109 protein-coding genes and 2 tRNA genes (1 of these 111 only partly in view) are annotated in these 111,990 nt (G+C 70.9%); 50 read left to right on the top strand and 61 right to left on the bottom strand.

Annotated elements, in window-relative coordinates:
• The 3 genes from ACZ3I4_RS15305 to ACZ3I4_RS15295 form a co-directional block, all read right to left on the bottom strand.
• A protein-coding gene (locus ACZ3I4_RS15305; RefSeq protein ID WP_465382544.1) for a VOC family protein crosses the window boundary here: on the bottom strand, window positions 1-332 show its 5' portion. Its footprint begins 49 nt before the window's first position; the window shows 332 of its 381 coding nt (coding positions 1-332); its start codon is at window positions 330-332; the stop codon falls past the left edge of the window.
• 256 nt (window positions 333-588) lie between these two features.
• Window positions 589-1,236 carry an alpha-ketoglutarate-dependent dioxygenase AlkB gene (locus ACZ3I4_RS15300; RefSeq protein WP_465382543.1) on the bottom strand — a complete coding sequence of 216 codons (648 nt, stop codon included), beginning with the start codon at window positions 1,234-1,236 and terminating at the stop codon, window positions 589-591.
• A gap of 295 nt (window positions 1,237-1,531) precedes the next feature.
• The gene (locus ACZ3I4_RS15295) at window positions 1,532-3,064 is read right to left on the bottom strand and encodes an MFS transporter (protein ID WP_465382542.1); all 1,533 of its coding nucleotides are present in this window, start codon (window positions 3,062-3,064) and stop codon (window positions 1,532-1,534) included.
• Window positions 3,065-3,150: 86 nt separating this feature from the next.
• Here ACZ3I4_RS15295 and ACZ3I4_RS15290 point away from each other — a divergent pair, with 86 nt between their 5' ends.
• Window positions 3,151-3,924 carry a TetR/AcrR family transcriptional regulator C-terminal domain-containing protein gene (locus ACZ3I4_RS15290; RefSeq protein ID WP_465382541.1) on the top strand — a complete coding sequence of 258 codons (774 nt, stop codon included), beginning with the start codon at window positions 3,151-3,153 and terminating at the stop codon, window positions 3,922-3,924.
• 2 nt (window positions 3,925-3,926) lie between these two features.
• Here ACZ3I4_RS15290 and ACZ3I4_RS15285 read toward each other — a convergent pair whose 3' ends face one another.
• From ACZ3I4_RS15285 to ACZ3I4_RS15250, 8 genes are all read right to left on the bottom strand, one after another.
• Entirely contained in the window at window positions 3,927-4,916 is a 990-nt protein-coding gene (locus tag ACZ3I4_RS15285) for a succinate dehydrogenase/fumarate reductase iron-sulfur subunit (protein ID WP_465382540.1), read from the bottom strand.
• Window positions 4,916-6,883 (bottom strand): fumarate reductase/succinate dehydrogenase flavoprotein subunit, encoded by a 1,968-nt coding sequence (locus tag ACZ3I4_RS15280; RefSeq protein ID WP_465382539.1) that lies wholly within the window; start codon window positions 6,881-6,883, stop codon window positions 4,916-4,918. Before ACZ3I4_RS15280 ends, ACZ3I4_RS15285 begins: the two co-directional genes overlap by 1 nt.
• A gap of 14 nt (window positions 6,884-6,897) precedes the next feature.
• Complete coding sequence (locus ACZ3I4_RS15275; RefSeq protein ID WP_465382538.1) at window positions 6,898-7,722, bottom strand: hypothetical protein; 825 nt, start codon at window positions 7,720-7,722, stop codon at window positions 6,898-6,900.
• Between the two features lie 238 nt (window positions 7,723-7,960).
• A complete protein-coding gene (locus ACZ3I4_RS15270) occupies window positions 7,961-8,836 on the bottom strand; it encodes a hypothetical protein (RefSeq protein ID WP_465382537.1) in 876 nt (291 codons plus the stop codon).
• A 39-nt stretch (window positions 8,837-8,875) separates the two neighbouring features.
• Window positions 8,876-10,339, bottom strand: a complete 1,464-nt coding sequence (locus ACZ3I4_RS15265; protein WP_465382536.1) for a TldD/PmbA family protein — start codon at window positions 10,337-10,339, stop codon at window positions 8,876-8,878.
• The gene (locus tag ACZ3I4_RS15260; protein ID WP_465382535.1) at window positions 10,336-11,772 is read right to left on the bottom strand and encodes a TldD/PmbA family protein; all 1,437 of its coding nucleotides are present in this window, start codon (window positions 11,770-11,772) and stop codon (window positions 10,336-10,338) included. The genes ACZ3I4_RS15265 and ACZ3I4_RS15260 overlap by 4 nt, the downstream gene beginning before the upstream one ends.
• A 44-nt stretch (window positions 11,773-11,816) precedes the next feature.
• A complete protein-coding gene (locus ACZ3I4_RS15255) occupies window positions 11,817-12,410 on the bottom strand; it encodes a Uma2 family endonuclease (protein WP_465382534.1) in 594 nt (197 codons plus the stop codon).
• A 68-nt stretch (window positions 12,411-12,478) separates the two neighbouring features.
• Entirely contained in the window at window positions 12,479-14,314 is a 1,836-nt protein-coding gene (locus tag ACZ3I4_RS15250; RefSeq protein ID WP_465382533.1) for a prolyl oligopeptidase family serine peptidase, read from the bottom strand.
• A gap of 94 nt (window positions 14,315-14,408) precedes the next feature.
• Here ACZ3I4_RS15250 and mshB point away from each other — a divergent pair, with 94 nt between their 5' ends.
• From mshB to ACZ3I4_RS15230, 4 genes are read left to right on the top strand one after another with little or no spacing between them, the layout of a single operon-like run.
• Window positions 14,409-15,311: an N-acetyl-1-D-myo-inositol-2-amino-2-deoxy-alpha-D-glucopyranoside deacetylase gene (gene mshB, locus ACZ3I4_RS15245; RefSeq protein ID WP_465382532.1), complete on the top strand. Its 903-nt coding sequence runs from the start codon at window positions 14,409-14,411 to the stop codon at window positions 15,309-15,311.
• Window positions 15,308-15,796, top strand: coding sequence for a hypothetical protein (locus ACZ3I4_RS15240; protein WP_465382531.1), 489 nt, complete (start codon window positions 15,308-15,310; stop codon window positions 15,794-15,796). Before mshB ends, ACZ3I4_RS15240 begins: the two co-directional genes overlap by 4 nt.
• 23 nt (window positions 15,797-15,819) lie before the next feature.
• Complete coding sequence (locus ACZ3I4_RS15235) at window positions 15,820-17,670, top strand: VanW family protein (protein WP_465382530.1); 1,851 nt, start codon at window positions 15,820-15,822, stop codon at window positions 17,668-17,670.
• A gap of 25 nt (window positions 17,671-17,695) precedes the next feature.
• Window positions 17,696-18,166 carry a hypothetical protein gene (locus ACZ3I4_RS15230; RefSeq protein ID WP_465382529.1) on the top strand — a complete coding sequence of 157 codons (471 nt, stop codon included), beginning with the start codon at window positions 17,696-17,698 and terminating at the stop codon, window positions 18,164-18,166.
• Here the strand turns inward: ACZ3I4_RS15230 and ACZ3I4_RS15225 are convergent.
• Window positions 18,163-19,131, bottom strand: coding sequence for a GNAT family N-acetyltransferase (locus tag ACZ3I4_RS15225; protein ID WP_465382528.1), 969 nt, complete (start codon window positions 19,129-19,131; stop codon window positions 18,163-18,165). The two genes, ACZ3I4_RS15230 and ACZ3I4_RS15225, sit on opposite strands and share 4 nt — an antisense overlap.
• Window positions 19,132-19,213: 82 nt before the next feature.
• Between ACZ3I4_RS15225 and fdxA the strand changes: the two genes are divergently transcribed.
• The 11 genes from fdxA (at window position 19,214) to ACZ3I4_RS15170 (ending at window position 30,276) form a co-directional block, all read left to right on the top strand.
• Window positions 19,214-19,540: a ferredoxin gene (gene fdxA / locus ACZ3I4_RS15220; protein ID WP_465382527.1), complete on the top strand. Its 327-nt coding sequence runs from the start codon at window positions 19,214-19,216 to the stop codon at window positions 19,538-19,540.
• The gene (gene dapC / locus ACZ3I4_RS15215) at window positions 19,537-20,628 is read left to right on the top strand and encodes a succinyldiaminopimelate transaminase (protein WP_465383007.1); all 1,092 of its coding nucleotides are present in this window, start codon (window positions 19,537-19,539) and stop codon (window positions 20,626-20,628) included. The genes fdxA and dapC overlap by 4 nt, the downstream gene beginning before the upstream one ends.
• A gap of 99 nt (window positions 20,629-20,727) precedes the next feature.
• Window positions 20,728-21,138 (top strand): hypothetical protein, encoded by a 411-nt coding sequence (locus ACZ3I4_RS15210; RefSeq protein ID WP_465382526.1) that lies wholly within the window; start codon window positions 20,728-20,730, stop codon window positions 21,136-21,138.
• A complete protein-coding gene (locus ACZ3I4_RS15205; RefSeq protein WP_465382525.1) occupies window positions 21,135-22,982 on the top strand; it encodes a hypothetical protein in 1,848 nt (615 codons plus the stop codon). Before ACZ3I4_RS15210 ends, ACZ3I4_RS15205 begins: the two co-directional genes overlap by 4 nt.
• Before the next feature lie 43 nt (window positions 22,983-23,025).
• Complete coding sequence (locus ACZ3I4_RS15200) at window positions 23,026-24,108, top strand: S8 family peptidase (RefSeq protein WP_465382524.1); 1,083 nt, start codon at window positions 23,026-23,028, stop codon at window positions 24,106-24,108.
• Between the two features lie 89 nt (window positions 24,109-24,197).
• Entirely contained in the window at window positions 24,198-24,662 is a 465-nt protein-coding gene (locus tag ACZ3I4_RS15195) for a hypothetical protein (protein ID WP_465382523.1), read from the top strand.
• Window positions 24,663-24,754: 92 nt separating this feature from the next.
• Entirely contained in the window at window positions 24,755-25,402 is a 648-nt protein-coding gene (locus tag ACZ3I4_RS15190; protein ID WP_465382522.1) for an SIMPL domain-containing protein, read from the top strand.
• A gap of 51 nt (window positions 25,403-25,453) precedes the next feature.
• On the top strand, window positions 25,454-26,785 hold the full coding sequence (locus ACZ3I4_RS15185; RefSeq protein WP_465382521.1) for a DUF4407 domain-containing protein: 1,332 nt from the start codon (window positions 25,454-25,456) through the stop codon (window positions 26,783-26,785).
• Window positions 26,786-26,816: 31 nt separating this feature from the next.
• A complete protein-coding gene (locus ACZ3I4_RS15180) occupies window positions 26,817-27,341 on the top strand; it encodes a PadR family transcriptional regulator (RefSeq protein ID WP_465382520.1) in 525 nt (174 codons plus the stop codon).
• The gene (locus ACZ3I4_RS15175) at window positions 27,338-28,015 is read left to right on the top strand and encodes an ABC transporter ATP-binding protein (RefSeq protein WP_465382519.1); all 678 of its coding nucleotides are present in this window, start codon (window positions 27,338-27,340) and stop codon (window positions 28,013-28,015) included. The genes ACZ3I4_RS15180 and ACZ3I4_RS15175 overlap by 4 nt, the downstream gene beginning before the upstream one ends.
• The gene (locus ACZ3I4_RS15170) at window positions 28,012-30,276 is read left to right on the top strand and encodes an FtsX-like permease family protein (RefSeq protein ID WP_465382518.1); all 2,265 of its coding nucleotides are present in this window, start codon (window positions 28,012-28,014) and stop codon (window positions 30,274-30,276) included. Before ACZ3I4_RS15175 ends, ACZ3I4_RS15170 begins: the two co-directional genes overlap by 4 nt.
• Window positions 30,277-30,279: 3 nt before the next feature.
• On the opposite strand, the gene ACZ3I4_RS15165 is transcribed toward ACZ3I4_RS15170, so the two are convergent.
• The 5 genes from ACZ3I4_RS15165 to ACZ3I4_RS15145 all read right to left on the bottom strand — a co-directional run bounded on the left by ACZ3I4_RS15165 (window position 30,280) and on the right by ACZ3I4_RS15145 (window position 33,969).
• Window positions 30,280-30,843 (bottom strand): hypothetical protein, encoded by a 564-nt coding sequence (locus tag ACZ3I4_RS15165; protein ID WP_465382517.1) that lies wholly within the window; start codon window positions 30,841-30,843, stop codon window positions 30,280-30,282.
• Window positions 30,844-31,363: 520 nt separating this feature from the next.
• Window positions 31,364-32,029, bottom strand: a complete 666-nt coding sequence (locus ACZ3I4_RS15160; protein WP_465382516.1) for a hypothetical protein — start codon at window positions 32,027-32,029, stop codon at window positions 31,364-31,366.
• A 23-nt stretch (window positions 32,030-32,052) separates the two neighbouring features.
• Complete coding sequence (locus ACZ3I4_RS15155) at window positions 32,053-32,526, bottom strand: hypothetical protein (RefSeq protein ID WP_465382515.1); 474 nt, start codon at window positions 32,524-32,526, stop codon at window positions 32,053-32,055.
• A 79-nt stretch (window positions 32,527-32,605) separates the two neighbouring features.
• Entirely contained in the window at window positions 32,606-33,097 is a 492-nt protein-coding gene (locus ACZ3I4_RS15150; protein ID WP_465382514.1) for a hypothetical protein, read from the bottom strand.
• 476 nt (window positions 33,098-33,573) lie between these two features.
• Window positions 33,574-33,969: a RidA family protein gene (locus tag ACZ3I4_RS15145; RefSeq protein WP_465382513.1), complete on the bottom strand. Its 396-nt coding sequence runs from the start codon at window positions 33,967-33,969 to the stop codon at window positions 33,574-33,576.
• Window positions 33,970-33,999: 30 nt separating this feature from the next.
• Between ACZ3I4_RS15145 and ACZ3I4_RS15140 the strand changes: the two genes are divergently transcribed.
• Window positions 34,000-34,725: a class I SAM-dependent methyltransferase gene (locus ACZ3I4_RS15140; RefSeq protein ID WP_465382512.1), complete on the top strand. Its 726-nt coding sequence runs from the start codon at window positions 34,000-34,002 to the stop codon at window positions 34,723-34,725.
• Here ACZ3I4_RS15140 and ACZ3I4_RS15135 read toward each other — a convergent pair.
• From ACZ3I4_RS15135 to ACZ3I4_RS15110, 6 genes are all read right to left on the bottom strand, one after another.
• Window positions 34,722-35,432, bottom strand: a complete 711-nt coding sequence (locus tag ACZ3I4_RS15135; RefSeq protein ID WP_465382511.1) for a carbon-nitrogen hydrolase family protein — start codon at window positions 35,430-35,432, stop codon at window positions 34,722-34,724. The two genes, ACZ3I4_RS15140 and ACZ3I4_RS15135, sit on opposite strands and share 4 nt — an antisense overlap.
• Before the next feature lie 31 nt (window positions 35,433-35,463).
• Entirely contained in the window at window positions 35,464-36,195 is a 732-nt protein-coding gene (locus ACZ3I4_RS15130) for a class I SAM-dependent methyltransferase (protein WP_465382510.1), read from the bottom strand.
• 104 nt (window positions 36,196-36,299) lie between these two features.
• Window positions 36,300-36,701 (bottom strand): SRPBCC family protein, encoded by a 402-nt coding sequence (locus ACZ3I4_RS15125; protein ID WP_465382509.1) that lies wholly within the window; start codon window positions 36,699-36,701, stop codon window positions 36,300-36,302.
• Window positions 36,698-37,012, bottom strand: coding sequence for an ArsR/SmtB family transcription factor (locus tag ACZ3I4_RS15120; RefSeq protein ID WP_465382508.1), 315 nt, complete (start codon window positions 37,010-37,012; stop codon window positions 36,698-36,700). The genes ACZ3I4_RS15125 and ACZ3I4_RS15120 overlap by 4 nt, the downstream gene beginning before the upstream one ends.
• Window positions 37,013-37,045: 33 nt before the next feature.
• Complete coding sequence (locus tag ACZ3I4_RS15115; protein ID WP_465382507.1) at window positions 37,046-38,071, bottom strand: DNA polymerase III subunit beta family protein; 1,026 nt, start codon at window positions 38,069-38,071, stop codon at window positions 37,046-37,048.
• A gap of 291 nt (window positions 38,072-38,362) precedes the next feature.
• Entirely contained in the window at window positions 38,363-38,959 is a 597-nt protein-coding gene (locus tag ACZ3I4_RS15110; RefSeq protein ID WP_465382506.1) for a LysE/ArgO family amino acid transporter, read from the bottom strand.
• Between the two features lie 72 nt (window positions 38,960-39,031).
• Here ACZ3I4_RS15110 and ACZ3I4_RS15105 point away from each other — a divergent pair, with 72 nt between their 5' ends.
• Complete coding sequence (locus ACZ3I4_RS15105) at window positions 39,032-39,832, top strand: LysR family transcriptional regulator ArgP (RefSeq protein WP_465382505.1); 801 nt, start codon at window positions 39,032-39,034, stop codon at window positions 39,830-39,832.
• Here ACZ3I4_RS15105 and dapD read toward each other — a convergent pair.
• Entirely contained in the window at window positions 39,829-40,776 is a 948-nt protein-coding gene (gene dapD, locus ACZ3I4_RS15100; protein ID WP_465382504.1) for a 2,3,4,5-tetrahydropyridine-2,6-dicarboxylate N-succinyltransferase, read from the bottom strand. The two genes, ACZ3I4_RS15105 and dapD, sit on opposite strands and share 4 nt — an antisense overlap.
• 65 nt (window positions 40,777-40,841) lie before the next feature.
• On the opposite strand from dapD, the gene dapE reads away from it, so the two are divergent.
• Window positions 40,842-41,912, top strand: coding sequence for a succinyl-diaminopimelate desuccinylase (dapE, locus tag ACZ3I4_RS15095; protein ID WP_465382503.1), 1,071 nt, complete (start codon window positions 40,842-40,844; stop codon window positions 41,910-41,912).
• An 8-nt stretch (window positions 41,913-41,920) separates the two neighbouring features.
• Here the strand turns inward: dapE and ACZ3I4_RS15090 are convergent, their stop codons facing one another.
• Window positions 41,921-42,124: a hypothetical protein gene (locus ACZ3I4_RS15090; protein WP_465382502.1), complete on the bottom strand. Its 204-nt coding sequence runs from the start codon at window positions 42,122-42,124 to the stop codon at window positions 41,921-41,923.
• Between the two features lie 208 nt (window positions 42,125-42,332).
• Here ACZ3I4_RS15090 and ACZ3I4_RS15085 point away from each other — a divergent pair, with 208 nt between their 5' ends.
• The 5 genes from ACZ3I4_RS15085 to ACZ3I4_RS15065 all read left to right on the top strand — a co-directional run bounded on the left by ACZ3I4_RS15085 (window position 42,333) and on the right by ACZ3I4_RS15065 (window position 52,169).
• Window positions 42,333-43,112 (top strand): LOG family protein, encoded by a 780-nt coding sequence (locus ACZ3I4_RS15085; protein WP_465382501.1) that lies wholly within the window; start codon window positions 42,333-42,335, stop codon window positions 43,110-43,112.
• Window position 43,113: 1 nt separating this feature from the next.
• Window positions 43,114-43,665, top strand: a complete 552-nt coding sequence (locus tag ACZ3I4_RS15080; RefSeq protein ID WP_465382500.1) for an LOG family protein — start codon at window positions 43,114-43,116, stop codon at window positions 43,663-43,665.
• A gap of 269 nt (window positions 43,666-43,934) precedes the next feature.
• A complete protein-coding gene (locus tag ACZ3I4_RS15075) occupies window positions 43,935-44,957 on the top strand; it encodes a LacI family DNA-binding transcriptional regulator (RefSeq protein ID WP_465382499.1) in 1,023 nt (340 codons plus the stop codon).
• A gap of 29 nt (window positions 44,958-44,986) precedes the next feature.
• Window positions 44,987-48,775, top strand: a complete 3,789-nt coding sequence (locus ACZ3I4_RS15070) for an ATP-dependent helicase (RefSeq protein WP_465382498.1) — start codon at window positions 44,987-44,989, stop codon at window positions 48,773-48,775.
• A gap of 16 nt (window positions 48,776-48,791) precedes the next feature.
• A complete protein-coding gene (locus ACZ3I4_RS15065) occupies window positions 48,792-52,169 on the top strand; it encodes a UvrD-helicase domain-containing protein (RefSeq protein ID WP_465382497.1) in 3,378 nt (1,125 codons plus the stop codon).
• Here ACZ3I4_RS15065 and ACZ3I4_RS15060 read toward each other — a convergent pair.
• Window positions 52,166-52,576, bottom strand: coding sequence for a pilus assembly protein CpaE (locus ACZ3I4_RS15060; protein ID WP_465382496.1), 411 nt, complete (start codon window positions 52,574-52,576; stop codon window positions 52,166-52,168). The two genes, ACZ3I4_RS15065 and ACZ3I4_RS15060, sit on opposite strands and share 4 nt — an antisense overlap.
• A gap of 223 nt (window positions 52,577-52,799) precedes the next feature.
• Between ACZ3I4_RS15060 and cspE the strand changes: the two genes are divergently transcribed.
• A complete protein-coding gene (gene cspE / locus ACZ3I4_RS15055) occupies window positions 52,800-53,003 on the top strand; it encodes a transcription antiterminator/RNA stability regulator CspE (protein ID WP_015625344.1) in 204 nt (67 codons plus the stop codon).
• A gap of 59 nt (window positions 53,004-53,062) precedes the next feature.
• Here the strand turns inward: cspE and ACZ3I4_RS15050 are convergent, their stop codons facing one another.
• Entirely contained in the window at window positions 53,063-53,776 is a 714-nt protein-coding gene (locus ACZ3I4_RS15050; RefSeq protein ID WP_465382495.1) for a lysophospholipid acyltransferase family protein, read from the bottom strand.
• Between the two features lie 120 nt (window positions 53,777-53,896).
• Between ACZ3I4_RS15050 and ACZ3I4_RS15045 the strand changes: the two genes are divergently transcribed.
• Both ACZ3I4_RS15045 and ACZ3I4_RS15040 read left to right on the top strand, forming a co-directional pair.
• Window positions 53,897-54,094, top strand: coding sequence for a hypothetical protein (locus tag ACZ3I4_RS15045; RefSeq protein WP_465382494.1), 198 nt, complete (start codon window positions 53,897-53,899; stop codon window positions 54,092-54,094).
• Window positions 54,095-54,129: 35 nt separating this feature from the next.
• Window positions 54,130-55,020, top strand: coding sequence for a hypothetical protein (locus tag ACZ3I4_RS15040; protein WP_465382493.1), 891 nt, complete (start codon window positions 54,130-54,132; stop codon window positions 55,018-55,020).
• Here the strand turns inward: ACZ3I4_RS15040 and ACZ3I4_RS15035 are convergent, their stop codons facing one another.
• From ACZ3I4_RS15035 to ACZ3I4_RS15020, 4 genes are read right to left on the bottom strand one after another with little or no spacing between them, the layout of a single operon-like run.
• Window positions 55,021-55,947, bottom strand: a complete 927-nt coding sequence (locus tag ACZ3I4_RS15035) for an ABC transporter permease (RefSeq protein WP_465382492.1) — start codon at window positions 55,945-55,947, stop codon at window positions 55,021-55,023.
• Window positions 55,937-56,692 carry an ABC transporter ATP-binding protein gene (locus ACZ3I4_RS15030; protein WP_465382491.1) on the bottom strand — a complete coding sequence of 252 codons (756 nt, stop codon included), beginning with the start codon at window positions 56,690-56,692 and terminating at the stop codon, window positions 55,937-55,939. Before ACZ3I4_RS15030 ends, ACZ3I4_RS15035 begins: the two co-directional genes overlap by 11 nt.
• Window positions 56,693-56,705: 13 nt before the next feature.
• On the bottom strand, window positions 56,706-57,776 hold the full coding sequence (locus ACZ3I4_RS15025) for an ABC transporter substrate-binding protein (protein WP_465382490.1): 1,071 nt from the start codon (window positions 57,774-57,776) through the stop codon (window positions 56,706-56,708).
• Window positions 57,773-58,183 carry an RrF2 family transcriptional regulator gene (locus ACZ3I4_RS15020; RefSeq protein WP_465382489.1) on the bottom strand — a complete coding sequence of 137 codons (411 nt, stop codon included), beginning with the start codon at window positions 58,181-58,183 and terminating at the stop codon, window positions 57,773-57,775. The genes ACZ3I4_RS15025 and ACZ3I4_RS15020 overlap by 4 nt, the downstream gene beginning before the upstream one ends.
• Window positions 58,184-58,350: 167 nt before the next feature.
• On the opposite strand from ACZ3I4_RS15020, the gene ACZ3I4_RS15015 reads away from it, so the two are divergent.
• From ACZ3I4_RS15015 to ACZ3I4_RS14990, 6 genes are all read left to right on the top strand, one after another.
• Entirely contained in the window at window positions 58,351-59,664 is a 1,314-nt protein-coding gene (locus ACZ3I4_RS15015; protein WP_465382488.1) for a M16 family metallopeptidase, read from the top strand.
• Window positions 59,661-60,980, top strand: a complete 1,320-nt coding sequence (locus ACZ3I4_RS15010) for a M16 family metallopeptidase (protein ID WP_465382487.1) — start codon at window positions 59,661-59,663, stop codon at window positions 60,978-60,980. The genes ACZ3I4_RS15015 and ACZ3I4_RS15010 overlap by 4 nt, the downstream gene beginning before the upstream one ends.
• Entirely contained in the window at window positions 60,977-61,948 is a 972-nt protein-coding gene (gene nudC / locus ACZ3I4_RS15005) for an NAD(+) diphosphatase (protein WP_465382486.1), read from the top strand. Before ACZ3I4_RS15010 ends, nudC begins: the two co-directional genes overlap by 4 nt.
• A 102-nt stretch (window positions 61,949-62,050) precedes the next feature.
• Window positions 62,051-62,944: a phytanoyl-CoA dioxygenase family protein gene (locus ACZ3I4_RS15000; protein WP_465382485.1), complete on the top strand. Its 894-nt coding sequence runs from the start codon at window positions 62,051-62,053 to the stop codon at window positions 62,942-62,944.
• A 27-nt stretch (window positions 62,945-62,971) separates the two neighbouring features.
• Entirely contained in the window at window positions 62,972-63,424 is a 453-nt protein-coding gene (locus ACZ3I4_RS14995) for a hypothetical protein (RefSeq protein WP_465382484.1), read from the top strand.
• Window positions 63,421-63,906: a hypothetical protein gene (locus ACZ3I4_RS14990; RefSeq protein ID WP_465382483.1), complete on the top strand. Its 486-nt coding sequence runs from the start codon at window positions 63,421-63,423 to the stop codon at window positions 63,904-63,906. Before ACZ3I4_RS14995 ends, ACZ3I4_RS14990 begins: the two co-directional genes overlap by 4 nt.
• Here ACZ3I4_RS14990 and ACZ3I4_RS14985 read toward each other — a convergent pair.
• A complete protein-coding gene (locus ACZ3I4_RS14985; RefSeq protein WP_465382482.1) occupies window positions 63,867-64,112 on the bottom strand; it encodes a mycoredoxin in 246 nt (81 codons plus the stop codon). The two genes, ACZ3I4_RS14990 and ACZ3I4_RS14985, sit on opposite strands and share 40 nt — an antisense overlap.
• A gap of 81 nt (window positions 64,113-64,193) precedes the next feature.
• On the opposite strand from ACZ3I4_RS14985, the gene ACZ3I4_RS14980 reads away from it, so the two are divergent.
• From ACZ3I4_RS14980 to ACZ3I4_RS14970, 3 genes are all read left to right on the top strand, one after another.
• Complete coding sequence (locus tag ACZ3I4_RS14980) at window positions 64,194-66,326, top strand: ATP-dependent DNA helicase UvrD2 (protein WP_465382481.1); 2,133 nt, start codon at window positions 64,194-64,196, stop codon at window positions 66,324-66,326.
• A 124-nt stretch (window positions 66,327-66,450) separates the two neighbouring features.
• Window positions 66,451-66,789, top strand: coding sequence for a hypothetical protein (locus tag ACZ3I4_RS14975; RefSeq protein ID WP_465382480.1), 339 nt, complete (start codon window positions 66,451-66,453; stop codon window positions 66,787-66,789).
• 146 nt (window positions 66,790-66,935) lie between these two features.
• Window positions 66,936-67,298 carry a WhiB family transcriptional regulator gene (locus tag ACZ3I4_RS14970; RefSeq protein WP_184955094.1) on the top strand — a complete coding sequence of 121 codons (363 nt, stop codon included), beginning with the start codon at window positions 66,936-66,938 and terminating at the stop codon, window positions 67,296-67,298.
• A 394-nt stretch (window positions 67,299-67,692) separates the two neighbouring features.
• Here the strand turns inward: ACZ3I4_RS14970 and ACZ3I4_RS14965 are convergent, their stop codons facing one another.
• The 4 genes from ACZ3I4_RS14965 to ACZ3I4_RS14950 all read right to left on the bottom strand — a co-directional run bounded on the left by ACZ3I4_RS14965 (window position 67,693) and on the right by ACZ3I4_RS14950 (window position 71,912).
• The gene (locus ACZ3I4_RS14965) at window positions 67,693-68,970 is read right to left on the bottom strand and encodes a M18 family aminopeptidase (protein ID WP_465382479.1); all 1,278 of its coding nucleotides are present in this window, start codon (window positions 68,968-68,970) and stop codon (window positions 67,693-67,695) included.
• Window positions 68,971-68,993: 23 nt separating this feature from the next.
• Window positions 68,994-70,340 (bottom strand): ABC1 kinase family protein, encoded by a 1,347-nt coding sequence (locus ACZ3I4_RS14960; RefSeq protein WP_465382478.1) that lies wholly within the window; start codon window positions 70,338-70,340, stop codon window positions 68,994-68,996.
• Window positions 70,341-70,456: 116 nt separating this feature from the next.
• Entirely contained in the window at window positions 70,457-71,479 is a 1,023-nt protein-coding gene (locus ACZ3I4_RS14955; protein WP_465382477.1) for a ThiF family adenylyltransferase, read from the bottom strand.
• A gap of 271 nt (window positions 71,480-71,750) precedes the next feature.
• Window positions 71,751-71,912 carry a DUF5679 domain-containing protein gene (locus ACZ3I4_RS14950; protein ID WP_164842208.1) on the bottom strand — a complete coding sequence of 54 codons (162 nt, stop codon included), beginning with the start codon at window positions 71,910-71,912 and terminating at the stop codon, window positions 71,751-71,753.
• Window positions 71,913-72,383: 471 nt separating this feature from the next.
• On the opposite strand from ACZ3I4_RS14950, the gene ACZ3I4_RS14945 reads away from it, so the two are divergent.
• Window positions 72,384-72,917, top strand: a complete 534-nt coding sequence (locus ACZ3I4_RS14945; protein WP_465382476.1) for a M48 metallopeptidase family protein — start codon at window positions 72,384-72,386, stop codon at window positions 72,915-72,917.
• Between the two features lie 3 nt (window positions 72,918-72,920).
• Here the strand turns inward: ACZ3I4_RS14945 and ACZ3I4_RS14940 are convergent, their stop codons facing one another.
• Entirely contained in the window at window positions 72,921-73,517 is a 597-nt protein-coding gene (locus ACZ3I4_RS14940; RefSeq protein ID WP_465382475.1) for a hypothetical protein, read from the bottom strand.
• A complete protein-coding gene (locus ACZ3I4_RS14935; RefSeq protein WP_465382474.1) occupies window positions 73,514-74,782 on the bottom strand; it encodes a zinc-dependent metalloprotease in 1,269 nt (422 codons plus the stop codon). The genes ACZ3I4_RS14940 and ACZ3I4_RS14935 overlap by 4 nt, the downstream gene beginning before the upstream one ends.
• 90 nt (window positions 74,783-74,872) lie before the next feature.
• On the opposite strand from ACZ3I4_RS14935, the gene ACZ3I4_RS14930 reads away from it, so the two are divergent.
• From ACZ3I4_RS14930 to ACZ3I4_RS14915, 4 genes are all read left to right on the top strand, one after another.
• A complete protein-coding gene (locus tag ACZ3I4_RS14930) occupies window positions 74,873-75,901 on the top strand; it encodes a YlbL family protein (protein ID WP_465382473.1) in 1,029 nt (342 codons plus the stop codon).
• 79 nt (window positions 75,902-75,980) lie between these two features.
• Window positions 75,981-78,938, top strand: coding sequence for a UPF0182 family membrane protein (locus ACZ3I4_RS14925; protein ID WP_465382472.1), 2,958 nt, complete (start codon window positions 75,981-75,983; stop codon window positions 78,936-78,938).
• A 90-nt stretch (window positions 78,939-79,028) separates the two neighbouring features.
• Window positions 79,029-79,102 (top strand) — tRNA-Met (locus tag ACZ3I4_RS14920).
• 525 nt (window positions 79,103-79,627) lie between these two features.
• Window positions 79,628-79,701 (top strand) — tRNA-Met (locus ACZ3I4_RS14915).
• Between the two features lie 1,255 nt (window positions 79,702-80,956).
• On the opposite strand, the gene ACZ3I4_RS14910 is transcribed toward ACZ3I4_RS14915, so the two are convergent.
• From ACZ3I4_RS14910 to ACZ3I4_RS14875, 8 genes are all read right to left on the bottom strand, one after another.
• Entirely contained in the window at window positions 80,957-82,093 is a 1,137-nt protein-coding gene (locus ACZ3I4_RS14910) for a DUF6745 domain-containing protein (protein WP_465382471.1), read from the bottom strand.
• Window position 82,094: 1 nt separating this feature from the next.
• Window positions 82,095-82,412: a hypothetical protein gene (locus tag ACZ3I4_RS14905; protein WP_465382470.1), complete on the bottom strand. Its 318-nt coding sequence runs from the start codon at window positions 82,410-82,412 to the stop codon at window positions 82,095-82,097.
• Between the two features lie 384 nt (window positions 82,413-82,796).
• Window positions 82,797-83,660 (bottom strand): STM4011 family radical SAM protein, encoded by an 864-nt coding sequence (locus tag ACZ3I4_RS14900; RefSeq protein WP_465382469.1) that lies wholly within the window; start codon window positions 83,658-83,660, stop codon window positions 82,797-82,799.
• Complete coding sequence (locus ACZ3I4_RS14895) at window positions 83,657-84,961, bottom strand: STM4012 family radical SAM protein (RefSeq protein WP_465382468.1); 1,305 nt, start codon at window positions 84,959-84,961, stop codon at window positions 83,657-83,659. The genes ACZ3I4_RS14900 and ACZ3I4_RS14895 overlap by 4 nt, the downstream gene beginning before the upstream one ends.
• The gene (locus ACZ3I4_RS14890) at window positions 84,958-85,758 is read right to left on the bottom strand and encodes an STM4013/SEN3800 family hydrolase (protein ID WP_465382467.1); all 801 of its coding nucleotides are present in this window, start codon (window positions 85,756-85,758) and stop codon (window positions 84,958-84,960) included. The genes ACZ3I4_RS14895 and ACZ3I4_RS14890 overlap by 4 nt, the downstream gene beginning before the upstream one ends.
• Complete coding sequence (locus ACZ3I4_RS14885; protein ID WP_465382466.1) at window positions 85,746-86,804, bottom strand: STM4014 family protein; 1,059 nt, start codon at window positions 86,802-86,804, stop codon at window positions 85,746-85,748. Before ACZ3I4_RS14885 ends, ACZ3I4_RS14890 begins: the two co-directional genes overlap by 13 nt.
• Window positions 86,804-87,724, bottom strand: a complete 921-nt coding sequence (locus tag ACZ3I4_RS14880; protein WP_465382465.1) for an STM4015 family protein — start codon at window positions 87,722-87,724, stop codon at window positions 86,804-86,806. The genes ACZ3I4_RS14885 and ACZ3I4_RS14880 overlap by 1 nt, the downstream gene beginning before the upstream one ends.
• 38 nt (window positions 87,725-87,762) lie before the next feature.
• The gene (locus ACZ3I4_RS14875; protein ID WP_465382464.1) at window positions 87,763-88,464 is read right to left on the bottom strand and encodes an SDR family oxidoreductase; all 702 of its coding nucleotides are present in this window, start codon (window positions 88,462-88,464) and stop codon (window positions 87,763-87,765) included.
• A gap of 125 nt (window positions 88,465-88,589) precedes the next feature.
• Here ACZ3I4_RS14875 and ACZ3I4_RS14870 point away from each other — a divergent pair, with 125 nt between their 5' ends.
• Window positions 88,590-89,144 (top strand): TetR/AcrR family transcriptional regulator, encoded by a 555-nt coding sequence (locus tag ACZ3I4_RS14870; RefSeq protein WP_465382463.1) that lies wholly within the window; start codon window positions 88,590-88,592, stop codon window positions 89,142-89,144.
• 48 nt (window positions 89,145-89,192) lie between these two features.
• Here ACZ3I4_RS14870 and ACZ3I4_RS14865 read toward each other — a convergent pair whose 3' ends face one another.
• From ACZ3I4_RS14865 to ACZ3I4_RS14855, 3 genes are all read right to left on the bottom strand, one after another.
• Window positions 89,193-90,269, bottom strand: a complete 1,077-nt coding sequence (locus ACZ3I4_RS14865) for a lamin tail domain-containing protein (RefSeq protein ID WP_465382462.1) — start codon at window positions 90,267-90,269, stop codon at window positions 89,193-89,195.
• A 64-nt stretch (window positions 90,270-90,333) separates the two neighbouring features.
• Window positions 90,334-91,905, bottom strand: coding sequence for a DUF5305 family protein (locus ACZ3I4_RS14860; protein ID WP_465382461.1), 1,572 nt, complete (start codon window positions 91,903-91,905; stop codon window positions 90,334-90,336).
• 101 nt (window positions 91,906-92,006) lie between these two features.
• Complete coding sequence (locus ACZ3I4_RS14855; RefSeq protein WP_465382460.1) at window positions 92,007-92,402, bottom strand: hypothetical protein; 396 nt, start codon at window positions 92,400-92,402, stop codon at window positions 92,007-92,009.
• A 211-nt stretch (window positions 92,403-92,613) separates the two neighbouring features.
• Between ACZ3I4_RS14855 and ACZ3I4_RS14850 the strand changes: the two genes are divergently transcribed.
• Together ACZ3I4_RS14850 and ACZ3I4_RS14845 are read left to right on the top strand one after the other, a co-directional pair.
• Window positions 92,614-93,360, top strand: coding sequence for a pentapeptide repeat-containing protein (locus ACZ3I4_RS14850; RefSeq protein WP_465382459.1), 747 nt, complete (start codon window positions 92,614-92,616; stop codon window positions 93,358-93,360).
• Between the two features lie 26 nt (window positions 93,361-93,386).
• Window positions 93,387-94,637, top strand: a complete 1,251-nt coding sequence (locus ACZ3I4_RS14845) for a TerC family protein (RefSeq protein WP_465382458.1) — start codon at window positions 93,387-93,389, stop codon at window positions 94,635-94,637.
• A gap of 43 nt (window positions 94,638-94,680) precedes the next feature.
• Here ACZ3I4_RS14845 and ACZ3I4_RS14840 read toward each other — a convergent pair whose 3' ends face one another.
• Window positions 94,681-95,877 (bottom strand): translation initiation factor 2, encoded by a 1,197-nt coding sequence (locus tag ACZ3I4_RS14840; RefSeq protein ID WP_465382457.1) that lies wholly within the window; start codon window positions 95,875-95,877, stop codon window positions 94,681-94,683.
• Between the two features lie 158 nt (window positions 95,878-96,035).
• Window positions 96,036-96,887, bottom strand: a complete 852-nt coding sequence (locus ACZ3I4_RS14835; protein ID WP_465382456.1) for a spermidine synthase — start codon at window positions 96,885-96,887, stop codon at window positions 96,036-96,038.
• 115 nt (window positions 96,888-97,002) lie between these two features.
• On the opposite strand from ACZ3I4_RS14835, the gene ACZ3I4_RS14830 reads away from it, so the two are divergent.
• Window positions 97,003-97,383, top strand: coding sequence for a hypothetical protein (locus ACZ3I4_RS14830; protein ID WP_465382455.1), 381 nt, complete (start codon window positions 97,003-97,005; stop codon window positions 97,381-97,383).
• A gap of 31 nt (window positions 97,384-97,414) precedes the next feature.
• On the opposite strand, the gene ACZ3I4_RS14825 is transcribed toward ACZ3I4_RS14830, so the two are convergent.
• Window positions 97,415-97,594 carry an antitoxin gene (locus tag ACZ3I4_RS14825; protein WP_465382454.1) on the bottom strand — a complete coding sequence of 60 codons (180 nt, stop codon included), beginning with the start codon at window positions 97,592-97,594 and terminating at the stop codon, window positions 97,415-97,417.
• Window positions 97,591-99,531 (bottom strand): 4-alpha-glucanotransferase, encoded by a 1,941-nt coding sequence (malQ, locus tag ACZ3I4_RS14820; protein ID WP_465382453.1) that lies wholly within the window; start codon window positions 99,529-99,531, stop codon window positions 97,591-97,593. The genes ACZ3I4_RS14825 and malQ overlap by 4 nt, the downstream gene beginning before the upstream one ends.
• Window positions 99,532-99,640: 109 nt before the next feature.
• On the opposite strand from malQ, the gene ACZ3I4_RS14815 reads away from it, so the two are divergent.
• Both ACZ3I4_RS14815 and ACZ3I4_RS14810 read left to right on the top strand, forming a co-directional pair.
• On the top strand, window positions 99,641-99,895 hold the full coding sequence (locus ACZ3I4_RS14815; protein WP_465382452.1) for a hypothetical protein: 255 nt from the start codon (window positions 99,641-99,643) through the stop codon (window positions 99,893-99,895).
• Window positions 99,896-99,947: 52 nt separating this feature from the next.
• A complete protein-coding gene (locus ACZ3I4_RS14810) occupies window positions 99,948-101,189 on the top strand; it encodes a chitosanase (RefSeq protein ID WP_465382451.1) in 1,242 nt (413 codons plus the stop codon).
• 12 nt (window positions 101,190-101,201) lie between these two features.
• On the opposite strand, the gene ACZ3I4_RS14805 is transcribed toward ACZ3I4_RS14810, so the two are convergent.
• A complete protein-coding gene (locus tag ACZ3I4_RS14805; RefSeq protein WP_465382450.1) occupies window positions 101,202-102,146 on the bottom strand; it encodes a carbohydrate-binding protein in 945 nt (314 codons plus the stop codon).
• Between the two features lie 74 nt (window positions 102,147-102,220).
• The gene (locus tag ACZ3I4_RS14800; protein WP_465382449.1) at window positions 102,221-102,643 is read right to left on the bottom strand and encodes an ATP-binding protein; all 423 of its coding nucleotides are present in this window, start codon (window positions 102,641-102,643) and stop codon (window positions 102,221-102,223) included.
• 59 nt (window positions 102,644-102,702) lie between these two features.
• Here ACZ3I4_RS14800 and macS point away from each other — a divergent pair, with 59 nt between their 5' ends.
• The gene (gene macS / locus ACZ3I4_RS14795; protein WP_465382448.1) at window positions 102,703-103,839 is read left to right on the top strand and encodes a MacS family sensor histidine kinase; all 1,137 of its coding nucleotides are present in this window, start codon (window positions 102,703-102,705) and stop codon (window positions 103,837-103,839) included.
• A 5-nt stretch (window positions 103,840-103,844) separates the two neighbouring features.
• Window positions 103,845-104,498, top strand: coding sequence for a response regulator (locus ACZ3I4_RS14790; protein WP_465382447.1), 654 nt, complete (start codon window positions 103,845-103,847; stop codon window positions 104,496-104,498).
• Between the two features lies 1 nt (window position 104,499).
• Here the strand turns inward: ACZ3I4_RS14790 and ACZ3I4_RS14785 are convergent, their stop codons facing one another.
• The 6 genes from ACZ3I4_RS14785 to aroA form a co-directional block, all read right to left on the bottom strand.
• On the bottom strand, window positions 104,500-105,057 hold the full coding sequence (locus ACZ3I4_RS14785) for a DUF5709 domain-containing protein (protein ID WP_465382446.1): 558 nt from the start codon (window positions 105,055-105,057) through the stop codon (window positions 104,500-104,502).
• A 41-nt stretch (window positions 105,058-105,098) separates the two neighbouring features.
• Window positions 105,099-105,830: an ATP-binding protein gene (locus tag ACZ3I4_RS14780; protein ID WP_465382445.1), complete on the bottom strand. Its 732-nt coding sequence runs from the start codon at window positions 105,828-105,830 to the stop codon at window positions 105,099-105,101.
• Between the two features lie 349 nt (window positions 105,831-106,179).
• The gene (locus tag ACZ3I4_RS14775; RefSeq protein WP_465383006.1) at window positions 106,180-107,049 is read right to left on the bottom strand and encodes a DMT family protein; all 870 of its coding nucleotides are present in this window, start codon (window positions 107,047-107,049) and stop codon (window positions 106,180-106,182) included.
• Between the two features lie 144 nt (window positions 107,050-107,193).
• A complete protein-coding gene (hisN, locus tag ACZ3I4_RS14770) occupies window positions 107,194-107,988 on the bottom strand; it encodes a histidinol-phosphatase (RefSeq protein ID WP_465382444.1) in 795 nt (264 codons plus the stop codon).
• A 9-nt stretch (window positions 107,989-107,997) separates the two neighbouring features.
• Window positions 107,998-109,221: a ribosome small subunit-dependent GTPase A gene (rsgA, locus tag ACZ3I4_RS14765; RefSeq protein WP_465383005.1), complete on the bottom strand. Its 1,224-nt coding sequence runs from the start codon at window positions 109,219-109,221 to the stop codon at window positions 107,998-108,000.
• Window positions 109,222-109,223: 2 nt separating this feature from the next.
• Complete coding sequence (gene aroA, locus ACZ3I4_RS14760) at window positions 109,224-110,546, bottom strand: 3-phosphoshikimate 1-carboxyvinyltransferase (RefSeq protein ID WP_465382443.1); 1,323 nt, start codon at window positions 110,544-110,546, stop codon at window positions 109,224-109,226.
• Window positions 110,547-110,612: 66 nt separating this feature from the next.
• Here aroA and ACZ3I4_RS14755 point away from each other — a divergent pair, with 66 nt between their 5' ends.
• Window positions 110,613-111,293, top strand: coding sequence for an SOS response-associated peptidase (locus tag ACZ3I4_RS14755; protein ID WP_465382442.1), 681 nt, complete (start codon window positions 110,613-110,615; stop codon window positions 111,291-111,293).
• Window positions 111,294-111,990: the final 697 nt, after the last annotated feature.

Raw genomic sequence — 111,990 nt, 5'->3', positions numbered from 1 at the left:
ACCCGCACGTCGCTCTGTGGTTGATATTCCGCCAGCACCGCCCCGTGCTGTTCGGCCCACGCTGTCGCCGCCGCCAGGTCATCGACTTCAATGTCGAGGTGCGCCATGATCTGCTGCTGACCGGCCTGGCTCGGCCAAGTCGGGCGCACGTAGTCCGGCTCGATCTCGAAGTTGAGCGTGGACAGTCCGTCGCCCCCCGGCGACCTGGCCTGCGACCAGTTCTTATGGATCTCGCTGGACCAACCGAGCAGTTCGCTGTAGAACGTGGCCAGGCCGCCCGGATCCGGCGCACCGATCGTTGCGCCGCTGATGCGCATGGTGGGACGCGTCATTCAGTTCTCCCTGATCTGTCCGGCTCATCTCGCAGGACGTGACATTGATGTTGCGGACAACGCCGAACATTCGCGCACAAGTCAACGCTGCCTGCTGGTTCGGCGCTCGTCGGTCGGCCGGGTCGCCGGTCGCCATGTGACTCGCCAACGCCCGCCTCTGCGGGGCCGCCGTGTGACTCGCCCGCCTCTGCGGGGGCCGCCGTGTGACTCGCCGGCGCCCGCCTCTGCGGGGGAGCGCCCGGTTGCGGTGGCTGGGTCAGGCGACGTTGATCGGCCGGAACTGGACACTGATGCGAGGGCCGACGGCCTTGGCTGTCTTGAGGATGGCGTGCTCCCACGTGCGCTGGCACGAGCCGCCCATGACGATCAGGTCGCCGTGGCCGAGCGGGAACCGCAGCGTCTCGTGGTTGCCGGCCCGGGGGCGCAGCGAGAGATTTCGCGGCGAACCCAGCGAGACGATCGCGACCATCGTGTCGTGGCGGGCCGACCGGCCGAGCGTGTCACCGTGCCAGGCGACGCTGTCACGGCCGTCGCGATAGAGGCACATGCCGGCGCTGACGAACTCTTCGCCCAGCTCGTCGGCGTAATGGGTGTTGAGTGCCTGCTTGGCCTCGGTGAGCGCACGATGCGGGAGCTCCTCGTCGCCGCCATACCACCGCAGCAGCCGCGGCACGTCGACGACGCTGTCATACATCTGCCGGCGATCGGCCCGCCAGTCGATGCCCAGCAGTGTCTCGAAAACCAGGTCGGAACCGTGCAACCAGCCCGGCAGCACGTCGACCCAGGCGCCGGCGGTGAGCTGATGACGGGTGATGCGCCCGGCCAGTTCGCCGACGCCGCAGGCCGGCTCACCCCCGGCGTCGCCGGCCAGATCGAACATCGACGGCTGATAGGTGCTGGTCATGCCGCCATGCTAGTACGGTTGTTCGAAGATTGTTTCCGTTGTCCACAGGGCCAGAGTTATCCACAGGCCACCCCTGAAGATCAGCCGAACACGGGATAATGGTGGTGGGTGGGGGACCCCCGGTGGGCGGGCCCCTGTCTTCTGGTGGTGATCATCCGAGCGCCACGGCCACGGGCGCGGCGACGAAAAGCGCCTGCGGGCGAATGCGCGGAGCCTTCAATGTCGTTCCAGCAACATGGCGGTGCGGGCGAGCCCTTGTTCGAGGCGAAGTAAGTGGGGCCACGATGCCGGCGAGCTATGGGGCCGACGGTGAAGACAGGGCGGTAGACGAATCGGGCGTCCGCGGCTCGTCCGGAGAGTTGATGGGCCGAGGCTTGGGGCGGAGGACGGCTATGGCCACCACAGCAGCCACGACACCCCCGGCCACTCCGATCAGGGACGTCGAGGCGATCGCGGAGACGAACGAGTCCTGGGCGACCCGCGCCAGGCCCGCGTCCCCGGTGGTGGCGGCGATCCGCAGGGCGTCGCCGATCGAGTCGCGGGCCTGGGCGGCCACGTCGGTGGGCATGGCCGCTCGGTACGTCGCGGTCAGCACGCTGCCCAGCACGGCGACGCTCACCGCAGTGCCGACCTGCTGCACGGTGTCGTTGACGGCCGAGCCCACGCCGACGCGGTCGGGAGGCAGCGCCGACATCAGCGTGCCGTAGGCGGCCGGGCCGGCGGTGCCGCTGCCCATGCCCATGACGACCAAAGCAATCGCCAGCTTGCCGTAGCCGTCGCCGGGGGTGAGCGTCGTCAGGATGGCGAAACCGGCGGCCATCAGCAGCAGGCCGGCGGCCAGGGCCGTACGGGTGCCGAGCTTTTTGTCGATGACCACGCCCACGCCGTTGAAGACCATGGCGGTGACGATCATGGGGATGAACGCCGTGCCCGCCTTGAGCGGCTCGTAGCCGAGGACGAACTGCAGGTATTGCGTCAGGGCCAGCAGCACGCCGCCGGCCGAGAACGACAGCAGGACGATCGACAGGCTGGCTCCGGCGAAGTTGCGGTCGCGGAAGAGGTGCAGCGGCAGCATGGGCTCGGCGACCCGGCGTTCCCAGACGGCGAACGCGGTCAGGGCGACGACCGCGATCACGAAGCCGCCGACGGTGGGGGCGGAGGTCCAGCCGTCCTGCGCCGAGGAGATCACGCCCCAGACCAGGGCGCCCATGCCGATTGTGGAGAGCAGCGCGCCGAGCAGGTCGGGCCGGCCGGCCGTGCCCTTCGACTCGGGGATGACGGCCAGCGCGGCGATGATGCCGAGGATCGCGATCGGCACGTTGAGCAGGAAGATCGAGCCCCACCAGAAGTGCTCGAGCAGCAAACCGCCGAGGCTGGGTCCGCCGAGCGCGCCCAGCATGAGCACCGAGCTCCAGATGGCGATCGCCTTCTTGCGTTCGTCCTCGGCGAAGACGGTGGTGAGGATCGACAGCGTGCCCGGCATGAGGAACGCCGCGCCCACACCCATCAGGCCCCGTACGGCGATGAGCTGGGCCGGGGTCTGGCAGAGCGTGGCCAGGACCGAGGCGCCGCCGAACACGATCAGGCCGATGACCAGGCCCCGGCGGCGGCCGTGCCGATCCGACAGACTGCCCGCGGTGAGCAGCAGACCGGCGAAGACCAGGATGTACGCGTCGATGATCCACTGAATCTGGGCGGTGCTCGCGCCGAGGTCGCGGATCAGCGACGGGATCGCGATGTTGAGCACCATGTTGTCGACGACGACGACCAGCAGGCTCAGGCAGAGCACGCCCAGGATCAGCCAGCGCCGCGGATTGCGCTCGGTCATGACGGCCTCTCTCGTACGGTGTGCGATGAACTCGAACACCGTACCAGTGAACTCGAACACTGTGCGAGGCCCGATAGGATGGGCTGGTGGCGGCGCAGAAGGCTAATCAGGACTCGTTCACCAGCTCGGTGTGGTTGAAGCCCCCGCGTACGCCGTCCGGCCAGCCGTCGCTGAGCCGCGAGCAGATCGTCCGCGCGGCGATGGAGATCCTCGACGCCGACGGTCTCGACGGGCTGAGCATGCGCCGTCTCGGCACGAAGCTGGACGCCGGCGCGACCTCGCTCTACTGGCACGTCGCCCACAAGGACGAGCTGCTCGAGCTGGTCGTCGACGAGGTGCTGGGCGAGATCTACGTGCCCGAACCGGGCGACGCGAGCTGGCGGATGGGGGCGTCGGTCTTCGCCAACGGCATGCGGACCGCGCTGCTGCGGCACACCTGGGTGCTCGGGCTGCTCGGCCGGCACCCCACCCTGGGGCCCAACGCCATGCGGATGGGCGAGCGGCTGATGGCGCTGTTTCTCGCGGCCGGCTTCACGGGCATCGAGCTGTCACACGCGGCCGGGCTGCTCAACTCGCACGCCATCGGCGCGGCCACCTCCGAGGCGGCGATCAAGTCGGCGCTCACCCGCACCGGCATGACCTACGCCGAGGTCGCCGAGGAGGTCGAGCCCCATCTGGAGCGGCTGGCACCCGACAATCCTGAGTACACGAGGTGGCGGCACGAGGTCGGCCCGCTCAACCGCGACCCGGAAAGTGTGCTCGCCCAGACGTACGCCTTCGGCCTGGAACGCATCCTCGACGGCCTCGAACAGTGGTTGGCCGCGAATCGCCCGGACCACCGTGGTGGCCCGGGCGAATAGCGTCAGTCCGACGAGCCGGGTTTGTGATAGCTGATCTGGTCGAGCGGCAGGGGGAACTCCTGGTCGCCGAACGGGGACGGGCCGCCCTGCACGGGCAGCGTGACCTCGGTGACGTCCATCCGGCCGTCCTCGCGTACGGGCGGGGACTCGGGCATCCGGGCACTGGAGAACGGCATCGCCCCGCCGGCGCCGGTGACTCCGGTCGAGACACTGGGCGCCATCGAGGTGCTCTCTTCGAGCTCGTCCCGGCGGAAGATCTTGCGGCCGAGCCAGACCAGCGGGTCGTACCGCCGGTCGACCACGCGCTCCTTCATCGGGATGATCGCGTTGTCGGTGATCTTGATGTGCTCGGGGCAGACCTCGGTGCAGCACTTGGTGATGTTGCAGTAGCCGAGACCCTGGTGGGCCTGCGCGTACTGCTTGCGGTCCTCGCGGGCGTCGAGCGGGTGCATGTCGAGCTCGGCCGCGCGGATGAAGTATCGAGGGCCGGAGAAGGCCTCCTTGTTCTCCTCGTGGTCGCGCACGACGTGGCACGTGTTCTGGCAGAGGAAGCACTCGATGCACTTGCGGAACTCCTGGCTCCGCTCGACATCGACCTGCTGCATGCGATATTGCCCGGGAGCCACCCCGGCGGGCGGCGCGAAGGCCGGGGTCTCGCGCGCCTTCTCGTAGTTGAAGGACACGTCGGTGACCAGGTCGCGGATCACGGGGAACGTGCGCAGCGGCGTGATCGTGACCGTCTCGTCCTCCTCGAAGGTGGACATCCGGGTCATGCAGCCGAGCCGCGGCTTGCCGTTGATCTCGACCGAGCACGAGCCGCACTTGCCGGCCTTGCAGTTCCAGCGGCAGGCGAGGTCGGGCGTCTCGGTCGCCTGCAGCCGGTGGATGATGTCGAGCACGACCTCGCCGTCGTTGACCTCGACGTCGTAGTCCTGGATGTCGCCGCCGGAGGAATCGCCCCGCCAGACGCGGAAGTGACGCTTGGTGCCCATTACTTCGCCTCCGTCTTGCTCTTCGCGTCTGTGCGCACGCCGGGGATCCGGGCGTCGCCCTTCGGACCCTCGATCGCGTCGAACCGGGTCAGTTCGTCCTCAGTGAGATATTTGGACAGCTCCGTGCGCTCGAACAGCTGGATCAGCTCGTCGCGCATGCGGGGCAGCGGCTTGCGTTCGAGATGGATGTCGCCGTCGTCGCCGAGCGAGCAGACCAGGTTGACCTGCCGCCAGTCCGGGTTCATCGCCGGGAAGTCCTCCCGCGTGTGCCCGCCGCGGGACTCCTCCCGCTCGAGCGCCGCCTTGGCCGTGCACTCCGAGACGATCAGCATGTTGCGCAGGTCGAGCGCGAGATGCCAGCCCGGGTTGTACCGCCGGCCGCCGGTCGCGCCGACCTGGGCCACGCGCAGCTTGAGTTCCTGGATCCGCTTCAGCGCGTCGGTCAGTTCGCCCGCGCGCCGGATGATGCCCACCAGATCGCCCATCACGGCCTGAAGATCCTGCTGCAGCCCGTACGGATTCTCGCCGCTCTCCCGCTGCAGGGGCGCGAGGGCGGTCGTGACCGCGGCCTCGACGTCCGAGGTGCTGACCTTGGGGCGTTTTCCAAGCGTTTCCGCGTACGCCGCCGCGTGCTCGCCGGCCCGCTTGCCGAACACCAGCAGGTCGGACAGCGAGTTGCCGCCGAGCCGGTTGGACCCGTGCATGCCGCCGGACACCTCGCCCGCGGCGAACAGGCCCTGAACCGTGCCCATGGCGGCGGCCGAATCGGGCTCGACCTCGACGCCACCCATCACGTAGTGACAGGTCGGGCCGACCTCCATCGCCTCCTTGGTGATGTCGACGTCGGCCAGCTCCTTGAACTGGTGATACATCGACGGGAGCCGCTTGGTGATCGTCTCGGCCGGCATGCGGGTCGAGACGTCGAGCAGGACACCGCCCGCCTTGGTGCCCCGACCGGCCTTGACCTCGGAGTTGATCGCGCGGGCGACCTCGTCACGCGGCAGCAGCTCGGGTGGGCGGCGGTTGTTGTCCGGGTCGTTGTACCACCGGTCGGCCTCCTCCTCGGTCTCCGCGTACTGCTTGCGGAAGACGTCGGGGACGTAGTCGAACATGAAGCGCTTGCCCTCGCTGTTGCGCAGCACGCCGCCGTCGCCCCGGACCGACTCGGTGACCAGGATGCCCTTGACGCTGGGCGGCCAGACCATGCCGGTCGGGTGGAACTGGAGGAACTCCATGTTGATCAGCGTCGCGCCCGCCCGCAGCGCCAGCGCGTGGCCGTCGCCGGTGTACTCCCAGCTGTTCGACGTGACCTTGTAGCTGCGGCCGACGCCGCCGGTCGCCAGGATCACCGCGGGCGCCTCGAGCAGCAGGAACTCGCCGGACTCGCGGTAATAGCCGAACGCGCCGGCCACCCGGTCGCCGTCGAGCAGCAACTCGGTGATCGTGGTCTCGGAGAAGACCTTGATGCGCGACTCGTAGCTGCCGGTCTCGGCGTAGTCCTCCTGCTGCAGCGAAACGATCTTTTGCTGCAGGGTGCGGATCAGCTCGAGGCCGGTGCGGTCGCCGACGTGCGCGAGCCGCGGATACTCGTGACCGCCGAAGTTGCGCTGCGAGATCTTGCCGTCCTTGGTGCGGTCGAAGAGCGCACCGTACGTCTCCAGCTCCCAGATGCGCTCCGGGGCCTCCTTGGCGTGCAGCTCGGCCATGCGGAAGTTGTTGAGGAACTTGCCGCCCCGCATCGTGTCGCGGAAGTGGACCATCCAGTTGTCGCGCGAGTTGACGTTGCCCATCGCCGCCGCGGCGCCGCCCTCGGCCATCACCGTGTGGGCCTTGCCGAACAGAGACTTCGAGATGATGGCCGTACGCTTCCCGGCCAGCCGGGCCTCGATCGCCGCGCGGAGACCGGCGCCGCCGGCCCCGATCACGACAACGTCGTACAGGTGCCGTTCGATTCTTGCTGTGGTCATGTGTGCGCCGCCCCCTAGCCGACGAACCGAAGATCGGAGAACCAGCCGGCCGACAGCGCCATGACGTAGAAGTCGGTCAGCGCCAGCGTGCCGAGGGTGATCCAGGCCAGTTGCATGTGGCGGACGTTGAGCTTGGACACGAACGTCCAGACGCGGTAACGCACGGGATGCTTCGAGAAGTGCTTGAGGCGGCCGCCGGTGATGTGCCGGCACGAGTGGCAGGACAGCGTGTACGCCCAGAGCATGACCACGTTGCCGACCAGGATGACGTTGCCGAGCCCGAAGCCGAACCCGCCGTCACCGCTGCGGAAGGCGATGATCGCGTCCCACGTGTTGATCAGCGAAATGATCATGGCGGCGTAGAACGCGTAACGGTGGGCGTTCTGGAAGATCAGCGGGAAACGGGTCTCGCCCGTGTACTTCGCGTGGCCGTCGGGCACCGCGCAGGCCGGCGGCGAGAGCCAGAACGCCCGGTAGTACGCCTTGCGGTAGTAGTAACACGTCAGGCGGAAGAGCAGCAGGAACGGCAGGGTGAACGCGGCCTCGGGGATCAGCCAGAAGCTGGGAAGCGGCGTGCCGAACAGCGATGAGCCCTCGACGCAGCGGTCGGTCAGGCACGGAGAGTAGAACGGTGTGAGGTAGTGAAACTCCTCCACGAAATACCACTTGTGCATGAACACGCGGACGGTCGCGTAGGTGACCCACGCCGCGAGGCCGATAAAAGTGATCAGTGGCGCCAGCCACCATCGGTCGGTGCGCAACGTTTTGGCCGTGATCGCCGCGCGTGATCGTCGTGGACCGGAGGGCCCCGCGCCCGGCCTCGTTGCCGTCGTCGTCATTCGATCTCCTGACGTGCCTGTCCCAGTGACCCGGCCGACGAGCGAGGGGGAGCCCGGCAGCCGCCATGCTTCCGTGATGTGGGGCACACGTTACGCCGGGGGCCGGACAGTTTCGCGCTCAGGGATGGGGTCTGGATCACAAAGTTCGACCCCGATCGCATCGATAGGCCGACAAGCACTAATGGATCTTGGCAGGCCTGATCCAAAACGGACGCTCGGGCAGCAGCTGGACAGGCGCTCAGAGGTCCGGGGCAGCCAGGCGGCGGATCGGGCCGGCACACGGGGCGGGCGACCACTCCTGGAGGTCTTCGGCGAGCGAGCCGCCGTCGTCGTTTTTCGGGGCGGCAAAGAAGGCGGGCGTACGCGACTTCGACTGCCGGTCGAGGGCGTCGGCGTAGACGGCGCGGGCGTCCAGCAGCTGCCGCCAGCCGTCCTGCGCCCGATCGCTGCGGACCTCGCCCAGATAGAGGCGTACGGCGGAGTTCTCGTCACGGATCGCCACGGCCCGACCGGCCGGGCCGGCGGTGGCGCCGGGCGGGGTCAGGCGGTTGAGGCGGCTTTCCAGGTCGAGGCAGCTCTGGTCGCTCAGCGCGCGGGTCTCGCGGGCGTCGTCGGCGCGGTCGCGCACGCCGCTGATCGCGGAGATGACCGACAGGCCGCCCACGCACAAGGCGATCACGATGACGGCGGCGCCGATCGAGATGCCCGCGATCCACCACCGTCGCCGCCGGCGTTGCTGCTCGTCCGGCGTCCCCGGGGACTCGCTCACGCCGAACGCCCGTCGCCGCCCACCGGACCGGCCGCCACCACCCGCCGGCACCGCGGCCGGCTCCGCCCGGTCGGCTCCGGCAGCACCAAAGTCCCCCGAGCCGGACCCGGAGCCGGACCCGGAACCCGTACCGGACTCGGAGCCCGCGCCGGACCAGAAGCCGGCGCCGGACCCGGAGGAACCCGCGCCGGAGCCCTCGTCAGGAGCGAAGCCCGGGCCGGCCGCCTCGCCGCCCGGATTGTCCGGTGTGGAAGCCGCGGCGCCGGCCGAGGGATCCGGGGAGGATCTCAGCACCCGCCGGGTGGCGTCGTCGTCCTGGTCAGGGTCGCGCGGCCTGTCGCTCACGGGCCAAGTGAAACACGCCGGTCAATGTGCGGGGAGGGCTCAGCCGGAGGCGTTCCCGGTCAGGTTCCACGACGCCAGGTGCAGGGCCGGGGCCGCATAGCGGGTGCCCGACCAGCGGTCCGGCAGCAGGATCGACTCGCTGCCGATGCCCATCACCCGGCCGACGCCCAGCGCCTGCGGATACGACTGGGTGAAGCGCATGTTGCTCACCGGCGCGGTCACCTCACCGTCCTCCACGAGCCAGACGCCGTTGCGGGTCAGGCCGGTGACGACCAGCGTCTTCGGGTCGAGCACCCGGGTGTACCACAAGTCGGTGATCAGCAGGCCGCGCCGCATGCGGGACACCAGGGGGCGGGCCGGCCCGGCGACGGGCGAGGAGGGATCGGCCGGGGGCAGGGCCGGTTCGCTGGCCTCGGGCGAGGCCTCCAGCCGTACGTGGGTGGGATAGGGACCCCACGTGCGGGATGCCGGCGAGGCGTGACCCGTGGACACGGCACCCACCTCGGCCGCCGACGAACGGTCGTGGGCCACCGCCTTGGTCACGCCCTCGCGCACCAGCACCAGCGACTCGCGCGGGGTGCCCTCGTCGTCGAACGGCAAGGCCGGCGCGGGCTCGTCGCGGCTGCCCAGCGGCTCGTCGACCAGGGTCACCGACGGGTCGAACTGGTCGGCGCCGAGCTCGGCGAACGACTGCTTCTGCGCGTACGCCTTGCCGTTGAACCCGAACATCGCGAAGTTGTCGAGCAGGTCGGCCACCGCCTCGGGCTCGAGCACCACCTCGTAATGGCCGGGAGGCAGCTCGACCGGGCTTTGCGCGGCTCGCGCCTTGGCCGCCGCGCGCGCCCCGAGCACCGAACCGTCGAGGTCGCCGAGCCGCCCGCCGGCCAGCCGGGCCACGCCGTCGGCGCCGCCGATCCGCGCGATGCCGTCCATCGCCGCCTCGGCCGTGCGCCCCTCGACCGACTGCCCCGCGCTGTTGGCGAAGGCCGCGGAGGTGTAGGCCGTGCGGCAGAACCCGGCCGTCTCGAGCCCCTCGGCGGCGCGCACGAAGTCGCGTACGCGATCGGCTCTCTCGGCCGGGGTGGCCCGCGCGGTCGCCTCGTCGAACCCGAAGTCGAGCCCGGACCGCTCGCCCGAGCCGTGATAGCCCGCCGAGTGGTGCAGCGGGGTGGGCGGCGTCAGGCCCGGCCACGCCGCGTCGGGCGGGCTCAGCCGCACCGCCGCCACCGTGCGCTCGACCAGCCCGCGCAGGCCCTCCGGCCCGACGACCGTGGTGGCCCCCGACGCCGTGCGCCCGTCGAGATGCAGCCTCAGCCGTACGTTGGTGACCGCGCCGGCCACGTTCTGATGGATCATCGAATTGGCGAAGCGGGTCAGCGCCTCGGCGTCGTGCTGGACCATGACCTCGGCCTGCGCGGCCGGACCGGCCACCTGGCGCACCAGCTCGACGACCCGGGCCGCGAGCTCGAGCTCGGCCCCCGTCCGGATGATGTCGGCACTCATCCCCGCACCCCCACGCGCACGTTGGTGAACCGGGCCGGAGCGGCCGGATGGCCGGTGTGCCCCACCTGCCCGGGCTGGCCCTTGCCGCAGTTCGGCGTGCCCCAGGCGATGGTCTCGGAGGAGAGCATGTCCATCGACTGCCAGAACCTGGGGCCGATGCCGGTGTAGGTCGGGTTGCGCAGCATGCGGCCGCGCTCGCCGTTCTTGATCTCGTAGCCGATCTCGCAGCCGAACTGGAAGTTGAGCCGCCGGTCATCGATCGACCACGACCGGTTGGTCTCCATGAACACGCCGTCGCCGGTGTTCGCGATGATCTCGTCGAGCGTGTGCGGACCCGGTTCGAGGCCCACATTGGTCATCCGGACCATCGGCAGCCGGGACCAGCCGTCGGAGCGCACGCTGCCCGCGTAGTCGAGGCCGGCCACGGCGGCCGAGTCGCGCCCGGCCAGCACGCCGACCCAGATGCCGTCGCGTACGGCGTCGCGCTTGGTGGCCGGGGTGCCCTCGTCGTCGTAGCCGAAGCTGCCCAGCGCGCCCGGGATGCTCGGGTCGATCGTGATGTTCATCAGGTCGGAGCCGTAGCGCAGCGAGCCCAGTTTTTGCAGGTCGAGCCAGCTCGTGCCGGCGAACGCGGCCTCCCACCCGAGGATGCGGTCGAGCTCGATGGCGTGACCGACCGACTCGTGGATCTGCAACGCGAGCTGTTCGCCGCCCAGCACCAGCGTGGTCTCGCCGGTCGGGCAGAGCGGCGCGCTGAGCAGGGCGCGGGCCTCCTCGGCCATACGCGGGGCGTTACCGATCAGGTCGAGGCTGTCGACCAGTTCCCAGCCGCTCGTGCCGTACTGACCCCCGTACGACGGCCAGGATCGGCGCTGGATCTCGCCGTCGCCGAAGACGCTGGCCCAGACGCCCCCGCCGCACTCGCGGGTGTGCTGGTCGATGCGGTGGCCCTCGCTGGAGACGAACCACTTGCGGGTGTCCCAGATCTGGTAGACACCCTCGGCCAGGTCGGCCCCCGCCTGCCGGGCCGCCGTGGTCGCCCCGACGAGCAGGTCGCCCTTGGTCGACAGCGACACCTCGAGCGGGTCGACCTCGCACGCGTTGGCCCAGCTGGCCTCGATCGCGCCGCTGGGCACGAGATCGACCGGCGGGCCGGGCACGGTGGCGCTGGCCGCGGCGATCTGCGCGGCCCGGCGCCCGGCGGCGCGCGCGGCCGAGTCGGAGAGGTCGGGCACCGCGTAGAAACCCCAGGAAGACCCGACCAGAGCCCGTACGCCCAGACCGGCGCTCTCGCCCGAGCCAAGGTTGTCGATGTCGCCGTTGCGGGCCGACATCGACTCCACCCGGCGCACCATGATGCGGCAGTCGGCGTAGCGCGCCCCACCGTCCAGAGCGGCCTGCACCGCCGAGTAAGCCTCATCGAAGTGACTCATGCGCCGACCCTAAGCGACCGGTACGACAGTCCGCCGACCCGTGATCACCGCCGGCCCGACAGCAGCACCTCCGGGTCGAGCTCGAGCGCGATCGGCTCGGTGAGCCGGAACGTCTCACCGACCTTGGTGGTCGAGCGCTCCCGGTACGCCGTTCCGACCAACTCGTAGAGGTGGAGAGTCGGGCCCTGAGGATCGACCACCAGGTACCACGGGATGCCCGCCTCGGCGTAGTAGTGCATTTTCAGCACTTTGTCGGTGGCCGCATTGGAGGGCGAGAGGATCTCGCAGACCAGCGCGACCGCTTCGGCGTCGACAAACAATTCGTCATCTCCGATGTCGGCCGAGAACACCACGACATCGGGGATCGCCACCCGGTCGGGGAGGAGCCGGACATTCACGGCTTTCTCGACCTGGAAGCGTGTCGCGTCCGAGTCCCTCTCCAGCGCGTTGGCAAGGTGTCGAGCGATGCGTTGATGCCTGACGGGCGGGTTGGGTGTGACAAGCAGGCTTCCGTCGAGAAGTTCGACTCGGGGGGAGGTCTCGCCGAGGGCGAAGTACTCGTCGCCGCTCATGGGCTGTCCGCCGGGGAAGATCATCCCGCTCGGCGACCGATTGTCCGCAGTAAAGAGGGTCGTCATGGCATCTCCCGAGCTGTCGGGTTCGGACTCTCCCGCAAGGCTAGTCGTGCGACAACCCATGAACGCTATCAAGCAGCCGTTTCGTGCCCCTTCAGGAAGGCCAGCTCCTCGTCAAGGGTGGCGGCCGGTAGCGAGGGGAGGCCGGGGGCCTCGGCGCCGATCAGGAGCAGGCTGTCGGTCGGGTCGGCGCCGAGCAGGCTGTGGTGGTCGTAGACGTCGGCCGAGTCGCGGCGGTCGCCGAGGTAGCGCTCGGCGAACGGGCCCGGCTCGTCGTGCCAGTCGACGATCGGATCGCGGGCCACGCCGCGGTGGAAGACGTCGGGGCGGCGCAGCACGGCCATCGCGGCCAGCCAGCCACCGAGACCCCTTCCCCGTACGGCCACCGCGCCCAGATCGAGGCCGGGATGCTTGCCGTGCAGCGCCAGCAGCGCGTCCACCTGGTCGGACAGTGAGACGTCGACGAGCCGGCGGTGCACCACCTTTTCGAAGCTCGGCGCCACCCCGGGCGTGCCCCGGCCGTCGATGCTGACGACGGCGAACCCGGCGTCGGCCCACCACTGCCGTTCCTGCCAGGCCGCCAGATCGCTCACCACCTGCTGGTGCCCGGGGCCGTCGCCCAGAGTGACCAGCACCGGGATCTTGGTGCCCTCGACGAACGCCGTGGGGTAGAGCACGGCGGCGGGCAGGCGGCGGTCGGTGACGCGTTCGAGCGCGGGCTCGGGGGCGTACGGAAGCGGCATGCTCAGGTTGCCCAGGGCGGCCACGCGGGCCTCGCCCCGCCACACCACGTCGTCGACGACCAGCACGTCGCCGCCGGTCACCGCGCGGTGCCAGCCCGGCGACCCGGTCACGTTGCGCGCCTCGGCCCCGCCGCCGCCCAGCGACGTGCGTACGCGGAACACCGCCTGCCCGGACGGGTCGCCGTCGGTGCCCTCGACCACCAGGTCGGGTGCGGGGCTGCCGGGCCGCGGGAGCGTGCCGACCACCCGCCGCACATAGAGGCCGGGCGGGGTCAGCAGGCTGCCGTCGGCGAACAGGCAGCGCGCGTCGAAGCCGTCGTGCGCGAGCTCGCCGCCGACCAGCACACGCCCGTCGGGCAGGTGCCGCGGCGTGCCGGCGACCGGCTCGACCCAGCGGGCGTCGGCCAGCTCGGCATGCACCTGCGTCTCGCCCGTACGCGGGTCGACCGCGAGCACCAGCCCGTGCTGCTGCATGCGGCGCAGCACGGTGATCAGCGGCCCGCCGCCGTCGGCCCAGCTCACGCTGACCACGTGCGGGTACGTCTCGCGGTCCCAGTGCACGTCGACCCAGCCGAAGTCCAGGTCGAGCATGTGCAGGCTGGTCGACGTGGCCGTGCGCGCGGCCAGGATCTGGCTGCCGTCGGGCGCCCACCACCAGCCGCGGTCGCGCCCGAAACGCCGTGCCGTCTCGTCGGGCACGCCCCAGCCGATCATGCCGCCGCGCTCGCGCCACGCGTTCCCGGACTCGCCGGCCAGCAGCCGGTCGCCGTCGGGGCCGACCACCCGCAGCGACGGTGAGCCACCGGTTCGGCTGACGTAGCCGATGTTGACGCCGTGCGGGTCGGGGTGCGGGTCCTCGGCCGGTTCGCCGGTCGGCACCTCGGCGACCGTGCCCCGCACGAGGTCGGCCCGGAACAGGCAGCCGTCGCGGGTGAATGCGGCCACGCAGGCGTCGCGATCGGTCGCGTACGAGCGCACCGGTCCGGGCGCGACCAGGGATTCGGTCGCGGTGGCGACGTTGAGCGCCCACAGCGACGCGACCGGGTCCTCCGGCCCGGTGGAGCGCAGGAACGTCACCCGCCGGCCGTCCGCCCCGACCGTCACCGCGTGCGGCGCGCCGTGGCGGAAGTGGCCGGTGCGCTCCGCGAGTCCTGGGAAGTCCACCCGGACAGCATCGCTGATCAAGCCCCGGTTGTGCGCCCCAAACCCGAGCACGGCGTCCGGAGCGTCGCCGATGATCCCGCGTAGAGTTGCGCGCGTGACTGACGCCCTGCCCGCCCGGCGACTGCTGCTGGTGCACGCTCACCCCGACGACGAGGTCACCGGCACCGGCGCCACCATGGCCCACTACGCCGCCACCGGCGCCCACGTGACGCTCGTGACCTGCACGCTCGGCGAGGAGGGCGAGATCCACGTCCCCGAGCTGGCGCAGCTCGAGGCGGCCCAGGCCGACCAGCTCGGCGGCTACCGGCTGGTCGAGTTGTCCCGCGCCTGCGCCGCGCTCGGCGTGACCGACCACCGGTTTCTCGGCGGCGCCGGGCGTTACCGCGACTCCGGCATGATGGGCCTGCCCACCAACGACCACGCCCGGGCGTTCTGGCGGGCCGACCTCGACGAGGCCGCGGCCCACCTGGTCGAGATCATGCGCGAGATCAAGCCGCAGGTGATGATCACGTACGACCCGAACGGGTTCTACGGGCACCCCGACCACATCCAGGCGCACCGGGTGGCCATGCGCGCGGCCGAACTGGCCGGCGACGACGCCCCGCAGAAGATCTACTGGACGGCCATGCCGCTGAGCGTGCTGCGCGACGGCATGGACGCGTTCCGGGAGCTTTCCGACAACCCGTTCGCCGGAGTGGAAAAGGTGGAGGACCTGCCGTTCGGCCACCCCGACGACGAGATCGCCGCGCGCATCGACGGCACCGACTTCTATCAGCAGAAAGTCGCGGCCATGCAGGCCCACGCCACCCAGATCCCCGACAACTCCTGGCTGTACGGCATCGCCGGCGACTTCGGCGGCGAGTTCATGGGCGTGGAGTACTTCACGATCGCCAAGGGCGAGCGGGGCCGGGGCGAGGGCCCGCACAACTGGGAGAGCGACCTGTTCGTCGGCCTCGATCTCGAGCAGCCGGCGGCGGCCGACGCGGCCACCCGATGAGCACCGGCCAGGAGACCGAGGTGAGCACGCCACCCGAGGAGGCTCCCGCTCCCGAGCGCAAGGCCGACTGGGATCCGGTCATCCGGGTGGGCGGCGTGGTGGTCTCGATCCTGGCCGCCCTGATCAGCGGCTTTCTCGAGATCAACCTGAGCACGCTGCGCGCCGGTGACTTCGTGACGATCTGGCGCGGTGACGCGATCGGCTCCGGCGGCGGCCCGCTCGTCGGCGTCTCGATCCTGCTGGCCGGCGGGCTCAACTGGGCGATCGCCTGGTTCGCGGTCACCACGACCCGCCGACGCTGGGCGCTGGCCCCGCCGTGGGCGCTGTGGACGCTGCTCATGCTGAGCGCGGCCGGGGTCCGCACCGATGAGGGCGACTACCTGCTCGGCGGCGCGAACTGGGTCGGTTTGATCATGATCCTGGTCGGGAGCCTGACGTACGCTGTTTACTCCTATCGCCTGATCTTGAAGGGGCGGTTGCCGTAAACCCGCCGCGGTGAGGTGAGCACGTGACGTCCAGGTCCGAGTGGTTCGGCCGGCCGCCCCACGCGGAAGCCGGGCCGGACGACACCGTCATCCTCAACGAGGCGCCCGGCGACAGCGTTGCGGCCTCTGCCGGGTCACAGGTCACAGGTTCGGGGCTTGTTCCGCCGGCCCAGCGCGAGGCGCCGCCGGACGAGACGATCGAGGAGCCGCCGCCGCGGCGCAATCGGGGCCGGTGGCTGCTCGCGGCCGGTGTGGTGGCGCTGCTGGGTGTGGGTGCAGCGGGCTCGGCGGCCTACGTGACGACCGGGGACATTCCGCGTGGCGTCGAGGTGCTCGGGCTGGGGCTCGGCGCGCTGACGATCGCGGAGGCCGAGAAGGCGCTGCGGGATCACGTCGCGTCGCGCTCGGCCCAGCCGGCCCGCGTCCGTCTCGACGGTCAGAACCTGACGGTCACCCCCGAGTCGGCCGGTCTCGCCTTCGACGTGCCGGCCACCGTCGCCGCGGCCTCCCGGAGCGGCCTCCGATTCTTCGGGACCAAGAGCATTCCCCCAGCCGTACGCGTCGACGAGGCCAAACTCGCCGCGGCGCTCCGCAAGCAGCTGAAATCCGAGCGGGTCACCATGCGCCGGCCGGCGATCGCCTTCCGGGGCGTCGCGCCCGTGGCGGCGTACGGGAAACCCGGCCTTGATCTTGATGGTGGTCTTGCCGCCGAGCGGGTGATCGCGGCCTGGCCGACGGGGGAGGTGGCCGACGTGCCGCTGACCACGCGGGCGCCGGTGATGACCAAGGAGCAGGTCGACGCGCTGGTCAGCGACGTTGCGCGACCCGCCGTGGCCGCGCCCGTGACCGTCCGGGCCGGGGCGGGATCGTTCGTGCTGACGCCCGCGACCATCGCCGAGGGCCTGGTCTTCCGGGCCGACAGCGCGGGCAAGCTGATTCCGGCGATCGACGGCGCCAAGCTGCGTGCGGCCGGCGCCGCCGAGTTCCGCAAGGTCGAGACCCCGGCGCGACCGGCCACCGTACGCCTGCGGAACGGCCCGCAAGTGGTGCCGGGCGTGCCCGGCCGTCAGGTCGACGTGGCCCGGCTCGGCCCCGAACTGCTGAAGGTGCTGCCCGCCGCGGGCCCCCGCCAGATCACCGGCGTGCTGGTCCCGGCCGAGCCTCGGACGAGCGTCGCCGACGTGACCAAGCTCGGCATCAAGGAGAAGGTGTCGGCCTTCACCACCTACTTCACCGGCGGCCGCAACGCCCCGCGCAGTCAGAACATCATCACGGTGGCCAAGGCCGTGGACGGCGCGATCGTGCGGCCGGGCGCGACGTTCTCGCTGAACCGGCACACCGGCGAGCGCAACTACGCCAAGGGATACAAGGACGCGCCGGTGATCGTGAACGGCGTGCTCGAGCCGGGCGTCGGTGGCGGCGCCTCCCAGTTCACGACGACGCTGTTCAACGCGGCCTACTACGCGGGCCTCGAGGACGTCGAGCACAAACCGCACTCGTTCTACTTCTCGCGCTACCCGTCGGTGATCGAGTCGACGATCTTCTATCCGACGCTCGATCTCAAGTTCAAGAACACCACGCCGTACGGGATCCTGATCGACACCGCCACGACCGGGCGCTCGGTGACCGTCACGATGTGGAGCACCAAGGTCTACGACAGCGTCAAGACCGTCTACGGACCCCGCCGTAACCGGACCAGCCCGCCGACCGTGCAGCGCGAAGCCGGACCCCGGTGCATTTCCTCCAGCGGACTCCCAGGCTTCACCCAGGACGCATGGCGCGTCATCCGCAAAGATGGCCGGGAGATCGAGCGCGAGAAGTTCACTTGGCGCTACGATCCCGAGCCACGATTCGTCTGCGGCGGCGCGGAGTAGCCGCCGGGCAGTCCCGGGAGGTCCCATGAGGCAGCAGCGCTGGTTCCCGATCGCGGCGCTGGCGGTCGGTCTGTTCGCCATCAACGCGGTGGCCCGCCTGGTCACCCGCTTCGCCTTCGAGGACAATGACGCCGCCGAGACGCGCACCACGGTGGTCATGTTCGCGTTGATCGGCGTGGTGCTGGCCGGGTACGCGTTCTGGGCCTCGCACCGCCGCCGGCCGTCCGAGTGGCTCGTTCCCGACTGGGTCGTCGGCGTGGCCGGCGCGATGCTGCTGACCCTCCTGGTCGGACCGTTCATCAGCGGCGAGCAGCCGTTCGCGGGCGGCTCGGACCACTTCTTCGCGCAGATCGCGTTGTATGTCGCGTTCGCCGGTGGCGGCACGCTGGTCGGCTACTGGATCTCGGTCGCGATGGCCCACGACTACCGTTCGCGCTCGCTCAAGGCCTACACCGAGACCCGCCAGGCCAAGCCCCGCCGCATCGTCCGCCGCTAAGCCGTGTCCGGCGCCTCGCGCGTCAGATAGGTGTGGTGAGTGGTGAAGCCCACCCGCCCGTAGAGCGCGACCGCGCTCGTGTTGCGCTCCTCGACCTGCAGATAGACCCTCGAGCTGCCGTGCTGGGCGCCCCACTGGGCCAGCCCGCGCAGCACGTGCTGGGCCAGGCCCCGGCGGCGAGCGTGCGGGGCGGTCTGCAGCAGCGCCACGCCGAGCCAGCGATCCGGACCGGTCACCGCGCCGCGACCGACCGCGAGCAGGTCGCCGCCGGTGTCGCGCACCTGGGCGAAGACGACGTCGGCCGGGGCGGTCAGGATGCGGGCCGCGGCGGGGGGCAGCGTGCCCTTGTGCTCGGCCACCATGGCGAACCAGTCGTCGCCGGGGCTGTCGGCCAGCTCCACCAGAGGCAGATCGGACCGGGCCGGCAGCGCGCCGACCAGCGAAGACAACGACGCGGTCTGCACCAGGGTGAGCGGCCGGGCGCCCCAGCCGCGGGCGTCGAGGGCGGCGTTGACCGGAGCGGCCAGCGGCATCGGCGCGTTGATCAGGGGGCGCTGACCGTGTGCGGAATACCACTCCACGACCGCGTCGACGGCGGCCTCGAGCGGGCGGTCCGGATCGCCGACCGCGAGGGCCGAATTTGCCCGGCCGGTCCAGTTTCCGGCGGCCCGGAGGATCCAGTTGCCCAGCCTGGCCTGCGTCGGAGCCGGCCAGGCGTCGTTGGCCGCCAGCTCGAGGGCGACCACCTCGGCCGCGGGCGGGCGCCGGGCGGGCGGGACCCGTTTGGCGCGATGCACCTCACGCAGGGGGACGCGCACGGTGCCCTTCTCGGTGGCGATCGTAAGATCGGTGTCGGTGAGATCGACCAGCTCACCGAGGGCATCCGTGTAGAGAGTCCGATTCTGGGAAACGCCTACAATTCGGCGTACCACCACCCGGTGTCCCACATCCTGCCGACGGAGCACGTGTCACCTCCTCCGGCGGTGATACTAGGCTCTGCAACTGTCGCCGGCGGTCCCCGCGGCGTGGCTTTGGAGGGAAAGACCCGTGACCTACATCATCGCTGAGCCATGCGTCGATGTGCTCGACAAGGCGTGCATCGAAGAATGCCCGGTCGACTGCATCTACGAAGGCAACCGGATGCTCTACATCCACCCCGATGAGTGCGTCGACTGCGGGGCCTGTGAACCGGTCTGCCCGGTCGAGGCGATCTTCTACGAGGACGACGTGCCCGAACAGTGGAAGGACTACACGACGGCGAACTACGAGTTCTTCGAGGACCTCGGCTCGCCCGGTGGCGCCGCCAAGGTCGGCAAGATTGACAAGGACACGCCGTTCATCGTCTCGCAGCCGCCGAGAGGGGACGCGCACTGAGCGCGCTCTCCGCGGCTCTGCCGGATTTCCCCTGGGATCTCCTGGAGCCGGCCAAGGCCCGGGCGGCCGCACACCCCGACGGGATCGTCGACCTCTCGGTCGGCACCCCGGTCGACCCCGTGCCGCCGCTGATCCGGCGCGCCCTCGCGGACGCGTCGGATTCGCCCGGATATCCGCTCACCGCGGGAACTCCGGCCCTGCGCGCGGCCATCGCGCAGTGGCTGGCCCGGGCATGCGGCGCCTCGGGCACCCCCGGAGTGCTGCCCACGATCGGCTCCAAGGAACTGGTCGCCTGGCTGCCCACCCTGCTCGGCGTCGGCCCTGGCGACACCGTGGTGATCCCGGCCATCGGCTACCCGACGTACGAGGTCGGTGTGCGGCTGGCCGGGGCCAAGGTGATCCGGTCCGACTCGCTCACGGCGGTCGGGCCCGACCCGTCCGTACGCCTGATCTGGATCAACTCGCCGTCCAACCCGACCGGCAAGGTGCTGCCCGTCGAGCACCTGCGCAAGGTCGTCGCGTGGGCCCGCGAGCGCAACGCCGTGGTCGTCAGCGACGAGTGCTATCTGGCGCTGGGCTGGGAGACACGGCCCGTCTCGGTGCTCGACGACGCGGTGACCGGCGGCGACTACACCGGCGTGATCGCCGTGCACTCGCTGTCCAAGCGGTCCAACCTGGCCGGCTACCGCGCGGGTTTCCTCGGTGGCGACCCGGCGCTGATCGGCGAGCTGCTGGCCGTCCGCAAGCACGCCGGCATGATCGTGCCCGCCCCCGTGCAGGCCGCGATGATCGCCGCGCTCGGCGACGAAGAGCACGTGGCCGCGCAGCGTGACGTCTACGCCGCGCGACGCGAACAGCTGCGAGCCGCGCTCACCGGAGCGGGATTCGAGATCAGCCACTCCGAGGCCGGTCTCTACCTCTGGTCAACCCGCGGCGAAGACAGCTGGAAGACCGTCGACTGGCTCGCCGAGCGGGGCATCCTGGCTGCTCCGGGCGCCTTCTATGGCCCCGCCGCCGAGCAGCACGTGCGGGTCGCGCTCACCGCCACCGACGAGCGGGTCGCCGCCGCGGTCGCCCGTCTGGCATAGCACCGTGCGTGATCATGGGATCGCGCACGGCTTTGCCATGTAGACACCTGTCGCTACCCTCGGTGCGTTGCGAGACGACGTAGCTACGGGGAGGCAGTCGTGAGTGACGGCATTCGCGTCGATACCGACGGTCTGAACAAGTTCTCCGATCGGGTTCAGGACGACACGTCCCGGACCCTCGAGCCGGGGTATTCCGACGCGCGGGTGTCCTTCGGCACCGGGGTCCGCTTCGGGGTGAACAACGCCAGCGGAAGCGTGCACGCGGCCAAGGCCCGATACGCGGCGAGCGTGCAGGCCTCGACGGCCAACATCGAGGAGTACATGGCCGCGGCCCGCGTCCTGGCCGACGCGGCGGCCAAGGTCGCCACGGCCCTGGACGCCACCGACGTGCGCGCGGCCGACCGCACCGACTGGATCAACGGCGCGCTGGTGGCCGCCGCGACCGAGGCCCAGCAGCGGCGCGAGGCCGCCGACCGGGCCGTCCCGCACGGCGGGCGGCAGGCGATATGAGCGACCCGGTGCTGACCAGCAGCTACTGCACGAACTGGGGCGCGTTCAACACGCCCCGGCTGTGGTCGATGGTGATGAACGAGGAGGACGGGCTCGCCCGCGAGCAGGTGCAGGGCTGGAAACGGCTGGCCGGGTCGATCCGCGGCCAGCACCAGGCGCTCGCCGCGGCCAAGGCCGACCTGATCGCCGCGTGGCCGCCCGACCAGAACGCTTCGGCCGAGGCCTTCCTCAACGAGCTCGACCGTCTGATGGCCCGGCTCGAGGTGGCCTCGACCGACGCCGACACCACGGCCACCGGCCTCGACAAGATCTTGAACGCGCTCGACACGGCCAAGAAGTCGATCCAGCCGCTCTGGGAGAAATACAAGGACAAGAGCGACGACCTGATACCCGCCTGGTTCGACGGCGCCGAGGACGAGCTCGACGAACAGGCCCGCTCCGTCATGATCAGGATGGAGGGCGCGGTCTCGGACGCGGTGGCCGACCTGCGGGTGCCCGATCCGTACAACTTCAGCGTCGGCGAGGGGCCGCAGGAGTGGCCACCCAAGCCGACCGGGGGCGGCGGTCCGGGCTCCGGCTCGGGGCGCCTCGGGTCGGGCGGGGTCAGCGCCGAGGTGCCGCACTCTCCGCCGCCGCCGTTACCGGGCCAGGAACCGGTTCTGCCCGACACGCCCGGTGGCCCGTCCGCCGGCGCACCCGGTGGTTCCTCGGGGTCCGGCGCGGGCGTGGGGGCAGGTGTGGGCGTTGGGGTTCTGCCCGGTGGGCCGGATCTGGCCGGCGTGATCAATCCGCCGCCGCCCACGTCTCCGGCCACGCTTCCGGCCCCGAGCGGTGGGCCGATTCCGGGTGGAGGCGGGCCCGTGGGAGCCGTTCCCCCGCTGGTGCCGGGGCTGTTGCCGGGTGGTGGCGGTGGCGGCGGTCCCGTGCCGGGGGCCGGTGCCGGGCGTCCTCCGGTGAGCGGAACCGGTCGCGGCCCGGGTCGGACACTTCCGTCCGGCGCGGTCATCGGTCAGCCGGGGTCGATCGGTGGCCCGGGAGCGGCCGGTGGACGTGGCCTTGGTGGCACCGCCGGTCGTGGCGTCGGGAGTGTGGGGCGTCCAGGCGGCGCGGGTGCCCGGAAGGGTGGCGCGGGCGGCATCGGTGGCATCGACGGTGAGCCCGGTCGCGGTGGCGTCGGTCGCGGGTCCGGCGGCCCGCAGTTGAGCGGCGTCGGCGGCCCGGGCGGTGCGGGCGGGCGTGGCCTCGGCGGGGTGCGTGGACCCGGCGGTGCTCGCGGCCGTTCCGGTCGACGTGACGATGACGAGGCGGGCGGCATCCGTCCCGGTGCCGGCGACGTCGAGGCCTTCGGTTCGGCCCCGACCGGCGCTATTGGCGGCCCGCTGGGCGGCACCCCGGCAGCCGGCGGCCGTGTGGGCGCGGGTGGCGTCGGCGGTCGTGGGGCCGGTGCCGGTGAGGTTGGCGGCCGTGCAAGCGGTGCCGGTGGGGTCGGCGGCCCGGCAAGCGGTGCCGGTGGGATCGGCGGCCCGGCAAGCGGTGCCGGTGGGATCGGCGCGGGCGGTCGTCGGCCGGGCGGTGGCGGTGGCGGTGCGGGCGGCCGCGGTGCTGCGCGTGCGCCTCGGCCGGCCTGGCTGCCCGACGACCCGGTCGGACCCGATCGCCACACCTTCGCGGGCGGCGCCCAGGGCAATCGTTCCGGCGGGCGATCCGGCCGCGGCGAGGAACCGACCGGTTTCGACCCCGACAACCTCTGGCAGGTGGCCGAGGGCGTCACCCCGGTGATCAGCCCCGGCGCGGACGACGACTGGCACGACCCCGGCCCCAACGTGATCGGTCGCCGCGGGTGATCCTGGTTGTGACGCGGATGCGGGTTGCCCGGGGCGTGATCGGGTGATCGGAGTGGCTCGGCGGGTGGGGGCGGCGTTCTTTGCTGCCCTGCTTGTCGTGCTGCTCGCCGGGGTGCCCGCGCGGGCCGACTCGTGGCGGGATCGGCAATGGTATTTCGGGCCCATGCGGCTCGCGCAGGCTCAGCAACTCGGCAAGGGTGGCGCCGGGGTGACGGTGGCCGTCATCGACACCGGTGTGGACATCCGGCATCGGGATCTGCGTGGGGCGACCGTGCCGGGATGGGTCGTGACGCGCAACGAGCCTTCCGACAATGTGGACACCGGACCGCACGGCACGGGCATCGCGACCCTGATCGCCGGGCGTGGTCATGGTGAGGGCGCCGGGCTGCTCGGGGTGGCGCCGCGTAGCAAGGTCATGCCGATCCGGCCGGTCAACGACGACCTGCTCATCTCGAACGGCATCAAGTGGGCCGCCGATCACGGGGCCAAGGTGGTCAACATGTCGTTCGACCTCGAGTCCGATCAGGTGCTCGAGGACGCCATCGCCGAGGCGTCCGCCCGGGATGTCGTGCTGGTCGGCTCGGCCGGCAACGGCGGGGGCGGCGTGGTCGAACCGGCCTCTTTCCCGCACGTCATCGCGGTCGGGTCGGTGGGCCGCGACAACCGGATCGCGTCGTTCTCCAACCATGGTCCCGAGGTCGACCTGGTCACGTACGGTGTCTCGATCCCGGTGGCCCGCCCGGGCGGCCGGTACGACGTCAGCAACGGCACGAGCCTCTCGTCGGCACTGGTCGCCGGTGCGGTCGCGCTGATCCGGGCGCGGTATCCCGACATGCGCGCCGACGAGGTCGTCGACCGGCTGATGTCCACGGCGATCGACCGGGGTCCGAAGGGTCGCGACGACCGCTACGGCCAGGGCCAGCTGGATCTGATCGCGGCCCTGACCGCCCCACGCGCGGCGCCGTCGGCATCACCGGCCGCGCAGCCGCCCCGGGCGACCGCGGCATCGTCCACGTCCACGGACGACAGTGGCGTGCCGCCGTGGCTGATCGTGGCCGTCGGCGTGCTGGTGCTGGTCGTCGGGGTGTCCGTCCTCATGCTTCTTCGGGCACGCCGAAGTTCCTGATCAGCGGCGGGACGGTGGCCCGAAACCGGCATTCGCCCAACCGAATGTGTGCGCTACTCTCGGTGTCACCGGAGATCGGGGGAGCGCCGGTGAAGACACATCTTCAAACAATCAGTGGTGTCGACCGCACCGGCACGGCCTATGCGGTCGTCGACTTGGTGGGCCGATTCGTCGACATTGGCCTGAGTCCCGGCTGGTGGCCGACGCTGGGCCCGGCGCGCGTCGCGGCGGGCCTGGTCGAAGCGCTCGATGCGGCTCGCATGCAGGCGGCACTGGCGCCGCTCGTGCAGCGGGGCGAACGGCACGACGCGGCCCGGTCGCGCATCGCCGAGGCATACAGGCTGATCGACGAGGGTCGTGAGCAACCGGCCATCCAGGTGATCCTCGGCCCGCGCGGCCTGTTCCGGCTGCACGTGCGCGGCGGTCGCGTCGACGGCGCCGAGATCGGCGCGGTCACGCCGGCCGACACCGAGCGCCTCTGCGCCGACGCCCGTGACGTGCTGACCGAGCTGGCGGGCCGGCGAGCCGCCACCCGATACGCCCCGGCCGGTTAGCCGGAGGCCGAGCAGGGCCGGCCGAGCGTCGAGAGCGACTGCCCGCGCGGCCGTCCGAGGCGCGACGAGCCGCGCCCGGGTAGCGTCGGGGCATGGTCGAGCAACCGATGATCGTGGTCCGCGGCGAGGCGTTTCGGGAAGTGCCGCCCGAGCAGGCGCTTCTCACCGTGAGCCTGTCCGCCCGCGACCGCGACCGCGAGACCGTGGTGAGCCGCCTGCTCGAACGCTCCGGCGAACTGCACGCGCTGCTGGCCGAGTCGGGCGACGCGATCGAGCGGCGCGAGACCGGCGGCGTCCGGGTGCTGCCCGAGCTCAAGCGGGGCAGCGAGCGCGTGGTGGCGTACACGGGAAGCATTGACACGACGGTGACCGTGACCGACTTCGAGCCGCTCGGACAGATGCTGCTGCGGCTGGCCCGGCTCGAGCACGCCGCGGTGTCCGGGCCCTGGTGGCAGCTGCGTCCGGGCAGCCGGGCGGGGGCCGAGGTGCGCAGCGCGGCCATCGCCGACGCTCTCGCGCGGGCCCGCGAATACGCCGCGGCCGTCGGCGCCCAGGTCGACAAGCTGGTCGAGATCGCCGACGAGGGTGTGGGCGGGGGTCAGCCGATGATGCGCATGGCCGCCTTCGACGCCGGGGCGCCCGAGTCGGCCGGGTTCGACGTCGACCCGCAGCCGCAGACCGTGCAGGCCTCGGTGACGGTCCGGGTCACGATCACCGAACCGGATCTCGTCGCGCGGTAAAACCCGGCGTTTCGGGCACAAAGCCTCTTGGGATCGGCCAGACTCGGCTGCATGCCGAAGGGCCGCAGAGACGTGCTGCTGCGGGTGGCGAACGTCAACCCGGCCAGCGTGACCACGCACACCGATCGGGTGCTCTACAGCGCGATCGGCGTCTTCATCCTGCTCTATTTCGTGTACGCGACGATCGGCGGCGCCGCCTTCATCGACGCCGGCTCCAACTACCAGCATCCCTGGTATCGCTGGCTGGTCGGGCCGCTGGTGGCGGCGGGCGTGGTCGCCTACGACCGGGCGGTCGTCGGCCGGGTCGGGATCAGCTACGAGCGGCTCGAGTCGACCGACCCCGGGCACCTGCTGAAGAAACCGACCATCGGGCTGTACGCCGGACGCCTCGGGCTGGCCCTGCTGTTCGCGGTGCTGATCACCGAGCCGCTGATGCTCTCGCGCTACCAGGGCGAGATCGACGCCCGGCTCAACGAGGTGCACAACCAGCAGTTGAGCCGGATCGACCGTACGGGCGTGGTCGGCACTTATGCGGCCCGGATCGACGCGCTCAAGCGGGAGACCGACGCGGACGACGCTGCGGTGCGCAGCCTGACCGACCGCGCCGCCCAGAAACGCCAGGACGCCCGCAAGCTCTATCAGCAGGCCGTCGACGACTCGGCTGGGAACGGCGTCACCCGCGCGGCCGGCTGCCCCATCGGCGGCTCCTGCGACCAGCTCGTCAAGCGGTCCCGCTCGCTCGACGACGAGGCGACCGCGCTCGACGTGCAGGCCGGGCGGCTGCTCGACACCCAGCGCACTGCCCGGGAGGCCCGCTCGGAGGAGCAGGTCGAGCTGACCGGCCGGATCGCCGAGCAGCGTGAGGCCAACGAGGTCGCGGTCAAGGCCGACGCCGGTTTCGGCGCGCGGACGGCGGCCATGTGGCACCTGGTGACCAGCGACTTCTGGGGCGTGGGCGTCTTCTATCTGGGGATCACGCTGCTGCTGGTGGCGCTCGACTGCGCCGCCGTGGGCCTCAAGTTCGCCTCGCGCGGCAACGGCTACGAGCGGAACGAGGCCCGCACCGCCCGCCGCCGCGAGCACGAGGCCACGCTGATCCACGAACGGGAGATCCAGGACGCCCGTACGTACGGGGAGGCGATGGCCCGGGTGGTGGCCGACGGCATCGAGGCGGCGACGCGCGACGCCGATGTGGCCCGCAGCTCGGCCGAGCGGGCCAGCGCGTTGCTGCGTACGTCGGTGGTCGTGCCGCCCGAGGTCCGCGAGCTCACCGCCCACAACGGCCGTCACCATCGCTCCCTGCAGGCCGAGCTGCTCAACGGCACCGACGGTGGGGGACGGCACCGGCGCCCGCTGCGCGCGCTGCCCTCCGAGGCCGAATAGCGCTATGTAGCCATGTGTATAGTGGCGCGCCATGACGATCGCCACGGCGTTTCTCGCGTTGCTCGAGGGGCGGCCCCAGCACGGCTACGACCTGAAACGGGCCTACGACGAGCACTTCGGCGGCGACCGGCCGCTGCACTACGGGCAGGTCTACACCACCCTGGCCAAGCTGCTGCGTAACGGCCTGGTCAGCGTGGACGGGGTCGAGAGCGGGGCCGGGCCCGACCGCAAGCTCTACACGATCACCGAGGCCGGGGTCACCGACGTGCGGCGCTGGCTCGACGAGCCCGAGAAACCGGATCAATACCTGCAGAGCGCCCTGTACGCCAAGGTGGTCGGCGCCCTGCTCACCGGGCGGTCCGCGGCGGCCGTGCTCGACGTGCAACGCGACGAGCACCTGGTGGCGATGCGCGAGCTGACCCGGCGCAAGCAGAGCGGCGACCTGGCCGACCGGATCATCTGCGACCACGCGCTGTTCCACCTCGACGCCGACCTGCGCTGGCTCGAGCACACGGCGACGCTGCTCGACGAGCTGGCCGAGCGGGTCCGACGATGAGCGCGCTGCTGGCCGCCGAGGGGTTGCACAAGGCGTACGGGCCGACGACCGCGCTGGCCGGGGCCGACCTGCGCGTGCACGCGGGCGAGATCGTCTCAGTGATGGGCCCGTCCGGCTCGGGCAAGTCCACGCTGCTGCACTGCGCGGCCGGGCTGACCAGGCCGGACGCCGGTCACGTGGGCTACGACGGCCGGGAGCTGTCCGGGCTGAACGACGTCGGGCGCAGCGCTCTGCGGCGGCGCGAGTTCGGGTTCGTGTTCCAGTTCGGCCAGCTGGTGCCCGAGCTGACCGCCCTGCAGAACGTGGCGCTGCCGCTGCGCCTCGACGGCGTCTCCCGGCGTACGGCCGAACGCCGCGCCACCGGCCTGATGGACCGGCTCGGCCTGGCCGACAAGGCCCGCTCGCGGCCGGGCGAGCTCTCCGGCGGCCAGCAGCAGCGCGTGGCCGTCGCACGGGCCCTGGTCACCGGTCCGCGGGTGATCTTCGCGGACGAGCCGACCGGCGCGCTCGACTCGGTCGCCGGGGAGCACGTGATGGAGATGCTGACGACCGCCGCCCGGGAGACCGGCGCGGCGGTCGTGCTGGTCACGCACGACGCGCGGGTGGCGGCGTACGCGGACCGGGGGATCGTCGTGCGGGACGGCCGCAGCAGCGAGCGGATGGGCGCGCGATGAGGCGGATCGTGGCCGAGCTCGCGCTTGGCGTCCGGCTGGCTTTCCCGAGCGGCCGCCGCGGCTGGCTCCGGACGGCGATGGCCGCGGCCGGGGTCGCCATCGGGGCCGCGGCGCTGCTGCTGGGCGCCTCGGTGCCGGTCATGCTGGACGCCCGGGAGGCCCGCATTCAGGCCCGCGGCGACAACGTCGGCGTGACCGAGGTGCCGGCGGGCGAGACGCTGATCGTCGCGGGCGTCGACTCGCAGTGGGCCGGCAACGCCGTACGGGGAAGGCTGATCTGGCCCGAGTCACCCGGCGCGCCGTTGCCGCCCGGGGTGCCGGCGTTCCCCGGCGACCAGCAGATGTACGCCTCGCCCGCCCTGCGCGCGGCGCTGACCGGGCCGGACGGCGAGACGCTGCGCCGGCAGATGCCGTACGAGGTCGTCGGCACGATCGGTCCGAGCGGGTTGTCGGGCCCGCACGAATTCGCGTACTACGCCGGCTATCAGCGCGCGGAGAGTCTGGTCGGCGCCGGCTCGTGGCGGGTCGACCGGTTCGGCTACCGGATCGAGGACGAACCCGGCGCCGGCACCTACGTCGTGGTCGTGGCCATGCTGGCCACCCTGCTGCTGCCCGTCGCCATCTTCATCGGGGCCGCGCTGCGCTTCGGGTCCGACACCCGCGACCGCCGCCTGGCCGCCATTCGCCTGGTCGGCGCGGACAGCCGGGCGGTCCTGCGCATCGCCCTCGGCGAGAGCCTGGTGCCGGCCGGGCTGGGTCTGCTGGCCGGCACGGTGCTCTACCTGATGGTTCGCGTCCGGGCGGGCGACCTGCGGCTCTTCGACGTCAGCGTCTTCCCGTCCGACATTCGTCCCGTACCCGTCCTGGCCCTGCTCGTGATCGTGGTGGTGCTCGCCCTGTCGGCCGGCCTGACCCTGCTCGGCTTCCGCGGCGTCGCGGTCGAACCGCTGGGCGTCTTCCGCCGCTCGACCACCTGGAACGGCCGGCTCTGGTGGCGGCTCCTGCCCCTCGCCGCGAGCCTGTGGCTGCTCTGGCCCGTCCTCACCGGGGCGAGCGAACCCGACGAGGACCGGGCCGGGCTGGGCGTGGTCCTGCTGGTGGTCGCGCTGATTCCGCTGCTGCCCTACCTCGTGCCCCTGACCGCCCGGCTGTTCCCCGGCGGCCCGGCCTCCTGGCAGCTCGCCTCGCAGCAGCTGCGCCGGAATCCGGCCGCCTCGACCCGGGCCGTCACCGGGATCGTCGTCGCCGTCACCGGGGCGATCGCGCTGCACACGTTCTTCGGCGCCGCCTCCGTCCGCCGCGCCACCCCCGACGATCCCGCCGATCCCGCGTACGTCCTGCAGGCCCCCGGACGGCCGACGCCGGCCGCCATGCGTGAGCGCACCGCGCTGTTCGAGCAGGTCGACGGCATACGTGCGGGCACGGTGGCCAAATACAGCCTGTACGCCGGTCCGGACGAGACGGGCAGCGGCTACGTCGTCGTCGGCGACTGCGGGTCGCTGCAGCAGATCGCGACGCTCGACCGATGCGCCGACGGCGACACCTTCGTCTCCGGCGACGCGGGCCGGTCGGTCACCCTCGACGTCGGTCGTCGCGAACCGGTGCCCGGCGCGAAGATCCCGGTTCCGCCCCGAGCCCGCCCGGCCCGGCTGGTCGGCACCGACGCGCAGGGCGTCAGGATCGCCCTTCTGCTGACCTCGAGTGTCGCGCCCAAGAGCCTGGCCGCCGTCGAGCCGTGGTTCGTCGAGACGCGGATGTTCGCCTCCGACGACGCCCCGGACACGGCCGCCGGGCAACTCCGGGGTCTCGCGGCCGAGATCGACCCGCTCGCGCAGTTCACCGCTATCGCCCCCGAGATGGACAAGTACGCGTCTCTGCGTATCGCCCTCAACCTCGGCTCGGCGGTGATCCTGCTGATGATGGGGATCGGCCTGCTGCTCGACGTGGCGTCCCGGCTGCACGACCGGCGCCGGCTCCTCGGCGTGCTGGCCGCGATCGGCGCGCGACGTTCCACGGTGATCTGGTCGGTGCTGCTGCAGGCCCTCGTGCCGGTGCTGGCCGGGCTGGTCCTGGCGGCCGGCGCCGGCATCGGTCTGGGCGCGGTGCTCATGCGCATGTCGCGGGTGCCGGTCCTGTTCGGCCCGGCCGACGTCCTCGCGCCGGTGGCCGTCGGTTCCGTGCTCGTCCTGGCCACCACGGTCGGTGTGCTGCTGCCCGCGGCCCGGCGCGTCACCAGCACCGAGGAGCTCAGATACGAGTGACGATCAACTGCTTTGCTCCTGTACGCCGGAGACCCGCACCGGAACCGTGAAGATCGCGCCTTCGCAGGCCTTCCTGGCGTCCGCCCGCATGCTCAGACCGCCACGAATGTTGAAGGCTCCGATCGTGTTACGGTCCACTTCCCACAGCACTTCGAAGTTCGGCTGGGCCAGCCGGACACCCGTCGCGTCACAACCCCTCTTCTCGTGCTCGGCGTCGGCGAAGATCTGCCCGTTGCCGGTCACCGACGTGATCTTGATCGGGAAACCGTTGTCGTTGGTGACCGTGACGATCAGATCGCCGCCCTCGCCCCGCTTCAGCGGCTTGTTCAGATCGGACCGGGCCCGCAGCGACAGCTCGACCGGCGGGCCGTCGGCCGGGGCGATCTCGGACCCGGTGATCCGCCAGTAGGCCCAGGCCGCACCGGCGTTGACCACGACGGCCAGGGCCGCGGCGATGCCGAGAATCATCCGGGTGCGCCGATCCAGTCGTTTCTTCCGGCCGGCCCCCGGCTGCCGCACCTCCCACGTCGGCTCCTCGTGCTCGGCCGGATCGAGTTCAATGTGCATGTCGGGAATCCTGTTGCCGTCATGGCCGCGACCGTAGAGGCCGCCGCCCTCCCGAAGTCGAGTAAGGACCTCGCGCCGCATCATGACCGGACCACTGACGAATTCGGGGCAGGCCGAAGGAACGTGATGAGCATGCGGGGGCCTTCCTCCTCAGCGACGGTTGCGAGACTCGTGTGTAACAACGGTCGCTGACGACCAGTGGTCGTGTGATCGGGATTCCGTCCGCGGTTCTGCGCGCATAAATCGCGCAGTTGCGCCTGTCCGGCCTAATCCCAAAGGGGGAAGGAAGCGGATCGGCCGTCTCCGGCACTGACCAGCGGATTCGCCGCAGAGGCCGATTGTCGTGGCCCGACGGTGAACTACCACCAGGGACCCGCCCGGCCAAATCTGCAACTTTCACCAAAGGGAGGCGCGGATTCGGCCGGACCCCATTGTTGCTATCCGGTAACTGCGGCCCGCCCCCGGTTACTGATCGAGCCCGCGGCGTGGGACCCCGCCGCGGGCTCGATCATTTCCCCACCTATTGAGGAATGCCTTCGGAAGCCGAACCGCTGGCGGACGGTTCCGGATCGCTCGTCGGAGGCTCCTGCACCGCGGATGAGGACGCGGCCGGTGGTGATGTCTTGTTCGCTTCCGTGGGCGGCGCCTCGATGGGCGCGGCCGGCTTCGCGGTGGGCAGCGGATCGGCGGGCTTGGTCGTCGACTCGGCGCCGGGCGCGGTCGTGGCGGAGGGCGCCACGACTTCGGGCGCGGGGACGTCGGCCAGCCGGGCGGCCGGCGCCGGGTCGAACTTGAGGGCGCTGCTGAGGCCGCTCTCGGCCCCGGCCCAGGAGGCGAAGTGCGGGGCGACTGTCCACTTCCACTTACCCCCGGCAACTTCACCCGCGGTGAAGGTGACCGACTGGCTGTCGTCGCCGGTGGCGTTCACCTGGCGAACGATGGCGGGCTTGACCGGGCTGTCCTGGCTGTGCGCGGTGATCGTGTAGCGGCCCATCTTCACGTCCGGCTCGATCTCCTGGGCGCTCCAACTGACCACAGCGGTCTTTCCCTGCTTCGCAACGCTCGGCGTCACGCCCTTGGGCATCTTCGCCGTGCGGATCTTGACCTGACCGCTGATGGGGATCGCCCAGTCCGCGTTCGCGGCAAGGGTGCCGGCCGCGATGACAGTCGCAACGGTGGCGCCCATCAAGACGTATGCGATGCGCCTCTTCACCCGCCGGCCTTTCTGCCGGCTCCAGCCAGGTTGATCAGAAGCTTCGTGTTGGCGCACTGCGAGGTGGCGTCTCTGGGCATCGTCACGGGGATCGAGCCGGGCAACGTCATCCGGGCATGGGGCTTGACCATTACCGGCAACCGGCCGCTGTAGGCGGCGACGCGCAAGGTGGACCGTGTCGCGGGGCATGCGCGGCGATTAGTCCCGGCGAAGCTACCGTCCAGGGTCTGCAGCGAAAGCGAAAAGTCGAACGGATTCAGGACGGTGACCTTGATGTGCCGGGTTGCCCCGGGGTAGAGACCGGTCACCGGCGTGCCCTCGAGCTTGAACCGCACGTTGCCGTAGTTGTCCGGGCTGCCGTGGACGAGCACCATGTCCGGCCGGCTCACGTCGCCCGGCCGGCCGTTGGCAACGACGAACGCCGTGACCAGCGTCGTTGCCGCGGCGACGGCCGATTGCCATGCCTTCACAGTCGCCTCATTCACATCGGAGCGGTCGAAGCCGAGCGATGAGGTAGGCGCCCCACCGGCGCCCACCTCGGTCTCGGCGTCAGCCGGCGATGTCGCCCTTGAGCGTTGCCTTGATGATCAGGCCGCCCTGCCCGGCGCACTTCGTGGTCGCGTCCTGGGACATCTTGAGGTCACCGAGATCGACACCGGTCGTCTCGCCGCTGTTGAAGATGGCGTTCGTGTTCAGCTCCGGGAAGCTGAAACCGGCTTCGGTCTGGGTGCAGTCGCCTCCGTTCGTGACGGTGATCGTCTCGATGCTGGCGATCTTCACCTTGTAGTCGTTCGGGTTGTTCACCGTCACGTTCTTGAGCTCGACGACCTTGCCCGGGTAGAGCTTCATGTTCTGTTCGGCGGTGGCCTGCGTGCGCAGATCGACGAACGCGGTCATCTCTCCGATCGTCGAGCTCGCCGCATAGGTGGTGCTGCTGCCCTGGAACCAGCCGCTGGCGTAGGCGAATGCCGCGGTTCCGCCGGCGACGGCAAGAACGGAGCCGGTGACGATAGCGGCGGAACGCTTGGTGAGCTTACGCATGGGGGAGTTCCTCCTGGAACGGTTGGCTAATCGTTTGGTGCTTGGAATTTGTGTGCCGGGCTCAGTGGCGTTCCGGCGCTGGGACAAAGATGGCTGAATGGCACCGCGGAAGCGATAGTGCTTCCGCCTGTCCTATGCGAACGGCACGGTAGGTGAATGGCGACGTCCGGCTTAACCCGATGGGCTGACGGAAACGTGAAAGATCAACCGCTGGCCGCGCTTTGGCGATCACCGATGCGTGCAGGTGAAAGCGCTGTGCTGGGGAAACCGGAGGGCTATCAGGCGAGCGCCACGGGCTCAAGCCGCTGAAGATCCGATGTGGGGCGTGACCCCTAAGTTGAGGGGGTCAACGCGAAGGAAATGCGAGCATCGATCGCAATGTTTGCCCGCTGGTCGGCGGGGCATTGCTCTAATGGGTTAAGCGATTTGGCGGTGCGCTCACCTGAAAGAGGCTTGGCGCTGACGGTTCTGTCGACTCAGCCAGCCGGCAGGACGGCGGTCGCCTCGATCTCGACCCGGAAGTCGCGGCTCACCAGACCGGACACCTGCACCAGCGAGCTGGCCGGTGGGTTCTCCAGGTTGATGAACTCGTCTCGGGCCGTGCGGAAGGCGGGCAGGTCGGCCATGTTGGTCAGGAAGATCGTCAGCTTGACCACATCGGACATCGTGGCGCCGGCCGCGACCAGGGCCGTCGCGATGTTGCGGAACACCTGGCGGGTCTGTTCGAGCGTGTCGTCGTCGCCGACCAGGCGGCCCTCGGCGTCCAGCGGGACCTGGCCGGAGACGACCACGGTCGGGCCGGTGAACGCGACGGCGTGGCTGTAACCGTTGGCGGGCGGCGACCCGTCCGGCCGTACGTAATGGTGCTGCACCGGGCGAGCCTAGCCGTTAGCGTCGGGCGGATGGTGCAGGTTTTCGGCGAGGTGGCTGCCCTCTACGACCACGTGCGGCCGGGCTATCCCACCGCAGTACGAGAAATGATCGAAGACTATGGCGGCGTGCCGGAGAGCGTGGTCGAGCCCGGGGCCGGCACCGGCAAGGGAACCGAACTGCTGGTCGGGCTGGGTGCGCCGATCACCGCATTGGAACCCGACCCGCGCATGGCGGCCGTGCTGCGCGCCAAGTTTCCGCAGGTCGAGGTGCTTGAGACGACTTTCGAGGCCTGGAGCCCGTACGGGGAAACGGGGTTGATCGCCTGCGCGATGGCCTGGCACTGGATGGACGCCGCGTCGCGCAATCGGAGGGCGCACGATGCTCTGGCCGAAGGTGGCGTGCTGGCGCTGTTTCAGCACAAGTTCGCCTATGCCGACCGCGGGCAGGAGGAGGCGATCACCGAAGTGCTGACCGCGATCGATCCCAAGGTGTCCGATCGCGGGGATCATTGGGTGCGTGACGACGTGCGGGACGCCGGCATCTGGGCCGACGTCGAGGAGCGCCGCATCGACAGCTACCCGGTGTTTGGCCAGCAGCGCTATCTAAAGTTGGTGCGGACGTTCTCGCCGTTTCTGCGGCACACGCCCGACGAGCAGCGCCGGGCCCTGGACGGGCTCGACGCGGCGATCGACGGCTTCGGCGGGTCGGTGAAGTTGGAGCTGCGTACGAGCCTCGTGCTGGCCAGAAAGAACTAGACGCGGGCGAGCCGCTCGGCGTGGAGCGTGGCCCGCGCGATCTCGCCCACGGTCCGGCCGGCCCGGGCGGCGACCATGCCGTCGGGAGTCCAGATGCCGGAGCGGCCCGCGGTCTCGGGGTAGTCGGGGCCGGTCGCGCCCGCGCACGAGGCGATCGCGGTCCACACCCCGTACGTGGTGCTTATCTTCCGCGCCCGGTCCGCCATCACGGTTTCGGCGGCGGGCTCGTCGACCACCCCGGCCACGTACGCGTCGATGCCCAGCTCGGCCGTGGCCGCCCAGTGCTCCTCGATCCCGGTGTCGCGGCAGATCGCCAGGCCCAGGCGCCAGCCGTCGACCTCGATGACCTCGGGACCCGGCCCGGGAAGGAAACGCGCCTCGGACGAGCCGTGCGGGTGGACCTTGCGATAGGCGACCCGGGCGCCGTTGCCGTCGATGAGCAGCGTCGCGATGTGCGGTCCGGCGATCGGGGCGCCGGCCAGCGCGATCGTGTCGGTGGCGGCGCAGGCGTCGATCAGCGGGCGCAGCCGCGGGTCGTCCGGCGCCAGCAGTGGCGCGTCGACGTCGTACCCGGTCAGGGAAAGCTCGGGAAAGACGACCACCCGGGCCCGGGCGGCCCGCACGGTGGCGGCGTGCCGGGTCACGTTGGCTGTGATGTCGAGGGCGTGGATGGGCGGCTGGGCGACGGCGAGGATCAACGAGCGCATGGGCCGATCTTTCTTTGGGGGGTGGGGGGTGTTACGGACGTACGGCTTCGACCAGGAACCGATGGGCGGTCACGGTGAAGTCACCGTGCAGGCGGATGAACGTGTCGAGGCGCTCCAGCGCGTCCTGATAGAGCCTCGGGGAGAAGTCACGGATCTGCCAGGGCAGATCGCGGAGCTGGCGCACAATGCCGCTCACGTCATGGAAAGCCACCGGCGGCCGCTCCTCGCGCACGTCGACGACCTCGAGGCCGGCGTCGGTCAGCGCGGCCACCGCCACGTCGGCGTTCCAGGGCTGGCGGTGGGCCGGTGGCGCCCCCAGCGCCATGTTGAGCCCGGCCAGATCGTCGCTGCCCACCTGCTGGCTGAGCACGGTGCCGCCGCGGCGCAGCAGGCGCACGATGTCGGCCGCGGGAAGCCGGCCGTGCCGGCTGAGCACCACGTCGAACTCGTCCTCGCCGCCGGGCAGCTCGGTGAGCACCTGCACCCCGAACGGATAGAGCCGGTCACGGGCCACCGGAGTGTTACGCGACCAGCTCTCCACCGCCACCGTGTGGGGCGGAAGGGGCGCCAGCTCGGCCAGGAGTTCGCCGTTGCCGGTGTCGAGGTCGAGCAGCGAGGCGGCCCGGCGGGCCAGGGTGCGGGCGATCGCCGGGTACGACCAGGTGGGTTCGGAGCCCACGTCGCGCCCGTCCAGCCAGGCGAACTCCCAGCCGGTGGCGCGCTCGCCGGCGGCGGAGTCCTCGTACTGCTGTCCGATGCGCACCCGACGACCGTAGCCATTCCCGCTGTGCGCCGAGCCCCCGATGTGACGTTGCTCAAGCGCGTACGCGTGACGGGGAAGTAAATTGTTACGCCGCCGCGACTTCGTTACTCGGCCGCGACCTGCCCCGAGGCGGCCGCAGACTCCACCCGCCGGAGCAATCCCGGCCAGCCCCGCCCCATCCCCTCCAGAGCGGTCGAACCCGGCCCGAAACCGTCGTGCACCAGGAACAGCCGGGTGCCGGCGCCCTCGGGCTCGAGCCGCCAGGTGATCGTCGTGTCGAGCACGCCCTCGGCGAACGTGTAGCGCAGCATCCGGCCCGGTTCGACCTCGAGAATCTCGCACTGCTGCTCACCCCACGATCCCATGTCGAGCGTGAAGCGGTGCCCGACGACCGGCTTGATGTCGCCGGCCGCCCACCACTTCGCGTGCAGCTCCGGTTCGGTCAGCACGCGCCACACGGCGGCCGGCGGACGCGCGATGAACTGGTCGCACTCGATGCTGCTCACAGGTCTTCTCCTTCGGCTACGTCGCGTAGCGCCTTGAGGCGTTCGCGCCAGAAATGCTCGAACGGATGCAGCCAGTCACTCACCTCGGCCAGCGGGTCGGCGGCCAGGTGGTAGTAGCGGTGGCGGCCGCGCGGCTCCTCGCTGACCAGCCGCGCGTTTCGGAGCACGGCGAGGTGTTCCGAGACGGCCGGGCGGCTCAGCGCGAACCGCCCGGCCAGCTCGCCCGCGGGCAGCGGGCCGTCACGCAAGGCCTCGAGCAACTGGCGGCGCACCGGATTGGCCAGGGCGCCGAACACATCCACGTCCGGCATGCGCCTCATAATGCGTCGGAAATCTCCGACACGTCAAGAGTCGTTGCGCACCGGCATCAGGATCGAGAAACGCGAGTCGTCGCCAGGAACCCGGACGGCGAGCGGCTTGATCGGGCCGTCCAGCTCCAGCACCAGCTGACCGGCCGCGCCGGCGTGAAGAGCCTCCAGCAGGAACTCGCGGTTCACGGCCACGTGCGCCGAGCTGTCCCACTCGCTCTCCGCGACCGGCATCGCCGTGTCATTCAAGATCACGACCTGGTACGGGGTTCCGTCGTGCTCCCGCGTCACGACCGGAGCCGCCGCCACCCGGTCGCGCAGGGCGCCGGTGTCGACCGTCACCCTGGTGCCGGTGGTCGCGAGCCCATCCAGCAGGCGGCGGTGGTCGGGGTAGTCCTGATCCAGGGGCTTGACCTCGATGGCCGCGGGCTCGACCCGTACGCGATCGGGCGCGAGATCAAGCACGGCGCGGCCCCCGGTGAGCCGGGGACGCAACTCGTCGACGAAGGAGAGCGGCAGAACCGAGCGGATCGGCGGCCCCTCGACCTCGGCCGACGCCGACGCCACGGCCAGGCGGAAACGGTCGGTGGCGACCAGCGTGAGCACGCCGTCGGTCACGTCGAACAGCACGCACTGCAGCATCGGCAGCTCGGGGTCGGCGCCCGCGGCGAAGCGGACGGCATCGAGCGCGGCGGCCAGCACGGACGAGGGCAGGGCGATCCGGGTCATGAGCTTTTCCTCCAGGTCGAGCAGGGCATGGACGCGGAGGAGTTCACGTTTCGCATCGGCCAGCCCGTCCTCGAGCCGGCGCCGGTGCTCGTCGAGCCGGCGGCGCACCCCGGCCGGCCGGTCGCGGACCGCCCGGGCGATCTCGGCCACCGGCATGCCGACCCGGCGCAGCCCGGCGATCAGCCGCGCGGACCGCACCTGCTCGCCGGTGTAGCGCCGATAGCCGGTGGCCGCGTCGACCTCGGCCGGCACGAGCACACCCGCGCCGTCGTAGAACCGGAGCGCGCTGACGCTGAGCCCGCTGGCCCGCGCCACCTCGCCGATGCTGAACATGTCTCCTCGCACGTTACGAACCTGTCGCCTCAACCTCGTCGAGGGTCAACTGCCGACAGCTTTTTCCATCGGAGAGTCGGCCATCCCAAGCCCCCACCCACCTCGGGGGGACGAGAGGGCCACCGTACGCGGTGTCAAGCCGGCGGGGTTGGGTTGTCCACAGGCGGTTTTGGGGAGCTCGAAGCTGTCCACAGGTGGCTTGTCGGGCTTGCTGCGGTGCGCAGGCGCTGTTGTCCGGCTTGCCACGGTCCCCAGGCGGTTTCGCCGGCTTGCGAGCTGTCCCCGAGCGGCTCAGCCGAGCAGCAGGGCAGCCGCCACCGCCACCATGACGACCGCGATCAACCCATCAAGCACCCGCCAAGCCGACGGCCGGGCCAGCAGCGGAGCCAACCGGTGCGCGCCCACCCCGAGGGCCGTGAACCAGACCAGGCTCGCCGCCGCGGCGCCCGCGCCGAAGAGCCAGCGGTGGTCGTGCTGCTGGGCGACCGAGCCGAGCAGCAGCACCGTGTCGAGGTAGACGTGCGGGTTCAGGTAGGTCAGGGCCAGGCAGGTCAGGATCGTCGCGCGCAGCGTGGCCGGGGCCCGGGCGGCGGGGTTCAGCGCGGCGGGCCTGAGGGCGCGGCGCGCGGCCATCACCGCGTACGTGATCAGGAAGGCCGCACCGACCCACTTGATCACCGTGACCGCGTCGGGGCGGGCCGTGACCACCGCGCCCAGCCCGCCGATGCCGGCCAGGATCAGGAACAGGTCGGACAGCGCGCAGACCAGCACCACGGCGACCACGTGTTCGCGGCGCAGGCCCTGGCGCAGGACGAAGGCGTTCTGGGCTCCGATGGCGATGATGAGGACGGCGGACGCGGCGAAGCCGGCGAGGGCGGAGGTGAGCACGTCCTCGACGCTAGGCGGGACTCACGGCGTACTCAAACTAAAGATTTTGTACTTGCATTAGAATCGCTAAACATGGACTTCGCCCAGCTGGCCACTTTCCAGGCGGTCATCGACACGGGCAGCTTCGAGGCGGCGGCGCGCGAGCTGCACGTCACGCCGTCGGCGGTGAGCCAGCGGATCAAGGCGCTCGAGCGTTCGGTGGGTCAGGTTCTGGTGCGCCGGGCCAAACCGTGCGTGGCCACCCCGGCCGGCGAGGCTCTGGTCCGGTTCGCCGGGCAGGTGGCGCTGCTGGAACGGGAGGCGCTGGCCCAGGCGCGCGACGGCACCCGGGTGTCGATCGTGGTGAACGCCGACTCGCTGCACACCTGGTTCCTGCCGGCCGTGGCCGCGGTGCCCGGCCCGGTTTATGAGCTGCACACCGACGATGAGCACTACACCGCCGACCTTTTGCGATCCGGTACGGCGATGGCCGCGGTCACCGCCGACAAGTCGGTCGTTCAGGGTTGCCGGATCGAGCGGCTGGGGGCGACGCGTTACCTGGCGTGCGGGCGCCCCGGCGTGACGACCGCCGTGCTCTACAACCGCAAGGATCGGCTGCAGCACTGGTTCCGGGGCGACGAGTCCGACATGCCCACCCATTACGTGCCCTCGGCGTCGGCCTACATCGAGTCGATCCGGCTCGGTCTGGGCTGGGGCATGGTGCAGGAGTGGATCGCGCGGGAGGACATCGCCGCGGGTCGCTACGTCGATCTGCACCCGGGGCGGCATCTCGACGTGCCGCTGTACTGGCAGTACTGGCGGATCGGGTCCGAGGTGCTGGAGGAGCTGACCGCCGCCGTCAAAGCGGCGGCCGCCCCCTACCTGGTTCCCTAGTCGTTCGCGTGCAGGGCCGCGTTGAGCTCGATGCCGGTGCCCTTGCGCGGCTTGGCCTCCAGCGCGCCGGTCACCGAGTTGCGCCAGAACAGCAGGTTGGGCACCCCGGAGAGATCGCGAGCCTTGACCACGCGGCCGTCGGGCAGGGTGATCTTGGAACCGGCGGTGATGTAGCAGCCGGCCTCGACCACGCAGTCGTCGCCGAGCGAGATGCCGATGCCCGCGTTCGCGCCGAGCAGGCTGCGCTCGCCGATCCGCACCTTGTCCTTGCCGCCGCCGGACAGCGTGCCCATGATGGACGACCCGGCGCCGATGTCGGAGCTGTCACCGACCACGACGCCCTGCACGATGCGGCCCTCGACCATCGACGTGCCGAGCGTGCCCGCGTTGAAGTTGGTGAAGCCCTCGTGCATGACCGTGGTGCCCGAGGCCAGGTGGGCGCCGAGACGCACCCGGTCGGCGTCGGCGATCCGGACGCCCGCCGGCACCACGTAGTCGGTCATGCGCGGGAACTTGTCGACGCCGAAGACGGCCAGGTGGCGGCCGGCAGCGCGCTCGAGGAAGCGCAGCTCGTCGACCCGGTCGGGCGGGCACGGTCCGGCCGACGTCCAGGCCACGTTGGCCAGCGCGCCGAAGATGCCGTCCAGGTTGAGCGAGTTCGGCACGACGAACCGGTGCGAGAGCAGGTGCAGACGCAGGTACGCGTCCGAGGCGTCCTTGATCGGGTCGGCCAGCGACGAGATCGTCGTGCGCACCTCGACCGTCGACAGGCCCGGCAGCGCCCGGGGCCCGGTCAGTCCGGCCGGCAGCACCGGCGCCTCGGCCGGCGGCTCGCCCAGCCCGAGGAAACCCTCCGGATACCAGGTGTCGAGAACCTGGCCCTCGGCGGTGACGGTGGCCAGGCCGATGCCCCAGGCGGGCGAGGTCGAGATCGCAGTGTCCACGTGGCGAACACTACTAAAGGCCCAGCACCCGCGATGATTCACGTCCGGCCGGTATCGTGCGCGCTATGCGCAACCCGCTGACCCCGGACGTGTTGGTCGACCCCGTGGAGCTCACCCGCACCCTGGTCGACATCGAGTCCGTCTCCCGCAACGAGCAGGCCATCGCCGGTCACGTCGAAGAAGTGCTCCGCGAGGCCTCGCATCTCAGCGTGGACCGTCTGGGCAACACCGTGATGGCCCGTACGGATCTGGGGCGCGAACAGCGGGTGGTGCTGGCCGGCCACCTCGACACCGTGCCGTTGAACGACAACTTCCCGTCCACCGTCGTCGACGATCTCATCTACGGCTGCGGCACGTCCGACATGAAGTCCGGGGTGGCTCTCGCCCTGCACCTCGCGGCCACCCTGCCCGACCCGCGCTACGACCTGACCTTTTTGTTCTACGAGGCCGAAGAGATCGAGTCCAAGTACAACGGTTTGCGGCTGGCCGCCGAGTCGCGGCCCGAGTGGCTGATGGCCGACTTCGCCGTGCTGCTCGAACCGACGTACGGGGTGGTCGAGGCCGGTTGTCAGGGGACGCTGCGCGTCGAGGTCCGGACGACAGGCCGGCGGGCCCACACGGCGCGCGCCTGGCGTGGGGTCAACGCGATCCACGCGGCCGGCGAGGTGCTGCGGCGGCTGTCGGATTACCGTCCGCGCACGGTCACGATCGACGGGTGTACGTACCGTGAGGGCCTCAACGCCGTGAAGATCAACGGTGGCGTGGCCGGGAACGTCGTGCCGGACGCGTGCGTGGTCGAGGTCAACATGCGCTTCGCCCCGGACCGCACCGAGAAGCAGGCCCTCGAGCACGTGCACGAGGTTTTTGAGGGCTTCGAGCTCGAGCTGACCGACTCGGCGCCCGGGGCCATGCCCGGTCTGACCGCGGCGCCGGCCCGCGAGTTCCTCACCGCGGTCGGGGCCGAGCCGGCGGCCAAGCTGGGCTGGACCGACGTGGCCCGGTTCGCGGCGCTGGGCATACCGGCGCTCAACTACGGTCCCGGCGATCCGCTGCTCGCCCACGCGCCGGACGAGCACGTCGAGATCGGCAAGATCCGGGACGGCGCGGCCACGCTGCACCGCTGGCTGGCCCTGTAAGGGCGAGGTCAGAGGGCGGGGCGCACCGCGACGCGGCCGATGGCCCGGGCCACCTTGGCCGGGGGGATCTCCATGGTGGCCTCCGGGTCCGCGCCGGCGCTCTCACCGGGTTGGGACCGGGCCCGGAACGCCATCCGGCGTTCCTCGACCACCAGCTGGATGCGCCGCTGCATGCGACGCTGCATTTTCATTCGCTCGTATCGGGTCGTCACGGTGGCTCCTTAAGCCCGGGCCGGCCGACGGAGCCGGTCGCCGTGCGTGCGTTGCCGCGAACTGGAATTTTCTTCGTAACTGAACAGACGCTTCAGAGCTACCGTCCGTTGCTTCAATCTGGCAAAAAGGTCGCCGACCCGCAATCCTCTTACCGAAACCCGACCGGTTGTTCACCGTGCTACTGACCGTCCGCACTACCTTTTAGGCATGACGGACAGCACCAACGGGCGACGCAGCGGTGCGCCGGAGCGTCACCGCGGCGCGGTAACGCTGCGGCGTGAATCGATTCCGCCGAGTACGGCCGACGAGAAGCTGCTCGATTCCCACCATCGACGGGAGTGGAAAACCAAAGATGCGTGGCGCGCGCTGCGCATCCTCTCCGAGTTCGTCGAGGGCTTCGACACTCTGGCCGACCTGCCCCCGGCGGTCAGCGTCTTCGGCTCGGCGCGCAGCCACCCCGACAGCCCCGAATGCGAGATGGCCGAGGCCTTGGGCGCCGCGCTGGCCGAGGCGGGCTACGCGGTGATCACCGGTGGCGGCCCCGGGGTGATGGAGGCGGCCAACCGGGGCGCGACCGAGGCCGGCGGCATGTCGGTCGGGCTGGGCATCGAGCTTCCCTTCGAGCAGGGCCTCAACGACTGGGTCGACATCGGCATCGACTTCCGCTACTTCTTCGTCCGCAAGACCATGTTCGTCAAGTACGCCCAGGCGTTCGTCGTGCTCCCGGGCGGATTCGGCACGCTCGACGAGCTGTTCGAGGCGATCACGCTGGTGCAGACGAAGAAGGTCACCCGCTTCCCGGTGATCCTGATGGGCACGGCCTACTGGGCCGGCCTGCTCGACTGGGTCAAGGGAACGCTGCTGGCCGACGGCAAGATCAGCGAGAGCGACCTCGACCTGATCCAGCTCACCGACGACGTGGACGAGGCCGTGCAGATCATCGTGGATGCCGACGCGGCGCTCGCCGAAGCGCACGGAAAGCAGTGACGTGGCCGCCATCTGCGTCTTCTGCGCCTCCTCGAGCACCCTCGAACAGAAATGGCTCGACCTGGCCACCCGTACGGGTGCGGAGATCGGCGCCCGCGGGCACTCGCTGGTCTCGGGGGGCGGCTGCGTCGGCATGATGGGCGCGGTCGCCGACGGCGCCCGGGCCGGCGGCGCGCACACGCTCGGCATCATCCCGCAGACGCTGGTCGACCTCGAGGTGGCCGACCTGGCCTCGGACGAACTGATCGTCACGGGTGACATGGGCGAGCGCAAGAACCTCATGATCGACCGGTCGGACGCGTTCATCACGCTGCCCGGCGGCCTCGGCACCCTGGACGAGCTCTTCGAGGTGTGGACCACTGCCACCCTCGACCTGCACGACAAGCCGATCGTGCTGCTCGACCCCGAGGGCTTCTACGACGGCATGCTCGCCTGGCTCGGGCAGTTGGCCGACACCGCCTTCGTACGGGCCGCGGCTCTCGAACGGGTGATCCTGGCCAAGTCGATCGGCTCGGCGTTGGACGCGATCGAGGAACGGGTACCGCACGGCTGAGGGTGTCACGCCGGGTGGGTGTCACCACACCCACCCGGCGTGACCAGAGCCCCGGCGGACCCGCCGGACAGCACGGGGGCGCGCCAACGCGCTCTCACCGGGCCACGCCGGCGCGCACACTTCCGGCTGCCCGGCGGCGTCGCGTCCGCCGGGGCACGGCCGCTTGATCGGGTGAGCCCGACATTGCCCGGCGGTTCCGCGGGCGTCAATTGAGCAATTGCGAACGTGCGCATGGTGCTCGTTTGGGGGACCGTGGAACACTGCGAGCCATGCCCCCGCAACGGGCGACTCTGCTTCAGGTCGCACAGCGGGCCGGTGTGTCCCGCAGCACGGCCTCCTTCGTCCTGGCCGGACGCCATCTGGACATGAGGATCTCCGAAGACGCCCGGCAACGGGTGCTCCGGGCGGCGCAGGAGCTGGACTACCGGCCCAACCTCATGGCGCGGAGCCTGCGCACCAAGGTCACCAGGACCATCGCGCTGGTCTCCGACACGCTGGCCTCGGACCCGTACGCCGGTCGGGCCATCAACGGCAGCCTGGCCGCCGCGGTCGCGCACGGTCACCTGCTCTTCATCGGCGAGACCGAGGGCGACCCGGTCGTCGAGGAGAAGCTGATCTCCGATTTCCTCGACCGGCAGGTCGACGCGTTCGTCTACGCCAGCATGTTCACCCGGTACGTGCGCCTGCCCAAGCAGCTCAAGGGCCGCCCGGTGGTGCTGCTCAACTGCCTGACCCGCGGGGCCCGGCCGGGGGAGCACCAGATCATCCCGGACGAGCTCGCGGCGGGCTGGAGCGCGGCCGCCACGCTGATCGAGGCCGGGCACAGCGGCGGGATCCATCTGGTCGGCCGGACCGGCGACAACGTCTTCGCGGGCCGGGAGCGGCTGGCCGGCATCCGGGAGCGACTGCACGCGGCCGACGTGCGGCTGGCCGGCATGGTGGAGTGCGAGTGGTGGCCCGATTCGGCGTACGAGGCCATGCGCCGCGCCCTGGCCGACGGGCTGAGGCCGCAGGCCCTGATCTGCCTCAACGACCGGATCGCGCTCGGCGTCTATCAGGCCCTGCGGGAGGCCGGCCTGACCATCCCGGATGACGTGTCGGTGATCTCGTTCGACGACTCCGACCTGGCGGCCTGGCTTCGGCCCCAGCTGACCAGCATCTCGCTGCCGCACTACCAGCTCGGATGGCAGGCGGTCGAGAAGTTGCTGGGCCCGCCGTCCGACCCGGCGGTGCTGCGGTTGCCGATGCCCGTTCGCCGTCGCGCCTCCGTGGCTCAACCGGCTGTTCGATAACGTCGGACCCTCGTGGTTTCCTTTATGCCGTGAGCACGCCGGTCTCCTCGTCCGCCGCGGTGCGCCGCCCGGCGTACCGCCTGGTCCGGCGTCCCCCGAGAGCGCTGCCCCCGCTCCTCCGAGACCCCCTGCAGGCGTACGCGGCCTCGCACGTCGACGGCCCCCTGCTCGTCGTGGGCGGCCCCGGCACCGGCAAGACCACCACGCTGGTCGAGTCGGTGGCCGCGCGCATCGCCGAGGGCGTCGACCCCGAACGCATCCTGATCCTCACGTTCGGCCGCCGGGGAGCCACGGCGCTGCGTGACCGCATCGAGGCGCGCATCTCGGCCGACCCGGGCCGCATCGTGCATGAGCCGCTGGTGCGCACCTTCCACGCGTACGCGTTCGGGCTGCTCCGCCGGGCCGCGGCCGAGCGGGGCGAGCCGTCACCGCGGCTGCTCACCGGCCCCGAACAAGACCTGATCATCCGCGAGCTTCTCGAGGCCTCGGGTGACACCGAGGAGCCCGATCCGATCGGCTGGCCCGCGGCGCTGCGCCCGGCCCTGCCCACCCGGGCCTTCGCCCAGCAGCTGCGCGACCTGATGCAGCGCGCCGCCGAGCGCGGCATCGGGCCGGTCGAGCTGGCCCGTCTCGGCGAGCGCCTGGGCCGCGACGACTGGCCGGCCGCCGCCCGGTTCCTCCGCGAATACGTGTCCGTGCTGGCCCTGCGCGACGTGACCACCCGGGGCTCGTCGGCCTACGACCCGGCCGAGCTGGTGCGGGCCGCGTCCGGGCTGCTCGCCGACAACCCGTCGCTGCTCGAGGCCGAGCGCCGCCGCCTGGCCTATGTCTATGTGGACGAGCTGGCCGACACCGACCCGGCCCAGATCGAGCTGCTCGCCCTGGTCGCCGGGGGTGGCAAGCCGCTGGTCGCGTTCGGCGACCCCGACTCCTCGATCTACGGCTTCCGGGGCGCCGACCCGGCCGCGGTCGCCAACTTCCCGGCCCGATTCCGTACGGCGTCCGGCGCGCTCGCCGAGACGCTGACCCTGCACACGAACTACCGCGCTCCGGGCACCCTGCTGTCCGCCACCTCGCGGGTGGCCCGCCGCATGCGCGGGCCGATCACCCATCGCCCGATGCAACCACCGGCCCCGCTGATCGGCCCCGAGCCACCCCCGCCGGCCGCGCCCGCGCCCGCCGCGCCCGCCACGCCTGTGCCCGCGTCGCCGGCCACTCCTCCCGAGGCGGTCGTCCGGACCTTCCGGGCGGCGACCGCCGAGGCCGCCTACGTGGCGCACGCCCTGCGTGAGGCCCACCTGTTGCACGGCATTCCGTGGTCGCGGATGGCGGTGCTTCTCCGCAGCACGTCCCTGCAGCTGCCGTCGTTGCAGCGGGCGCTGACCGCGGCGGGCGTGCCCACGGTCACCCACGCCGAGGACCTGCCGCTGCACCTCCAGCCCGCCGTCGCGCCCTTCCTGCTGCTCCTGCGGTGTGCGCTCGACCCCGACGCGCTGACCGAGGAGACCGCGGTCGCGCTGTTGCACTCGTCGCTGGGCGGGGCCGATCCGCTCGCCGAGCGGCGTCTGCGTCAGGGGTTGCGCGCGCTGGCGCTGGCGGCCGGCGATCGGCGGCCGTCCGGCGAGCTCTTGGTCGATGCCGTACGCGATCCGGCCGGTCTCGACATGGTCGAGCGGCGCTGGGCCGTGCCCGCGCAGCAGGTGGCCCGGCTGCTGGCCACCGCGCGCGAGGCGGCGGCCGCTCCCGGCGCCACGGCCGAGCAGGTGCTGTGGACGGTCTGGCGGACCAGCGGGCTCGCCGACCGCTGGTATGCGATGAGCACCCGCTCGGGCCCCAGCGCCGACAACACCGACGTCGCCCGGGCCCGGCAGTGGCGGGCCGAGGCGGCCGACCGCGATCTCGACTCGATGGTCGTGCTGTTCGACGCGGCGGCCCGCTTCGTCGACCGGCTGCCCGGCGCGCGCACCGAGGTCTTCCTCGATCACGTGCTCGGGCAGGACCTCCCGGCCGACTCGATCGCGCCCAGCGCCGACCGGGGCGAGTCGGTGCGGCTGCTCACCGCGCACGCGGCCAAGGGCCTCGAGTGGGACGTCGTGGTGATGGCCGGTGTGCAGGAAGGCATCTGGCCCGACCTGCGGCTCCGCGGCAGCCTGCTGGGCTCGGAACGCCTGGTCGACGTGCTCGCGGGCCGGGCCGCCGCGGGTCAGGCGGCCGTGGTCGGCCAGACGTCCGCGCTGCTCGACGAGGAACGCCGCCTGTTCTACGTGGCCGCCACCCGGGCCCGCCACAAGCTGATCGTCACCGCCGTGGCCTCGGCCGGGGTCGGCGGCTCCGAGGGCGAGGAACAGCCCAGCCGCTTCCTCACCGAGCTCGGCATCCCCGACGAGGGCCCCGGCAACCCGCCCCCGCCGCCACCCGAAGACCCGCCCCCGGGCCCGAACCTCTGGGACACCGACCCCGACAGCCCGCAGGCGTCCGATGCCGACGGGCATGACAAGCCGTCCGACACCGACCCGGACAATCCGCAGGCGCCCGACGTCGAACGGCAGGACAAGCCGTCGGATACGGATCCGGACAATCCGCAGGCGCCCGACGTCGAACGGCAGGACAAGCCGTCGGACACCGACCCGGACAATCCCCAGGCCCCGGATGTCGAGGGCGAGCCCGAGGGCACGAGGGCGCGCGGCGCGAAGGTCGTGCCGGCCGCCCGGGGGAGGGTAAACGGCGAGGTCAGCGCTCCGGTCGACCTGTTCGAGGCCATGGCCGAAGAGGAGCCGGCCGATGAGGATCCCGGCGAGGCCGGACCGGTCGATCAGCCCGACGAGCTGCCGGTCGGTCGGCCGCCGCGGGCGTTGACGCTGGCCGCGCTCGTGGCCGAGCTGCGTACGGTGGTGGTCGGCAGTGACCAGACGCCGGCCCGCAGGCGGGCCGCGGCGGCGGAACTAGCCCGGCTCGCGGCGGCCGGTGTGCCCGGCGCGCACCCGGACGAGTGGTGGGGTCTGCGTCCGCTCTCGGACGACCGGCCGCTCGTCGACGAGGGCGAGCCGGTCAAGGTCACGCCGTCCTCGATGGAGAGCGCCCTGCGTTGCAGCCTGCGCTGGCTGCTCGAACGTCACGGGGGCGCCGCGCCGCCCGGGCCGGCCCAGGGCGTCGGCAACCTGGTGCACGCGGCGGCCATGCTGGCCGAGGACGCCCACGCCGACCGGGAGAAGCTGGTCGAATACGTCAGCGCCCGGTTCGACGCGATCGAGCTGGCCGCCCGCTGGCTGGCCGGGCCGGAACAGGATCGCGCCCAGGCCATGGTGGACAAGCTGCTGCGCTGGCTGGCCGTCAACCCGCGCCGGCTGCTGGCCATCGAGCACGAGTTCACCGTCCGGATCGAGGACGACAAGCGGCCCATCCAGCTCACCGGCCGCGTCGACCGGCTCGAGATCGACGAGGACGGCCGCCTGGTCGTGATCGACCTCAAGACCGGCAAGAGCACCGCCGTCGCCGCGGCCGACGTGGCCGAGCACGCCCAGCTCGCCGGCTATCAGACCGCCGTCGAGGCCGGGGCGTTCGCCGACTACGGAGCCGAGAGCGGCGGCGCCGCGCTGGTGCAGCTCGGCCCGGGCAAGGACGCACGCGAGCAGATGCAGCTGCCGCTGGCCGACGCGGCCGACCCGCAATGGGCGTACGAGATGGTCCGCCGCACCGCCGACACGATGGCCGCGTCGACGTTCTCGGCCGTCGCCAACAGCCGATGCCGGGTCTGCCCGGTCCGCACCAGCTGCCCGATCTCCGGCAAAGGCCGCCAAATCGTGGACGAGGGCAAGTGATCGCGAGTAATCCCCAGTGACCCAGCCCAGCCTGTTCGCCGAGGAACCGGCGGCTCCGCGGCGGCGTGCCGACTCCGGCCCGCGATACACCCCGGAGGAACTGGCCCGCCTGCTGCGCCTGCCCCGCCCCACCGCCGAGCAGTCCGAGATCATCTCGGCCCCGGCCGAGCCGTTGCTCGTGGTGGCGGGGGCCGGCTCGGGCAAGACCGAGACGATGGCCTCACGCGTCGTCTGGCTGGTCGCCAACAGCTACGCCCATCCCGACGAGATCCTCGGCCTCACGTTCACCCGCAAGGCCGCCGGGGAGCTCGCCCACCGCGTACGCACCCGGCTCGGCCAGCTCATCCGCCACCTCGGCCGCGACGACGCGTTCGCCGGCGAGGCCACGATTTCGACCTATCACTCGTACGCGGCCCGGATCGTCACCGAGCACGGCCTGCGCGCCGGTTTCGAGCCGTCGGCCCGGCTGCTCACCGAGGCCGCCCGCTGGCAGATCGTCGACTCGCTGGTCCGGTCGTACACGGGCGAGATGACCGGCGTGAACCGCGCCCCCACCACCGTCACCGACGACGTGCTGGCGCTCTCGGGCGAGCTGGCCGAGCACCTGGTCTCCCCGGACGAGCTCTCCGCCTGGACCGGCCGGTTCTTCGCCGACGTGCAGGAGCTGCCGGGCAAGGTCTACAAGGACGTGGCCGACGCGCTGGCCCGGCAACGTCAGCGGCTCACCCTGCTTCCCCTCGTACGCCTCTATGACCAGCGCAAACTCGACCTGGAGGCGATGGACTTCGGCGACCAGATGGCCCGCGCGGCGCTGGTGGCGCGCGACCATCCCGAGGTCGGCGAGATCGAACGCGGCCGCTACAAGATCGTGCTGCTGGACGAGTACCAGGACACCAGCCACGCCCAGGTCACCATGCTCAACGCGCTGTTCGGCGGCGGGCACCCGGTCACCGCGGTCGGCGACCCCTGCCAGTCGATCTACGGCTGGCGCGGCGCCTCGGCGGGCACGCTCGACCGGTTCCCCGACGAGTTCACGCTGCCCAGCGGCGAGCCGGCCCGGGTCGGCAGCCTGACCCGCAGCTGGCGCAACCGGCCCGAGATCCTGCGGGTGGCCAACACGCTGTCGGCCCCGCTGCGTGCGTTCGGCGCCCGGGTGACCGAGCTGCGGGCGGCCGAGCGGGTGTCGGGCGCGGTCGGGGGTCGTACGGTGGCCTGCGCGCTTCTGCCCACGTTCGCCGAGGAGGCCGACTGGATCGGCGACTCGATGCTGACCGCGTGGCGGATCATCGCCGGGCTGCCGCAGGCGCTGCCCGAGGAGATCCCGGTCGAGAAGCGCCCGACCAGCGCCGTGCTGGTGCGGGTGCGCAGCCAGATCCCGGCGATCGAGGACGCGCTGCGCCGCCGGGGCCTGCCGGTCGAGGTCGTCGGTCTGGGCGGCCTGCTCGACACGCCCGAGGTGCGCGACGTCGTCTGCACGATGCGGGTGCTGGCCGACCCGACCGACGGCGCCTCGCTGTTGCGCCTGCTCACCGGGGCCCGCTGGCGGATCGGCCCGCGCGACCTGGTGGCGCTGCACCGCCGGGCCCGGGGTCTGGCCGCCGCCCGGGCCGCCGTCTCCGGGGCCGAGCCGGACGACGTGGTGTCCGACCGCCTCGACGACGCCACCCTGGTCGAGGCCATGGCCGACCTGGGCGCCCCGCAGCAGTACTCGGCCGAGGGCTACGGGCGGCTGCACGCGTACAGCCGGGAACTGAGCGCCCTGCGGCAACGCCTCGACCAGCCCCTGCCCGATCTGGTGGCCGACATCGAACGCACGATCGGCCTGGATGTCGAGGTGGCCGTGCGCGGCTGGGCGGCCGGGGACGCCGGGCTGGCCCGCGGGCATCTCGACGCGCTCGCCGACACCGCCGCCCGCTACGGCGCCGAGACCGACGGCGGCACCCTGGCCGGGTTCCTGGCCTTCCTGGCCGCGGCCGAGGAGGAGGAACGCGGCCTCGAGCCGGGGCAGGTCGACGTGGTCGAGGGCGCGGTGCAGATCCTGACCGCGCACGCCGCCAAGGGCCTGGAGTGGGACGTCGTCTCGGTGGCCGGGCTGAGCAAGGGGGTCTGGCCGGGCCTGGTCCGCAACTCCGATCAATACCTGATGGGCATCGGTGTGCTGCCGTTCCCGTTGCGCGGCGACTCCGACGGCCTGCCGCAGCTCGATCTTTCCCAGGCGGTCGACCAGAAGGGCGTCGTCAACGCCGTCTCCGCCTTCGGGGCGGCCTGGCGCGAGCACGACGAGCGGGAGGAGCGCCGGCTGGCGTACGTGGCCGTGACCCGCCCCCGCCGGCTGCTGCTGGCCTCGGGCTACTGGTGGGGCGACGGCGTGAAGCGCCCGCGCGGCCCGTCGGTGTTCCTCGACGAGCTCCGCGCCGCCTGCGAGGAGGGTGCGGGCGTGGTCGACGTCTGGACCCCCGAGCCGGCGCCCGGCGCGACCAACCCGGCCGCCGAAGCGGTCGTGTCGGCGCAGTGGCCGTTCGACCCGCTGGGCCTGCGCCGCCCGGCCATGGCGGCCGCGGCCGACCTGATCCGCCGCATGCTCGCCAGTCCCGACCCGGAGGCGGCCGAGGCGTTCGCCGAGCTGGCCGAGGCCGAGCCCGAGATCGCGGCCCGGTCCGGGCTGGCCGCCGAGCTGGTGGGCCTCCCCGAGACCCCGGATCCGGACATCTCGCGCTGGCGGCGCGAGGCCGACCTGCTGCTGGCCGAGCGGGACGAGCGGTCCCGCCGCGACGGCCCGATCGAGGTCGCCCTGCCCGCGCATCTCTCGGTGTCGCAGCTCGTGGTGCTGAAGCGTGATCCGCAGGCGCTGGCCCGGTCGCTGCGCCGCCCGCTGCCGCACCGGCCGATGCCGCACGCCCGCCGGGGCACGGCCTTCCACGCGTGGCTCGAGCAGCGGTTCGGCGCGGTCCGCCTGATCGACATCGACGAGCTGCCCGGCGCGGCCGACGACGACGCGGCCGAGGACGCCGAGCTGGTCGCCCTTCAGCAGGCGTTCCTGTCCGGCGAGTGGGCCGATCGGACGCCGGTCGAGGTCGAGGTGCCGTTCGCGACCACGATCGCCGGGGTGGTGGTGCGCGGCCGGATGGACGCGGTCTTCGCCGACACGGCCAACCGGTTCGATGTGATCGACTGGAAGACCGGCCGGCGGCCCGAGGGCGCGGACGCCGACGCCGCGGCGGTGCAGCTGGCGGCGTACCGGATCGCCTGGGCCTCGCTGGCCGGGGTGCCGCTCAACCGGGTGCGGGCCGGCTTCCACTACGTCCGTGATCAGGTCACCGTCCGCCCGGTCGATCTGCTGGATGCGGGCGAGCTCGCCGCGCTGGTCGAGGGTCTGCCCGAACGGGTGATTTAGGCGGCTCCGGCCGCGGCCAGCAGGTGCAGGAGCGCGGCCGCGTACGCCTCCTCGACCGTCTCGGCCGCGAAGGTGCGCTGTTCGCCGAGCAGATCGACCAGCACCTCGTATCCGGCCGGCCCGCGCCGCAGCTCGCGGAACGTGCCGCCGAGCAGTTCCCGCAGCTGATCCTCCCGGGGCAGCCAGACCGTCTCGTCCAGTTCCACGTCGTCGATGGCCCACTCGGTGGTGCCGTTGAAGCCGATCACGCGGCCCTCCGGCAGCGTGTGCACCTCGATGGTCATGTTGCTCAGAACGAACACCTCATCGTCGAGATCGCGGTCCGGAATCGCGAAGCGGTCGCCGAGCGCCGGCTTCCAACTCAGTCCGGCCTCGTTGAGCTGCTGTGCCAGTTGTACGCCGATCACCGGCGGACCTCCTTGAACGTGTTAGGCTCTCCGCGTTGTCAGTTTGGTTCCCAAGTACTTAGGAGCGCCTGTGGGGAATTCTTCCCAGGGCGCTCTTTGTCGTAACCCGGGTTTCTCCGGTACGGGCGATCAGTACGACAGCACGAGACCCGCGAAGTGTGGGTCTTATTACCTCGCTCTCGTCCATAATGGGCGTGAGCGATCGACCGTCGAGGAGACGATCATGGTTACCGGCGTTGTGAAGTGGTTCAACGCGGACAAGGGCTTCGGGTTCATCACCCCGGACGACGGCGGCGCCGACGTCTTCGCCCACTTCTCCGCAATCCAGACCTCCGGCTACCGCAGCCTGGACGAGAACCAGCGGGTTGAGTTCGAGGTGACGCAGGGCCAGAAGGGCCCGCAGGCCGCGAACATCCGCCCGCTCTGATGTAGCGGAAAAGGCGCCGTGCCCCTCGGGGTGCGGCGCCTTTTGCATGTCGCGAAAGGTCAGACGGCGGCGGCTTCCGGCAGCGGCGCGGTGCCACCCATGTGGGCGGGCAGCCACCAGCGGTCGTCGGGGCCCGAGGGCTGGTCGGGGTAGGCCCGCTGGGCCGCGTCGAGCAGGCCGCTGAGGCGCTCCTTGAGGACCGCGGTGAGCGCGTCGGGTGAGGTGCCCTTGGGCATCTCGATCGCCTGGCCGATCTTGATGAGCACCGGGACGTGCCGCTTGGTCAGCTCTTTCTTGTGGCCCTTGGTCCAGAGCCGGTGCGGGCCCCAGACGGCCATCGGGATCAGCGGGACCTTGGCCGAGCGGGCCAGCCGCACCGCGCCCGACTTCAGTTCCTTGACCGTGAACGACTCGCTGATCGTGGCCTCGGGGAAGACGCCGACGATCTCACCGTTGCGCAGCGCCTGGTTGGCCTCGCGGAACGAGGCCGCGCCGGCGTCCCGGTCGACCGGGATGTGCCGCATGCCGCGCATCAGCGGCCCGCTGATCTTGTGGTCGAAGACGGACTTCTTGGCCATGAACCGGACGAGCCGCTTGGCCGGCTGGGCGCCGAGGCCGCAGAAGATGAAGTCGAGGTAGCTCACGTGGTTGCTCGCCAGCACCGCGCCGCCCTCGCGCGGGATGTTCTCCGCGCCATCGATGTCAATCTTGAGGTCGAGCACCCGGAACATCGTCTTGGCAAGGGTGACGACCGGCGGATACACGAGTTCCATGGCAAGACGGTAGCGGAAGTCGCTGAACTTATCCTGGTACAGGTGCAACGTCCGGCCTCGATCGTGCGTCTTAAGCATTATCGGCTGTTTTCACTCGGACGTGACCTGGGAGGTACCGGCATGCGCGGACCGTCCGCCCGCCGGGAGTTCGGATTCGTTCTCGCGCTCGCGGTCACCGGCCTCGCGCTGGTGCTCGTGGTCGCCTTCGCGCCGTGGTATCCGCCGGCCGCGACCTATCCCGACGTCAGCCCGACCGTCTGGCAGCAGGTGACCGCCCTGTTCGGCGCGGCCGAGGGGAACTCCACGCCGACACCGTGACAAGATCCTCAGGATCGTGGTGTTCACTGGGATTCATGTCTGAGCGGACTCCGGAGATCCCGGCCTGGCGTCAGCCGGGCGATCGGTTCGGCTCCGGCCTGGTCACGACCGTTCCCGGCGCGCCGCCGCGGAAGCCGCCGACCCCGCCCGAGCCCGAGCCGGAACAGCCCGGCGGGCCCGAACGCCGCCGTCGGCAGCTGCGGATCTTCATCGGCATCGCGGGCGCGATCCTGGCCGTCGGTCTGGCCGTGGTGCTGATCGTGGTGTTGTCCGGCGGCGGCGACCCGTTCCGCTCGAAGGCCGAGGCGCCCACCGACGTACGCCCTCCGCTCGCTCAGGCCTGCCCGGCGCCCACCGGCTCACCGAGCGCCGCGCCGACCCGGGCGCCGGGAACCCTGCCTCCCGCGACGGGAGCGCGCACCACGGATCCGGAGGCCGGCATCTCCTACAAGGCCTATGGCGCACCCTGGGAGCCGTGGACCGACGTCTGGCGGGCCGGGACGCTGGAGGTGCCGTACCGGATGGGTCAGCACTTCGTCACCGAGCAGTACAGCGGCGGCAGCTACCACGCCTCAATCCTGTCGGCCGCGGTGCCGGCGGCCGACAACGACGCGGTGACGCTCAACCTGGAATGCGTGGGCCGGCAGGTGGCGGCGGACGTGCGCGCCGAGTATTACCCGCAGCCCAACACGATGGAGCCGATCCGCGACGAGCTCACCACGCTGGGCGGGCGTCCGGCCTGGGTGAGCCAGTTCCGTCTGCACTTCTCGGCGGCCGGTCTGACCGCCACCGAGGAGCTGTCCGCGGTGGCGGTCATCGACGTCGGCAAGACAACCGCGGCCGTCCTGTACGTTTCGATCCCCGGTACCCACAAGCAGTGGGACTACGTGATCGACGAGGTGTTCGACTCGGTCCGGCCGGTCTAGCTATTTACTCAACAAACCCCAGCGCCGGCGCAGGGCGTTGTCGGCCGCGTTGAACAGCACGTCGATCAGGATGCCGATCACCAGCACGACGATGATGTAACAGATCACCAGGCTCGAGTCGCTGAGATCACGAGCCTGCTGCATCCGTACGCCGATGGACAGCGCCCCCGGCACGATGACCAGCAGCTCACCGGCCATCAGGCTGCGCCACGAGAACGCCCAGCCCTGCTTGAGGCCCGAGATGAACGAGGGCAGCGACGCCGGCAGGATCAGGTGCCGGTATTTCGCGAGGCCCCGCATGCCGAGCACCTGGCCGACCCGCAACCACGTCCGCGGCACGTAGTCGATGCCGCTGATCAGCCCGTTGGCCACCGACGGGGCCGCGCCCAGCACGACCACGAACAGGATGGCGCTCTCGCTGAGCTGGAAGAGCAGGATCGCCAGCGGGAACCACATGATCGACGGCATGGTCTGCAGGCCGGTGATCAGCGAGCCGATGGCCGCCCGCAGCGGCGCGAACTGCGAGACGAGCGCGCCGATGATCGTGCCGATCACCACGGCCAGCAGGAAGCCGGTGAACGCGCGGGTCATGGTGACCCGGACGCCGTCCCAGAAGTCCGCCGTCGTGATGACGTTGCCCAGGTCGGTGAAGACCGTCTCGGGCGAGGGCAGCACGTAGACCGGCTTCCACTCCGACCAGACCGCGATCTGCCAGGCCAGCAGCACGATCGCGATCGCGGCCAGCTTGGGCCAGGTGTTCTTCCAGATCCGCCGGCCCGGGTTGGTCTTGCGGAGCTTGGGTCCCAGCTCGAGCGCGTCGAGCCCGGCGACCTCGTCGGCCTCGATCTTCTCGGGGATCTGCGGCACGTCGGCCTGGCCGCTCACGCCTTCGAGCCCGGCTCGTGCGGACGGGTACTTAATGGGCATGGCGGGCGACCTCCGCGCGGAGCCGGTCGGTGATCTCGGCGGCCTGTCCGGACACCTCGGAGGAGTCGATGCGGCGCGGCCTCTCGTGGGTGATCGCGTAGTCCTCGATCACCCGGCCCGGCCGGCTGCTGAGCAGGATGACGCGGTCGCCCAGCCGCACGGCCTCGCGCACGTTGTGCGTCACGAACAGGACGGTCAGCCTCTGCTCGCGCCAGATCCGCTCCAGCTCGTCGTGCAGGATGTCGCGGGTCATCGCGTCCAGCGCGCCGAACGGCTCGTCCATGAGCAGGATGTCGGCGTCCTGGGCGAGGGCCCGGGCCAGGGCGACGCGCTGGCGCATGCCGCCGGAGAGCTCGTGCGGCCGCTTGTCGCCGAAGCCGCGCAGCCGCACGATGTCGAGCAGCTCGTCGGCGCGCTTGCGGCGCTCGGGCCGGGACACGCCCTGCAGCCGCAGCGGCAGTTCGACGTTGCCCCGGACCGAGAGCCACGGGAAGAGCGCGGCCTCCTGGAACATCAGCGACACCTTGCGATCGCCGATGTCGAGCGCGCCGCCGGTGATCCCGTCGAGCCCGGCCACGAGCGAGAGCAGGGTGCTCTTGCCGCAGCCGGACGCGCCGAGCAGGCAGACGAACTCGCCCTGCCGGACGGTCAGCGAGACCCGGTCGAGGGCCAGCAGATCGCCGTAGTTCTTGGAGACGTTCTCCAGGCGTACGACCGCCTCGGTCTGTTGTTGCAGGAGGCTCATGGGCTCAGGCCTTTCAGGCGGCCGCGTCGCTGACCTCGGGCTTGCCCGCGGCCTTGAGCAGCTCGTTGAGCGGCCCGAGGTCGTAGATGCCCTTGAGGTCGACGGGCTTGAGCAGACCGACGTCCTCGGCGTGCTTGGCGCTGGTGAACAGCGACGAGGCGACCGGGTCGGCGGTGAAGGTCAGGTTCTTGAACGAGGCGGCGAGCACGTCGTCCTTGAGGGGCTTGCCGCTGAGCGCCTCCAGCTGGGCGTTGGCGGCCTTCTGGGCGTCGGCGTTGTTCTTCTCGATGTAGTCGAGCGACTCGAGGTGGCCTTGCAGCAGCTTTTTGACCGTGGCCGGGTACTTCTTCAGGAACTCCTGGGTGACGATCAGGTGGGTGGTGACGAACAGGCCGCTCGGCCACAGTTCCTTCTCGTTCACCAGCACCTTGCCCTTGGACTCCAGGATCAGGCGGCTGAAGTTGGGCTCGGGCACCCAGGCGCCGTCGATCGCGCCCTGGGCGAAGGCCTGCAGCGCGGTCGCGTTGTCCTGCGGCAGCACCGAGACATCGCCGCCGCCCTGCTGGTCGGCGTTGAGGCCGTTCTCCTTGAGCCAGGCGCGCAGCGCGACGTCCTGCGTGTTGCCGAGCTGCGGGGTGGCGATCTTCTTGCCCTTGAGGTCGGCCGGGGTGTTGATGCCCTCCCTGACCACGAGGCCGGCGCCGCCCGAGGTGCTGCCCGCGATGATCTTCAGGCCGCTGCCCTTGGACTGCGCCCAGCCGTTGATGGCCGGGTTGGGGCCGATGTAGGTGGCGTCGATCGCGCCCGAGAACAGCGCCTCGATCGCCGCCGGGCCGGCGTTGAAGGTCTTGGTGTCGAGCTTCGTGCTGCCCAGCGCGGTCTGGAAGAAGCCCTTGTTGACGCCGATCAGCGCGGGCGAGTGGGTGATGTTGGGGAAGTAGCCGAGCCGGAGGGACCCGGCCTCGGCGTTTCCGCCGCCGCCCGACGAGGAACCCTCGTCGTCGCCACCGCAGGCGGCCAGCAACGATGCGGACAGCAGGGCGGTGGCGGCAACAGCAAGCGCACGTATGGTGCGGGAGCTCATGCGGACTCCTTGATGGTGGAGAGTTCAGCCAGGGTTTTGTGGTCGACGACGCCTTCGATGGCCTCCTCGACCGCGACCCACACGTCGTGCAGCCCGGTGGCCGCACCGTGATAGATCGCGTGGGTGGTGGGCAGCCCGCGGACGGTGGCGAGGGCGCCCCCGACGGCCCGCACGACGTCGCCGACGGTGATCTCCGCGGCGGGGCGGGCGAGCGCGTATCCGCCGTCGACGCCGCGATGGCTGTGCAGCAGGCCGGCACGGCGCAGGTCGAGCAGGATGCCTTGCAGGAAGCTGAGCGGGATGTCCTGGGCGGCAGCCAGGGTCGCCGCCTTGACCAGGCGAGGATGTTCCACCGTGACCGAGAGCATGGCCCTCACGGCGTAGTCGGTGCGCGCCGAGACGTACACATTGCCCCCTGCCTCGCCAAACCCGCGTTTGCCTATCTAGTTGATGGGAATGATGGTCTAGGTGGAGATTGGAGTCAAGGGCGATTCCGCGGGCGTCCACCTCAGTGGGTGGCGGTGTGGTGACCTGCAGTCGCGACGTTGACCACGGAAAGCGCTAATGTCATTTCGTGGCGCGCAGAATCAAGATCCCGGCGACGAAGTACCCGGTGGAGCGATTCACCCTGGCCAACGGATTGCGGGTGGTGCTCACTCCGGACCGCAGCGCCCCGGTCGTCGGGGTCGCGGTCGTCTACGACGTGGGCATTCGTTCCGAGCCCGAGGGCCGCACCGGCTTCGCCCACCTCTTCGAGCACCTGATGTTCCAGGGCTCGGAGAACCTGGAGAAGCTGGCCCACTTCCGGCATGTGCAGGGCGCCGGCGGCACCTTCAACGGCTCGACCCACCTCGACTACACCGACTACTTCGAGGTGCTGCCCTCCGGCGCCCTCGAGCGGGCGCTGTTCCTCGAGGCCGACCGCATGCGCGGGCCGCGGCTGACCGAGGAAAACCTGCTCAACCAGATCGACGTGGTCAAGGAAGAGATCCGGGTCAACGTCCTCAACCGGCCGTACGGCGGTTTCCCCTGGTTGCGGCTGCCTCCGGTGATGTTCTCGACCTTCGCCAACGCCCACGACGGTTACGGCTCGTTCGGCGACCTCGACAGCGCCACCGTGCAGGACGCGCAGGCGTTCTTCGACCGCTACTACGCCTGCGGCAACGCGACCCTGGCCGTGGCGGGCGACTTCGACGTGGCCAAGGCGACCGAGATGATCCACCGCCACTTCGGCGACGTGCCGGCCCGCCCGGCCCCGCCGCTGCCCGACTTCGACGAGCCCGATCTGACCAGTGAGCAGCGCGACACCTACACCGACAAGCTCGCCCCGCTGCCCGGCGTGGCCAGCGCGTGGCGAGTGCCCGATCCGATCGGCGACTTCGAGAACTACCTGCCGTTCGTCGTGCTGGCCGAGGTGCTCACCGACGGCGACGCGTCCCGGCTGGTCGAGCGTCTGGTGCAGCGCGACCGCACGGTGACCAGCATCGGCGGTTACATCGGCTTCATGGGCGACGAGTTCCAGGTGCGCAACCCGACCGCGATGCTGCTGCAGGCGACCATGCCGCCCGGCGGCGACGGCGACAAGGTGCTGCGCACGGTCGACGAGGAATTGGAGCGCCTGGCCGCCGACGGTCTGCAGCCCGGCGAGCTCGAGCGGGTGCAGGCCCGCATCGCGACGCACCTGCTGCGCGACACCGACTCGGTGCTCGGGCGGGCGCTGCCGATGGCCGTGCTCGAGCTGCAGCGCGGCCGCCCCGAGATGCTCAACGAGCTGCCGAAGCTGGTCGGCGAGGTCACCGAGGCGCAGATCGTCGCCGCGGCCGCCACCCTGCGCCCCGAGCGGCGCGCCACCGTCGAGGTCCTTCCCGGAGCCGGAGCCACCGCATGAGCGTCAAGACCCTGCCCGACCTGATTCCGGACGCGAAGCTCAAGCTGCCCAAGCAGGCCGAGCGCACGCTGGCCGGCGGCCTCACCGTGATCGCCATCCGGCGGGCCGCGGTGCCGCTGGTCGAGCTGCGGCTGCGGGTGCCGTTCGGCAAGGCCCGGCTGCCCCAGGCCACCCTGCTCTCGCAGGCGCTGTTCACCGGCACGGGCACGATGTCCAGCATCGACATCGCGGCCGAGCTGCAGTCGGTCGGCGGCGGCCTGTCCGCGGGCCACGACCCCGACCGGCTGCTGGTCAGCGGCAACTCGCTGGCCTCCGGCCTCGACCGGATGCTCGAGATCCTGGCCGCCGTGCTCACCGACCCGGCCTATCCGAACGAGGAAGTGGCGACCGAGCGCGACCGCCTGGTCGACCACATCCAGGTCGCGCTGACCCAGCCGGCGCACCTCGCGCGTACGGCTCTGCTCAAGCGGATGTTCGGCGACCACCCGTACGCGGTGCAGACGCCCGAGCCCGACCAGGTGCGCGCGGTGCGTCCGGCCGCGCTGCGCAAGCTGCACGCCGAGCGGGTCCGCCCCGAGGGCGCCGTGCTGGTGCTGGTGGGCGACATCAACCCGGAGAAGGCGATCGACGCCGCCGAGAAGGCGCTCGGCAGCTGGACCGGCCCGGCCAAGACCGCCGAGGTGCCGCCCACGCCGCCGCTCGAACCGGGCCCGCTGCTGCTGGTCAACCGGCCCGGCGCCGTGCAGTCGTCGCTGCGCATGGCGCTGCCCGCGGTCGAGCGCACCGACCCCGACTACGCCGCCCTGCAGCTGGCCAACCTGATCTTCGGGGGCTACTTCTCGTCCCGCTGGGTCGAGAACATGCGGGAGGACAAGGGCTACACGTACGGCCCGCACACCTCGATCGAGCACTACCTGGCCGGCTCGGCGCTGCAGGTCTCGGCCGAGGTCGCCACCGAGGTGACCGGCCCGTCCCTGCTCGAGACCCTCTACGAGCTGGGCCGCATCGCCAGCCTCCCGCCCGCGGAGGACGAGCTCGAGCAGGCCCGGCGCTACGCCCTGGGCACCCTGCGGCTGGGCATGTCGACCCAGGCCGGCCTGGCCGGGCTCGCGAGCATGTATGCGACCTTCGGCCTGCGCCTGGACCACCTGCGGGAGTACTCGGCCGCGCTGGCCACGGCGACGCGCGAGCAGGTGGCCGACGCCGCCGCCCGCTTCCTGGCGCCGACCCGGGCGGTCACGGTGGTGCTGGGTGACGCCGAGAAGGTCGAGGGGCCGCTGTCCGCGCTCACCGCGGTGGAACGAAGCGCCGAGTGAGCGCACCCGAGGAACCCGACGTCCGGGAACAGCCGGGCGGCCAGGTCGACTCCCCGCCGCTGGCCCGCAGCACCCTCGACCGGGCCGCGGAGCATCGCACCGACGACGAGTGGCTGGCCGCGGCCTGGCAGCGGGGCCTGGTGCTGGTCATCGACCTGAGCAAGGGCGGACGGGCCCTGCTGGCCGACGACGGGCTGGTCCTGCTGCCCGCGGCCGAGGCGCCGGCGGCCGAGCGCTGGTTCCTCGGCGTCGACCCGGACGGCACGCCGCTGTGGACCGTCGACGCGCCGCTGCCCGAGATCGACGGCGCCCGGGCGGTCACCCTGCGGGACATCGGCCACCTGCTCGACGACCGGGACGCGGGCGTGTTCACCGCGGCCGTGGCCCTGGGCAACTGGCACGCCAGCCACAAGTTCTCACCCCGTACGGGCCTGCCCACCACGGCCGTCGAGGCGGGCTGGGCGCGCAAGGACACCGACGGCAACATGATGTGGCCGCGCACCGACCCGGCGATGATCGTCCTGGTGCACGACGGTGTGGCCGGTCCCGAGGGACGCTGCCTGCTCGGGCACAACGCCGCCTGGGGCCGCGCGGCCGACGGCGGGGTGCGCTTCTCGTGCCTGGCCGGTTACGTCGAGCCGGGCGAGTCGGCCGAGGCCAGCGTCGCCCGCGAGGTCGGCGAGGAAGTGGGGCTCGAGCTCACCTCGCTGACGTACGCGGGCAGCCAGTCCTGGCCGTTCCCGGGCTCGCTGATGCTGGGCTATCACGCCACGGCCGACCCGGACAGGACGATGACGCTCGACCCGGCCGAGATCGACGAGGCGCACTGGTTCACGCGGGACGCCGTGGCCAAGATGATCGCGGGGGAATATCACGATCCGGCGAGCGGTGTCCCGATGAGCCTGCCGATGCCCTCTTCCATTGCTTTCTATCTGATTGAGCGCTGGTTGGGCGGTTTGGCCCGCTAAGGGATTCAACTCGATCTAATCAGAAAAGTTTTCGCTTGAGCGAGTAACCAGAAAGCGCCCCAGCCGCGTCTCGGTTTACAAAGACCGAGAGGTGGAAGATCGATGACGCAGGTGCAAGCACCCGCTTGGGCCCCCATGACCGCGGACGAGCGGGCCCAGTTCGACCGGGACGGGTTCCTGGTCGTGCGCGGGGTTCTGTCCGAGAGCGAGATCGAGGTTGCGCGTAACGCCGTCCTCGGCGCCTTCGAGCGGGCCGGGCAGCCCGGCGGTCACGGGCTCGGCTCGACCGGCGCGCTGCACCAGCTCTCCGCGGTGACCTCGCTCCCCGAGCTGGCCTTCCTGCTCGACCACCCGGTGGCGTTCCGCTACATCTGGTCGCTGCTGGGCTGGAACGTGCACGTCTACCACTCGCACATCGACGTGCACCCGCAGATCCACGAGAAGCAGAAGGAATGGTGGCACTGGCACCAGGACGGCGGCCGGCAGAATCGTGAGATCGAGACCGACCCCCGCCCGACGCTGTCGGTGAAGCTGGCCTACTGGCTGTCCGACGTGAGCGAGACCGGCCGCGGCAACTTCACCGTGCTCCCCGGCAGCCACAAGACCAACTGGCTGCCCGGCCCGCCGAGCCGTGGCGTTCCGTGGCCGGAGCCCGAGGGCGCGCTGCAGATCACCGCGAACCCCGGCGACCTGGTCGTCTTCGACCGCCGCCTGTGGCACGCGCGCTCCGACAACTACTCGGAGGTCACCCGCGTCGGCGCCTTCTTCGGATACACGTACCGGTGGATCGCCGGCCGCGACGAGGTCGCCGACCTGCCGAACACCCCGGAGTGGGCCGGCTTCAACAACGTGCAGAAGCAGCTGCTGGGCCACTGCCCGCAGGGCGACGGCACCGGTGACCACGCCTGGGGCCACTACCCGGAGACCACGCCGCTCTACGGCGCGCTCAAGGAGCGGGGTCTGCTCGACTCCAGCATCCCGGCTCTCATCCCGTAACACTGCTTTGCCGGATAGCCTATTTATGTGGGGCAAACCGGGACATTAGACAAGACGGCGACCGCGGCGGGCCGGCTTCTCCTCGACGCTCTGGGGGAGGAGAGCCCGGCGCGGTCGCTGTCACGTCTGAACGATTCGCCGCGCGCGGTCCGGCTGCTGCGCGAGCTGTTCACGGTGGCCGTGCGGCGCAGCTTCGTCGGGCGGGATCCGCGCGACATCACGGCGTACGTGCGGGATCTGCTGGAATATCAGGAGCTGCCGGTCGGCGGCGAGCTGGCCCGCGAGGCCGAGGCGGTGATCCGCTCGGTGCTCGGCGAGCCCGAACTGGCGTACGGGATCTCGGATCTGCGGCGCTTCGAGCTGGTCTGCCACATCGTCGGTGACCTGGCCCGGCCGCCCGGTGTGCCGACGGCCGAACTGGTCGCGCTGGTGCGTCAGGCCGAGTGGCGGCTCGCGAGGTTCCGGCGGCCCGCGTCGTGAGCCCGATCTTTTCGCCGGTGCACGGCATCCACACCGCGGCCGGGCGATATCTGCAGCGTGTGGCCTACGAGGACGCGCCACCGCACAGCGAACGGCCGACTTCCGCCGCGCGCCACGTGTGGGAGATCGCTTTCGGACTCGCCGTCCGCCGCCGCTTCGAGCCGGACAGCCCCCTGGCCGAGATCCGCCGCACCGTGGCGACGATCCTGCAGCACCACGCGGCCGCGGGCCTGCCGCCGCTCGCGGCCGAAATGCTGATCCGCGACGTGCTGGGCGAGACCGTGCCGGTCGGCGAAATCGACGACGTCGTCCGCAGCGGGGCGCACCTGCTGCTGTTCGCCGGGCTCGTGGACGAGCTGGCAATGACCGACGGCGAGCTCGAAGGCCTGGTCATGGAGGCCGAGGAGCTCGCCGTCGAGGCGATCGCGGAGACCGTACGGGATCAGCCGGCGGCCAAGGAGGCCAGCCGGTCCTTCACCTGAACGATGGACGGGTTGGTCAGCGCCGAGCCGTCGTCAAATTTCAGCGTAGGCACGGTCTGGTTGCCGCCGTTCACGCTCATCACGAAGTCGGCCGCAGCCGGCTGCTGCTCGATGTCCACCACCTCGTAGGCGATTCCCTCACGGTCGAGCTGCGACTTGAGACGGTGGCAGTAGCCACACCAGGACGTCGAGTACATGGTCAGCATCGGTCGGAATCCCTTCGGATGGGTCACATGGCATGGCGCCTTCCGGCACAACGTCCGACCCGGGTGCCATGATTCCCTACCGTGCGGACTGATGCGGTGCTGGCCGGGCTCGACCCCGAGCAGCGGACGGCGGTGACCGCCCCCGCCGGCCCGGTCTGCATCCTGGCCGGCGCCGGCACCGGCAAGACACGGGCGATTACCCACCGGATCGCGTATCGAACGCTGACCGGCGAAGTCAGCCCCCGGCACATCCTCGCGGTCACCTTCACCGCCCGCGCCGCCGCCGAGATGCGGTCGCGGCTCACCGAGCTGGGCGCCTCCGGGGTGCAGGCGCGCACGTTCCACGCGGCGGCGCTGCGCCAGGTGCGCTATTTCGCGCCGCGGCTGCTCGAGGGCCGGGCCATGCCCGAGCTGCTCGAGAGCAAGGCGCGCATGGTCGGCCTGGCCGCCGCCCGGGCCGGGGTGCGCGCCGACCGTACGGGGGCCCGGGACCTCGCCGGTGAGATCGAGTGGGCCAAGTCGTCGCTGGTCGAGCCGAGCGAGTACGCCGTGGCGGCCAAGAAGGCGCTGCGCGAGCCGCCGTTCGAGCCGGCCAAGGTGGCCGAGGTGTTCGCGGCGTACGAGTCGCTCAAGCGCCGCCAAGGGGTGATCGACTTCGAGGACATGCTGCGCGCCGCGGTCTGGGGCATCGAGGAGCACCCCGACGTGGCCGAGCAGATCCGCTCGCAGTACCGCCACTTCGTGGTCGACGAGTATCAGGACGTCAACCCGCTGCAGCAGCGCCTGCTCGAGGCCTGGCTGGGCGGGCGGGACGACCTGACCGTGGTCGGCGACGCCAGCCAGACGATCTACTCGTTCACCGGCGCCACCTCGGCCTACCTGATCGACTTCCCGCGGCAGCGGCGCGAGGCCGTGGTGGTCCGCCTGGTCCGCGACTACCGCTCCACCCCGCAGGTGGTCGGGCTGGCCAACGCCGTGATCCGTCAGGCCCGGGGCAACGAGGCCCGGCTGCGGCTCGAACTGGTCGGCCAGCGACCGCCCGGCGCCGAACCCGAGCTCAAGATCTTTCCCGATGAGGCGGGCGAGGCCGTCGCGGTGGCCCGCCGGTGCCGTGACCTGATCGCGTCGGGCACCCCGGCCAGTGAGATCGCGGTCCTCTTCCGGACCAACGCGCAGTCCGAGACGTACGAGAAGGCGCTGGCCGAGGTCGAGGTGCCCTACGTCGTCCGGGGCGCCGAGCGCTTCTTCGAGCGGCCCGAGATCCGTCAGGCCATGATCGCGATGCGGTCCGCGGTCCGTTCCACGCCCGGCGAGACCCCGCTGGTGCAGGCGGTCGTGGAGGCGCTCTCGGCGACCGGCTGGCAGCGTGAGCAGCCCCCGCCGGGCGGCGCCGCCCGCGAACAGTGGGAGGCGCTGGCCGCGCTCGTCGCCCTGGCCGAGGACTATGCCCGGATGCCGTCGGTCGAACCGATCGGGCAGGCCGGCGCCGTGCAGCGCGAAATGACGCTCACCGCCTTCAACGAGGAGCTCGCCCGCCGGGCCGAGCAGCAGCACGCCCCGACCATGGCTGGTGTGACGCTCGCCTCACTTCATTCGGCCAAGGGGCTCGAGTGGGACGCCGTGTTCCTGGTCGGGCTGGCCGACGGCACCCTGCCCACCACGTACGCCAAGACGCCCGAGCAGCTCGAGGAGGAGCGGCGCCTGCTCTACGTCGGGGTCACCCGGGCCCGGCAGTGGCTCTGGCTCTCGTACGGGCAATCGCGTTCCACCGGCGGCCGTACGCGTCGCCCGTGCCGGTTCCTCCCGCAGCTCGAACGGAACTCGCCGACCGAACGCGCCGGTGAGCGCAGTCGGAAACCCGACCGTAGGCGCCCGCAGGTGTCCTCGTGCCGCATCTGCGGGGCCACCCTGCTGGCCGGGGCCGACCGCAAGCTGGGCCGCTGCCCGACCTGCCCTTCGGACCTCGACGAGGAGCTGTTCGAGCGACTCCAGCAGTGGCGCGCGGCAACCGCGGCCGAGCTCAAAGTTCCTGCTTATGTGGTGTTCACCGACGCCACCCTGGTGGCCATGGCCGAGCGCAAGCCGGGCAACCCCGCCGAGCTCCTGGCGATCGCCGGAATCGGGCCGCGGAAGCTGGGTCAATACGGCGACGCGGTCTTCGCTCTGGTGGCCGGAACGAGTGCCGAAGAAGTCGTCCAAAAAAACTTTGCTTAATTCGTTTGCCCTCCCCTGTAGGGCAGGCATAGCCTCAGTTCACACCTCGCCGAGCAGGGATGTTCGGCGGGCTGGAACACACCGATAGCACGACAAGAGCAAGGCAATGGAGGAGGTGGCAACGATGGAGATCTACACGATGAGCATGACGCGACCGTCGATGCCGCTGACCCGTGCCTGCGCTCCGTCCGCCTCGCTGCTCGCCTTGGCCCCCGTGTGGGCTCCGGCGGCAACCGAGCGGGCTCCGTTCGTGGCCACCGCTCCGATCTCCGGACCGGTGCTGGCCGCTGAGCGGGCTCCGGCTTCGCAGGTGCACCAGGTGTCCGCCCGGGCCGAGCTGGGTGGCGCACTGAAGCTTCAGCTGGTCGAAGGCAGCACTGGGTTCAAGGGCAGCAATGTCTCCATCAGCAAGCGCTACACGGATGGTGGCAGCGGTGTCCCGCCTCGAGGAAGGCCGGTCTGATCAACATCAGACCCCTGGCTCACCTCGAGGCCGCGGAACCCGTAACCGGGATCCGCGGCCTAATTTTTTTGCCGGCTCACCGGCCGGGTGCACGACCTGAACGGCGATCCAGAAGATCGATGAGAAGAGAGAGGTGACCGGGCTTTATGAGTCTGGCGCTGGCCCCACTCGACGTGAGCGTCGAGATCGAGGCAAACCTGCCCTGTCGGAAGTTCGACCCGGACCTGTGGTTCTCGGACTCCCCGGCCCAGCTGGAACTGGCCAAGTCGCTCTGCGGGGACTGCCCGCTGCGCGTCGAGTGCCTGGCCGGCGCGGTCGAGCGGAACGAGCCCTGGGGAGTCTGGGGTGGCGAGATCTTCGAGCGCGGTGCCGTGGTTCCGCGCAAGCGGCCGCGTGGCCGTCCTCGGAAGGTCGACGTGGCGCGTGACGCCGAGTTGGCCCACGAGGTCGAGGAGCGGCTTGCCGCGAACGGACTCGACTCCCGCAACGCCGTCCGACTGGCGGCCTGACATGACCACAGTGACCGACAACCTCAGCGACTACCGGAAGCAGACCACCGCTATGTCCTCGAACGGAGCAATGAAGATGAGACTCCTCCAAGAAGCGTTATCACGGGCTCGAATGCGTCGGCCTCAGAGTGACTACACACCTGAGGCACACCGTCCCGCTCGCCAGGTCGCCCTGGAAGCGCGTCACGCCGCCACCCGCGAACTCGGCGGTCGGCGATTCTGATCCCGCGAACGCGACTAATTGAAGACGGATAGACAAACCGAGAGGCCCGCCCGCGTCAAACGCGGACGGGCCTCTCGCTGGTCGGCGCGGGCTGCGCGGAAGTTGGCTCGGGCTGCGCGGAGTCGACAGGGCTGCGCGGAGTCGACAGGGCTGCGCGGAGTTGGCGGGGCCTCAGGGTTGCGCGGACAGGAAGACCCGGATCGCGCTGCTGAGGTAGGCCGGGTCGTCGACGTGGCACATCTCGCGGGCCGAGTGCATCGACAGCAACGGGACGCCCACGTCGAGCGTGGGGATGCCGATTCGGGCCGCGGTGATCGGGCCGATCGTCGAGCCGCACGGCACCGAGTTGTTGGAGACGAATTCCTGGTACGGCACCCCGGCCGCCGCGCACGTGCGGCTCCACAGCGCCGCGCCCAGTCCGTCGGTCATGTAGCGCTGATTCGCGTTGATCTTCAGCAGCGGGCCGGCCCCGGCGACCGGGCGGTTGACCGGGTCGTGGCGCTCGGGCCGGTTCGGGTGCACGGCGTGCCCGGCGTCGGACGACAGGCACCACGAGCCGGCGATGGCCCGGGCCAGGTCGGAGCGGTCGCCGCCGAGCCCGGCCGTGACCCGTTCGAGCACGTCGGCCAGGAACGGCCCGGCCGCCCCGGACCGGCTCTCCGATCCGATCTCCTCGTGGTCGAAGGCGGCCAGCACGGCGATCGCGCCGGTTGGCTCGGCCGCGAGCAGCGCGGTCACGCCGGCGTGCACCGAGGACAGGTTGTCGAGGCGGGCCGAGGCGAACAGTTTCCCGCCGGCGCCGAAGCGGGCCGGGGCCGCCGAGTCGACGGTGATGATGTCGTAGCCGGCCAGGTCGGCGTCGGGGATCCCGGCCAGACCGGCCAGGTGGCCGATGATGTCGGCGCCCTCGGAACCGCCGGTTCCCCAGATCGGTTGCAGCTCGCGCTGCTTGTCGGGGGCGAACGAATCGTTGACGGCGCGGTCGAGGTGGATCGCCAGGTGCGGGATGCGCGCGAACGGGCCGGTGCGGACCAGGTGGGCGGTGCCGTCGCGGTGCACGACCCGGCCCGCGAACTCGAGCTCGCGGTCGAACCAGGACGGGACAACCGGGCCGCCGTACACCTCGACACCCGCCTGCCACCAGCCGAAACTGACCGTCGACGGCTTCGGCTTGAGCTTGAACCCGGGCGAGTCGGTGTGCGCGCCCAGGATCCGGAACGGGGTGCCGCGGCCGGCCGCCTGAGGCAGCGCGAGCGCGATGACCGAGCCGTCGCGCACGATCAGCAGGCGGGCTCCCGGGCGTACGGCATCGGTCCAATCGGCCGTTTCGTCGAGCGTCTCGTAGCCGGCCTCGCCCAGCCTGCGGGCCACCTCGGCGGCCGCGTGATAGGAGCTCGGCGAGGCCGAGACGAAAGCAGCCAGATCATCGATGTGGGCAGTGGCGTCCATGCCGCCCATCGAATCATGACCGCCTAGAGGACCGGCGCGAACCCCGGCAGCCATTTCTGCAGAATCGCCCGGTACGGCGCCTCGGCCTCGAGCTGGCAGAGCACGCCGATCGAGCCCAGGGTCACCCGGTGGATCAACAGGTACGACGGTGGCAGGTTGAGCTTGCGGCTCAGTTGGAACGCCGGGGAGCGCGGGCTGCTCAGCCGGGTGGCCTCGCCGCGCAGCCAGGCCCGGGTGAAGCGGAACTCGTCGACCGCGACCGGCTCGATCATCGGGCGCAGGAAGTCGAGCACGGCCTGCGCGTCGATCTCGTCGTCGGGCTTGATGAAGCCCTCCTCGCGCAGCCCGTCGGCCACGGCCTGCGAGTTGCCGTCGAGGGCCAGGCGCACCAGGCGGCCGATCGGCTCGGGGTGGCCGCCGGGCAGCCGGGCCACCGCGCCGAAGTCGATCACGCCGAGGCGGCCGTCGGGCAGCATCCGGAAGTTGCCCGGGTGCGGGTCGGCGTGCAGCAGGCCGGCCCGGGCGGGCGCGGAGAAGTGCAGCGTCGCCATCAGGCGGCCGGCCAGGTCGCGTTCCTCGACGGTGCCGTCGCTGATCACCTTGGCCAGCGGCGTGCCGTCGACCCACTCGGTGACCAGCACCCGCGGCGCCGACGCGATGACCCGCGGCACGAAGATCTCCGGATCGTTGGCGTACGCGTCGGCGAAGGTCTTCTGAGTCTCCGCCTCCATCGCGTAGTCGAGTTCCTCGGTGATGCGGTCCTTGAGCTCGGCCAGCAGCGGCTTGATGTCCATGCCGGGCTGAATGATCTTGAACATGTGGGCCAGGCGGGACAGCTGCTTGAGGTCGGCCAGCAGCGCGTCACCGGCCCCTGGGTATTGCACCTTGACCGCGACGGCGATGGTCTTGGGCTTGGCGTTCTTGCGGGCCGGGGGCAGCTTCCAGACGGCCCGGTGCACCTGTCCGATGCTGGCCGCGGCGGCCGGGCTGTCGTCGAACTCGGCGAACAAGTCGCGCCAGTTCTCGCCGAGCTGCTCGGCCAGCGCCTTGTGCAGGCTGGCCACCGGCATCGGCGGCGCGGCCTCCTGCAGCTTGGTCAGCGCCTGGCGATAGGGGCCGGCCATCTCTTCGGGCATGGCGGCCTCGAAGACGCTCAGCGCCTGCCCGAACTTCATGGCGCCGCCCTTGAGCTGCCCCAGGACGCTGAACAGCTGCTCGGCGGTGCGCCGCTGGATGTCCTCCGAGATCACGTCGGAGGCGATGCCGACGGCCCGCTTGCCGAAACCGAGGGCGGTGCGGCCGGCGAACCCCAGGGGCAGCGCCGCCAGCTTGGCCGTGCGGGCCGCCGCACGCCGCGGTATGTCGCTCACCAGATCATTGTGACCGACTCTCGGGCGGAGAAGCGCCCGCCTCCACCCGGTTGCCACCGCTACGCCCGGAAAGTCCATCAACAACCTCCTCAGAAACCCCACACTTCGGGCCTGCCTCAGAGGCGGCGGGGCGGACGGCGGGCGCAGTCGCAGTCGGGATGGGGTGGCCACGTGCGACGGCGCTGGCGCGACGGGGTGGTCAGCTCGATCGAGGCGCCCAGGGTCTCCGGGTTGCCGCCGTCGATGAAGGTCAGCGCCTCCTCCACGGCCACCGCGGTCGCGGCCAGCAGGGTGGCCACCGTGCAGGGTTCGGGCATCGTGTGCGGTGGTGGGCCCGGCCAGGCGGAGTCGCGGTCACGGCGGTGCAGGTCGAGGCAGCCCAGGCAGGGTGCGCCGGCGGCGGGAACCAGGGGACCGATCACGGGGGCACCGTCGCGGATCGTCACGGCCAGGTGGGGCTGGTGGCGGCTCGCGTGGGCGGCCGCGACCACAGTGATCGGACTGTCCGAGTCGAGCTGGACGACCAGCGTGGCGGGCTGACCGCGTACGCCACCGGTCTCGACGCCCTCGACGGTGCGGGCGATGGCCCGCTCGACCGCCTCGTTGCGCGGCCTGCCGATGTCGGACGCCCGCAGCGGGCCCGCCGCCAGCTCACCCCGATGCACCAGGCCGGGCAGGTCGCAGTGGAGGTGACCGACGCCGGCCTCGGCCAGCGCCACGGCGATCGGGGCGCCCAGCCGGCCCTGGCCGCTGACCACCACCCGGGCCGCACCCCGGCGACGCAGCCGTGTGGCGGGGGTGGGTGAACCGTCACCGCGCAGGGCGAGCACCGCGGCCTCGCCGGTCAGGCGCTCGGCAAAACGTACGGGAGGGAGAAGCGCCGCCGCCGGAACGGTCAGGCCCGCGGCGTCCAGCGCGTCGAGCACGGCCCTGGCCTCGTCGGGTGGAACACCGTCGGCAACGGCTTCGAGCAGCACCACCCGCTCGGGGCGGCTGCCGTCGAGCAGGTCGAGGACCCGGGCCGCGCGCGGGTCAGGCAGGCGCAGCACCACGGCGCGGGCCGGATCGGAGCCCAGCTGAAGCTCGAAGCGGTTACGCCAGACGCGGGGGAGTCCGGGGATGAGCGTAGGACGGTTCACGCGTCACAGGATGTCACTGCCCGGATGCGGAGCGAATAAGTTATCCACAGGCGCGGGAGACCCCCGACGCGCGTTGTCCACAGGCTTGGGGGAGTTATCCACAGGCTGTGGGACTCGTCCATAACCTCACTCAACGTGGGTGGACGGAACTGGTTGCGCCCGGGGTAGGTAGAGCACCGGGGAGGGCGAACTGCCCTCCCCGGGTGGGTGAACGGCCTTGTCGCAGACTTGACGATGGCCTAGTGGGGCGAAGCCTGCGAGGCCGTCCGGGTCAGACCTTGGCCTTGCCCAGGATGCGGTTCACAGTCGTCCCGCACACCGGGCACTTGCCCTTGGCCATGTTCATGCCCGTCTTCGAGACTTCGACGGTGCCCTGGAAGTCACGCTTTTCCTTGCACTTCACGCAGTAGCCGTTGTACGTGTTGTCGGCCACGGTTCCTCCTCGTTCATGTTGTCGGCCGGGTCGGTCCCGATGCCTGCTCGCTTCGGCAGGCCGCGACCTGTGTTCGGCGCTGGACCGCTCCGACCACGCGGATGTGGCCACCCGTCGGGGCGGTCACTACCCAGGTCAGGCCTGTTCCATGTCAGCGCGGCGTCGGCGGTCTCGCCGACGACGCTGAGTGTGCCGGTCCGAATCGCCCTTTTTGGGATGTTGTGCCGCAACACGCCGTGTTGTGCCATCAAACGGGCAGAAATGGACGTTGGGCGCCGATGGAGCCGACATCTCGGCATGAGCTATGTTGGCGAACCGCCCTCGATGTTGCGGCGAAGGAAAATTTTTTCGGTATTACCTGGACGAAGTACACATATCCGGCGGGTGTCATCGGGCGTACTCTTGCGGTGACATGGGTCTCACGGATTAGCGTCTCAACGTGAACCCGAATCTGGGCCGCGCGAGCCGGTAATGGCCCGGACGCGCAAGCCTGTCGTGGAAGTGCGGCGCAGCCAGCGCCGTCGGCGCACAGTGTCCGCGTACCGCGACGGGGAGCGCGTGGTCGTGCTCATCCCCGACCGGTTCTCCCGCGCCGAGGAGACCGAGTGGGTCGAGCGGATGCTGGCCCGTCTGGCCGCGCGCGAGGAACGCATCCAGCGCACCGATGATGAGCTGCTGACCCGGGCCCGGCGCCTGACGAGCCGCTACCTGTCCGACCACGCCGACCGCGTCCGGCCGGCCAGCGTGCGCTGGGTGACCAACCAGAACGGCCGCTGGGGCTCCTGCACCCCGGACGACGGCACGATCCGCATCTCCCACCGCATCCAGGAGATGCCCGACTGGGTGATCGACTACGTGCTGCTGCACGAGCTGTCCCACCTGGTCGTGCCCAGCCACAACGCGACGTTCTGGGAACTGGTCAACCGCTTCGGCAAGGCCGAGCGGGCCCGCGGATACCTCGAAGGCATCTCAGCGGCCACCGGACTCGTCCTCGCGGACGACTGAGGCTCAGCCGCCCAGCAGCGCCCTCGTGTTGTCCCAGCCTTCCAGCGCGGGGTCGAGGCTGGCCAGCTCGGCCGGGCCACGCAGCCGGCGCCACTCGGGCGTGGAGGAGACGTCGCCCGGGCTGGGCGCGTGCCGCCGCAGCGACTGAGCGGTCGCCGTGTCGAAGTCGTGATCGACCAGCCAGGGCGGCGCGGGCAGGCTCGTGGCCAGGCCCATGAGCCCGTTACCGGGACCACCCGCGGCCACCGCGACCGCCTTGTTCTCGAGCGGGCGCAGCAGCTTCCCCAGGATCATTCCGGGCATGTCGGGGGCGTCGGCGGCGATCACGGCGGCCTGGTCGAACCCGTCGGCCGCCGCGGCCGTCAGCACCGGCAGAAAGGTTGCCGTCGGCACCTCGTACAGACGCATGCCGGGCCAGGCGATCTCCCGCGCCAGCTCGAGATCGTCACTCGTGGCCGCGATGGCCGCCTCGGCCTGGGCCAGCCGGGCCAGCAGGTCGACGACGTCCTCGGCCAGGGCGGCCCGCCAGGCGTCCAGATCGACGCCGGGCGGGCTCCATGTCACCGGCACCAGCAGTGCCGCTACAAGTCGGCGAGTCACTCTTTCTTGTCGTCGCCCTCGTCGCCCCGGCCCTGGTCGCCCTCGTTCTTCTCGAGGTCGTCCAGCTCGCTGATGTCCCAGTCGAGGCTGCTCTGGGCGAACGCCTGCGGGTTGGCGAAGTCTTCGTCGGTCGGCAGCAGGTCGGGGTGACCCCACAGCGCATCCCGGCCCTGGACGCCGCGCTGCTCGAGGACCGCGGCCCACAGCGCGCCCGCCTCACGCAGGCGACGGGGACGCAGCTCAAGACCGACCAGCGCGGCGAACGTCTGCTCGGCCGGGCCGCCCGCCGCGCGCCGGCGCCGGAACGCCTCGCCCAGCTGCACCACCGACGGCAGCCGGTCGCCGGCCGCGCTGTCGACCACGTGACCGACCCAGCCCTCGATCAGTGCCAGCGCCGTCTCGAGGCGGGCCAGGCTCTGCTTCTGCTGCGGCGTGTCCTCCGGCGTGAAGATGCCCTCGAGCGCCATGGCCTGCATCGATTCCGGGTCGGCCGGGTCGACGCGGCTCATCGCTTCCTCGATGGCCTCACGATTCACGGTGATGCCGTTCGCGTACGTCTCCACGGCGCTCAGCACGTGCGCGCGCAACCACGGCACGTGCCCGAAGAGCCGCTGGTGGGCCGCCTCGCGCAGGGCAACGTACAGCCGGACCTGGTCTTCCGGAATCTCCAAGCCGTCCCCGTACGCCTTGATGTTGGCCGGGACGAGCGCGGCGGTGCCGTTGGGACCGAGTGGCAGGCCGATGTCGCCGGCCGAGAGCACCTCGGCCGCGAGCTGACCCAGAGCCTGGCCGAGCTGCCCGCCGAAGAGCGCCCCGCCCAGGGTCGCCACCATCGACTGCATCGGGCCGAGCTGGGCCTTCGCCTCGTCGGGCACGAGGTCGCCCATGGCGCCGACCATGCGGCCCGCGATGGGGTCGCACAGTTTCTTCCAAACCTCGAGCGTGTTGTAGATCCACTCGTTGCGGTTCCACGCGGCGGCCAGGCGGATGCCACTGGGCAGCGCGGAGGCCGGGTCGAGCCACAGATCGGCGAGCCGCAGCGACTCCTCGACCTGGTGGCGCTCGAACATGTTCACGGCGGGATCACCGGCGGCGGACAGCTGACTCTGCGCGACCTGGCGGGCGAGGTCCCAGTTGACCGGACCACTGCCCGGGCCGGCGAACATCTGCTGCAACTGCGCCATGAACTGCTGCATCTGCTGCGGGTCGGAGGGGTCGGGCGGCTGGGCGCCCGGCAGGGAGAAGCCGAACGGGATATCAGGCACGTGCTCAACCGTACGCGCGAAATGGCCGCTCCGGACCGATGGCGGTGTCAGCTCAGAGAGAACTCAGGGAGGGGCGATAGTCTCACGCGCATGAGACGTCGTGGTGTCACTGTAATCCTCGGCGCCCTGATCACCGCCCTGCTGGCAGTCGGTGTGATGGCCGCACCCCTGCCCTATGTCGTGCTGAAGCCCGGCCCGACGGTGAACACGCTCGGTTCGGACAACGGCACCGAGGTGATCCAGGTGACGGAGGCCAAGACCACGACATCGGCCGGCCAGTTGCGGCTGACCACGGTGAACGTGCAGTCGCAGGTGGAGCTGGTGTGGGCGATCAGCAGCTGGTTCAGCTCGTCCGACGCGGTCGTCCCGCGTGAGCTGATCTACCCGCCCGATCGTACGGAGAAGCAGGTCGAACAGCAGAACGCCGAGGAGTGGACCGAGTCGCAGAACAGCGCGGTCACGGTGGCGCTGACCAAGCTCGGCTATCCGGTGCAGGCGGCCGTCAAGAAGGTGACCGGCGGCGGCGCCGCGGAGGGGATCCTGCGGGTCGACGACGTGATCACCGCGGTCGACGGCACCAAGGTCGACGGCCCGGCCAAACTGACCGAGCTGGTCCGGGCCAAGCCGGCCGGAAGCGCGCTCACCGTCTCGTACACCCGGGCCGGCCAGGCCTCGACGGCGAAGATCACCACCAAGGCCTCGGCCGACGACAACACGCCTCGGCTGGGCATCGAGATCGCCCCCAAACAGAACGCCCCGTTCAAGGTCGAGATCGACCTCGACAAGATCGGCGGTCCGAGCGCGGGCCTGATGTTCACGCTCGGGATCATGGACAAACTGGAGCCGGAGGACCTCACCGGCGGAAAGATCATTGCTGGTACGGGAACTATCGACAACGACGGCAATGTAGGCCCGATCGGCGGCATCCCGCAGAAACTCGTCGGCGCCAAGAAAGCGGGCGCCCAGCTTTTCCTCGTGCCCAAGGGAAATTGCGCCGAAGCACTGCGGAACTCCGTCGACGGGCTGCCGATGGCCGAGGTGGCCACCGTGGACGACGCCCTCACCGCGCTCAAGACCTTCACCGGTGGCGGCACCCCCAAGCCCTGCTCGGCCGCGTGACAGATGTCGTACTGTGAGACACCGGCCCAACTGAAATGTGGAGCCTCCGTTGGTTATGCGTAACAGCCCTCTGCCGAGGATGAGCCGGCGCGGTCGCGTCACCGTCGGCGTCCTGGTGGGGGTCTTTCTTCTTTTCACGCTGCTCGGGTGGGGCATCGACGCGTACACCGATTACCTCTGGTTCAACGAGGTCGACTTCGTCAACGTCTTCTCCGGTGTTCTCCTCACCCGCCTCCTACTGTTTCTGGTCATTGGTCTCGCGGTCGCGCTGATCATCGCCGGCAACCTCTATCTGGCCTATCGGCTGCGACCGCTGCTGCGACCGCACTCGGCCGAGCAGGCGACGCTCGAGCGCTATCGCATGATCATCGCGCCGCGCCTGGGCACCTGGATCGCCGTCCTCACGGTGATCATCGGCTTCTTCGCCGGACTCTCGGCGCAGGGCCGGTGGAAGGACTGGATGCTGTTCCGCAACGGCGGAAGCTTCGGCATCCAGGACCCGGAGCACAAAGTAGACGTCGGGTGGTACGTCTTCGACTACCCGATGCTGCGCTACGTGCTCGGCGTCGCCTTCACCGCCGTCGTGCTCTCGGTCCTCGGTTCGCTCGCCATGCACTACATTTTCGGCGGCGTACGCCTGCAGGGCGTCGGCGACCGCATGACCACCGGCGCGCGGGCCCACCTGACCTCGCTGGTCGCGCTGTTCGTGCTTCTCAAGGCCGTGGCGTACGTGCTCGACCGCCGGGCACTGCTGCTCGAGCAGCACGTTTCCCCGGGTCTGTACGGTGCGGGCTACACCGACGTCAACGCGTTGATGCCGGCCAAGGAGATACTCGCGTACATCTCGATCGTCGTGGCAATCGCAATCATCGTGTTCTCCAACGCGGGCATGCGAAATCTGGTATGGCCCGGCGTCTCGCTGGCCCTGCTGGCGATCTCGGCGGTGGCCATCGGCGGCATCTACCCGCTCGCCGTGCAGAACTTCTCGGTCAAGCCCAGCCTGAGTGAGAAGGAAGCGCCCTACATCAAGCGCTCGATCGACGCGACGAGACACGCCTTCGGGTTGGAGAACTCCGAGGTCTCGCCCTATCGAGCGAACACCGTGATCCCGCCCAGCGGCCTGGCCGCCGACACCAGCGCCCAGAACGCCCGCCTGATCGACCCGCAGCTGGTATCGCAGGCGTTCACCCAGTCGCAGCAGTCCCGCGGTTTCTACGATTTCGGGGCGAAGCTCGACGTCGACCGGTACGCGATCGACAACAAGACCGCCGACTACGTGGTCGGCGTGCGTGAGATCAACGACGACAAACTGACCACCCAGCAGCGCAACTGGCTCAACCGGCACACCGTCTACACCCATGGTTACGGCCTGGTGGCGGCTCCGGCCAACCAGTTCTGTGGCGGCCTTCCCTACTTCGTTTCAGGCTTCCTCGGCGACGACCGCTCGGGCAACTGCTCCTCGGAGACCGAGGAGATCAAGGTCGACCAGCCCCGTGTCTACTACGGCGAGCAGTCCACCGAATACGCGATCGTCGGCCAGGAGGACGAGAACCGCCGGGTCGAGTTCGACCGTCCGCAGGAGGACAACAACAACGCCGAGGAGCTCTACACCTACACCGGTGAGGGCGGCGTCTCGATCGGCTCGTTCTTCCGGCGGCTGGTCTTCGCGATCAAGAACACCGAAAGCAACTTCCTGCTCTCCGACACGGTCAACGCCGACTCCAAGCTGATGTACATCCGTGAGCCGCGGGAGCGGGTGGCCAAGGTCGCGCCGTTCCTGACGATCGACGGTGACCCGTACCCGGCCGCCGTCGACGGCCGGATCGTGTGGATCCTCGATGGCTACACCACGTCGGCGAGCTACCCCTACTCGCAGAAGATCAACCTGGCCACCGAGACGCAGGACGAGCTCACCGGCCAGGGCCAGTTCGCGCTGGCCCGCGACGACGTCAACTACATGCGCAACTCGGTGAAGGCGACCGTCGACGCGTATGACGGCACGGTCAAGCTCTACGAGTTCGACGAGGGTGACCCGGTGCTCAAGGCCTGGAACAAGGCGTTCGGCGGTGACCTGATCATCCCGAAGGCGGAGACCCCGGCCTCGTTGGCGGCGCACTTCCGCTATCCGCAGGACCTGTTCAAGGTGCAGCGCAATCTGCTCACCCGGTTCCACGTGACCGACCCGCAGGCGTTCTTCTCGCAGCAGGACTTCTGGCAGGTGCCCAACGCGCCCGACTCGCCGTCGAACAACCAGAAGCAGCCGCCGTACTACCTCAACGTGCAGTTGCCCGAACAGAACCAGACCAGGTTCCAGCTGACCTCCAGCGTCACGCCGGCCAACCGCGAAAACCTGGCCGCCCTGATCTCGGGCTCGTACGTCGACAACAAACCCGTGATCCAGGTGCTCGAGCTACCCGACCAGACGGTCACATCGGGCCCGGTCCAGGTGCATCAGAAGATGACGGCCAACGCGAACGTTCGACAACAGATCACCCTGCTGTCCAACAACTCGCAGTCGCAAGTGCTTTACGGCAACCTGCTCACCCTGCCGGTCGAAGGCGGCGTGCTCTATGTGGAGCCGGTCTACGTGAAGCCCGGCAACCAGGAGAACGCGGCCCCGCAACTGCAGAAGATCCTGATGTCCTACGGCGACGGCGGAACGTACGTCGTGCTGGCCGACAGCCTCAAACAGGGCCTCGACCAGCTCGTGCAGCAGGGTAAACAGGCGCAGACCGGCAACAACAACACCGGTAACAACAACAGCGGCAACAACAACAACGGCGGTACGGGCAACAACAACCCACCCCCGCCGGAAACGCTCACCGGCGAACTGGCCGCCGCGGCCACCGCACTCGACCAGGCCATCGCCAACGTCCGAACCGCCCAGCAGTCCGGCGACTTCGTCCGCTACGGCGAAGCGCTCAAGGCCTTGGACACCGCGATGACCAACTTCGAAAACGCCCGCAACGCCGCCGGCAGCGCCACGCCGACCCCTTCGGGCTCGGCCGCAGCACCCACACCAACCCCGAGCGGCTGACTTAGGAACCCCCGGTGACCTGCCGTGTCGCGGGTCACCGGGGCCCGTTTTGCAGCCAACGTCAGGGTTGCGCTAGTGTTAACGAGCCGACGCGGGGTGGAGCAGCTCGGTAGCTCGCTGGGCTCATAACCCAGAGGTCGCAGGTTCAAATCCTGTCCCCGCTACGAGTCGAGGGGCCCTTGTCCGCGGAAAGCGCGGACCGGGGCCTCTTCGCTTTTTCCTGGGGGCCGAGCCCCCAGACCCCACGTTCCGGCGGTGGCGGGGGTGCGTCCGTTGCGCAGGGTCCTGCGACTTCGTCGCGGTGGGGGTTGGCGACTTCGTCGCATTGAGCAATCTCTGGTCTCGCTTAGGGATGGCGTCGAGCCTTCGTTCGGTTCAGTGCTCCTGCTTTGAGTTGCCTCCGCTGGCGCATTGCGCCTCTGCTGTGGAAGGCGCTTTCCGGCGGCGTCGCCGTTTGGTGTTCTGTCGTTGTTGATACTCCTTGCTTCTGGCCCGGTCGCCTCGGTCGCTTCTACCGTTGGCGGCTTCTCTTGTTGGCGACAGGGTGTCGCCAGAGCGGTTGATTCAGTCGCCGGCCTCCCTCGGCGGCGGCTCTGCTGTTGCCGAGCTTCTGCGTTTTGGCTGGTGGGGGGTGGTGTGGGGGGTGGTTCGACGGGCTGGGACTGGGCAGGGTAGGGTTGTTCTTACGACGCGGGGTGGAGCAGCTCGGTAGCTCGCTGGGCTCATAACCCAGAGGTCGCAGGTTCAAATCCTGTCCCCGCTACTACGTGGTGCAGTTTGAGGCTCTTCGCCCCCAAGGGGGCGGAGGGCCTTTCTGTTTGCCCGTATCGACGCGCGCTCCAATCGCGAACTCGCTGATGACGAGCGGGCGTGTGGTTGCCGTCGAAGCGCAGTCCACGGTGTGCGTGGATAGGGCCGTCGTAAGCCGGGTGGTGTTCGGCCGGGCCGCAGGTCGGGTGGTGAGGAGCTTTTCAGTTCTGGCCAGGCCGCCACGGCAGGACAGCGGAGATTGGCTTGTTGGCCGCCGCCGGATCCATTGGTGAAGGGAACGGCTCGCGGTTGCGTCGGAGCGACTTGAGCGGACCAACGGGCCGCCAAGCCGCCGCCGGACCGCCATGCCGCCGGACCAACGGGCTGCCGGATCGCCGCCAAGCTGGCGGGCCGCAAGCTCCCGGGCTGCTGGCCGTCGAGCTCCCGGGCAGCCGGGCCGCTGGACCGCCAAACCACCAAGCCGCCGGAGCACCGGGCTGGCGGGGCCGCCGGATCAACGGGCTGCCGGATCGCCGGGCCGCCAAGCTGCGGGGCTGCTGGACCGCCGAGCTACCGGGCAGCCGAGCCGCCGCGCTGCTGAACCGCCAAGCCGCCGGGCAGCCGGGCCGCCAAGCCACCCGAGCCACCAAGCCGCCGGGCTGGGCTGCTGGGCCGCCGGGCTGCCATGCCGCTGGCTGCTGGAACACCAAGCCGCTGGACCGCCGGACCACCGTGCCGCCGGCTGCTGGAACACCAAGCCGTTGGGCTGCCGGGCTCCTGGACCACCAAGCTGCCGTGCTGCCGTGCTGCCGTGCTGCCGTGCCGCCGGGCTGCCAAGCCACCGGGCTGCTGGAACGCCATGCCGCCGGACCGCTGGAGCGCCAAGCCGCCGAATCGCCGAATCGCCGAATCGCCGGACGATCGTGCCGCGGACGAATGGACCACTGTGCCGCCAGCCCGCCAGCCCGCCAGCCCGCCAGCCCGCCAGCCCGCCAGCCCGCCAGCCCGCCAGCCCGCCAGCCCGCCAGCCCGCCAGCCCGCCAGCCCGCCCGGCGTCGTCGACCCGACGACCGCCCGGATCCGTGCCGCCCATGCTGTGGTGGTGAGGCTGTCGGGGGTTGGCTCTTGTGTGTGGGTTTGCCTGGAGGCGGGCGTGTTGTGCTCGGCGCCGTCTGCTCTGGTGGGCTCCAGTCAGCAGTAGAGGCGGGGGCGGGTCTCCTTGCCGGCTTGTGGGTGGTTGACGGTGAGTTCGGGTGGTGGGGGTTGGGTTAGGTCTGGACTAGGGGGTGGTAGTTGTCTGGGGTCAGGTTGAAGGTCCAGGCGACGCCCTCTCGGGCTGTGCGTGTTGTTGGGGGGACGCGCAGCCAATAGGTGCGGGTGGTGCCGTCTGGCTCGGGGGTTGCGTTTTGGACCTCGACCATTACCAAGGGCTCGTCGCCTGGTAGGGGGAGGTGCCATAGGGTGCCGGTCTCGTCCTGGTGCAGGGATTGTGCGCCGGCCTCGCGTAGGTAGCGGTCGTAGCCGAAGTGTTCGAGCATTACTCGGCGTAGTTCGGCGTTGGGTTGGGCGCTTATTTGGGCTGCGGTCAAGTGGGGGAGGGTTGCGGCCAGGTCGGTGTGGATGGGCATTCCGCGCCAGGCCCACAAGGCGTAGCCGTCAGGGTATTGGAGGGCTGGGGCCTCGCCTCGGTGCAGGCGGCCCACGTTGTCTCGGGTCAGGGACGTGGGGCGTTCGGTCAGGATGGCGTAGCGGGTGCCGGCCCACCACCAACCGCAATGGTGGGCGACGGTGGCCAGGCCGGTCAGGTCGCTCATGAGGGTGGCGTGGGGATGCAGGCGGTCGGCGGCCTCGAAAGTGGACAGCCATACGCCGTCGTGCTGGCCGTAGATGGCGTCCAGCAGGTGGGGGCGGGCTGTGGGGGCCTCGGCGGTCAGGTCTTCGGTCAGGCGCAGGCGTAGGCGGCCGGCCACGCTGTCCATGATCAGGGGCCAGGAGCGGCGGCCTGCGGCGGCGGTCAGCTGTGCCCAGGCCTCGGGGCCCAGCAGGGTGGCGGCGCGTTTGCGGGTGGTGGCCCAGGGCTCGGTGCGGAGCCGGCGGCGGACTGAGGGGCCCATGCTTTCGCCTGGGGTCCAGCCCTGGGTCAAGAGCGCAGCGCGCACGTCTGCTGAGACAGGGGCGGACGTGTCGGCGGGATGGGGTGCGAGGAGGGCGGCGGCGATGGCTCCGGCCCGTGGGGAACCCAGCCAGAAGATTTGTTGCGGCTCGGGGAGGCCGGCCGAGCGGTAGGCCTCGCGGACGCCGGACTCGGCGGCTGGGCGGTCGGCGGGGGACGTTTCGAGGGCGGCGGCCAGCCACTGGTCTTCGATGGCGGCGGCCATGGCCTGCTGGGCGGGGGTCAGGGTCATGTCAGTCGGCCACCGGGCGGAACGAACCGGGCACGTATTCGCGCTGGCGGACGACGCGATAGTGGCCGGCGGGCAGGGAGATCGGGCCGTGCTCCTCGTGGGTGACCCGGCCGTAGGACGGGATGTCGACGAACATGCTGGAGGGGTCGTCGATGTCGGCCAGCAACTGCAGGCCGGGGCCGCCGATCACGTGGGCGTGGCCGGTCGCCTCGCCACGGGCCAGCACCATGCGGCCCTGGCGGTCGCGCGGCACCGCCGAACAGGAGGGCACATCCTCCCTCGCCACCGGCACGATCAACACGTCTCCTTGCCGATACATCAGCCCTCCCGGAGGTCAGCGACTCGGCGAAACCGTACCGCCGGGGTACGACAATTCCGCGGGCCAAAGGCGGCCGAGAAGGCCGCCAGGACAGGCCAAAGCGGGCGGCCAAGACCGGCGGAAGGCGAGCGCCCAAGGCGAGGCGGCGGGAAGGCGAGCGGCCAAGGCGAGGCGGGCGGCCGAGGCAGGGCGGCGGGGAAGGTGGGCGGCCAAGGCAAGGCGGGCGGCCAAGGCGAGGCGGCGGGAAGACAGGCGGCCAAGGCGAGGCGGGCGGCCGAGGCGGGGTGGCGGGGAAGGCGGGCGGCCAAGGCGAGACAGCGGGAAGGAAGGCGGGCAAGCAAAGGGCGGCCGAGAGGACGCAACGAGGAGGGCTGGCGAGCGGCGCTAAGAGGTGGGTGCGGGGAAGGCGACCGGTATCCGCTCCAGCAAGCCGTCGGCGTAGACGTCGCGCAACCCCAGGGGCTTCAAATGGACATACCCGATGTGGCAGTCGCATATGGAATTGGTGCACGGGCGCGGACGCAGGGCGGACTCCCAGGAGCCGTCGTACAGGTTGCCGAGCGGTGTGGGGATGAAGTGGCAACGGCGTACGGTGCCGTCGCCCAGCACCGAGATCGCCGTCTCGCCCGCGTGGCACGGCCGGCCCAGTGAGGGGTGCGGCCGCACGCTGTCGCCGAACAGCGGGTCCAGCGCTGTCCACCGCCGCTCCTCGTCGGTCGTGTAGACGTGGCCCTCGGCTGCGTTGATCCACATGTAGACCGATGGCGGCAACGAGAAGCGCAGAGTGGCAGCCGCGGAGTAGTGATCGGGCAGTCCGACGACCCCGACCGAATAGCGCACGCCTAGCGAGTCGAGACGTCGGCAGCGGTCCAGGAAGCGGTCGAGGGTGACCTGGCCCGGGTGGTAGGTGGCCCACAACGCCGCCACCCGACGGTCGGCCGAGGCCAGCCAGTCGACCCGGGCGGCCAGGTTGGTCTGGATCGCCACCCGGGCGACGTGCGGCAGGTGGGACAGGCGCACGATCGTCTCGCGGTACCAGCTGCGGGTCAGACCCTCGCCCCACGGCGTGAACAGGACCGACAGCCGCCGGTCGTCGGTCCGCTCGACCCAGGAGGCGAACCGCAGCAGGTCGGCCTTGTCGGCGCGCAGCAGAGCAGGCGGGTCGACGCGCTTGGCGAACGGGCAGTACGGGCAGTCGTAGTTGCAGCTGGCCAGCGGACCCCGATAGAGGACGTAGAGATCGTTCATCGCGGCACGTACGCCCCCATCGCCTCGCGGACCGGGCCGGACACCAGCCACGGCCCGAGCGCGTCCGACTGAGCGAGCCCGTCCGGGGTCAGCGCGCACCGGCCGGCATCGAGCCATCCCCGCTCGACCAGCTCGCCGAGCTGCGGGAAGTCGTCCACATGGGAGCGGCCGAACCGGGAGTGATAGGCCGCCGCGTCGACGCCGTCGCTGCGCAGGAGCGACTTGAGCAGCCACCGCCGGCGCTGCTCCTTCTGATCGAGGTCGAAGCCGATTTCCGCGTACGAGAAATCGCCCGGAGGTCTTGCGAGATAGTCGTCGATCACGGCCCGCACCTCGGAGACGCCGACCGCATAGTCGAACGAGTAGTGCAGCGATGTCGTGTACGACCGGGCGCCGCAGCCCAGCCCGACCATCCCGTCGTCCTGGCAGCAGTAGTCGGGGCCGTCGATCACCGGTGCGCTCGCTCGGCGGAACTGCCGCATCGACCGCTGCTCGTAACCGGCCGCGGTAAGCACCTCGACCGCCTGCCGATACAGCTCCTGCCGTTGCTGATCCCAGCCCGCCCGGCCGTTCGCCCGTCGGCCCAGCCCGGTCAGCGGCCGCACATAGAGCGGGTAGAGATAAAGCTCCTCGGGCTGCCACTTCAACGCCTCGTCCAGCGAATGCTGCCAGGTCGCGGCGGTCTGCCCGTCGATGCCGTAGATCAGGTCGAGATTGAGCACCGGGATCTCGGCCGCACGGATGATCTCGAGCGCGGCCAGCACCTCGGGCAGCCGTTGCGGGCGGCCCGCGGCGTGCGCCTCGGTGTCGAGGAAGCTCTGGATGCCCATGCTGACCCGGGTGGTGCCGTGCGCGGACAGCACCGCGAGCCGGTCGGCGGTCGCGGTGGCCGGGGAGGTCTCGACCGACAGGGGCAGGCGGCCGGAGCCGAACGTCAGCCCGACGATCTCGAACAGCTCTTCCAGTTCGGGCGCGGTCAGATAGGTCGGGGTGCCGCCGCCGATCGCGAGCTGGGCGAACGACGCGTCGGCGGCCAGCGATTCGCGGACCGCCACCGCTTGGCGGCGCAGCTGGGCCAGATAGGCCGTCACCTGTTCGGCGGGCGGGTTGGCGCGGGTGAACAGGTTGCAGAAGCCGCACCGCATCTCGCAGAACGGCAGGTGCACGTACCCGAAAAGCGCGTCTTGCCGTTCCGGCGCCCAGACCTCGGTCAGCGGTCGGCGCGGTTCCAGCCGGCGATAGGCGGTCTTGTGGGGGTAGGCGTAGAGATAGCCCTGATAGGGGGATTCGTCGAGCTTCATCGGCGCGGATCCAGCACGAAGTTTCCGTACGGCACTGTCCAGACCGCCTCGTGGGCGACGCGATGCCCGATGTGGCCGTCCTCGCCGTAGAGCGTTCCGTGATCCGAGCAGATGATCACCTGGCAGGGGCGGCCGCGGCTGGACACCAGATCGAAGAGCGCGCCGATCCGGCCGTCCACATAGGCCAGCGCGGCGGCGTGACTGGCCAGACTGTCGTCGGTCGCGCCGGGCAGGTAATGCTTGTTGGGCTGGTGCAGCGCGGCCACGTTGACGAAGGTGAACAGCGGCTTCCCGGGCGGCAGCGCGTCGACGATCGTGGCCAGGCGGGCGATCTGCGCGCCGAGACCGTCGGGCGCGGTGACACCGAAGCCGCGTTCCCAGTGGGCCTCGGCGAACAGGCCGGGCAGCACCCGGCCCAGCGGCGCCGCCGGGTTGAAGAAGCCGACTCCGCCCAGGCAGACGGTGTGATAGCCCGCTGCCGCGAGCCCGGTCGGCAGGTCGGGCGCGTCGAAGACATAGGTCGAGGAGCCGCTGGTCTCGCTGCCGCCGAACCGGGCCGCGAACAGCCGCTCGTGCCGGCCGGGCGTGACCGGCGTGGGCAGGAACCCGGCGAAGAACGCGTGGTGCGCCGCGTACGTGAAGGTGGCCGGGGTGTGCCGTTTTTCCCAGCGGCCGCCGGGCAGGTGCCGGGCCAGCGTCGGCGTGCGGCCGGCCTCGAGTTCCCGGACCGCCACGTCGTAGCGCAGCGTGTCGAGCGTGACGAACAACAGGTCGTGGTGGCCGATCAGCTCACGCATGCGCCGGCCCACTTCTCGTAGCGCCCGTCGACCAGGGCGGCGATCTCGGACCCGTACGTGTCGTGGCCGTTGAGCAGGTCGCCGAACGCGTTGACCTCGGCCACCGCGTGCGAGCGCCAGCCCGACCGGAACATCAGGTCGACGCCGACGTGCAGGCTGCGCGGGAAGCAGCGCGCGACCTCGACGCAGGTGCGCATGGCTCCGTCCCAGGCCTGGAGGCCGGCCGCGGCCCGGACGGCGGCCACCTCGCCCCGGGCGTTGCCGAGATGCAGGTTGGTCAGCGGGGTGCGGCTCGTGCGGGCCACGATGTGTGAGACTTCGCCCGCGATCACGACGACGCGCAGGTCGAGCACCCGATCGCCCAGCCCAGCCTTGGGGAACCAGCGTTCGACGTGCAGCCCGTCGGGCGCGAGCCGGTCGACGATGCCGGCGATGGTGGCCACGTCGTCGTAACGCCGGACGCGCAGGTTGTTGTAGAGCCGCCCGTCCGGGCCGATCTCGACCGAGGTCGTGGCCATGACGCGGGGGCCGGAGGCGGCGAGCGCGAGCACCCCCGAGGCCGACGATCCGTGGGCGGGCTTCACGAAGACCCTTCCCCACCCGTACGCCGTCATGGCCGCTCGCAGCTCGGCAAAGCTCTCGACCGGCGGCAGCGCCGGTGGCACCGGCAGGCCCGCCTCGACCAGCCGCGCGTGACAGCGCCGCTTGTCGTTCATCGTCAGGATGTCGCCGACCGGATTGAGCAGCCGGCCGCCGCCGGAGGCCACGCGTTCGAGAGCGAGAGCAAGACCGGAGTAGGCGGCGGCGCCCCCGGTGATCTCACCCGTCGTGGAGGCCAGAGTGGCCCCCCGCAGCAGCCGGTCCACTTCGGAGTCTTCGCCGGGCGAGTCGATGCGCACGGTCTCGCCGGAGCCCGGCACCGGGCCGCCGGTGAGCACGTCGTGCCATGGATAGACCGCGGGCGCGGGCAGCCCGGCCCGGGTCACGGCCTCGGTGAAGAGGGTGACCCGGCGGTTGGCCGGGTTGCCCACGACCGCGAGCCGCATTATTCGGACACCGCGGTGTATCGGCCCCACTCCTCTTCCCGCTGCCGGTCGGAGACGTCGACCCGGACGCCCGGCAGCTCCTCGACCAGGCGCTGCGCCAGCTCTTCGCTGAGGAAGTGGTGGTGGAGGTCGAGCGACGTCAGATGGGTGAGCGGCTGACCGGCCAGCAACGCCTCGCCGCCCGTGTCGGACAGCGCGCCCAACGACAGGTCGAGCGCGCTGAGCCGGGCCACCACCGGCGCGGCGGCCAGGGCGGCGGCCACCTCGTCGGCGATCTCGGCGTTTCGCAGGGCGAGCGAGGTGAGCGCGGGCAGCGCCCGGCCGGAGAGGATCGGGGCCAGGTCGTCGGCGCGGGCGTCGCCACCGTAGTTGTCGACGCCGAGCCAGAGCTCGAGATGGGTCAGGCCGGGAAAGTCGGACGCGCCGACCGCCCGGACGATCGCGGCCGGCAGCCCGCCCGACTCGAAGGCCAGCTCGCGCAGGCCCTCGTGGCGGACCGGCTTGAACTCGAGACCGTCGGTGCCGCGCACCCAGAGCCGCTCGAGCCGCGGGAACGCCTCGAGCAGCGGGTTGAGGTCGGCCTGCTTGATCCAGGAGATCTCGCACTGCTCGAAGGTCAGCTCGGCGGCGAACAGCGAACGCAGCCGGCTCAGCCGCGGCGCGTTGCGCAGCAGCAGATCGGCCGGGAAGCTGCGCTCGTAGGCCTCGCCCCACTCGCCGACCACCAGCGCGACGGGACCGCCGTCGCCGGTGCGTTTCAGCAGGGCGTCGAGGGCGCTCTCGAACTCCTCCTCGGAGGCGTCGAATTCCTCCAGCTCGAGGCGCCAGGCCACGGCGGCGGGATCGTCGGGGGTCTCGTCCGCGTCCCAGGCCACGATCGGCAGGCCCGCGAACGTGCTGATCTTCGAACTGATCGTCACGGGCGAGACCCTAGCAACGCCCCCCGACAAAATCGCGGTCAGCTCACAAGCTGGGGATACAGCAGCGTGAGGTCGCCGGCGAGGGCCGACTTGACGTTGCGGGTGACGTCGTCGGCCAGGACCTCGTACGCGCCGGTCTCGATCCCGTCCAGGGCGGCCGCAGCCACGTCGGCGGCGTTCGACTTCGGGGCGTCGATCGCCGCGGTCATGTCGGTGTCGACGTACGCGACGTGCAGGCCGGTCACCTGGATGCCGCGCGGACGCAGCTGCAGCCGCAGCGAGTTGGTCTGCGACCACAGGGCCGCCTTGGAGGCGCTGTACGGGCTGCCGTCGGCCAGCCACGAGAGCGCGGAGTGCACGTTGAGGATGTGGCCGCCGCCGTTGCGCTCGATCACCGGCACGAAGGCCCGGGTCACGAGCAGCGGGCCGTAGAAGTTGGTCTCCAGATCCCGCCGTACGTCGTGGATCGGCGAGTCGAGGTACGACGCGCCGGCCGCCGCACCCGCGTTGTTGATCAGGATCGTCACGTCGGAGGCCTGCTCGGCCGCCGCGGCGATCGAGGCCTCGTCGGTGACCTCGAGCCGGAGCGGGACGGCGCCCGGGTGGGTGACCGTGCGGGGGTCACGGGCGGTGGCGTACACCTTGGCCGCTCCGCGTTGGAACAGGTCGTCGACCAGCGCCTTGCCGATGCCGCGGCTGCCGCCGGTGACGAGGACGACCGAGTCCTTGATCGCAGTCATGGTGCTGCCTTTCCTCGTACGGGAAACTGATCGGTTTCTACGACCGTAAACCGATCGGTTTCCGGCGGGCAAGGCGTTGTGACGCACGAAACCGATCAGTTTCCAGACCGGGTAGTCTGGTCGGCGTGACCGATACTCGTGACCGCCTGCTCGACGCGGCGGCCGACCTGTTCTACCGCGAGGGCCTCAGCGTGGGCGTCGAGGCGCTGACCAAGGCGGCCGGGGTCTCCAAGCGCTCGATGTATCAGCTGTTCGGGAGCAAGGACGAGGTGGTGGCGGCCAGCCTCGACCGCATCGGCCCCGGCTTCAACGCGAGCCTGCTGCCCGGCGACGACGCCGAAGGCGGCCCGCGCGAGCGGATCCTGCACGTCTTCCGGGTGCTCGACGAGGTGGCGACCCGGTCCGGCTTCCACGGCTGCCCGTTCGTGGCCACGTCGATCGAGATCAAGGCGCCCGATCATCCGGCCCGGGCGGTGGCCCGGCGCTACAAGGACGGCCTCACCGAGTTCTTTCGCCACGAGGCTACGGTCGGCGGGGCGGCCGAGCCCGAGCGGCTGGCCCGGCAACTCACCATGACCTTCGACGGCGCCAGCGCGTGGGCCGTGATGCACGACGGTGAGCTCGGCGGCGAGGGCGTACGGATGGCCCAGACTCTGCTCGACGCGGCCGGGGTGAACTGAGAAAGGCCCGGTTCCGCGCGGGAACCGGGCCTTTCGTTCAGCTCGAGATCAGCAGTTGGAGTAACCCGGGGCGAGGGTCGTCCACTTGCAGGAGTCGATCGTCTTGTTGGCGGCGGTGCGCAGGTACGCGGTGTCGCCGGTGTTGTTCCAGATGTAGCCGCTCTTGCCGGCGCGGCCCCAGAAGCGGTTGGTCGCCGTGTTGGTGCCCTTGCCGCTCTGCACGAAGACCGACGAGCCGGCGCCCAGGCTGACGCTCGGGAACTTGTAGATGATGTTCTGCGCGTCCCGGACGGTCCAGCCGTTCAGGTTGATCGCGGCGCTGGTCTTGTTGGTCAGCTTGACCCACTCGGTGTTCAGGCTGCCGTTGCTGCCCGAGTCGGTGCCGGGGGAGTCGTACTGGATCCGGGTGAACTGGATCGCGCCGACGGCCGGGCCCGACGTGGGCGGCGTGGTGGTCGGCGGCGTCGTCGGCGTGGTGCCGTCGACCCAGGTCGAGTGCGGCTCCGAGTAGTCGGCGAGGACGCCCTGCTCGGTGTCGGGACCGACGTACGCGCGGTAGGTGTGCTCGCCGCGGGCCAGACCGGTGAAGGTGTGGCTGAACGTGGCCGTGTCGCCGGCCGTCGTCGTGTTGGCCACCGCGGTCCACGCGCCGGCCGCGTTCTGCTTCTCGATGCGCACCGGCAGGCCGGGCTGCGCCGGGAGGGCGTTGCCCTGGGCGACCAGTTTGCCGACGGCGTTCGAGCTGACCCAGAAGGTCACGGCGACCCGGCTCTTGACCGTGATGCGGTTGGACGCCACGGCGCCCTGACGCACCTCGAAGTAGAAGCCCGAGTCGAGCCAGCGGTTGATCGTGAAGCGACCGGCATCGTTGGCCACGGCGGTGACGGGGCCACCGCCCGCGTCATAGTTGACGGCGGGCTGCATGTCGTTCCAGCCGATCGCCGTCTCGTAGAGCTGGACGGTCGAACCCGGGTCGGCGGTGCCAGTCATTTCGAACTGGCTGTAGCCCTTCACCTCTGCGGGGCCGGAGAGCGTGGGTGTTGCGGCGGCCGAGGCAGGGGCGGCAAGGGCGAACGTCGCCGCAATCCCGATCACGGCGGCCTTGGTCACGAGCCTGGAGATCATTTGCAGCAGCGTAGTGCAGAGTGGGCCCTCTTGTATGGCCCGGTAGGACAATTACCGGCAACCATCAGGTCACTGGTGAAGATGTCTTCCTTCGATGACTTCCTGCGCTGTTCGGGCGATTTATGCGTTCGACGTTTTCCAGTTCCGGTTCGTCGAGTGGCACCCGGTAGCGGTAAGTGATTCCCTCGTCACGTACGACGAAATCGTCGGCCTCCGGACGGTGCCAGGTGAGAATCATCTGGCCATATCTTTCGGCCAGTTTGACCAGGGCGGGGAAGTTGTCGACGTTGACCACCGGCTTGCCGGGCGGACTGTTCATCGGCTCGACGTGCACAAGAAGCTGGGGATAGCGCCGCTCGATCTGCATTCGGTCCCGCACGGCGGTGCCCCGGCGGGCCAGGAAGGCGATTGCGACCGCGCCTCCGATTGCGATGATCAAAATAAGGATTGCCCAGGACCGGGCGGCGGAGGCATTCATTACTGGATGACCGAAAATGGCGATCTGCCGCGGCGTCGTCATGGCTACGGCCGCATTGTCCGTGGAGTCCGATTTTAACGGAGTGCCGTTCGTCACTGTCATTTGCAGAGAGTTCATCTGCAGTTGCGCCCGGGCCTCGAATGGCGGCAGGCCGGCCGCGGTGACCCGTGCGGTGATCGCGATGCCGACCGGGTTGCCGGCGCCCACCCCGATGGCCTCGGCCGCGGCGTCGGCCCGCGCCGTCAGCGCGTCGAGGTCGAGCTTGACCGCCGCGTCGTGCCGATCGCCGGTGAAGGGCTTGGCGTCGAGCAGGGGCAGCGTCGTACGCCATCCGGTGCCGTTGGTCAGCTCGGCGGTCAGGCCGAGAGTCCCGGACGGGCCCTCATAGAGCGCGTGGAGGTCGACATCGTTGGTGAGCTTGCGGAACACCGGATCGGGAGACCGGACGGTGGTGCCGTCGTATGCGGGAGACTTCGGCACCTTGGCCGAATAGGAGAAGGCGATCGACTGCCCAGGTGCGGAGGCGGGCCGATGGGTCTCCGTGAGGGGCGCCATCCAGCCCAGAATGCCGAAAGCGATGGCGAGGCCGGTCAGGGCCGCGACCGCCGCGGCCAAGGTGCGCAGCAGGGGCGGCAGGCGGTTGATCGCCTGGGCCACCGCCGCGGCGCTTGCGAGCGATCCCCCTTGGCGCGACATCGCCTTCACCCTCTTCTTCCGGCGCCCTCGAGGGATCTCGCGGCGGTTCCGCTCGGCTGCGACGCCCCCACCGATCAGGAGGAAGCTGAGCATTCCCAGTCCCGACGGACTGAGCAGCGGGCGCAGCCACACCCCGCCCTTCGGGACGTGCAGGACGGCCCGGCCGATCAGCTCGTCGGCGGTCGGTGTCTGCAGGTCGATTTCCGGGTTGTTGTCCCCCTTGAAGACGTAACCGGTCGCCCCGCTGCCGCCGACGATGCGATGCAGCACTTCGGAACCTCGACCGGCACTATGGTATGCGGCGATCTGCCCCTTTTCATAGGAATCGGCCGTGACGATGATCGCGAGATCACCGGCCGAGTAGAGCGGCTTCATGCTGATGCCGTGGGTCACGACGTAGCCAACCCGGCCGGTGCCGATCGCCCACGCACCGATGGCCGCCACCACGAGGATGACGGCCATCGCAAAACGCTTCGCCGAAAGCGGGCGGGCTATGACGACGTCCCGAGGCTCATCCCCTCATGGAAGCCGTAGATTCGCTCCGTGTCCGGCCGATCGCCAGGTCAGACGACCCGGATGGTGTAGTTGGTGATGGAACCAGTGCTGAGGTCATAGTCGGCGCCGGTCGTGGTGCAGGTGGACGCCTGGGCTGAGACCGCGGTGCACGACCACGTGGGGGTTGCGGCCCCTGTGCCGGTCGTGACCAGAGTGACCGCCGCGCCGGCGGAGTTGACGTCGGTCAAGTGCAACCCGATCGAGTGGAGCTGCTGCTTCACGGCGCCGTCCGAGTAGCCGTAGGTGACCGAGTCGACCGTTGCTCCAGCCACGGACACCGTGGTGGAACCGCCGATGAAGCTGTTCGGCGCGGTGACCGTGCTGGTCAGGCCGCTGCCGGTGAAGGCCGTCGCACCAGCAGCGACAAGGCCGGCCGCAGCGACGCCACCGAAAAGCTGGATCATGTTACGCATCTGGTTGTTCCCCCCGTGGTCTGTACTCGGACACTTGATGGATCGACACCGCGAGTGGGCCCCATGAACGTTTGAAGGTTGCTATCCGGGCGTTTGCTGAGTGCGCCGGCTCAGCGGTACCCATGCGTCTTCCGCTGCCTCCTGCGCTCCGAATCGGGCACCCCGCTCAGGTCGCGACACGGGGTTTGAGACAGTGGGGGAAATGCCTGAACGGGAACTCCACGCCGACTGCTCGCGCTGCGCCGCCCTGTGCTGCGTCGGGCCCGCGTTCGCGAAATCGTCCGACTTCGCCATCGACAAGCCGGCCGGCACGCCCTGCCGCAACCTGGGCGACGACTTCCGCTGCACCATCCACGAGCGGCTCGACCCGAGCGGCTTCCACGGCTGCGTGGTGTTCGACTGCTTCGGCGCGGGGCAGCGGATCACCCAGGAGACGTTCGGCGGCGCCGACTGGAAAGCGCAGCCCGGCATGCTGGCCGTGCTACCGATCATGCGGCAGCTGCACGAGCTGATGTGGTACGTCACCGAGGCGCTGAAGCTGGACGAGGCCCGCCGCGTACACCCGAAACTGCGTGACGCTCTCGCCCGGACCGACCACCTGGCCGCCGGCTCGCCGGTGGAACTGAAGGCTCTCGACCTCGACGCCCACCGCCGCCGGGTCAATCCGCTGCTGCTGCGGGCCAGCGAACTCGCCCGGGCCGGCATCAAGGGCCGTCCGGACCACCGCGGCGCCAACCTGATCGGCCGCCGGATGCGCGGCGCCGACCTGCGCGGCGCCAGCTTCCGCGGTGCGCTGCTGATCGGAGCCGACCTGCGCGACGCCGACCTGCGCCGGGCCGACTTCACCGGAGCCGACGTGCGGGGCGCCGATCTGCGGGGCGCCGATCTGACCGGAGTGCTCTTCCTCACCGATTCCCAGCGGCGGGCGGCTGTGCCGTCAAGCGGATAGAAACAACTCCGCCCTAGGATGACCTGATGCAGGATGTGTCGGGTGTGGTTTGGCTGCTGACTGTTCTCGGCATCATCGGTCTTTTGCTGTACGACTTCTTCTTCCACGTGCGCAAGGCGCACATCCCGTCGCTCGGCGAGGCGACCCGCTGGACGATCGCCTATGTCTCCATCGCCGTGCTCTTCGGCGTCGGGGTGTGGATCTTCGGTGGCAGCGACATGGGCGCCGAGTACTTCGCGGGCTACGTCACCGAGAAGGCGCTCTCGGTCGACAACCTGTTCGTCTTCCTGCTGCTGTTCTCGAGCTTCAAGGTGCCCCGGGCCGATCAGCAGAAGGTGCTGCTCGTCGGCATCGTCGTGTCGCTGCTCGCGCGCACCGGGTTCATCTTCCTGGGCTCGGCGCTGATCAATTCGTTCGCCTGGGTGTTCTACCTGTTCGGGCTGATCCTGCTGATCACCGCGGGCAACCTGCTGCGCGAGCAGCACAACGACGACGAGGCGCCGGACAACTTCGTGATCAAGGTGGCGCGCCGGCTGCTGCGCACCTCGGACGAGTACGACGGCGACAAGCTGTTCACCTATCAGGACGGCAAGCGGGTGCTCACGCCGATGCTGCTGGTCATGGTGGCGATCGGCGGCACCGACATCCTGTTCGCGCTCGACTCGATCCCGGCCATCTTCGGCCTGACCCAGAACGTCTACCTGGTCTTCACGGCGACCGCGTTCTCACTGCTGGGCCTGCGCCAGTTGTACTTCCTGATCGACGGGCTGCTCGACCGGCTGGTCTATCTGTCCTACGGGCTGGCCGCGATCCTCGCCCTGATCGGCGTGAAGCTCATCCTGCACGCCATGCACGAGAACAACGTGCCGTTCATCAACGACGGCGGGCCGATCCACGTCGTCGAGATCTCCACGGCGCTGTCGCTGTCGCTGATCATCGGCATCCTGGTCATCACCGTGGTGGCGTCGCTGCTCAGCCCCAAGGGCCGGGCCCAGACCTATGTGGCGGCCGCCCGCCGGCACGCCAACGAGTTCCTCGACATCGAGAAGGACCCGGCGTACTGCGACGAGATCTTCCACCGCCTGCTGGTGGAGGAGGCGCACCTCAAGAGCCTGCCGGAGCGCTACCGGGCTCGAATCCGGGCCGAGGACGAGCTCATGGCGCTGCTGCGCCGGGCCCACCAGAAGCACGACGAGCGCGTCGCCAACGGCACCTGTTTCGTGCCGGCCGGCGCCCCGTTGGCCGGCCGGACGCCCCTGAAAAGCGCCGAATCCTGACGGTGCGGGAAGACCGGGCCGCCCCGAGACGGCCCGGTCTTCATCAGCCCTGGCGGTGGCTGCCCCGTCCGCTGCTGCCGACCTCGCCGTCCTGCCGGGCGGCGCTGCCGCGCACGCGGGCCGCGTTACCGGCGAAGCGGGCGGCCGTACGACGAACCGACTCGGCCCGGTCGCCGGCCTCGCTGTGACCCGTCCATCCGTCGGCGGCGTCGCGCGGGCGAGGCGCCGAGGCGGGCGGAACGTCGAGGTAGGCCGAGAGGTTGGTCTGGTTGTCGAACTCGGCCGGCGGGGTCGGGCCCAGATCGCCGCCCCCGGCGACCAGGTTGGCCACCCGGGCCGCCAGATCGGCCGCGCGGGCGTCGAGGTCGGGGTGCCCGTTGAGGGTGGCGTCGTCGGCCGGCCGCGCCGACCAGGCGCGGCGCTGAGGCACCTCGGGACGCACGTCGATGGCGGGCCGGGAGTCGTCGATCGCCGGACGGATGTCGGACGGCGCGGGAATGACGACGGGCGGCCGGGTGTCGTAGGAGTGCTCGGCGATCGAGGACGCCACGGTGGCGTAGCCGGGACGGGGCTCCGCGACCGGCGCGGCCGAAACCGGGGTGGCCGAGACCGGAGCAGCCGAAACCGGCGCCGGGGAGGCCGGCCGTGCCTCGTAGGTCTCGACCGACACCGCCCCGATCAGCGACACCGTCTGGCCCTCGCCGCCCGGGAAGTTGTTGAACTCCGGGCCGATCACGAGGCGGGACAGCATGCGGACCTGCGGCGCGGCGATGCCCAGATCGTTGGCGTTCTCCACGCGGTAACGGGCGATGGCCTGGCGCAGCGTGTTCGCGACACGGTCGGCGTCACCCACCGTGGTCAGATCGCCACCGGCGAAGACCAGGGCCGGGAAGGTGCCGCCGGGGCCGGCGCAGACGAGCTGGATCTGCGTGACGGTCGCCTGCCGGCCCGAGTCGCGGCTTCCGGGCTGCACCCGCAGATGCTGCGGCCACGGCCAGCGCAGCTCGCCGGTGTCGGCGGCGCCGGGGCCGCGATAGAGAACGCGCTGGTCGGTGACGATGACCTCGGTCTCCTCGGGCAGCGTCCACCGAGGCAGCGAGGCGGGCTCGTCGAACGCGTATTCCGCCACGGCGGTGTGGCCGCTCCAGAGGATGCGCTCGGCGCCGGTCGAGATCGAATCGCGCAGGGCAGTGGCCGGCGCGGGCGCGTGCGCGTCGGTCGCGTTGTAGTGCTCGGGCATGCGTGTTCCCCCCACTGACGCCGCGCCCCGATAACGCGACCGTTACCGATTACAACCTTGTGACCTCGCTCAAACAAGTCGGTGGCCGCGAATCACACCGGATTTCCTGACGAGAACACGACAGGCCGAAAATACTTGCACATTCGGGCGAGAAGATGTTACGCACGGTCACCAAATAGGCCGACGGGTGGAGAAGGTGACGCCACGGCAGCACTGTCCGTGACGGGCTTCGCGCCACCGGCGAAGCGGTCGAGGTCGGTCTCGAGGCGTCCGGGAAACCAGTCCCCGGCGGCCCGGCGGGCGAGCCCGGCGACCGGCGGCGGGGTGCGCCCGGCGATCACGACGAGGTTGCCGAAGCGGCGGCCGCGCAGCACCGAGGCGTCGGCCACGAGGCAGGCCTCGGGCAGCGCGGCGCGGATGGTGGCGACCTGGGTCCGGGCGTAGCGCAGCGGCGGCCCGTCGGTGACGTTGGCGATCAGGTGGCCGGCCGGGTCGAGCACCCGGGCCACCTCGTGGGCGAACTCGACCGAGGTCAGGTGGGCCGGGGTGCGGGCGCCGGCGAACACGTCGAGCACGATCAGGTCGTATCCGCCCTCGCGCATGCCTTCGACGGCGGCGCGCGCGTCCCCGACCCGTACGCGAATGTTGGCCTTGGGCGGCAGGGGCAGCGACTTGCGGACGAACTCGACCAGCGGGCCGTCGATCTCGACCACACGCTGGGCCGAACCGGGCCGGGTGGCCGCGATGTAGCGCGGGATCGTCAGGGCGCCTCCGCCCAGGTGCAGCGCGCGCAACGGCCGGCCGGGCGGGGCGAGCAGGTCGATCGCGGCGGCCATCCGGCGTACGTATTCGAACTGCAGGTGCGTGGGGTCGGCCAGGTCGACGTGCGACTGCGGGGCGCCGTCGAGGAGCAGCGTGAACGCGGTGTCGCGGTCGGGGTCGGGCAGCAGCTCGGCAACGCCCGAGCCGACCGTCTCGACCAGTCGTTCCGATCTCTTTCGCTGCGCCACGCAGCAAGTATCCACGGCCGCCGAACAGCCCTATAGGGGCTATTTGGGGGAAAACGACTCATCCGGCCGAAAAGATACGCAACACTCGGGGCTGCGCGACAGAGGAGGTACAGCCGTGTCCACGAGCAATGTCTTGGCCCAGATCATCGGCGAGCAGCAGCGACGCCAGCCGACGCCCCCGGCGGCCGGGGACATGCCCGCGATCATCGCGGCGGCCCAGGTCGAGGCCGGCCCGCCGTTGAAGATCCGGCGCTACCACTCGGAAGAGGGCCCGGCCTTCTGGCGCTGGGACTGCGCCAACTGCGGTGAGTACGGCGGTGGCCGGCACCACTCGGACGCGATCAACCGGGCCACCCGGCACTGCACCGAGCACCCGGAGCACCGGTCCTCGTTGCTGCCGCCGCTGCTGTGCCGGCAGCGGGACACCTACATGCCGCCGCACCCGATGCTGTTCGCGGTCGACGACGACCCGCCGCCCCCGCCGCTCGCCATCTGAGCGGCGGGAGCGGCGGGGCCGACGGACCGCCTCAAGGGCGGGTGTCGCCCTGACCGGTGCGCTTCTGAGCCTCGTCGACGGCGCGGTCGACGTGCGCGCTGTGCTTGTGGCCGGTGCGCTTGTCGACCTCGTCGCCGATCTTCTCGAGGGCCAAATCGACCTTGTCGTCGTTCTTGGCCAACAGATCCTTGGCCTTGTCCAGGAAGCTCATCGGTGTGCCTTCCGTTCGGCGAGGATCGCCGCGATCGAGTGAACGCGCGGATCCTCGGCTATCTGCTCCAGACCGGCGGTCAACGGCATCCGCCAGTTCGGGTATTCGTTCATAGTGCCCGGAAGGTTGGGCTGCGAGAGCTCACCGAGCACGTCGTACAGCGATGCGGTGACGAATCGGCACGGCGTACGGGCGAGGAACTCGTGCATGGCCCGGATGATTTCCTCGTCCGAGCTGGTGCCGGTGATCAGCTTGTCGGCGCGCAGCACGGCCACCAGGGCGTCCCGGTCGCGCTGGGCGTTGCGGCGCTCCTCCTCGACCGGCCCGGCCAGCTGGCCCAGCTCGGCGCGCACCTTGACCTGCTCGCCGGTGAGGAAGCCGGCCGCGGTCGGCAGGTCGTGCGTCGACACCGAGGCCAGCGCGTTGCGCGGGTAGTCCTCGGCCGGCACGAACGGCTGGTCGTCGACCGTCCATTCACGGGTGAAATACAGCACGGCCGAGCCGAGCATGTTCATCCGCTCCAGCGTCTCGGTCACCTCGGGCTGGACCGTGCCGAGGTCCTCGCCGATCACCACTGCTCCGGCCCGGCTCGCCTCCAGGGCCAGGATGCCGAGCATCGCCTCGGGGTCGTAGTGCACGTACGTGCCCTCGGCCGGTCCCATGCCCGGCGGCACCCACCACAGCCGCCACAGCCCGGCCACGTGGTCGACGCGCAGGCCACCCGCGTGCCGGAAGATCCGCCGCAGCATGTCGCGGTAGGCCGCGTACCCGGTCGCGATCAGCTGGTCGGGCCGCCACGCCGCGAGCCCCCAGTCCTGGCCCAGCTGGTTGAACGCGTCCGGCGGGGCGCCCGTGTGCACGCCGGCGGCCAGCACGTCCTGCAGCAGCCAGCCGTCCGCGCCGTTCGGGTCGATGCCGACGGCCAGGTCGTGCACCACGCCGACCGGCATCCCGCCCGCGCGGGCGGCCTCGTTGGCCGCCTCCAGCTGGGCGCCGAGCAGCCGCTGGAGCCAGGCGTGATAGGCCACCCGATCGCTGGTGAACCCGCGCACCGCCGGCGAGTCGGGCCGGCGCAGCTCCTCCGGCCACTCCGTCCAGTTCGGGCCGTGCCGCTCGGCCAGCGCGCAGAACCGCGCGAAGTCGGTCAGGCCCGGGTCGGACTCGAGGTCGACCTCGCCCGCGAGCGGCCACAGCAGATCCAGCGCCGCCCGTTTGGCCTGCCAGACCGCGCTGTAGTCGATCAGGCCGTCGGCCGTCGGCGCGGGCTTGAGCCGGTCGACGGCGGCCCGCAGATCGGGATCGGCCCGGCGGTACTCGTCGGTGTCGGCGATCCGCAGGTAGAGCGGGTTGGAGAAGCGCCGGCTGGACGGTGAGTACGGTGAGGCCGCCACCGGCAGCGTCGGGGTGATCGCGTGCAGCGGGTTGAGCAGCACCAGTCCCGGGTTGCCCGAGACGGTCAGGAACTCGCGCAGGTCGCCGAGATCGCCCATGCCCCACGAACGCTCCGAGTGCAGGGCGTAGAGCTGCAGCATCCACCCCCAGGTCTGCGGGGGCTCGGGCAGCTGGACCGGCACCACGACCAGCGTGATGTCCTGCTCGCCGCTGCGCAGCCGGTGCCAGCCCAGCGGCAGGTCGGCCGGGATCTCGCTGACCTCGCGGGTCGTGCCGTCCTCGAGGGTGATCGTGGCGGGTCCGGGCAACTCGCGCGTGTCGCCCTCGCGCACGACCACGGTCCCCGGCATCAGACCGAGAGCCTTCCTTTCCCGTACGGCGGAAAGCTCCTCCCGAATCGCCGAGGGGCTGGTCGCATCGACGCCCAGAAGACCCAGAACCCCCACCACCGACTCGTCGGCGACGTCCTTGCGCTCGCGATGCCAGTCCTCGTACCAGGTGGCCACCCCGTGTGCCGCTGCCAGGTCCGCCAGTTCGGCGTCCATCCGGCCCCCTTTCGCCTTGTGCCAGTTGAGCGCTGTCGCTGCTCATACCCTGCCCGATCCGGGGTAGTCGCGGGAGCGGACGTTGCGGGAATCGGTCAGGATGGGTCACATGTCTGCAGTTTTGAAGTGGTGGTCGCGCCTCGCCGCGGCCGTGACCGGAGCGACTCTGGCGCTCGTCGTGCCCGTGCACGCGTGGGCCGCGAGCAACGGTGTGGCCGATGTGGCGATCGAGGCGGCCAAGGTTCGCCGGGGCCGGCGCGGGTTCGGGGTCTTCGGGATCTTCGGCGCCCTGTGCTGCCTGTTCGTGGTGGCGGCGATCGTCCTGACCGTCGTGCTGGTGGCCCGCAACCGCAAGCGGAAGTAGAGGATTTCCCGAAGCTCGGTGATCATGGCCGGGCGCGACCTAGCGTGGAAATATGCGGATCCGCGCGGACAACGTCAGGACGGTCGCGCTCGGCGCCGGGGTCGCCACGACCCTGTGTGTCCCGCTCGCCATCTCGGTGGCAGCCGGCGCCGACGACAACGTGCTGATCTCCCGGGGCCGCCCGGCGATCGCCACGTCCAACACGGGCGCCGACGTCGCGGCGCGGGCCAACGACGCCAGCACGGTCACGCGCTGGGCCAGCGCGGCCGGGCCGGGCACCCAATGGCTGCGCATCGACCTGGGCTCGGTGCAGCGGATCGAGCGCGTACGCCTGAACTGGACGAGCACCTACGCGAAGACGTACCGGGTGCAGGCGTCGGCCGACGGCTCGAACTGGACCGACCTGTATTCCACGCGGGCGGGCAACGGCGGCGCCGACGACCTCAAGCGGCTCGGCGGCAACGGTCGCTATCTGCGCGTGCTCGCCACCCAGCGGGCCCGCCCGAGCGGTGGCTACGCCCTGGCCGACGTGCGGGCGTACGGGCCCGCGGCCAAGGTTCTGCCCGCGGCGGCGCCGGCCACCGGCTCGCTCGTGTCCGGCCTGGAGGACCGCCGCAAGAAGGAGTCCGCGCTCCAGCTGATCTCCAGCGCGGAGAACTCGACGCTGGCCTGGCGACGTCAGTTCTCCTACATCGAGGACATCGGCGACGGGCGCGGGTACACCGGTGGGATCGTCGGTTTCACCTCGGGCACGTCGGACATGCTGGCCGTCGTCACCGAGTACACCCGGCGCAAGCCCGGCAACGTGCTGGCGAAATACCTGCCCGCGTTGCGTACGGTGAACGGCTCGGACTCGCATGCCGGTCTCGATCCGGGCTACCCGGCCGCGTGGCGCGCCGCCGCCGCCGACCCGGTGTTCCAGCGGGTGCAGGAGAACGCCCGCGACACGTACTACTTCAACCCGGCCGTCCGCTTCGCCCGCGCCGACGGCTTGCGCGCGCTCGGCCAGTTCGCCTATTTCGACGCGGCCGTGATGCACGGGGTCTCGGGCATGCGGGCTGTCCGGGCCGCGGCCATGCGCACCGCGAAGACGCCGGCCCAGGGCGGCGACGAGCTGACCTATCTCAACGCGTTCCTCAACGCCCGGGTGGCCGAGATGCGCACCGAGGAGGCGCACTCCGACGTGAGCCGGGTCGAGACCGCCCAGCGGATGTTCCTGCGCCGCAGCAATCTCGACCTGACCGCGCCGCTCACCTGGCGGGTCTACGGGGACGCCTACCGCATCGCGGAGTGACCCGGCCCTTTCTCAGAGCTTCACGAAGAGATTGGGCAGCGCGGACGGCTCCCACCCGGGCAGCGCGGTGTGCGCCTCCTTGACCCGGTAGGTCGCGCCCTCGTAGGTGACGAGATCGCCGGCCTTGTAGTCGGTGAAGGCCTTCCAGGCGGCGGGCTTGGCCGGAGGCGCCTTGGTCGGCGGCGTCGTGGTCGGCTTGGCGGGCGGCGTCGTGGTCGGCTTGGCCGGCGGGGGCGTGGTCGGCTCGGCGGTCGGCTTGGTGGGCGGCGCGCTCGTCGGGGCCGTGGTCGGTGCGGCCGAGGGCGTCGTCGGAGCCGGCATCGGCTTCGAGCCCGCGGTCACCTTGACGAAGTCGACCTCCATGCGGCCCGGCCGCCGCCCGTCGGTGGCCAGGTTGAGAATCAGCGCGATCGGCAGACCCGGCTCGTCCGGCGTCAGCTTCAGGCTCGGCGTGCCGTCGACCGACCAGATCACGGACTCCGGCGACCAGTCGATCACGTACGTGTGGAAGCGGCGGCCCGAGGTCGGGTCGGCGTCCTTGTCGAGAACCTCGACCTTGCCCCGCAGCACCCGGCCGTACTTGTCGACGGCGCCGAACGCCCGCCACGGCCCTCCCTCGCGGCGCACCTTGATCCGCGCCTCCGCGTGCCCGTACGGCTCGGCGAACGCCTTGCGCGTGCTGATCAGCCGGTCCACCACGAGGGTGCCGTCGCCGTCCTGGCGGCCGTGCCGCTCGTCGCCGTCGAGCAGCCAGCGGCCCGGATCGAGGGATTCACCACGCCGTCCGCCGAAGTCGTCGGCGAAGACCGGACGGTGCTCGGATGCGACGGCCACGCCGCCCTGGCCGGTCAGGAGGATGGCCCCGGCGAGACCCGCGCCCGCCACCGCGAGAGCGACCAGAGCACGTGGCCGGATCAGGAATTTCGACGTGCCGGAACGATGCCGCGCCTCGGTCACCTTTGCCCCCTGTACGTAACAGCAGGCACACCCTCATAAAAGTGAGAGCTTCTCGCAAGATCGACCGGCAAGTCTTAAGGTTCCCTTAAGGAAGAGCGGCTGGAAACCTGGACCGTCGTCCCATCGGCGCCCGTCCTGAGTTCGAACGTGTCGGTCAGCTCCTCGGCCAGCCACAGACCCCAGCCGCCGGGCTGATCGGCGGCCGGACGCGTCGGGGGCTTCTGCCGGTCCGCCGCCAGCCCGCCCCCGGAATCGCTCACCTCGCAGAAGACTTCGCCGCCGGCCGACCACAGCCTGACCTGCCCGATGCCGCCGCCGTGGCGCACCGCGTTGGTGAGCAGCTCGTTGACCGCCACCACGAAGTCGTCGAGGCGGTCACCACCCAGGCCGGCCGCGCCGGCGCAGGCCGCGACCGAATGCCGCAACGCCGTGATGGCGTCGCGGTCGAACGTCTCGGAGAGCAGAACCTCGGTGCTGATGCCTCGACGGTAGGCCACGCCTGATCATCCCGCAGGGCGGGCCACGGGTGGTACGCGGCATGTGGGATGGTCGGCGCATGCCGGACGCGCGGAACAGCGGGCTCGAGGCGCCGCTGTGGCGGGCGATCGCGGTCTACCGGATCGCCGCGCTGACCTACGCCACGATCCTGGTCATCGGCAACATCGGCTACTACAAGCGGCCGATGCTGGCCTGGCCCGTGCTCGCGGCGATGGCGGCCTGGACGGTCTTCACCACGTACGCGTACGCCGATCCGTCCCGTCGCCGCACCCCGCTGCTGATCGCCGACATGCTCGTCGTCATGGCCGCGCTCACCGCGAGCGTCGAGATCGTCGGCCGGCACTCGCTCGAAACAGGCCGCCCGACGCTGGCGGTGGCCTGGCACGTCGCGCCCGTGCTCTGCTGCGCGGTCCGGTTCGGCCGCCGCGGCGGCATCGCGGCCGCCCTCGTCATGGGGGCCACCGACCTGCTCGTGCGCGCCCACCGGGACCAGTCCGCGCTCACCGGCACGGTGCTGATGCTGCTGGCCGCGATCGCGGTCGGTTATCTCGTACGCATCGCCGAGGTCGCTCAGGAGAGGCTGGAGCGCGCGGTCGAGCTCGAGGCGGCCACCCGCGAGCGGGAACGGCTGGCCCGCGACATCCACGACTCGGTGCTGCAGGTGCTGGCGCTGGTCAAGCGGCGCGGGGCCGGTCTCGACGGCGAGGCCGGGGAACTCGCCCGGCTGGCCGGCGAACAGGAGGCGGCGCTGCGCAACCTGGTGGCCGGACGGCAGGCCGCGGTCGACCCGGTCGGCGACGAGCTCGACCTCATGGCGTTGCTGCACCCGTACGCCTCGCCGGACGTCACCGTCTCGGGCCCGGCCGGCGCCGTCCGGTTGCCCGCGCACACCGCCCGCGAACTGCGCGCCGCCGTCTCGGCCGCCCTCGACAACGTGGCGAAGCACTGCGACCCCGGCACCAAGATCTATCTGTTCGTCGAGGACGACCCGGCCGAGGTGGTGGTGACCGTGCGCGACGACGGCTGCGGCATCGAACCGGACCGGCTGGCCCAGGCCGAGGCGCAGGGCCGGCTCGGCGTCGCCCAGTCGATCCGCGGACGCCTCGAGGACCTGGGCGGCCGGGTGCAGATCGTCTCCGCGCCGGGCCAGGGCACCGAGGTCGAGATGACCGTGCCGCGCGCCCCGATATCGTGACGGGCATGACCGCAGCGATCCGGGTGATGGTGGTCGACGACCACCCGATGTGGCGTGAGGGCGTCAGCCGTGACCTCACCGCGGCCGGCTACGACGTGGTGGCGACCAGCGGCGAGGGCCGCCAGGCCGTGCGCATCGCGGCCGCCGCCCGGCCCGACGTGGTGGTTCTCGACCTGCAGCTCCCCGACGTGTCCGGGGTCGAGGTCATCAACGGCCTTCTGACCGAGATTCCCGGCGTACGGGTCCTGATGCTCTCGGCCAGCGGCGAGCAGCAGGACGTGCTGGACGCCATGAAGGCCGGCGCGACCGGCTACCTGCTCAAATCGGCCGCCCAGGCCGAGTTTCTGGACGCGGTGAGCCGCACGGCCGCCGGGGACACCGTCTTCACGCCCGGGCTGGCCGGGCTGGTGCTGGGCGAGTTCCGGCGGCTCGCGGTGACCGATCCGGCCGGGCCCGACGAGGCGGCGCCGAAGCTCACCGAGCGGGAGACCGAGGTGCTGCGCCTGGTGGCGAAGGGCTTGTCGTACAAGCAGATCGCCGAACGGCTCGTGCTGAGCCATCGCACGGTGCAGAACCACGTTCAGAACACGCTCGGCAAGCTCCAGCTGCACAACCGCGTGGAACTAACGAGATACGCCATTGAACAAGGCTTGGACTGACCTACTCGTACTTGGGCGGGTTGGTCTCGTGCATCGCGAGCTCCTCGGCGCTCGCGCCGCCGCCGGAAGCGCCCGCGTCGTAGGCCACGCTGTCGGTCTCGTTGTCGAAGCCGTAACCCTCGTCGGGAGCGACCAGGCGGCCCACCGTCTGCGGGTCGTCGTCGTCGAGCTGGCCGTCGTCGTAGAGCGAGATCTGCGAGTCCGGGTCGGAGGTCGGGCTCGCCCCCCACACGTCGGCGTCGAAGTTGCGCTGCTCGGAGCTGTCGACGGTCTCGTCGTTGGGGTCGCGGCGCGGCGGGATCGCGTCCTCGGCGCCGAAGTCGGGCTCCTCCTGGCGCAGCCGGCGGTCGAGCGACTCGCCCTCGCGCTGCTCCTCGGCGGTGTCGCCGAAACGGTTGGAGCCGCCCGGGCCCACACCCGCCAGCGCGGCCGGATCCGGGCCGTCGGCCCAGCGTCCGGTCTCCACCTGGTCATACGCGGTCGAATCGTCATCCGCGGTGTCGGGCAGGCCGGAAGCCTCCGGGTCGGACACCTCGGCCGGGTAGTCGTTGTCTCGCATGACCGCAATTTACCCGCGCCGGGGGTGGTGCATGCTTCCCGTCAGGCGCCGTTTTCCTGTTCCGGCAACAACGCCCACACCACTTTGCCGTCCTCGAGCCGCAAGGTGCCCCAACGCTCGGCGACCGAGTCGATGAGGAGCATCCCCCGGCCCCCGTACGCGGTGGGCGGCACCGGACCCCCGGAGAACGTGGGCACATGCGTCGACTGGTCGCGCACGGCCACGCTGAGGCCGCTGCCGTGTGTCGCGACGAGCACGACCATGGGCGTACGGGCGTGCACGACGACGTTGTTGACGAGCTCGGTGACCACGATGCAGGCCGGGCCGGCCAGATCGGGCCGGTCCCACCGCGCGCACGCCTCGGTGATCAGCTCACGGGCGCGGCGGGCGGCGCCCAGCGCGGGCTCCAGGTCGAGGCCGAACCGCTGATCGGGATCGGGCTTGCCCAGCTCGGCGACCGCCTCCTGGGTGCTCGGCCAGATCGACCAGCCGAGGCCCGGCCACGCCGCACCGCCGCGGGGGTCGCAGAGGGCAAGATGGGCGGCGGGCCAGTCGGCCGTCTCGTCGCGCAGCTCGCGCAGCGCGGTCGCCACGTCGGGCGACGGAAGCTCCAGATCGGCCGCGTCGACCAGCAGGGCTTCGGGTTGCGCGCCCAGCACATCGAGCAGCGCGGCATGCACCGCCTGCGCGGCGGAGGCGTCCAGCGCTCCGGAAAGCCGGACCACGGGGTATTCCGACCCGCTGTCGACCAGGTGCCGCGCCTCGCTCGCCATGATCGCTCCATTGTGCATAACGCGTCCCCTTTTCGCATTTCCCGCTGTTGAGGGGAAGTTTGGGACCGCCTTCCGTAGAGAGCCTTACGGAACTATCCGGGACATAACATCCTGGGGGCCATGGTCAGCAAGTACCCGAGGCGGCATGACTCATGCCACGGAAGCCCCGGGAAATGCCCGGCATCCCGTTTTTCCGGCCCTCGGCTTCCCGTCTTTGCGGCGCCGGCTTCCCGTTCTTCCCGCCCCGACCTCGAGGGAACGCTCGCGTTCCGGAAGGCGTGGTCAGGGCCGGTCAGCGGCTCGCCGGGATGTGCTCAGCGGCTTGTCGGGGCGGCGCGCTGGGGCGTGCTCAGCGGCTTGTCGGCGCGGTGCGCAGGGGAGCGGGCTCGTGGCGGCGGGTCGGGGGCTGGGCCGGGGCCTGGTGGTGCTGGGGCTCGGCGTAGCGGGTCAGCGCGATCACCGACGCCAGCGTCACCACGAAGCCGAGCCCGGCCAGCCACTCCTTGCCCGGCTCGATGCGGTCGCCGAGCAGCAGCAGGCCGACGATCGCGGCCGGAACGGCGCCCGCCGCGTCCATCGCCGCGACCGCGGCCGTGGTCGAGCCGCGCTGCATGGCCAGCCCGAGCAGCAGCTGGCCGACCAGCGAGTGCACGACGAGCAGGTAGAGCAGGGGGTTGGCGAAGAAGCCGGCGGCCGAATGCTCGTTGGCCAGCGGGCGGGCGGCGATGGCGGCGGCCGAGAACCCCACTCCGGCCAGCGAGCCGAGCACCACCGAGCCGAGTGCGCCCTGCAGGCGTACGGCGGAAAAGCCCAGGCCGCCGATGACCAGCAACGCCAGGGCCAGGCCGACGACACCGGCCGTGCCGAGCGGGCGCGCGTGGGCCGGCTGCGCCGATTTGACCAGCGCGGCAATGCCGATCATCAGCAGGACGAGCAGCACGACCTCGGCCGCGGGCAGGGACCACTTGAGCAGCAGCACCCCGAGCAGGGCGGTCACACCGAGCCCGGCGGCCACGCTGGCCTGCACCAGGAACAGCGGCAGGTCCTCGCGCGCCAGGAAGGCGAGCACGAAACCGAGCACCTGACAGCCGAGACCCAGCAGGTACGTACGCTGGCCGGCCAGCCGTACGAGAAGGCTCGGGTCGAAGGTGTGGTGCACCGTTGTGCGGGCCGCCGCCGCCGACTGCAAGAGGTTCGCCACCCCGTACGCCAGGATCATGGCGGCGAGGAAGCACCAGCCCGAGGACACCACCTGACGCACGATAGACCAGCCTCGCGCCGGCATCAGCGCTTCGGGGGACACCGTCATCGTGGGGTGTTTGTCCGCTTACGCAGCGCTATGACATCTGGGGCTTTTGTCTAGTTAGCGGGCAAGGGCCGTTAGTACGGTTTCGTGCAGCAGACCGTTGGTGGCGATCACCGACGACTTGTCGGCGGGCGGGCGCCCGGCGAGGTCGGTGATCGTGCCGCCGGCCTCCTGCACGATCGGAATCAGCGCGGCCACGTCCCACAGCGACAGCTCGGGCTCGACCATCGTGTCGAGCGCACCCTCGGCCAGCAGCATGTAGCCGTAGAAGTCCCCGTACGCCCGGCTGCGCCACGCGGCCAGGCTCAGATCGACCAGGTTTTGCAGGCGGCCGACCTGCTGCCATCCGTCGAGGCTGGCGTAGCAGACACTGGCGTCGGAGACCCGGCCGACACCCGACACCTGGATCCGGGTCGCCGCGTGCTGGTGCTTTCCCGCGTACGCCCCGTGGCCGCGCGCGGCCCACCACCGGCGCCCCAGGGCCGGCGCGCTGACCAGGCCCGCGACCGGGGTGTCGCCCTCGAGCAGCGCGATCAGCGTGCCCCAGATCGGCACGCCGCGCACGAAGTTCTTGGTGCCGTCGATCGGGTCGATCACCCAGCGGCGGGTACCCGGGCCGGCGGCCGCGTGGGTCATCCCGAACTCCTCACCGAGCACGCCGTCGCGCGGGCGGGCGCGGGCCAGCGTCGACCGGATCGCCTGCTCGACGGCCGTGTCGGCGTCGGACACCGGGGTCAGGTCGGGCTTGCTCTCGACCTTGAGGTCGAGCGCCCGGAACCGGCCCATCGAGATCGAGTCGGCGGTGTCGGCGAGAAGGTGAGCGAGCGACAGATCGTCGGCGTAACCGGCCATGCCCGAACGCTAGCCGATCCCGCCGCCCTCTTCGTCCCCGCCGGCTTCCGCGTTCTCTCCGGCCTTTGCGTTCTCGCTCGCGCGTTGGCTTTCCGCCAGGTCGCCTTGAGCTGCGCATTCGCTTTCCTGCCGGTCGGCTTCGGCCGCGCGTTCGCTTTCCTGCTGGTCGGCCTGGGCTGTCCTCTCGGTTTCCCGGGGGTCGGCCTCGCCTGCTCTCGAGGCCAGCAGGCGGCGGTACGACTCCAGCCGTCGCGGGTCGGCCTTGCCCTCGGCGACCCAGGTGTCGAGGCGGCAGCCGACGTCGTTGGCGGTGTGCCCGCAGTTCGGCTGGTCGTCCAGCGTGCCCTCGACCAGGTCGGGGAAGCCGTGCAGCAGGCTCTCGGCGCTCACGTGGGCCAGCCCGAAGCTGCGGATGCCGGGCGTGTCGATGATCCAGCCCGGGTCCTTGCGGCTCTTGCCGACCACCGGCAGCCGCAGAGCGACCGCGCTCGTCGACGTGTGCCGGCCCTTACCGACCGCGCTCACCACGCCGACCGCCCGCAGAGCATCCGGAACCAGCCGGTTGACCAGCGTGGATTTGCCCACCCCGGAGTGGCCGACCATGACCGAGATCTTGCCGGCCAGGCGCTTGCGGAGCTCGGTCAGGTCGCTGTCGGGGCTGACCGTCACGTACGGCAGGTCGAGCTCGGCGTAGTAGTCGAGGATCTCCTCGGGCCCGGCCAGGTCGGCCTTGGTCAGGCAGAGCAGCGGCTCGATGTCCGCGTCGTACGCCGCGACGAGGCAGCGGTCGATGAACCCCGTACGCGGTGGCGGGTCGAACAACGCACTGACGATCACCAGCTGGTCGGCGTTGGCCACGACCACCCGCTCGAGGCGGCCCTCGGGCGTGGTGTCGTCGTCGTCCGCCGTTCGGCGCAGCACCGACGTGCGCTCGGCGATCCGCACGATGCGGGCCAGCGCGCCGTCCGCCCCCGACACGTCGCCGACCAGGGCCACCCGGTCGCCGACCACGACCGACTTGCGGCCGAGTTCCCGGGCCCGCATCGCGATGATGAGCGGGCTGTCGGGCGGCGCGTCCTCGCGGACACAGCCGTACCGGCCCCGGTCCACCGTGATCACCAGGGCGTCGACGGCGTCGTCGTGCTTCGGCCTTGTCCGGGTACGCGGACGCGACGAACGGCCCGGCCGGACCCGGACATCGTCCTCGTCGTACTCCCGCTTGCGAGCTGGCAGGTCTAACTCCTCGCCACGAGTCCCGCCCAGAGTTCAGGGAACTCGGGCAACGTCTTCGACGTACAACTTACGTCGGTCAGCGTGATGCCCGGGACGGCGAGTCCGATAACCGCGGCGGCGTGGGCCATCCGATGATCCGCGTACGTCTCGAAGCTCGACTCGCGCAGCGGCCCCGGCTCGATGCGCAGACCGTCACGGAACTCGGTGACGCCCGCCCCCGCCTTGCCCAGCTCGGTCGCGAGAGCGGCGATGCGGTCGGTCTCGTGCCCGCGGATGTGCTCGACCCCGCGCAGCTCCGAAGGCCCGTCGGCCAGCGCGGCAAGCGCCGAGATCACCGGAGTCAGCTCACTCACCTCGGACAGATCGGCGGTGATGCCCTTGATCCTCCGCCGGCCCGCGCCGCTGCCGCTCGGCTCGGCGCTGCCGCTCACGGCCAAGCCGTCGGACGTCTGGGTGACCTCGGCGCCCATCGCGGTCAGCAACTCGACCAGGCGGCCCACCGGTTGCCAGCTCTCGGCCGGCCAGCCCGCCAGCGTCACCGACCCGCCGGTGACCATGGCCGCGGCGAAGAACGGCGCGGCGCCGGAGAGGTCGGGCTCGATCACCCACGTGCGCCCCCCGAGCGGACCCGGCTCGACGGCCCACACATCGGGCACCGACTCGTCGACCACGGCCCCCGCGGCCCGCAGCATGTGGGTGGTCATGCGCAGGTGCGGCGCGGACGGCACCGGCGGCCCCTCGTGCCGCAGCACCAGCCCCTTGGTGAAGCGCGGCGCCGACAACAGCAGGCCCGACACGAACTGGCTGGACCCCGACGCGTCGATCACCGCCTCGCCGCCCTCGACCAGCCCCGCTCCGCGCACGGTCAGCGGCAGCCCCCCGGTGGCCGACGCGTCGATCGACACGCCGAGCGAGCGCAGCGCCTCGATGATCGGGCGCAGCGGCCGGTTGCGCGCATGCGGATCACCGTCGAACTCGACCGTGCCCTCGGCCAGCGCGGCCGCCGGCGGCAGGAACCGCATGATCGTGCCCGCCAGACCCACATCGACCCGGGCCGGACCGCGCAACGGACCCGGCTCGACCCGCCACCGCTCGTCGTCGCTGGAGTCGAGCGTGACGCCGAGCGCGCGCAGCCCCGCCGCCATCAGCTCGGTGTCGCGGGCGCGCAGGGGCCGCTCGACCACCGACGGCCCCTCGGCCAGGGCGGCCAGCACGAGCGCGCGGGCCGTCATCGACTTGGAGCCCGGGAGCCGCACGGTCGCGCTGACCGGGCCGGACGCGGACGGGGCGGGCCAGGGGCGGGGGTTCGTTGTCACGGGGGTCATTCTGCCGAAGGGCTACGACATTTTCGCGGACCATTCCCGTCCCGCGAGACGGTAGCGTTGCCGGACATGTGCGGGCGGTATGCGACGACCAGGAGCGAGGCCGACCTCGAAGATCTGTTCGAGGCCGTGAGCGTGGCCGAACAGGCGGCCCCGAGCTGGAACGTGGCCCCCACAGATCCCGTACCGGTGATCCGCGTGTCCACGACGCACGAGTCGAGGGTCGTCGACCGGGCGCGCTGGGGCCTGGTGCCCCCATGGGCGAAGGACCTGAAAGCCGGCGCCCGCATGATCAACGCCCGCTCCGAAACCGTGGCCACCTCCCGGGCGTTCGCCCCGTCCTTCGCCCGCCGCCGCTGCCTGGTCCCCGCGGACGGCTGGTTCGAGTGGGTCGAGCGCCGCCCGCATTACATGACCCCCGCCGACGGCTCGGTGCTGGCGTTCGCCGGCATCTGGACCACGTGGGGCCCCGACGCGGTCCTCACCTGCAGCGTCCTGACCACGGCCGCGACGGGCGCCCTGGCCCGCGTCCACGACCGCATGCCGCTGATCCTGCCGGCCGACCGCTGGCCGTCCTGGCTGGCCGGCGGCGGAGACCCGGAAGCTCTGCTCGAGCCCCTCTCCCCGGCGCAGCTGGAAGCCCTGGAGATCCGCCCGGTCCGCCCCGACGTCGGCAACGTCCGCAACAACGGCCCCCAGCTGCTGGACCCTCCACCGGCCCCGGAGCCAACCCCCGCCACCCTTTTCTGACCCATACCCGCCGCCGTGTCCTGACCCGGTCCGTTCCCTGTACGCCGCGGCTCCCGATCCCTCAGCGCCGGTGTCCTCGCTCGGCCCGTTCTGCGCTTTCACGCCGCTGGCGGCCCACCTCGCTCGCCCGCAGCCGCTCCAGGGCCGCCTCCCGCTGCGCGTCCTCGTGCCGTTTGCTCCCGTCTTGAACTCCTCCGTGCACCCCGAAGCGCCGCGTGTGCTCGCACCGCCCCGAGCCCCTGGCCTGCCCGGCGTTCTCGTTCTCTCGCCCACTTCGGGGCCGTTCCCGTGCAGCCGCCCTGCGCCCCCCTCAAAGCGCCGCACGTCGTTGCACAGCCCCATTGGCCCTTGACCCCTAGCCCGCACCGCGCTCTCGCTCTCTGCGCACTCCGAGCCCGTTCCGCGCACTCCGCTCCCGCGCCCGTCCATCGCGCGCCCGTCCATCGCGCGCCTGTCCACCCGTGCCTGTCCACCCCGCGTCCGTCCACCCTGCGCCCGCGCACTCCGGCGGCCCATGCGCAGCCGCTCCCGAGCCTCGTCTCGCGCGGCCCTCTGTGCCAACTTCCGCTCCGACGACACGACCGGCCGTCACTCGACCTCGGGGGTCCGTAACGCGAACGGTGTTTCTGGCGTTCGGTCAGTAGTTCTCGGCGGCCGGCCAGCGGTCACCGAAAGTGATGGCGAAGGCGTTCAATAC

Source organism: Actinoplanes sp. NPDC021490, from assembly GCF_055562135.1.
Note: the sequence above shows the minus strand (reverse complement) of the source record. Positions and strands in the feature narration are given on the sequence as shown.

Bases quoted from the DNA above. Each gene is read 5' to 3' on its own strand.
- ACZ3I4_RS15300 (WP_465382543.1), bottom strand. From the start codon at position 1,236: ATGACCAGCACCTATCAGCCGTCGATGTTCGATCTGGCCGGCGACGCC.
- ACZ3I4_RS15295 (WP_465382542.1), bottom strand. From the start codon at position 3,064: ATGACCGAGCGCAATCCGCGGCGCTGGCTGATCCTGGGCGTGCTCTGC.
- ACZ3I4_RS15285 (WP_465382540.1), bottom strand. From the start codon at position 4,916: ATGGGCACCAAGCGTCACTTCCGCGTCTGGCGGGGCGATTCCTCCGGC.
- ACZ3I4_RS15280 (WP_465382539.1), bottom strand. From the start codon at position 6,883: ATGACCACAGCAAGAATCGAACGGCACCTGTACGACGTTGTCGTGATC.
- ACZ3I4_RS15275 (WP_465382538.1), bottom strand. From the start codon at position 7,722: ATGACGACGACGGCAACGAGGCCGGGCGCGGGGCCCTCCGGTCCACGA.
- ACZ3I4_RS15265 (WP_465382536.1), bottom strand. From the start codon at position 10,339: ATGAGTGCCGACATCATCCGGACGGGGGCCGAGCTCGAGCTCGCGGCC.
- ACZ3I4_RS15260 (WP_465382535.1), bottom strand. From the start codon at position 11,772: ATGAGTCACTTCGATGAGGCTTACTCGGCGGTGCAGGCCGCTCTGGAC.
- ACZ3I4_RS15255 (WP_465382534.1), bottom strand. From the start codon at position 12,410: ATGACGACCCTCTTTACTGCGGACAATCGGTCGCCGAGCGGGATGATC.
- ACZ3I4_RS15240 (WP_465382531.1), top strand. From the start codon at position 15,308: ATGAGCACCGGCCAGGAGACCGAGGTGAGCACGCCACCCGAGGAGGCT.
- ACZ3I4_RS15230 (WP_465382529.1), top strand. From the start codon at position 17,696: ATGAGGCAGCAGCGCTGGTTCCCGATCGCGGCGCTGGCGGTCGGTCTG.
- ACZ3I4_RS15205 (WP_465382525.1), top strand. From the start codon at position 21,135: ATGAGCGACCCGGTGCTGACCAGCAGCTACTGCACGAACTGGGGCGCG.
- ACZ3I4_RS15190 (WP_465382522.1), top strand. From the start codon at position 24,755: ATGGTCGAGCAACCGATGATCGTGGTCCGCGGCGAGGCGTTTCGGGAA.
- ACZ3I4_RS15185 (WP_465382521.1), top strand. From the start codon at position 25,454: ATGCCGAAGGGCCGCAGAGACGTGCTGCTGCGGGTGGCGAACGTCAAC.
- ACZ3I4_RS15180 (WP_465382520.1), top strand. From the start codon at position 26,817: ATGACGATCGCCACGGCGTTTCTCGCGTTGCTCGAGGGGCGGCCCCAG.
- ACZ3I4_RS15175 (WP_465382519.1), top strand. From the start codon at position 27,338: ATGAGCGCGCTGCTGGCCGCCGAGGGGTTGCACAAGGCGTACGGGCCG.
- ACZ3I4_RS15170 (WP_465382518.1), top strand. From the start codon at position 28,012: ATGAGGCGGATCGTGGCCGAGCTCGCGCTTGGCGTCCGGCTGGCTTTC.
- ACZ3I4_RS15165 (WP_465382517.1), bottom strand. From the start codon at position 30,843: ATGCACATTGAACTCGATCCGGCCGAGCACGAGGAGCCGACGTGGGAG.
- ACZ3I4_RS15160 (WP_465382516.1), bottom strand. From the start codon at position 32,029: ATGGGCGCCACCGTTGCGACTGTCATCGCGGCCGGCACCCTTGCCGCG.
- ACZ3I4_RS15150 (WP_465382514.1), bottom strand. From the start codon at position 33,097: ATGCGTAAGCTCACCAAGCGTTCCGCCGCTATCGTCACCGGCTCCGTT.
- ACZ3I4_RS15140 (WP_465382512.1), top strand. From the start codon at position 34,000: ATGGTGCAGGTTTTCGGCGAGGTGGCTGCCCTCTACGACCACGTGCGG.
- ACZ3I4_RS15135 (WP_465382511.1), bottom strand. From the start codon at position 35,432: ATGCGCTCGTTGATCCTCGCCGTCGCCCAGCCGCCCATCCACGCCCTC.
- ACZ3I4_RS15120 (WP_465382508.1), bottom strand. From the start codon at position 37,012: ATGCCGGACGTGGATGTGTTCGGCGCCCTGGCCAATCCGGTGCGCCGC.
- ACZ3I4_RS15115 (WP_465382507.1), bottom strand. From the start codon at position 38,071: ATGTTCAGCATCGGCGAGGTGGCGCGGGCCAGCGGGCTCAGCGTCAGC.
- ACZ3I4_RS15105 (WP_465382505.1), top strand. From the start codon at position 39,032: ATGGACTTCGCCCAGCTGGCCACTTTCCAGGCGGTCATCGACACGGGC.
- dapE (WP_465382503.1), top strand. From the start codon at position 40,842: ATGCGCAACCCGCTGACCCCGGACGTGTTGGTCGACCCCGTGGAGCTC.
- ACZ3I4_RS15085 (WP_465382501.1), top strand. From the start codon at position 42,333: ATGACGGACAGCACCAACGGGCGACGCAGCGGTGCGCCGGAGCGTCAC.
- ACZ3I4_RS15075 (WP_465382499.1), top strand. From the start codon at position 43,935: ATGCCCCCGCAACGGGCGACTCTGCTTCAGGTCGCACAGCGGGCCGGT.
- cspE (WP_015625344.1), top strand. From the start codon at position 52,800: ATGGTTACCGGCGTTGTGAAGTGGTTCAACGCGGACAAGGGCTTCGGG.
- ACZ3I4_RS15050 (WP_465382495.1), bottom strand. From the start codon at position 53,776: ATGGAACTCGTGTATCCGCCGGTCGTCACCCTTGCCAAGACGATGTTC.
- ACZ3I4_RS15045 (WP_465382494.1), top strand. From the start codon at position 53,897: ATGCGCGGACCGTCCGCCCGCCGGGAGTTCGGATTCGTTCTCGCGCTC.
- ACZ3I4_RS15040 (WP_465382493.1), top strand. From the start codon at position 54,130: ATGTCTGAGCGGACTCCGGAGATCCCGGCCTGGCGTCAGCCGGGCGAT.
- ACZ3I4_RS15035 (WP_465382492.1), bottom strand. From the start codon at position 55,947: ATGCCCATTAAGTACCCGTCCGCACGAGCCGGGCTCGAAGGCGTGAGC.
- ACZ3I4_RS15030 (WP_465382491.1), bottom strand. From the start codon at position 56,692: ATGAGCCTCCTGCAACAACAGACCGAGGCGGTCGTACGCCTGGAGAAC.
- ACZ3I4_RS15025 (WP_465382490.1), bottom strand. From the start codon at position 57,776: ATGAGCTCCCGCACCATACGTGCGCTTGCTGTTGCCGCCACCGCCCTG.
- ACZ3I4_RS15010 (WP_465382487.1), top strand. From the start codon at position 59,661: ATGAGCGTCAAGACCCTGCCCGACCTGATTCCGGACGCGAAGCTCAAG.
- ACZ3I4_RS15000 (WP_465382485.1), top strand. From the start codon at position 62,051: ATGACGCAGGTGCAAGCACCCGCTTGGGCCCCCATGACCGCGGACGAG.
- ACZ3I4_RS14985 (WP_465382482.1), bottom strand. From the start codon at position 64,112: ATGCTGACCATGTACTCGACGTCCTGGTGTGGCTACTGCCACCGTCTC.
- ACZ3I4_RS14975 (WP_465382480.1), top strand. From the start codon at position 66,451: ATGGAGATCTACACGATGAGCATGACGCGACCGTCGATGCCGCTGACC.
- ACZ3I4_RS14970 (WP_184955094.1), top strand. From the start codon at position 66,936: ATGAGTCTGGCGCTGGCCCCACTCGACGTGAGCGTCGAGATCGAGGCA.
- ACZ3I4_RS14965 (WP_465382479.1), bottom strand. From the start codon at position 68,970: ATGGACGCCACTGCCCACATCGATGATCTGGCTGCTTTCGTCTCGGCC.
- ACZ3I4_RS14945 (WP_465382476.1), top strand. From the start codon at position 72,384: ATGGCCCGGACGCGCAAGCCTGTCGTGGAAGTGCGGCGCAGCCAGCGC.
- ACZ3I4_RS14930 (WP_465382473.1), top strand. From the start codon at position 74,873: ATGAGACGTCGTGGTGTCACTGTAATCCTCGGCGCCCTGATCACCGCC.
- ACZ3I4_RS14925 (WP_465382472.1), top strand. From the start codon at position 75,981: ATGAGCCGGCGCGGTCGCGTCACCGTCGGCGTCCTGGTGGGGGTCTTT.
- ACZ3I4_RS14910 (WP_465382471.1), bottom strand. From the start codon at position 82,093: ATGACCCTGACCCCCGCCCAGCAGGCCATGGCCGCCGCCATCGAAGAC.
- ACZ3I4_RS14905 (WP_465382470.1), bottom strand. From the start codon at position 82,412: ATGTATCGGCAAGGAGACGTGTTGATCGTGCCGGTGGCGAGGGAGGAT.
- ACZ3I4_RS14900 (WP_465382469.1), bottom strand. From the start codon at position 83,660: ATGAACGATCTCTACGTCCTCTATCGGGGTCCGCTGGCCAGCTGCAAC.
- ACZ3I4_RS14895 (WP_465382468.1), bottom strand. From the start codon at position 84,961: ATGAAGCTCGACGAATCCCCCTATCAGGGCTATCTCTACGCCTACCCC.
- ACZ3I4_RS14890 (WP_465382467.1), bottom strand. From the start codon at position 85,758: ATGCGTGAGCTGATCGGCCACCACGACCTGTTGTTCGTCACGCTCGAC.
- ACZ3I4_RS14885 (WP_465382466.1), bottom strand. From the start codon at position 86,804: ATGCGGCTCGCGGTCGTGGGCAACCCGGCCAACCGCCGGGTCACCCTC.
- ACZ3I4_RS14875 (WP_465382464.1), bottom strand. From the start codon at position 88,464: ATGACTGCGATCAAGGACTCGGTCGTCCTCGTCACCGGCGGCAGCCGC.
- ACZ3I4_RS14865 (WP_465382462.1), bottom strand. From the start codon at position 90,269: ATGATCTCCAGGCTCGTGACCAAGGCCGCCGTGATCGGGATTGCGGCG.
- ACZ3I4_RS14860 (WP_465382461.1), bottom strand. From the start codon at position 91,905: ATGGCCGTCATCCTCGTGGTGGCGGCCATCGGTGCGTGGGCGATCGGC.
- ACZ3I4_RS14855 (WP_465382460.1), bottom strand. From the start codon at position 92,402: ATGATCCAGCTTTTCGGTGGCGTCGCTGCGGCCGGCCTTGTCGCTGCT.
- ACZ3I4_RS14850 (WP_465382459.1), top strand. From the start codon at position 92,614: ATGCCTGAACGGGAACTCCACGCCGACTGCTCGCGCTGCGCCGCCCTG.
- ACZ3I4_RS14845 (WP_465382458.1), top strand. From the start codon at position 93,387: ATGCAGGATGTGTCGGGTGTGGTTTGGCTGCTGACTGTTCTCGGCATC.
- ACZ3I4_RS14840 (WP_465382457.1), bottom strand. From the start codon at position 95,877: ATGCCCGAGCACTACAACGCGACCGACGCGCACGCGCCCGCGCCGGCC.
- ACZ3I4_RS14825 (WP_465382454.1), bottom strand. From the start codon at position 97,594: ATGAGCTTCCTGGACAAGGCCAAGGATCTGTTGGCCAAGAACGACGAC.
- malQ (WP_465382453.1), bottom strand. From the start codon at position 99,531: ATGGACGCCGAACTGGCGGACCTGGCAGCGGCACACGGGGTGGCCACC.
- ACZ3I4_RS14815 (WP_465382452.1), top strand. From the start codon at position 99,641: ATGTCTGCAGTTTTGAAGTGGTGGTCGCGCCTCGCCGCGGCCGTGACC.
- ACZ3I4_RS14810 (WP_465382451.1), top strand. From the start codon at position 99,948: ATGCGGATCCGCGCGGACAACGTCAGGACGGTCGCGCTCGGCGCCGGG.
- macS (WP_465382448.1), top strand. From the start codon at position 102,703: ATGCCGGACGCGCGGAACAGCGGGCTCGAGGCGCCGCTGTGGCGGGCG.
- ACZ3I4_RS14790 (WP_465382447.1), top strand. From the start codon at position 103,845: ATGACCGCAGCGATCCGGGTGATGGTGGTCGACGACCACCCGATGTGG.
- ACZ3I4_RS14785 (WP_465382446.1), bottom strand. From the start codon at position 105,057: ATGCGAGACAACGACTACCCGGCCGAGGTGTCCGACCCGGAGGCTTCC.
- ACZ3I4_RS14780 (WP_465382445.1), bottom strand. From the start codon at position 105,830: ATGGCGAGCGAGGCGCGGCACCTGGTCGACAGCGGGTCGGAATACCCC.
- ACZ3I4_RS14775 (WP_465383006.1), bottom strand. From the start codon at position 107,049: ATGATCCTGGCGTACGGGGTGGCGAACCTCTTGCAGTCGGCGGCGGCG.
- hisN (WP_465382444.1), bottom strand. From the start codon at position 107,988: ATGGCCGGTTACGCCGACGATCTGTCGCTCGCTCACCTTCTCGCCGAC.
- aroA (WP_465382443.1), bottom strand. From the start codon at position 110,546: ATGACCCCCGTGACAACGAACCCCCGCCCCTGGCCCGCCCCGTCCGCG.
- ACZ3I4_RS14755 (WP_465382442.1), top strand. From the start codon at position 110,613: ATGTGCGGGCGGTATGCGACGACCAGGAGCGAGGCCGACCTCGAAGAT.